This window comes from Streptomyces sp. NPDC048751 (genome assembly GCF_043198595.1).
In the GTDB taxonomy this organism is placed as follows: Bacteria; Actinomycetota; Actinomycetes; order Streptomycetales; family Streptomycetaceae; genus Streptomyces.
This window is the reverse complement of record NZ_JBICUX010000019.1, coordinates 1-112,314: the sequence shown is the minus strand read 5'-3', so window position 1 is coordinate 112,314 and position 112,314 is coordinate 1. Positions and strand designations below refer to the sequence as shown.

The 112,314-nt window shown below is 70.1% G+C and carries 100 protein-coding genes and 6 pseudogenes (1 of these 106 only partly in view); 61 read left to right on the top strand and 45 right to left on the bottom strand.

The annotated features are described in order from the left end of the window. The 3 genes from ACGFNV_RS40690 to ACGFNV_RS40680 all read left to right on the top strand — a co-directional run. Positions 1–845, top strand: the final stretch of a protein-coding gene (locus ACGFNV_RS40690; RefSeq protein ID WP_393629923.1) for an ABC transporter ATP-binding protein. Its footprint begins 937 nt before the window's first position; 845 of the gene's 1,782 nt are visible here — the last part of the coding sequence; its start codon lies off the left edge, out of view; its stop codon occupies positions 843–845. 375 nt (positions 846–1,220) lie between these two features. Continuing rightward, a complete protein-coding gene (locus tag ACGFNV_RS40685) occupies positions 1,221–1,691 on the top strand; it encodes a DUF5709 domain-containing protein (RefSeq protein ID WP_393629921.1) in 471 nt (156 codons plus the stop codon). A gap of 54 nt (positions 1,692–1,745) precedes the next feature. Continuing rightward, positions 1,746–2,006: a type B 50S ribosomal protein L31 gene (locus tag ACGFNV_RS40680; protein WP_393629920.1), complete on the top strand. Its 261-nt coding sequence runs from the start codon at positions 1,746–1,748 to the stop codon at positions 2,004–2,006. 26 nt (positions 2,007–2,032) lie between these two features. On the opposite strand, the gene ACGFNV_RS40675 is transcribed toward ACGFNV_RS40680, so the two are convergent. Then, positions 2,033–2,827 (bottom strand): metal-dependent hydrolase, encoded by a 795-nt coding sequence (locus ACGFNV_RS40675; protein WP_393629918.1) that lies wholly within the window; start codon positions 2,825–2,827, stop codon positions 2,033–2,035. Positions 2,828–2,972: 145 nt separating this feature from the next. Between ACGFNV_RS40675 and ACGFNV_RS40670 the strand changes: the two genes are divergently transcribed. Beyond that, positions 2,973–5,486, top strand: a complete 2,514-nt coding sequence (locus ACGFNV_RS40670; protein ID WP_393629916.1) for a DEAD/DEAH box helicase — start codon at positions 2,973–2,975, stop codon at positions 5,484–5,486. Positions 5,487–5,505: 19 nt separating this feature from the next. Continuing rightward, positions 5,506–6,372, top strand: a complete 867-nt coding sequence (locus ACGFNV_RS40665) for an acyl-CoA thioesterase II (protein ID WP_133932451.1) — start codon at positions 5,506–5,508, stop codon at positions 6,370–6,372. Between the two features lie 28 nt (positions 6,373–6,400). Here the strand turns inward: ACGFNV_RS40665 and ACGFNV_RS40660 are convergent, their stop codons facing one another. Together ACGFNV_RS40660 and ACGFNV_RS40655 are read right to left on the bottom strand one after the other, a co-directional pair. Next, positions 6,401–7,315 carry a DUF6397 family protein gene (locus tag ACGFNV_RS40660; protein WP_393629914.1) on the bottom strand — a complete coding sequence of 305 codons (915 nt, stop codon included), beginning with the start codon at positions 7,313–7,315 and terminating at the stop codon, positions 6,401–6,403. A 125-nt stretch (positions 7,316–7,440) separates the two neighbouring features. After that, entirely contained in the window at positions 7,441–7,854 is a 414-nt protein-coding gene (locus tag ACGFNV_RS40655; protein ID WP_133932453.1) for a roadblock/LC7 domain-containing protein, read from the bottom strand. A 97-nt stretch (positions 7,855–7,951) separates the two neighbouring features. Here ACGFNV_RS40655 and ACGFNV_RS40650 point away from each other — a divergent pair, with 97 nt between their 5' ends. Beyond that, entirely contained in the window at positions 7,952–8,380 is a 429-nt protein-coding gene (locus ACGFNV_RS40650) for a PPOX class F420-dependent oxidoreductase (protein WP_393629913.1), read from the top strand. 16 nt (positions 8,381–8,396) lie between these two features. On the opposite strand, the gene ACGFNV_RS40645 is transcribed toward ACGFNV_RS40650, so the two are convergent. The 5 genes from ACGFNV_RS40645 to ACGFNV_RS40625 all read right to left on the bottom strand — a co-directional run bounded on the left by ACGFNV_RS40645 (position 8,397) and on the right by ACGFNV_RS40625 (position 13,346). Further along, entirely contained in the window at positions 8,397–9,002 is a 606-nt protein-coding gene (locus ACGFNV_RS40645; protein ID WP_393629912.1) for an ATP/GTP-binding protein, read from the bottom strand. Positions 9,003–9,070: 68 nt separating this feature from the next. Further along, entirely contained in the window at positions 9,071–9,484 is a 414-nt protein-coding gene (locus ACGFNV_RS40640) for a DUF742 domain-containing protein (RefSeq protein ID WP_393629910.1), read from the bottom strand. Positions 9,485–9,506: 22 nt separating this feature from the next. Further along, positions 9,507–9,980, bottom strand: coding sequence for a roadblock/LC7 domain-containing protein (locus ACGFNV_RS40635; protein ID WP_393629909.1), 474 nt, complete (start codon positions 9,978–9,980; stop codon positions 9,507–9,509). After that, the gene (locus ACGFNV_RS40630) at positions 9,977–12,481 is read right to left on the bottom strand and encodes a nitrate- and nitrite sensing domain-containing protein (RefSeq protein WP_393629907.1); all 2,505 of its coding nucleotides are present in this window, start codon (positions 12,479–12,481) and stop codon (positions 9,977–9,979) included. The genes ACGFNV_RS40635 and ACGFNV_RS40630 overlap by 4 nt, the downstream gene beginning before the upstream one ends. A gap of 91 nt (positions 12,482–12,572) precedes the next feature. After that, complete coding sequence (locus tag ACGFNV_RS40625; protein WP_393629905.1) at positions 12,573–13,346, bottom strand: MHYT domain-containing protein; 774 nt, start codon at positions 13,344–13,346, stop codon at positions 12,573–12,575. Between the two features lie 150 nt (positions 13,347–13,496). Here ACGFNV_RS40625 and ACGFNV_RS40620 point away from each other — a divergent pair, with 150 nt between their 5' ends. Continuing rightward, entirely contained in the window at positions 13,497–14,096 is a 600-nt protein-coding gene (locus ACGFNV_RS40620) for a class I SAM-dependent methyltransferase (RefSeq protein ID WP_393629903.1), read from the top strand. Positions 14,097–14,103: 7 nt separating this feature from the next. On the opposite strand, the gene ACGFNV_RS40615 is transcribed toward ACGFNV_RS40620, so the two are convergent. Continuing rightward, the gene (locus ACGFNV_RS40615) at positions 14,104–14,859 is read right to left on the bottom strand and encodes an alpha/beta fold hydrolase (RefSeq protein WP_393629901.1); all 756 of its coding nucleotides are present in this window, start codon (positions 14,857–14,859) and stop codon (positions 14,104–14,106) included. A gap of 124 nt (positions 14,860–14,983) precedes the next feature. Here ACGFNV_RS40615 and ACGFNV_RS40610 point away from each other — a divergent pair, with 124 nt between their 5' ends. Continuing rightward, positions 14,984–15,508, top strand: a complete 525-nt coding sequence (locus ACGFNV_RS40610) for a PadR family transcriptional regulator (protein ID WP_393629900.1) — start codon at positions 14,984–14,986, stop codon at positions 15,506–15,508. On the opposite strand, the gene ACGFNV_RS40605 is transcribed toward ACGFNV_RS40610, so the two are convergent. Next, positions 15,494–15,784: a hypothetical protein gene (locus ACGFNV_RS40605; RefSeq protein WP_393629899.1), complete on the bottom strand. Its 291-nt coding sequence runs from the start codon at positions 15,782–15,784 to the stop codon at positions 15,494–15,496. The two genes, ACGFNV_RS40610 and ACGFNV_RS40605, sit on opposite strands and share 15 nt — an antisense overlap. Positions 15,785–15,940: 156 nt before the next feature. On the opposite strand from ACGFNV_RS40605, the gene ACGFNV_RS40600 reads away from it, so the two are divergent. Together ACGFNV_RS40600 and ACGFNV_RS40595 are read left to right on the top strand one after the other, a co-directional pair. Continuing rightward, positions 15,941–16,270, top strand: coding sequence for a hypothetical protein (locus ACGFNV_RS40600; RefSeq protein ID WP_393629897.1), 330 nt, complete (start codon positions 15,941–15,943; stop codon positions 16,268–16,270). Positions 16,271–16,406: 136 nt separating this feature from the next. After that, complete coding sequence (locus ACGFNV_RS40595) at positions 16,407–17,255, top strand: hypothetical protein (RefSeq protein WP_393629895.1); 849 nt, start codon at positions 16,407–16,409, stop codon at positions 17,253–17,255. A 94-nt stretch (positions 17,256–17,349) separates the two neighbouring features. On the opposite strand, the gene ACGFNV_RS40590 is transcribed toward ACGFNV_RS40595, so the two are convergent. After that, positions 17,350–20,652 (bottom strand): hypothetical protein, encoded by a 3,303-nt coding sequence (locus tag ACGFNV_RS40590; protein ID WP_393629894.1) that lies wholly within the window; start codon positions 20,650–20,652, stop codon positions 17,350–17,352. 352 nt (positions 20,653–21,004) lie between these two features. Then, positions 21,005–21,187: a hypothetical protein gene (locus ACGFNV_RS40585; RefSeq protein ID WP_020137233.1), complete on the bottom strand. Its 183-nt coding sequence runs from the start codon at positions 21,185–21,187 to the stop codon at positions 21,005–21,007. Positions 21,188–21,426: 239 nt separating this feature from the next. Here ACGFNV_RS40585 and ACGFNV_RS40580 point away from each other — a divergent pair. Together ACGFNV_RS40580 and ACGFNV_RS40575 are read left to right on the top strand one after the other, a co-directional pair. Then, positions 21,427–22,628 (top strand): annotated as a pseudogene (locus tag ACGFNV_RS40580) (ATP-dependent helicase); the annotation flags it as partial. Positions 22,629–23,016: 388 nt separating this feature from the next. Beyond that, positions 23,017–25,044: a HelD family protein gene (locus tag ACGFNV_RS40575; RefSeq protein ID WP_393629892.1), complete on the top strand. Its 2,028-nt coding sequence runs from the start codon at positions 23,017–23,019 to the stop codon at positions 25,042–25,044. A 315-nt stretch (positions 25,045–25,359) separates the two neighbouring features. Here the strand turns inward: ACGFNV_RS40575 and ACGFNV_RS40570 are convergent, their stop codons facing one another. Together ACGFNV_RS40570 and ACGFNV_RS40565 are read right to left on the bottom strand one after the other, a co-directional pair. Continuing rightward, positions 25,360–25,653 carry a DUF1330 domain-containing protein gene (locus ACGFNV_RS40570; RefSeq protein WP_393629890.1) on the bottom strand — a complete coding sequence of 98 codons (294 nt, stop codon included), beginning with the start codon at positions 25,651–25,653 and terminating at the stop codon, positions 25,360–25,362. A 704-nt stretch (positions 25,654–26,357) separates the two neighbouring features. After that, the gene (locus ACGFNV_RS40565) at positions 26,358–26,723 is read right to left on the bottom strand and encodes a winged helix-turn-helix transcriptional regulator (protein ID WP_393629888.1); all 366 of its coding nucleotides are present in this window, start codon (positions 26,721–26,723) and stop codon (positions 26,358–26,360) included. A 232-nt stretch (positions 26,724–26,955) separates the two neighbouring features. Between ACGFNV_RS40565 and nadC the strand changes: the two genes are divergently transcribed. Together nadC and ACGFNV_RS40555 are read left to right on the top strand one after the other, a co-directional pair. Next, the gene (gene nadC, locus ACGFNV_RS40560; protein WP_393629886.1) at positions 26,956–27,849 is read left to right on the top strand and encodes a carboxylating nicotinate-nucleotide diphosphorylase; all 894 of its coding nucleotides are present in this window, start codon (positions 26,956–26,958) and stop codon (positions 27,847–27,849) included. Beyond that, complete coding sequence (locus tag ACGFNV_RS40555; protein ID WP_393629885.1) at positions 27,837–28,691, top strand: PhzF family phenazine biosynthesis protein; 855 nt, start codon at positions 27,837–27,839, stop codon at positions 28,689–28,691. The genes nadC and ACGFNV_RS40555 overlap by 13 nt, the downstream gene beginning before the upstream one ends. Before the next feature lie 183 nt (positions 28,692–28,874). Here the strand turns inward: ACGFNV_RS40555 and ACGFNV_RS40550 are convergent, their stop codons facing one another. Beyond that, on the bottom strand, positions 28,875–29,282 hold the full coding sequence (locus tag ACGFNV_RS40550) for a hypothetical protein (RefSeq protein WP_393629883.1): 408 nt from the start codon (positions 29,280–29,282) through the stop codon (positions 28,875–28,877). A 151-nt stretch (positions 29,283–29,433) separates the two neighbouring features. Beyond that, entirely contained in the window at positions 29,434–30,600 is a 1,167-nt protein-coding gene (gene xylA / locus ACGFNV_RS40545; protein WP_393629881.1) for a xylose isomerase, read from the bottom strand. A gap of 177 nt (positions 30,601–30,777) precedes the next feature. Between xylA and xylB the strand changes: the two genes are divergently transcribed. The 8 genes from xylB (at position 30,778) to istB (ending at position 39,781) form a co-directional block, all read left to right on the top strand. Next, positions 30,778–32,223, top strand: coding sequence for a xylulokinase (gene xylB / locus ACGFNV_RS40540; RefSeq protein ID WP_393629879.1), 1,446 nt, complete (start codon positions 30,778–30,780; stop codon positions 32,221–32,223). A gap of 13 nt (positions 32,224–32,236) precedes the next feature. Continuing rightward, on the top strand, positions 32,237–33,490 hold the full coding sequence (locus ACGFNV_RS40535; RefSeq protein WP_393629877.1) for an ROK family protein: 1,254 nt from the start codon (positions 32,237–32,239) through the stop codon (positions 33,488–33,490). Between the two features lie 275 nt (positions 33,491–33,765). Then, positions 33,766–34,362: an N-acetylmuramoyl-L-alanine amidase gene (locus ACGFNV_RS40530; RefSeq protein ID WP_393629876.1), complete on the top strand. Its 597-nt coding sequence runs from the start codon at positions 33,766–33,768 to the stop codon at positions 34,360–34,362. Positions 34,363–34,423: 61 nt separating this feature from the next. Next, positions 34,424–35,716, top strand: coding sequence for a GAF domain-containing protein (locus tag ACGFNV_RS40525; RefSeq protein ID WP_393629874.1), 1,293 nt, complete (start codon positions 34,424–34,426; stop codon positions 35,714–35,716). A gap of 94 nt (positions 35,717–35,810) precedes the next feature. Then, positions 35,811–37,334 (top strand): aldehyde dehydrogenase family protein, encoded by a 1,524-nt coding sequence (locus ACGFNV_RS40520; RefSeq protein ID WP_393629872.1) that lies wholly within the window; start codon positions 35,811–35,813, stop codon positions 37,332–37,334. A 168-nt stretch (positions 37,335–37,502) separates the two neighbouring features. Continuing rightward, a complete protein-coding gene (locus ACGFNV_RS40515; RefSeq protein WP_393629870.1) occupies positions 37,503–37,946 on the top strand; it encodes a transposase in 444 nt (147 codons plus the stop codon). Positions 37,947–37,991: 45 nt separating this feature from the next. Beyond that, positions 37,992–38,987: a hypothetical protein gene (locus ACGFNV_RS40510; protein ID WP_393629868.1), complete on the top strand. Its 996-nt coding sequence runs from the start codon at positions 37,992–37,994 to the stop codon at positions 38,985–38,987. Beyond that, complete coding sequence (istB, locus tag ACGFNV_RS40505; RefSeq protein WP_393629866.1) at positions 38,984–39,781, top strand: IS21-like element helper ATPase IstB; 798 nt, start codon at positions 38,984–38,986, stop codon at positions 39,779–39,781. Before ACGFNV_RS40510 ends, istB begins: the two co-directional genes overlap by 4 nt. A gap of 73 nt (positions 39,782–39,854) precedes the next feature. On the opposite strand, the gene ACGFNV_RS40500 is transcribed toward istB, so the two are convergent. Beyond that, positions 39,855–40,493, bottom strand: a complete 639-nt coding sequence (locus ACGFNV_RS40500; RefSeq protein WP_391223251.1) for a methyltransferase domain-containing protein — start codon at positions 40,491–40,493, stop codon at positions 39,855–39,857. A gap of 291 nt (positions 40,494–40,784) precedes the next feature. Further along, a pseudogene (locus tag ACGFNV_RS40495) lies at positions 40,785–40,949 on the bottom strand (F420-dependent methylene-tetrahydromethanopterin reductase); the annotation flags it as partial. 416 nt (positions 40,950–41,365) lie between these two features. On the opposite strand from ACGFNV_RS40495, the gene ACGFNV_RS40490 reads away from it, so the two are divergent. From ACGFNV_RS40490 to ACGFNV_RS40465, 6 genes are all read left to right on the top strand, one after another. Then, positions 41,366–41,800 (top strand): DUF302 domain-containing protein, encoded by a 435-nt coding sequence (locus ACGFNV_RS40490; protein WP_393629864.1) that lies wholly within the window; start codon positions 41,366–41,368, stop codon positions 41,798–41,800. Positions 41,801–42,192: 392 nt separating this feature from the next. Next, the gene (locus ACGFNV_RS40485) at positions 42,193–42,399 is read left to right on the top strand and encodes a hypothetical protein (RefSeq protein ID WP_393629863.1); all 207 of its coding nucleotides are present in this window, start codon (positions 42,193–42,195) and stop codon (positions 42,397–42,399) included. Between the two features lie 21 nt (positions 42,400–42,420). Continuing rightward, entirely contained in the window at positions 42,421–44,301 is a 1,881-nt protein-coding gene (locus tag ACGFNV_RS40480; protein WP_393629861.1) for an MMPL family transporter, read from the top strand. A gap of 86 nt (positions 44,302–44,387) precedes the next feature. After that, the gene (locus tag ACGFNV_RS40475) at positions 44,388–44,657 is read left to right on the top strand and encodes a metal-sensitive transcriptional regulator (protein WP_393629859.1); all 270 of its coding nucleotides are present in this window, start codon (positions 44,388–44,390) and stop codon (positions 44,655–44,657) included. Positions 44,658–44,811: 154 nt separating this feature from the next. Further along, positions 44,812–45,030 (top strand): hypothetical protein, encoded by a 219-nt coding sequence (locus ACGFNV_RS40470; protein ID WP_393629858.1) that lies wholly within the window; start codon positions 44,812–44,814, stop codon positions 45,028–45,030. Between the two features lie 289 nt (positions 45,031–45,319). Continuing rightward, positions 45,320–46,174: a YwqG family protein gene (locus ACGFNV_RS40465; RefSeq protein WP_393629856.1), complete on the top strand. Its 855-nt coding sequence runs from the start codon at positions 45,320–45,322 to the stop codon at positions 46,172–46,174. Positions 46,175–46,320: 146 nt separating this feature from the next. Here the strand turns inward: ACGFNV_RS40465 and ACGFNV_RS40460 are convergent, their stop codons facing one another. Continuing rightward, positions 46,321–46,695, bottom strand: a complete 375-nt coding sequence (locus ACGFNV_RS40460) for a hypothetical protein (RefSeq protein WP_393629855.1) — start codon at positions 46,693–46,695, stop codon at positions 46,321–46,323. A 304-nt stretch (positions 46,696–46,999) separates the two neighbouring features. Between ACGFNV_RS40460 and ACGFNV_RS40455 the strand changes: the two are divergent. Beyond that, positions 47,000–47,197: pseudogene (locus tag ACGFNV_RS40455) on the top strand (IS630 family transposase); the annotation flags it as partial. Positions 47,198–47,285: 88 nt separating this feature from the next. On the opposite strand, the gene ACGFNV_RS40450 reads toward ACGFNV_RS40455, so the two are convergent. Together ACGFNV_RS40450 and ACGFNV_RS40445 are read right to left on the bottom strand one after the other, a co-directional pair. Continuing rightward, positions 47,286–47,882, bottom strand: coding sequence for an NADPH-dependent F420 reductase (locus tag ACGFNV_RS40450; protein WP_393629853.1), 597 nt, complete (start codon positions 47,880–47,882; stop codon positions 47,286–47,288). Positions 47,883–47,922: 40 nt separating this feature from the next. Next, positions 47,923–48,762: an inositol monophosphatase family protein gene (locus tag ACGFNV_RS40445; protein ID WP_393629852.1), complete on the bottom strand. Its 840-nt coding sequence runs from the start codon at positions 48,760–48,762 to the stop codon at positions 47,923–47,925. Between the two features lie 137 nt (positions 48,763–48,899). Between ACGFNV_RS40445 and ACGFNV_RS40440 the strand changes: the two genes are divergently transcribed. Continuing rightward, the gene (locus ACGFNV_RS40440) at positions 48,900–49,811 is read left to right on the top strand and encodes a LysR family transcriptional regulator (RefSeq protein ID WP_393629851.1); all 912 of its coding nucleotides are present in this window, start codon (positions 48,900–48,902) and stop codon (positions 49,809–49,811) included. Between the two features lie 599 nt (positions 49,812–50,410). On the opposite strand, the gene murJ is transcribed toward ACGFNV_RS40440, so the two are convergent. Further along, the gene (gene murJ / locus ACGFNV_RS40435; protein WP_393629850.1) at positions 50,411–52,084 is read right to left on the bottom strand and encodes a murein biosynthesis integral membrane protein MurJ; all 1,674 of its coding nucleotides are present in this window, start codon (positions 52,082–52,084) and stop codon (positions 50,411–50,413) included. A gap of 121 nt (positions 52,085–52,205) precedes the next feature. Here murJ and ACGFNV_RS40430 point away from each other — a divergent pair, with 121 nt between their 5' ends. Both ACGFNV_RS40430 and ACGFNV_RS40425 read left to right on the top strand, forming a co-directional pair. After that, complete coding sequence (locus tag ACGFNV_RS40430) at positions 52,206–53,084, top strand: alpha/beta hydrolase (RefSeq protein WP_393629849.1); 879 nt, start codon at positions 52,206–52,208, stop codon at positions 53,082–53,084. A gap of 66 nt (positions 53,085–53,150) precedes the next feature. Then, entirely contained in the window at positions 53,151–53,903 is a 753-nt protein-coding gene (locus ACGFNV_RS40425; RefSeq protein WP_393629848.1) for a CPBP family intramembrane glutamic endopeptidase, read from the top strand. A 33-nt stretch (positions 53,904–53,936) separates the two neighbouring features. Here ACGFNV_RS40425 and ACGFNV_RS40420 read toward each other — a convergent pair whose 3' ends face one another. The 3 genes and pseudogenes from ACGFNV_RS40420 to ACGFNV_RS40410 form a co-directional block, all read right to left on the bottom strand. Next, entirely contained in the window at positions 53,937–54,314 is a 378-nt protein-coding gene (locus ACGFNV_RS40420) for a VOC family protein (RefSeq protein ID WP_393629846.1), read from the bottom strand. 146 nt (positions 54,315–54,460) lie between these two features. Further along, positions 54,461–55,228, bottom strand: a pseudogene (locus ACGFNV_RS40415) (transposase); the annotation flags it as partial. A gap of 126 nt (positions 55,229–55,354) precedes the next feature. Continuing rightward, a complete protein-coding gene (locus ACGFNV_RS40410) occupies positions 55,355–56,575 on the bottom strand; it encodes an alanine--tRNA ligase-related protein (protein WP_393629845.1) in 1,221 nt (406 codons plus the stop codon). A gap of 277 nt (positions 56,576–56,852) precedes the next feature. Between ACGFNV_RS40410 and ACGFNV_RS40405 the strand changes: the two genes are divergently transcribed. After that, the gene (locus ACGFNV_RS40405) at positions 56,853–57,011 is read left to right on the top strand and encodes a hypothetical protein (protein ID WP_393629843.1); all 159 of its coding nucleotides are present in this window, start codon (positions 56,853–56,855) and stop codon (positions 57,009–57,011) included. 5 nt (positions 57,012–57,016) lie between these two features. Here ACGFNV_RS40405 and ACGFNV_RS40400 read toward each other — a convergent pair whose 3' ends face one another. Genes ACGFNV_RS40400 through ACGFNV_RS40380 form a run of 5 tightly spaced genes read right to left on the bottom strand, consistent with a single transcriptional unit; the run spans position 57,017 to position 64,124 of the window. Beyond that, entirely contained in the window at positions 57,017–58,714 is a 1,698-nt protein-coding gene (locus ACGFNV_RS40400; protein WP_393629842.1) for an AMP-binding protein, read from the bottom strand. Continuing rightward, positions 58,711–60,129 (bottom strand): class I adenylate-forming enzyme family protein, encoded by a 1,419-nt coding sequence (locus ACGFNV_RS40395; protein WP_393629840.1) that lies wholly within the window; start codon positions 60,127–60,129, stop codon positions 58,711–58,713. Before ACGFNV_RS40395 ends, ACGFNV_RS40400 begins: the two co-directional genes overlap by 4 nt. Positions 60,130–60,134: 5 nt before the next feature. Next, complete coding sequence (locus ACGFNV_RS40390; protein ID WP_166662560.1) at positions 60,135–60,374, bottom strand: phosphopantetheine-binding protein; 240 nt, start codon at positions 60,372–60,374, stop codon at positions 60,135–60,137. Positions 60,375–60,420: 46 nt separating this feature from the next. Beyond that, positions 60,421–61,854 carry a condensation domain-containing protein gene (locus ACGFNV_RS40385; protein ID WP_393629838.1) on the bottom strand — a complete coding sequence of 478 codons (1,434 nt, stop codon included), beginning with the start codon at positions 61,852–61,854 and terminating at the stop codon, positions 60,421–60,423. Then, the gene (locus tag ACGFNV_RS40380; RefSeq protein WP_393629837.1) at positions 61,842–64,124 is read right to left on the bottom strand and encodes a peptidase domain-containing ABC transporter; all 2,283 of its coding nucleotides are present in this window, start codon (positions 64,122–64,124) and stop codon (positions 61,842–61,844) included. Before ACGFNV_RS40380 ends, ACGFNV_RS40385 begins: the two co-directional genes overlap by 13 nt. Before the next feature lie 505 nt (positions 64,125–64,629). Between ACGFNV_RS40380 and ACGFNV_RS40375 the strand changes: the two genes are divergently transcribed. Beyond that, positions 64,630–65,616, top strand: coding sequence for a JmjC domain-containing protein (locus ACGFNV_RS40375; RefSeq protein WP_393629835.1), 987 nt, complete (start codon positions 64,630–64,632; stop codon positions 65,614–65,616). 14 nt (positions 65,617–65,630) lie between these two features. Here ACGFNV_RS40375 and ACGFNV_RS40370 read toward each other — a convergent pair whose 3' ends face one another. The 3 genes from ACGFNV_RS40370 to ACGFNV_RS40360 are packed head-to-tail and all read right to left on the bottom strand — an operon-like array spanning position 65,631 to position 68,133. After that, the gene (locus ACGFNV_RS40370) at positions 65,631–66,809 is read right to left on the bottom strand and encodes a cytochrome P450 (RefSeq protein WP_393629833.1); all 1,179 of its coding nucleotides are present in this window, start codon (positions 66,807–66,809) and stop codon (positions 65,631–65,633) included. Beyond that, complete coding sequence (locus ACGFNV_RS40365) at positions 66,806–67,462, bottom strand: D-glycero-alpha-D-manno-heptose-1,7-bisphosphate 7-phosphatase (protein WP_393629832.1); 657 nt, start codon at positions 67,460–67,462, stop codon at positions 66,806–66,808. The genes ACGFNV_RS40370 and ACGFNV_RS40365 overlap by 4 nt, the downstream gene beginning before the upstream one ends. Further along, positions 67,459–68,133 carry an SIS domain-containing protein gene (locus ACGFNV_RS40360; RefSeq protein ID WP_393629830.1) on the bottom strand — a complete coding sequence of 225 codons (675 nt, stop codon included), beginning with the start codon at positions 68,131–68,133 and terminating at the stop codon, positions 67,459–67,461. The genes ACGFNV_RS40365 and ACGFNV_RS40360 overlap by 4 nt, the downstream gene beginning before the upstream one ends. Positions 68,134–68,297: 164 nt before the next feature. On the opposite strand from ACGFNV_RS40360, the gene ACGFNV_RS40355 reads away from it, so the two are divergent. The 4 genes from ACGFNV_RS40355 to ACGFNV_RS40340 are packed head-to-tail and all read left to right on the top strand — an operon-like array spanning position 68,298 to position 72,527. Further along, the gene (locus ACGFNV_RS40355) at positions 68,298–69,410 is read left to right on the top strand and encodes a Gfo/Idh/MocA family protein (protein WP_393629828.1); all 1,113 of its coding nucleotides are present in this window, start codon (positions 68,298–68,300) and stop codon (positions 69,408–69,410) included. Continuing rightward, positions 69,407–70,711 (top strand): DegT/DnrJ/EryC1/StrS family aminotransferase, encoded by a 1,305-nt coding sequence (locus ACGFNV_RS40350; protein WP_393629827.1) that lies wholly within the window; start codon positions 69,407–69,409, stop codon positions 70,709–70,711. The genes ACGFNV_RS40355 and ACGFNV_RS40350 overlap by 4 nt, the downstream gene beginning before the upstream one ends. Then, a complete protein-coding gene (locus ACGFNV_RS40345) occupies positions 70,708–71,625 on the top strand; it encodes a sugar phosphate isomerase/epimerase family protein (protein WP_393629825.1) in 918 nt (305 codons plus the stop codon). Before ACGFNV_RS40350 ends, ACGFNV_RS40345 begins: the two co-directional genes overlap by 4 nt. After that, complete coding sequence (locus ACGFNV_RS40340; RefSeq protein ID WP_393629824.1) at positions 71,622–72,527, top strand: galactose-1-phosphate uridylyltransferase; 906 nt, start codon at positions 71,622–71,624, stop codon at positions 72,525–72,527. The genes ACGFNV_RS40345 and ACGFNV_RS40340 overlap by 4 nt, the downstream gene beginning before the upstream one ends. Before the next feature lie 90 nt (positions 72,528–72,617). Here ACGFNV_RS40340 and ACGFNV_RS40335 read toward each other — a convergent pair whose 3' ends face one another. The 6 genes from ACGFNV_RS40335 to ACGFNV_RS40310 all read right to left on the bottom strand — a co-directional run bounded on the left by ACGFNV_RS40335 (position 72,618) and on the right by ACGFNV_RS40310 (position 81,863). After that, the gene (locus ACGFNV_RS40335; protein ID WP_393629823.1) at positions 72,618–74,042 is read right to left on the bottom strand and encodes a non-reducing end alpha-L-arabinofuranosidase family hydrolase; all 1,425 of its coding nucleotides are present in this window, start codon (positions 74,040–74,042) and stop codon (positions 72,618–72,620) included. A gap of 97 nt (positions 74,043–74,139) precedes the next feature. Next, positions 74,140–76,449 carry a beta-L-arabinofuranosidase domain-containing protein gene (locus tag ACGFNV_RS40330; protein WP_393629821.1) on the bottom strand — a complete coding sequence of 770 codons (2,310 nt, stop codon included), beginning with the start codon at positions 76,447–76,449 and terminating at the stop codon, positions 74,140–74,142. 259 nt (positions 76,450–76,708) lie between these two features. Further along, positions 76,709–77,452 (bottom strand): class I SAM-dependent methyltransferase, encoded by a 744-nt coding sequence (locus ACGFNV_RS40325; RefSeq protein ID WP_393629819.1) that lies wholly within the window; start codon positions 77,450–77,452, stop codon positions 76,709–76,711. 76 nt (positions 77,453–77,528) lie between these two features. Further along, complete coding sequence (locus ACGFNV_RS40320; RefSeq protein WP_393629818.1) at positions 77,529–78,671, bottom strand: hypothetical protein; 1,143 nt, start codon at positions 78,669–78,671, stop codon at positions 77,529–77,531. Further along, positions 78,668–80,476, bottom strand: a complete 1,809-nt coding sequence (locus ACGFNV_RS40315; RefSeq protein WP_393629816.1) for an alanine--tRNA ligase — start codon at positions 80,474–80,476, stop codon at positions 78,668–78,670. The genes ACGFNV_RS40320 and ACGFNV_RS40315 overlap by 4 nt, the downstream gene beginning before the upstream one ends. An 88-nt stretch (positions 80,477–80,564) precedes the next feature. Then, complete coding sequence (locus ACGFNV_RS40310; protein ID WP_393629814.1) at positions 80,565–81,863, bottom strand: alanine--tRNA ligase-related protein; 1,299 nt, start codon at positions 81,861–81,863, stop codon at positions 80,565–80,567. A 244-nt stretch (positions 81,864–82,107) separates the two neighbouring features. Between ACGFNV_RS40310 and ACGFNV_RS40305 the strand changes: the two genes are divergently transcribed. From ACGFNV_RS40305 to ACGFNV_RS40275, 7 genes are all read left to right on the top strand, one after another. Next, the gene (locus ACGFNV_RS40305) at positions 82,108–83,217 is read left to right on the top strand and encodes a radical SAM protein (RefSeq protein ID WP_393629813.1); all 1,110 of its coding nucleotides are present in this window, start codon (positions 82,108–82,110) and stop codon (positions 83,215–83,217) included. After that, positions 83,214–84,320, top strand: a complete 1,107-nt coding sequence (locus ACGFNV_RS40300; protein WP_393629812.1) for a Gfo/Idh/MocA family protein — start codon at positions 83,214–83,216, stop codon at positions 84,318–84,320. Before ACGFNV_RS40305 ends, ACGFNV_RS40300 begins: the two co-directional genes overlap by 4 nt. Before the next feature lie 19 nt (positions 84,321–84,339). Further along, positions 84,340–85,929: a hypothetical protein gene (locus tag ACGFNV_RS40295; RefSeq protein WP_393629810.1), complete on the top strand. Its 1,590-nt coding sequence runs from the start codon at positions 84,340–84,342 to the stop codon at positions 85,927–85,929. Further along, entirely contained in the window at positions 85,926–86,978 is a 1,053-nt protein-coding gene (locus tag ACGFNV_RS40290) for a sulfotransferase family protein (protein ID WP_393629808.1), read from the top strand. The genes ACGFNV_RS40295 and ACGFNV_RS40290 overlap by 4 nt, the downstream gene beginning before the upstream one ends. A gap of 104 nt (positions 86,979–87,082) precedes the next feature. Beyond that, positions 87,083–88,207, top strand: coding sequence for a radical SAM protein (locus ACGFNV_RS40285; RefSeq protein ID WP_393629806.1), 1,125 nt, complete (start codon positions 87,083–87,085; stop codon positions 88,205–88,207). Positions 88,208–88,280: 73 nt separating this feature from the next. Beyond that, entirely contained in the window at positions 88,281–89,588 is a 1,308-nt protein-coding gene (locus ACGFNV_RS40280) for a DUF455 family protein (protein WP_393629804.1), read from the top strand. A 154-nt stretch (positions 89,589–89,742) separates the two neighbouring features. Continuing rightward, positions 89,743–91,086 carry a helix-turn-helix domain-containing protein gene (locus ACGFNV_RS40275; protein WP_393629802.1) on the top strand — a complete coding sequence of 448 codons (1,344 nt, stop codon included), beginning with the start codon at positions 89,743–89,745 and terminating at the stop codon, positions 91,084–91,086. 121 nt (positions 91,087–91,207) lie between these two features. Here ACGFNV_RS40275 and ACGFNV_RS40270 read toward each other — a convergent pair whose 3' ends face one another. Further along, entirely contained in the window at positions 91,208–91,774 is a 567-nt protein-coding gene (locus tag ACGFNV_RS40270; RefSeq protein ID WP_393629801.1) for a TetR/AcrR family transcriptional regulator, read from the bottom strand. Between the two features lie 98 nt (positions 91,775–91,872). On the opposite strand from ACGFNV_RS40270, the gene ACGFNV_RS40265 reads away from it, so the two are divergent. Continuing rightward, complete coding sequence (locus tag ACGFNV_RS40265) at positions 91,873–92,769, top strand: alpha/beta fold hydrolase (RefSeq protein ID WP_393629799.1); 897 nt, start codon at positions 91,873–91,875, stop codon at positions 92,767–92,769. Between the two features lie 72 nt (positions 92,770–92,841). On the opposite strand, the pseudogene ACGFNV_RS40260 reads toward ACGFNV_RS40265, so the two are convergent. Together ACGFNV_RS40260 and ACGFNV_RS40255 are read right to left on the bottom strand one after the other, a co-directional pair. Next, positions 92,842–92,976: pseudogene (locus tag ACGFNV_RS40260) on the bottom strand (sugar ABC transporter substrate-binding protein); the annotation flags it as partial. 79 nt (positions 92,977–93,055) lie between these two features. Continuing rightward, complete coding sequence (locus ACGFNV_RS40255) at positions 93,056–95,287, bottom strand: alpha-L-fucosidase (RefSeq protein ID WP_393629797.1); 2,232 nt, start codon at positions 95,285–95,287, stop codon at positions 93,056–93,058. Positions 95,288–95,746: 459 nt separating this feature from the next. Between ACGFNV_RS40255 and ACGFNV_RS40250 the strand changes: the two genes are divergently transcribed. The 12 genes from ACGFNV_RS40250 (at position 95,747) to ACGFNV_RS40195 (ending at position 107,373) form a co-directional block, all read left to right on the top strand. Next, a complete protein-coding gene (locus ACGFNV_RS40250; RefSeq protein ID WP_393629795.1) occupies positions 95,747–96,811 on the top strand; it encodes a sugar ABC transporter substrate-binding protein in 1,065 nt (354 codons plus the stop codon). 46 nt (positions 96,812–96,857) lie between these two features. Beyond that, on the top strand, positions 96,858–98,420 hold the full coding sequence (locus tag ACGFNV_RS40245) for a sugar ABC transporter ATP-binding protein (RefSeq protein WP_393629793.1): 1,563 nt from the start codon (positions 96,858–96,860) through the stop codon (positions 98,418–98,420). Further along, entirely contained in the window at positions 98,413–99,456 is a 1,044-nt protein-coding gene (locus ACGFNV_RS40240) for an ABC transporter permease (protein WP_393629791.1), read from the top strand. Before ACGFNV_RS40245 ends, ACGFNV_RS40240 begins: the two co-directional genes overlap by 8 nt. A gap of 95 nt (positions 99,457–99,551) precedes the next feature. Continuing rightward, a complete protein-coding gene (locus tag ACGFNV_RS40235) occupies positions 99,552–100,865 on the top strand; it encodes an L-fuconate dehydratase (RefSeq protein ID WP_393629789.1) in 1,314 nt (437 codons plus the stop codon). After that, positions 100,858–101,745, top strand: coding sequence for an amidohydrolase family protein (locus tag ACGFNV_RS40230; RefSeq protein WP_393629787.1), 888 nt, complete (start codon positions 100,858–100,860; stop codon positions 101,743–101,745). Before ACGFNV_RS40235 ends, ACGFNV_RS40230 begins: the two co-directional genes overlap by 8 nt. After that, on the top strand, positions 101,736–102,173 hold the full coding sequence (locus tag ACGFNV_RS40225; protein ID WP_133932513.1) for an RbsD/FucU family protein: 438 nt from the start codon (positions 101,736–101,738) through the stop codon (positions 102,171–102,173). Before ACGFNV_RS40230 ends, ACGFNV_RS40225 begins: the two co-directional genes overlap by 10 nt. Then, the gene (locus tag ACGFNV_RS40220) at positions 102,170–103,210 is read left to right on the top strand and encodes a zinc-binding dehydrogenase (protein ID WP_393629785.1); all 1,041 of its coding nucleotides are present in this window, start codon (positions 102,170–102,172) and stop codon (positions 103,208–103,210) included. The genes ACGFNV_RS40225 and ACGFNV_RS40220 overlap by 4 nt, the downstream gene beginning before the upstream one ends. Then, on the top strand, positions 103,207–103,968 hold the full coding sequence (locus tag ACGFNV_RS40215) for an SDR family oxidoreductase (protein WP_393629784.1): 762 nt from the start codon (positions 103,207–103,209) through the stop codon (positions 103,966–103,968). The genes ACGFNV_RS40220 and ACGFNV_RS40215 overlap by 4 nt, the downstream gene beginning before the upstream one ends. After that, positions 103,965–104,594, top strand: a complete 630-nt coding sequence (locus ACGFNV_RS40210; RefSeq protein WP_393629782.1) for a bifunctional 4-hydroxy-2-oxoglutarate aldolase/2-dehydro-3-deoxy-phosphogluconate aldolase — start codon at positions 103,965–103,967, stop codon at positions 104,592–104,594. Before ACGFNV_RS40215 ends, ACGFNV_RS40210 begins: the two co-directional genes overlap by 4 nt. Next, entirely contained in the window at positions 104,591–105,628 is a 1,038-nt protein-coding gene (locus tag ACGFNV_RS40205) for a PfkB family carbohydrate kinase (protein WP_393629780.1), read from the top strand. Before ACGFNV_RS40210 ends, ACGFNV_RS40205 begins: the two co-directional genes overlap by 4 nt. Positions 105,629–105,676: 48 nt before the next feature. After that, a complete protein-coding gene (locus ACGFNV_RS40200) occupies positions 105,677–106,690 on the top strand; it encodes an aldo/keto reductase (RefSeq protein ID WP_393629778.1) in 1,014 nt (337 codons plus the stop codon). Further along, positions 106,681–107,373, top strand: a complete 693-nt coding sequence (locus ACGFNV_RS40195; RefSeq protein WP_393629776.1) for a FadR/GntR family transcriptional regulator — start codon at positions 106,681–106,683, stop codon at positions 107,371–107,373. The genes ACGFNV_RS40200 and ACGFNV_RS40195 overlap by 10 nt, the downstream gene beginning before the upstream one ends. 279 nt (positions 107,374–107,652) lie before the next feature. Here the strand turns inward: ACGFNV_RS40195 and ACGFNV_RS40190 are convergent, their stop codons facing one another. Both ACGFNV_RS40190 and ACGFNV_RS40185 read right to left on the bottom strand, forming a co-directional pair. Next, positions 107,653–107,856, bottom strand: a complete 204-nt coding sequence (locus ACGFNV_RS40190) for a cold-shock protein (protein WP_037680159.1) — start codon at positions 107,854–107,856, stop codon at positions 107,653–107,655. A gap of 192 nt (positions 107,857–108,048) precedes the next feature. After that, positions 108,049–108,330: pseudogene (locus ACGFNV_RS40185) on the bottom strand (hypothetical protein); the annotation flags it as partial. 273 nt (positions 108,331–108,603) lie between these two features. Between ACGFNV_RS40185 and ACGFNV_RS40180 the strand changes: the two are divergent. Next, positions 108,604–109,071 (top strand): SsgA family sporulation/cell division regulator, encoded by a 468-nt coding sequence (locus ACGFNV_RS40180; protein ID WP_393629775.1) that lies wholly within the window; start codon positions 108,604–108,606, stop codon positions 109,069–109,071. Between the two features lie 46 nt (positions 109,072–109,117). On the opposite strand, the gene ACGFNV_RS40175 is transcribed toward ACGFNV_RS40180, so the two are convergent. Next, a complete protein-coding gene (locus ACGFNV_RS40175; protein WP_393629773.1) occupies positions 109,118–110,737 on the bottom strand; it encodes a tannase/feruloyl esterase family alpha/beta hydrolase in 1,620 nt (539 codons plus the stop codon). A gap of 208 nt (positions 110,738–110,945) precedes the next feature. Here ACGFNV_RS40175 and ACGFNV_RS40170 point away from each other — a divergent pair, with 208 nt between their 5' ends. Both ACGFNV_RS40170 and ACGFNV_RS40165 read left to right on the top strand, forming a co-directional pair. Further along, positions 110,946–111,509 (top strand): CGNR zinc finger domain-containing protein, encoded by a 564-nt coding sequence (locus tag ACGFNV_RS40170; RefSeq protein WP_393629771.1) that lies wholly within the window; start codon positions 110,946–110,948, stop codon positions 111,507–111,509. 151 nt (positions 111,510–111,660) lie between these two features. Beyond that, positions 111,661–112,224 carry a hypothetical protein gene (locus ACGFNV_RS40165; RefSeq protein ID WP_393629769.1) on the top strand — a complete coding sequence of 188 codons (564 nt, stop codon included), beginning with the start codon at positions 111,661–111,663 and terminating at the stop codon, positions 112,222–112,224. The last annotated feature ends 90 nt before the right edge of the window (positions 112,225–112,314 follow it).

The window sequence follows — 112,314 nt, the reverse complement described above, 5'->3', positions numbered from 1 at the left end:
CGGTGAACCTGATCCTGCGCTGGTACGACGAGCTCCAGGTGGCGCAGGTGTCGCTGGCCCGGCTGGTCGGGGTCCGCGACATCGAACCCGACGCCGGGGACGACACGCTGGCGCCCGACGGACGCGAGGTGCTCGCGGAGCGGGTCCACTTCGGCTACCGCGAGGGCGTGGACGTGCTGCGAAAGGTGTCCCTGGAGGTCGCCCCCGGCACCCGGCTGGCGCTGGTCGGCCCCTCGGGCGCGGGCAAGTCGACGCTGGGCCGACTGCTCGCCGGGATCTACGCGCCCCGCGACGGACGCGTAGTTCTCGGCGGTGCGGAACTGTCCCGGATGCCGGCGGAGCGGGTCCGTTCGCACGTCGCCCTGGTCAACCAGGAGCACCACGTCTTCGTGGGTTCCCTGCGCGACAACCTCCGCCTCGCCCGCGGTGACGCGGAGGACGCCGAGCTGTGGGCGGCGCTGGGCGCGGTCGACGCGGACGACTGGGCGCGGGCTCTCGACGACGGCCTGGACACCGAGGTCGGCTCCGGCGGGGTCGCCCTCACACCGGCCCAGGCCCAGCAGATCGCGCTGGCCCGACTGGTGCTGGCCGACCCGCACACACTGGTCCTGGACGAAGCGACCTCCCTCCTCGACCCGCGCGCGGCCCGTCACCTGGAGCGGTCCCTGGCCCGCGTCCTCGACGGACGCACCGTGGTCGCCATCGCCCACCGCCTCCACACCGCCCACGACGCGGACGTCATCGCGGTCGTCGAGAACGGCCGCATCAGCGAGCTGGGCAGCCATCACGACCTCGTCGCGGCGGACGGCGCGTACGCGGCGCTGTGGAGGTCCTGGCACGGCTGACCGTGACACCGGCGAGGCCACCGTCGGCCTCATCCACGGCTCACCCGACCGGGGCCCGCCTCCCGCGAGGCGGGCCCCGCGTGCTGCCGGACACGGCGGCGGACGGTGCCCCCGCGCGGCCCGAGACCGCGGCCACGGCTCCGCCGTGCAGGTCGGGGCGGTCCGCCGTCCTTCCTCGCCGTCCGCCGTCGTGCCTTCCTTACCGTCTGCCGTTGCGCGGTCCCGATCCGGAGTGGAACGCTGGGAAGCGGCACCCGCTCGGGAAGCGTCCCGGAATGTCTCGGTTCGCGTCGCGCGCAGCCGGTGTCCCGTGCAGTCGCGGTCCGGCGCAGACCGCGGCCGGTACGGGCCCGTCCCCACCCCCTGGAGGTACCCGTGAACAGCGCCGACGGATGGGGAGACGACGTGTACCAGCCCGACGCCTCCGAGGTTCAGGACGACGCGGGGCTGCTGGACGCCGAGGACACGCTTGACAACGACGGTGTCGACGACCCGCTGGACCGCGGCTGGTCCCCTCCGGAGCGGCCCTGGGCCGTGGAGCACTCCGGTGTGACGGCGTCGGAGCGCCGACAGGGCGAGACCCTCGACCAGCGGCTCGCCGAGGAGCTTCCGGACCTCACCGCCCCCGACGGGGACGGCATCGGCGATGTCGACGGCACCGACGGCGAAGCGCTGGACAACGAGGTCGGCGCCGCCCGCTCCGGTCGACTCGTGGCTCCCGACGAGGGCGTGCACGAGGACGACGAGGCTGCGCTGGTCGCCACCGACGTCGGCATCGACGGCGCCGCCGCCTCCGCCGAGGAGGCCGCGGTGCACATCGTCGACGGGGACGCCCTCTCCGGCTGATCCCTGCTTCCCGGGCCCGTCGCCGCCCCTGCCCCCACCGCACGAGGAGCGCTCATGCAGCAGGACAAGCACCCCGGCTACCACCCCGTCGTCTTCCGTGACCGCGCGGCCGGATACGCCTTCCTGACCCGGTCCACCGCGAGCAGCGACCAGACCATCGAATGGGACGACGGCGAGACCTACCCGGTCGTGGACGTGGAGATCTCCTCGGAGAGCCACCCCTTCTACACGGGCAAGGCCCGCACGGTGGACACGGAGGGTCGCATCGCCCGCTTCGAGCGGCGCTACGGCGAGGGCGGGGCCCCCACCACCTGAGCCGCCGACGCGGTCACCGGCGCCCCTCAGATGAAGTTGAGCGCGGCCGCGCCGCCCACTCCCCCGAGCAGCATGAACACCGGCATCAGGACCTTCAGCTCGACCCAGCTGCCGGCCCGGAACCGCATCGCCTTCGGCGGACCGATCGGGTACCAGCGCTTGCGGCCCAGGGGGATCGGCCACAGGATCGGGCAGCCGGACACGGTCAGCGCGTCCCCGATGTCGTGCACCAGGGCGCCCAGGACGATCGGCAGTCCCAGCCACAGGTACTCCTGGCCCGGTGCCGTGAACAGCCAGTCCGAGCCGTTGCCCGGCTTGTCCAGCACTCCGGCGAGGATCCAGGCACTGGTCGCGGCCAGCAGCCACACCAGGACGTCGCTGCTGGAACCACGGGCCGCCCGCCACAGCAGACCCTCGATGGCCAGCACCATGTGCACGAAGAGGATCGCCAGCACCGCCCACCGGCCACCGGTGATCGCCAGGGCCGAGGAGCCGGCGCCGATCAGGACCGCCCACAGCCAGGTGTGAGTGAGGGTGCGGTGGCCGCCGGAGCGGCGCGGGTCGCCCTGCTTCTTGGTGGCCTTGTAGACGGCGTAGGACAGCTTGTCGACGATCTCGCACAGCCACCGGGAGAGGGGGCCGAAGGAGCGGGAGATCGTGGCGGCCTTGTGGTCGAGGTCCGGAGCGAGTGCCGCGCCGGCACAGATCAGCGCACCGCACAGCAGGACCGGCCAGGGCATCGTGTGTCCGGCCGCGGCGGCCGCCGCCCCGACTCCGAGCCAGGCCGCGGCGCCCGACAGTGAGTGTGCTGGTCCCATCATGACCGTTGCCCGTCCCATTCCTCGTGCGCCGCTGTCCAGTTGACCGGGTGCGATGACGCTCCGTCGGCGACACAGCGTAGCGGTCGTGATCTTCGGGCCGGCAGCCGATTCCCCCATCGAGGGGGTGGGCAGGCAAGATGGGTGCGTGACCCTCATCGATCAGCTCCCGCCGACCGCCGACCCCGACGCCCTCTACGAAGCCTTCGAGTCGTGGGCGCAGGAGCGGGGTCTCACGCTCTACCCCCACCAGGAGGAGGCGCTGATCGAGGTGGTCTCCGGCGCGAACGTGATCGTGTCGACCCCCACCGGCTCCGGCAAGAGCATGATCGCGGCGGGTGCGCACTTCGCCGCGCTGGCCCGTGACGAGGTCACCTTCTACACGGCTCCCATCAAGGCGCTGGTGTCGGAGAAGTTCTTCGAACTGTGCAAGATCTTCGGCACGGAGAACGTCGGCATGCTGACCGGCGACGCGTCCGTCAACGCCGACGCACCCGTCATCTGCTGCACGGCCGAGGTTCTGGCCTCCATCGCGCTGCGCGACGGCCGGGACGCGGACGTCGGCCAGGTCGTCATGGACGAGTTCCACTTCTACGCGGAGGCGGACCGCGGCTGGGCCTGGCAGATTCCGATCCTGGAACTGCCGCAGGCGCAGTTCATCCTCATGTCGGCCACGCTCGGCGACGTGTCGATGTTCGAGAAGGACCTCACCCGGCGCACCGGCCGCCCGACGTCGGTGGTCCGCTCGGCGACCCGTCCTGTCCCGCTGTCGTACGAGTACCAGCGCACCCCGCTCACGGAAACGCTGACGGAACTGCTGCAGACCAAGCAGGCCCCCGTCTACATCGTGCACTTCACGCAGGCGCAGGCCGTGGAACGGGCGCAGGCGCTGATGAGCATCAACATGTGCTCGAAGGAGGAGAAGGAGCAGATCGCCGAGCTGATCGGCAACTTCCGCTTCACCACCAAGTTCGGCCGCAACCTGTCCCGTTACGTACGGCACGGCATCGGTGTCCATCACGCCGGCATGCTGCCGAAGTACCGGCGTCTGGTGGAGAAGCTGGCGCAGGCCGGTCTGCTGAAGGTCATCTGCGGTACGGACACGCTCGGCGTCGGTGTCAACGTTCCCATCCGTACGGTCTTGTTCACGGCCCTGACCAAGTACGACGGCAACCGTGTGCGCACGCTGCGGGCGCGTGAGTTCCACCAGATCGCCGGGCGGGCCGGGCGGGCGGGCTTCGACACGGCGGGCTTCGTCGTCGCGCAGGCTCCCGAGCACGTCATCGAGAACGAGAAGGCGCTCGCGAAGGCGGGCGACGATCCGAAGAAGCGTCGCAAGGTCGTCCGCAAGAAGGCGCCTGAGGGCTTCGTCGCCTGGTCGGACAGCACCTTCGACAAGCTCATCACCTCCGAACCGGAGCCGCTGACCTCCAGGTTCCGGGTGACGCACACGATGCTGTTGTCGGTGATCGCACGACCGGGCAACGCCTTCGAGGCGATGCGGCACCTCCTGGAGGACAACCACGAGCCCCGCAAGCAGCAGCTGCGGCACATCCGTCGCGCGATCGCGATCTACCGCTCGCTGCTGGACGGCGGCATCGTCGAGAAGCTCGACGAGCCGGACGCGGAGGGCCGTATCGTCCGCCTCACCGTGGATCTTCAGCAGGACTTCGCGCTGAACCAGCCACTGTCCACCTTCGCGCTGGCCGCTTTCGAGCTGCTGGACCCGGAGTCGCCGTCGTACGCGCTGGACATGGTGTCGGTCGTGGAGTCCACGCTGGACGACCCCCGGCAGATCCTCGCCGCCCAGCAGAACAAGGCGCGCGGTGAGGCCGTGGCCGCGATGAAGGCGGACGGCGTCGAGTACGAAGAGCGTATGGAGCGCCTCCAGGACGTCACCTACCCCAAGCCCCTGGAGGAGCTGCTCTTCCACGCGTACAACACGTACCGCAAGAGTCACCCCTGGGTCGGCGACCACCCGCTGTCGCCGAAGTCCGTCATCCGTGACATGTACGAACGGGCGATGTCGTTCACGGAGTTGGTGTCCCACTACGAGCTGGCGCGCACCGAGGGCATCGTGCTGCGTTACCTCGCGAGCGCCTACAAAGCCCTCGACCACACCGTGCCGGACGACCTCAAGTCCGAGGACCTCCAGGATCTGATCGAGTGGCTGGGCGAGATGGTGCGCCAGGTCGACTCCAGCCTGCTGGACGAGTGGGAGCAGCTCGCCAACCCGGAGGAGATGACCGCCGAGGAGGCGCAGGAGAAGGCCGACCAGGTCAAGCCGGTCACGAGCAACTCGCGCGCCTTCCGCGTCCTCGTCCGCAACGCCATGTTCCGCCGCGTGGAGCTCGCCGCCCTCGACCAGGTCGGGGAACTGGGCGAGATGGACGCCGAGTCGGGCTGGGACGCCGATGCCTGGGGCGAGGCGATGGACAAGTACTGGGACGAGTACGACGACCTGGGCACCGGCCCCGACGCGCGCGGCCCCAAGCTGTTGGTGATCGAGGAGGAGCCGCAGAACCGCCTGTGGCGGGTCCGGCAGATCTTCGACGACCCGAACGACGATCACGACTGGGGCATCAGCGCCGAGGTCGACCTCACCGCCTCCGACGCGGAGGGCCGTGCCGTCGTCCGTGTCACCGATGTCGGCCAGCTGTGAATCAAGGAGAAGCCCAGTCATGACGAATCCTGCGGAGAGGCTGGTCGACCTGCTCGACCTGGAGCAGATCGAGGTCAACATCTTCCGTGGCCGCAGCCCGCAGGAGTCCCTGCAGCGGGTCTTCGGCGGCCAGGTGGCCGGCCAGGCGCTGGTCGCCGCGGGCCGCACCACGGACGGCGAGCGTCCGGTGCACTCGCTGCACGCGTACTTCCTGCGCCCCGGCCGGCCTGGGGTGCCGATCGTGTACCAGGTCGAGCGGGTCCGCGACGGCCGGTCGTTCACGACCCGCCGGGTCACCGCCGTGCAGCAGGGCCGCACGATCTTCAATCTCACCGCCTCCTTTCACAAGCCTGAGGAAGGATCCTTCGAGCACCAGCTGCCGCCGGCCCGCGAGGTACCTGATCCGGAGTCCCTGCCGACGGTCACGGAAGAGGTCCGGCGGCATCTGGGTGCTCTGCCCGAGCAGTTGGAGCGGATGGCGCGCCGTCAGCCCTTCGACATCCGCTATGTGGACCGGTTGCGCTGGAGTGCCGAGGACGTCAAGGACGCCGAGCCGCGCAGTGCCGTGTGGATGCGCGCGGTCGGGCCGCTCGGCGACGACCCGCTGGTGCACACGTGCGCGTTGACCTACGCCAGCGACATGACGCTCCTGGACGCCGTACGCCTCCCGGTCGAGCCGCTGTGGGGGCCGCGCAACTTCGACATGGCGTCACTGGACCACGCGATGTGGTTCCACCGGCCGTTCCGCGCGGACGAGTGGTTCCTGTACGACCAGGAGTCGCCGATCGCCACCGGCGGTCGGGGGCTGGCGCGTGGGCGGATCTACGACCTTGAGGGACGCCTGTTGGTGTCGGTCGTCCAGGAGGGGCTGTTCCGGGCTCTTTAGCGCACTGAGGCTCAGCGCGCGAGGGCGTTCAGGAGCTTCTGCGGCGTAGCCAGCCCAGCAGGCCGCGTGGGCGCCGCGGCTCCTCGAACTGGTTCGGTTCCGTCGTGGCCATCGGCTGGGGTGGCGGGTCCGACTTGGTCGGTGGGGTGGGCCTGGGGCCGGGGCGTGGGGCAGGCCGGTACGCGCGTGCCTGGTCCAGGGCCTGTTCCAGGTCGGACCGCAGCCAGCTGATCTCGTCCGGGTCGTCCGCCGTCGTGATCCTCTCGACGAGGTGCGCGGCGGGTGAGCCGGGAGTGCCGTGGGCGGGCGGCCCTGGCCGGAACCGGTTCAGATACGCGCGCTCGTAGGGGTCGTGGACGATCTCCGCGATCTGCACGGGGTCGAGCAGGGCCGCCACGGCCCCGGCGAACTCCCAGGGGTCGTCGGTCTGCCGCAGCAGGAATCCCAGGTACCGCCCTCGCCAGGTCCGGGGCCGCAGGTCCAGACCCGCCGCCAGCTGGTCCCGCAGCCTCTCGGGGGTGCGGCCGCTCAGCAGCTGGTCGTTGCCCTGGCCCTCGGCGAACTGCTGGAGTTCCTCGGCGAGATAGAGCCAGACGACGGCGCGATAGCGATTCAGATAGAACTTGACCGGGACCACGAGGCCGAGCCGTGCCAGGCGGGTGAACCGTGCGGGCGTCACCTCCAGGATGGCCGCGCCCTCCGTGGTGCCCACGGCCCTGACGCTCTCGCGGAGCGCTTCGGGAAAGCCGTCTGCCGAGCGCAGCCGCTCGATCTCGGCCTGGGTGACGCGACGGCGCCCGCCGCCTCCTTCGTCGGGCACGGTCCGGATGCGTCCGAGGTGCACCGCGAGGTCGAACTCGCTGCGTTTAAGTCCCAGTTCCCGTGCCGTGCGGCTGGGTGTGTGGGACAGGTCGTGCGGTGTGGTGAGCGTGTCGCCGGACATGGTAGGTCTCCCCCGTGGAGTGGGTGGCTCACGCCGAGTGCGTTCGCCGTGAAAAAACCGTAGCCAATACGGCGCTTTTCGTGGCGAGCCTGTGGATAACTCCACGGGGACGGCGAAACCGCAGGTCACATGTCCACTGTCGGAGTCCGTTCGGGCTGCCGGGCGTCCACGGCGAGGTGCTCGCCGACCCGGTTGACGAGCAGCGTCATCTCGTAGCCGATCTGGCCGATGTCGGCCTCGGCGCCGCTGAGCACACACAGACAACTGCCCGTGCCCGCGGCCGTGACGAAGAGCACCGCGTCGTCGAACTCCACCATCGTCTGGCGGACCCTGCCGGCCCCGAAGTGCCGTCCCGAGCCCTTGGCGAGGCTGTGCAGTCCGGACGAGACGGCGGCGAGGTGTTCCGCGTCCTCGCGCCTGAGTCCCGTGCTCGCCCCCGTCACCAGCCCGTCGTTGGACAGGACCAGTGCGTGTCGTACGTGTTCGACCCGTTCGGTCAGGTCGTCCAGCAACCAGCCGAGTCCCTGGTTCTGCGCCATGATCCGAAAATCTCCCCGTGTGACGTCTCCCCCTGGCCGGAGGATTTCTCCGCCAGCCTTCCCCAACGACCAACCGCCGGGCAAGGAGAATGGGGACATGGCACAGAAGATGACCGATGAGGAATGGCGGGCGTTCGTGTCGGACGGCACCCGCACCGCGAAGCTGTCCACCGTGCGGGCCGACGGGAGTCCGCACGTGGCCCCGATCTGGTTCCTGATCGACGGGGACGACGTGGTGTTCAACACCGGGAAGGAGACGGTGAAGGGGCGCAATCTGGCCCGGGACGGCCGGGTCGCCCTGTGTGTGGACGACGACCGGCCGCCGTTCGACTTCGTGGTCCTGCAGGGCCGCGCCCGCATTTCGGAGGACCTGGACGACATAAGGCATTGGGCCGCCCGGATCGGCGCGCGGTACATGGGTGAGGAACGCGCCGAGGAGTTCGGCGCGCGCAACGGCGTTCCGGGCGAGTTGCTGGTGCGCGTGAGGATCGACAAGGTGCTGGCGCAGAAGGCGGTCGCCGACTGAGCGGTTGGCCGGACGGTCAGCCGACCGAGTCGAGCAGCCGGGCGGTGTGCACGCGGCCGGCGTACTCGACGAGGCGGATCAGCACCTCCTTCCCCGAGTCGCGGTCGCGGGCGTCGCAGAGCACGACGGGGGTTCCCCGGTCGAGGTCGAGAGCTCGGCAGACCTCCTGGGAGCCGTACGTCCGGGCGCCCGCGAAGCAGTTGACGGCGACCACGAACGGGATACGCCGGTGCTCGAAGTAGTCCACGGCCGGGAAACAGTCCTCCAGGCGCCGCGTGTCCGCGAGGACCACGGCGCCGAGGGCCCCCTGGGACAGTTCGTCCCACAGGAACCAGAAACGGTCCTGCCCGGGCGTGCCGAACAGGTAGAGCGAGAGGCCGGCACGGATGGTGATGCGCCCGAAGTCCATGGCCACGGTCGTGGTGACCTTCTGGTCCACGCCGTCGGTGTCGTCGACCAACTGACCGGCCTGACTCAGCAGTTCCTCGGTCCGCAGTGGTCTGATCTCGCTGACCGCGCCCACCAGGGTGGTCTTGCCCACGCCGAACCCGCCGGCGACCAGGATCTTCAACGCCAGTGGGGCCGTGTCGTCGGCCGTGGCGTCGGAGTACTCGGAGATCATCGATCACTTCTCTCGGGAGTGCCGGCAACAGGTGCGCGAGATTCGTCCGGAGGGCCCGCGTCCCTCGATCAGAGGGCCCGCAGTCCCTCGATCACCTCGCGCAGGATCCGTTCGTCGGGGAGTTGGGCGGGGGGAACCGGGCGGCTCACAGTGACGCGGCCGAGTTCCAGGAGGTCGCCGATGAGCACCCGCACGACGCCCACGGGAAGGTCGGCGCCCGCGGCGAGTTCGGCGACGGACTGCGTCTCGGTGCGGCACAGGTCGATCAGGGCCCGGTGTTCCGGGCCGAGCGCGAGGTCGTCGTCGACGGCGGGTGCGGCCGGGTCCAGGGTGACGAGGGCGATCAGGTCGAAGCGCACCCCGGTCGGCCCGGGCTTCGTGCGGCCGCCCGTCATGGCGTACGGGCGGACCAGGGGGCCGGCCTCGTTGTCGTACCACTGGCTGCCCGGCTCGCGCGGAGCGTTCGTCATGTCCTCGGTCATCGGTGCGGACAGCCCTCCCAGGTCATCCTGCGGCGGGTGGCCGCGCACCGACGCGCGGCGGCGTGTAGAGGTGCTCACCGACCCGTTTGACCAGCCGTGCCATCTCGTACGCCACCAGGCCTATGTCGGCGGTCACGGCGGTGAGGAGGGCGAGGCAGGAGCCGTCGCCCGCGGCGGCCACGAACAGGAAGCCGTCGTCCATCTCGACCATGGTCTGGCGCACACCGCCTGCGCCGAAGTGCCGTCCCGCGCCCTTGGCGAGGCTGTGGAAGCCGGAGGCGACCGCGGCCAGGTGTTCGGCGTCCTCACGCCTGAGGTCGGTCGAGGCGCCCACGGCGAGGCCGTCGTTGGACAGCACCACGGCGTGACGTACCTCGCTCACGCGCATCACCAGGTCGTCCAGCAACCAGTCGAGTTCGCCGGACCTCCCCCACTCTCGGCTTCGCTCGAGCGGGGGGACCCCCGCGGCCGCTCTCATGCTCGGGTCCTGGATCATGCGGGTTCTCCTTCACTGCTGTCGCTGTCCGGCGCGGAATCCGGTGTGGCTCCGCGGCCCGGTTGCCTGCCTCCTCCGCGCGCCCAGCCGTCGCGGTAGGCCGCCATGCGGTCCCGTACGACTTCTGGGGTGCGCCGGTCGTCGTGCGCCCCAATCGGCGCGGGTGCCGGCTCCGCGGGGCGCGGCTCGCGGAGTTGGGGCGCGAGGCTGGCCTGCCGCACCCGGCGCGGTAGGTCGTCGGATCCTTCGGAGTCGTCCGGCGGGCGGTGCAGGCGCAAGGTGGTGACTCCGGGGGGTGGGGTTTCGGCCGCGGTCGGCGCGACGGCCCGGACGGGGGCGACCAGGGCGGGCCGGTCGGCGGTGGCGGACATGGCCTCCTGGTGCGCAACGGAGTCGGGCACGCGCGCGTACTCGTGTTCCGCGTCGGCCGCCCGGCGGGGCGTGGGTCGCGTCGCGCCGCTGTGCAGCAGCGCGGTGGGCAACAGGACGACTGCGGTGGTGCCGCCGTAGGGCGAGGTCCGCAGGTGGACCTTGATGCCGTGCCGTGCCGCGAGCCTGCTGACCACGAACAGGCCGAGCCGGTCGCTGTCGAACAGGTCGAGTGCCTCGGACTGTTCGATGCGACGGTTGGCGTCGGCGAGGGTCTCCTGGCCCATGCCGAGGCCCCGGTCCTCGACCTCGACGGCATAACCGTTGCCGACGGGCTCACCGGTGATGCGCACCCGTGTGTGCGGCGGCGAGAACTGGGCGGCGTTCTCGACGACCTCGGCCAGGAGGTGGGTGAGGTCGGCGACAGCGGCGCCGATGACGGCGGCCTCAGGGAGTTGTCGTACCTCCACGCGTGCATAGTCCTCGATCTCGGACACCGCCGCGCGGACCACGTTGGTCAGGGAGACCGGCATGCGCCAGGCCCGGCCGGGCGCCGCGCCGGACAGGATGATCAGGCTCTCGGCGTGGCGCCGCATGCGGGTCGTGAGGTGGTCGAGGCGGAAGAGGTCGCTGAGTTCGTCAGGGTCCTCGGAGCGGCGCTCCATGCTGTCGAGGAGGCTCAACTGGCGGTGGACGAGGACCTGGCTGCGCCGGGCGAGGTTGACGAAGACCCCGGAGATGCCGCTGGCGAGTTCGGCGCGCTCCACGGCGGCGCGCAGCGCGGCGCGGTGCACGGTGCCGAGCGCCTCGGCGACCTGTCCTGTCTCGTCCTCGGCGGGCGGTCCGGGCGGTGCCTCGGCCCGGACGTCGATCTCCTCGCCGGCACGCAGTTTCCGCATCGCCTCGGGGAGCTTGCGCCGGGCGATCTCCAGGGCGCTGTTGCGCAGACTGATCAGTTCGACGACGAGGGCGCGTCCGATGCGTACCGAGATGACGAGCGACGCGGCGACGGCGGTGAGACCGAACAGGACGGCGGCGCCGGCCGCGGTGAGCAGGCCGCGGCCGAAGGGGTCGGCCCGGCGGGCGACACCGTGTCCGGCGTCCTCCTCGATGGTTCGCATGCCGTCCTGTACACGCGTGTGCGCCTTGTCCCAGCCTGCCTCGGGCACCGCGGCGATCGCGTGTGCTCCCGGCCTGCCCGCGAGCACCTTGTCCTCGGCGGCTTCCAGTGCGGCGTAGACGCCGTCGTCGGCGAGGTTCTGCCAGGCGGCGCGTTCGGGGCCGCGCAGGTCCGCGACGGCGGACTCGGTGAGCACGCGCCGGGTGTCGACGGCGCCGGTGAACAGCCGCAGTCGTGCGCCGTCGAGGCGGCCGGTGAGCCGCGCGCTGGAGAGCGCGACATCCTCCTGGGCGAGAGCCTCACCCGCGCGGGAGAACTCGAGCAGCACACGCGCGTCGGAGCCCAGTTCGGCGTCCTGGATGCCGGAGAGCGCACCGCCCACCGCGAAGGCCGCGGAGATGCTCTTCGTGTACCGCCCGTACGTCTCGTCCCAGTTGGCGCTGCCGTCGAGCACCGCGCCGCGCAGGGAGCGCAGTTCCTCGGCGCCGGTGACGAACGCATCGAGGCGCTGGGCGACTCCGGCGGGCAGTTCCTGGCTGTCGGCGACGGTGCTGTCGTCGCCGAGGCGCAGCTTCGCGACCGCCTGGTCGGTGCGCTCGGAAAGCTCCTTGTACGCGTCACCCCGGCCGGCGGTGGGAGCGGTCGCGTGTTCGACAGCGGCGGCCCGCTCGGCCTGGAGCGCGGCGACCGCGGCGGCGACGGGGGCCCGGACCTGGGAGTCCACACGCTGCAGCTGGCGCAGGCGGGCGACGTCCTGGGCGGTGCTGACGGTGGCGTACGCCCACAGGGCGAGGAGGGAGACGACCGGCACCATCAGCAGGCAGACGATCTTGGCCCGGACGGTGCGCGGGCGTATCCGCCATCGCCCCGCGCGTGGGGGCGCGTCGTGCGTCACGGTGTCCATGTGCTCGTCCAGCCCTTCGTCCGCGGGCGGTCCGGCGTGCGCACGGCGGCCGCGAACGGGGGTCGGTGCCTCGGCGCCTGCTGTGGGGGTCCTACGGGATGTACGCATGGCCTCCTCGCTCGGAGTGGTTCGGGCGTGCGGTGCGGGCCGTGTGGGTCGGCGCCTGCGGTGCGGTTCCGTCGTGGTCCGCGCCCGGCCACTACCCGGCGACGCGCTCTACCGGTCGCTGGGCGGAGGCGGACGCCTCGCGTTCCCCGGTCGTGGGCGACAGCGCGACGAAGGCGGAGGTCAGGAAGAGGTAGGACCCGAGGCCGACGGCGAGGGGGAAGATGAACTGCATCGCCGTGGCCCCGGGCAGTACCTGGCCGGAGGGCGTGACACGCACGTGCACCGCGAACATCGCGGTGTAGTGCATGCTGCTCACCGCAGCCCCCATGACGAGGGAGGCGAGCGTGACCGCGAGGGGCGACCTGATGTTGAGTGCCGCCCACAGGGCCGCGGTCGCGGCGACCACGGCGATCAGGACGGACGCTCCGACGAGCACCGGGTCGTAGGTCACGTCACCGTGCAGCCTTACCGCGGCCATGCCGAGGTAGTGCATGCTCGCGACCCCGAGCCCGGTGGTGAGCCCGCCCAGGAGCAGCGCGCGCGTGCGGTCGCGGCCGTAGCCGACGGCGAAGACCCCGGCGCAGACGACGATCATGGCGACGAGGAGGCTGACCACGGTCAGCGGTACGTCGTAGCGGATGTCCGTGCCGCTGACGCCGAAGCCGAGCATCGCCACGAAGTGCATGGTCCAGATGCCGGTGCCGATGGCGGAGGCGGCGGTGACGAGCCAGTTGCGGCGCGCCCTGCCGGTGGCGCCGAGCGCGCGGACGGTGCAGCGCAGTCCGAGCGCGGCGCCGGTGCAGGCCATCGCGTACGACAGCACGGGGGTCAGCCAGCCGAAGGTGGCGTGGTCCAGGTGTCCCATGGCCCAGGGACGCTAGGGGGCATGGGAGCACGTAGGGGGCGCGTTTCGAAAGGTGCTGGAATGTGACGCGGAAATGCGCCGGAACGATCGCGTCCCGCTCGAACATGCGCGCAGGGACATCATCCGTGCCGGTGAGGGATCATGCGGCACATGAGCGACGACCACACGCACGTCCAGGAGTTCTTCACCGCCCGGGCCGCCGACTGGGACAGCCGTTTCCCCGACGACGGCCCCGCCTACGAGGCCGCGGTCGCCGAGCTGGCCCTGCACGAGGGCGACCGCGTGCTCGACGCGGGCTGCGGCACAGGGCGCGCGCTGCCACCGCTGCGGGCGGCCGTGGGGCCCTCGGGAGTGGTCGTCGGGGCCGATCTGACCGCGGCCATGCTGGAAGCAGCCGTACGGGCCGGACGGGGCCGGGACGGGCACCTGGTGCTCGCCGACGTGGCCGCGCTGCCGCTGCGGGCTCGATCGCTCGACGCGGTGTTCGGCGCGGGGCTCATCGCGCACCTGCCCCGCCCGGCGGAGAATCTCCGGGAGTTGGCGCGTGTGGTGCGGCCCGGCGGCGCGCTGGCGCTCTTCCACCCGATCGGCAGGGCGGCGCTCGCGGCACGCCAGGGCCGCCGGATCACACCGGACGACCTGCGCGCGGAGGCCCGCCTGCGCCCGCTGCTGGCCGGCTCCGGGTGGCGGATGACGTCGTACGTCGACGAGGACGCGCGGTTCCTGGCCCTGGCCGTACGGGAGGCGTGACCGCCCCTCACACCTGTCCGGCCACCGCCGCCGCGAAGGCGTCGGGATCGTCGAACATGACATTGTGGCCCGCGCCCGGCACGGTCACCACGCGCACGCCGGCCGCCTCCAGGGCCTGTCTGCCGGCGAGTTCCCCGCTCAGCCCGCCCTGGAGGTAGACGCGCTCGACGGCCAGCTCTTCGAGGATCTCGCGCATGATCGGGTCCGATCCCCGCCTCAGGCCGACGGCGCTTCGGTGCAGGGCGCGAGGGTCGGCGAGGCGCATGGTGGCCGCCCACACGGGGCCGACCTTTTCCAGCACGCGCGTGTGCCCGCCCGCGACGAACTCCTCCTCCTCGTACGAGGCGATGCCGCTGCTCCCCGCGGTCGGCGGCGGGAAGGCGTCGAGGTTGGCCTCGGTGAGGACCAGCCGGGAGACCAGATCGGGTCGGCGGTGGGCGAGCACGACGGCCACGGAGCCGCCCATGCTGTGCGCGATCAGCTCGGCACCCGCCACGCCCGCCGCGTCGAGGGCGACCGCCAGGGCGTCGGCGTGGTCCTCCAGCGTGTACCCGTAGTGGGCGGGCCGGTCACTGATGCCGTGCCCGGGAAGGTCGACGAACAGGCTGCGTCGGCCCGCGAGTTCGGGGCGTGCCGCGATGTGCGCGTGGTACACGCCGGACGCCGCCCCCAGCCCGTGGACGTACACACGCGCGGGTTCGGCTCCCGGCACCTCCGTCCAGCGGATGTGGCTCCCCTTGTCGTCGAACTCGGCCTGCTTCATCGCGTCCTCCCTCGTGGCCTCGCCGCCGTGCACGGCACACAAATGAAGATACATCGAAACCGATGTATGCAGGAACCGAAGTATCACGCAAGCGATGTACAGCTGTATGGGAGAGAATGCGTACATGCTGGAGCTCGCCATCCTCGGATTCCTGTACGACGCCCCGCTGCACGGCTACGAGTTGCGCAAACGGATCACGGCACTGACAGGGCACGTACGTCCTGTCGCCGAAAGCACGCTGTACCCCGCGATCAAGCGGCTGGAGAAGGGGGGCCTCCTGGCTCGCGCGACAGAGCCCGGCGCCGTGGCCGCCCCACGTCACACGCTGACGCTCACCGAGGACGGCAGACGTGAGCTGCGCCGCCGACTCGCCGACCCCGTACAGCGCGACATCTCCGACGAGAACCGCTGGTTCACGGTGCTCGCCTTCCTCCGGCACCTGGAGGACCCCGCCGCCCAGTCGGCCGTACTGCGGCGCAGGCTGGCCTTCCTGGAGGAACCGGCGAGCTTCTTCTACGAGGGCGACCGGCCGCTGCGCGCCGAGGAGTTGGACGACCCCTTCCGGCGCGGCGTCCTCACCATCGCCCGCGCCACGTCCCGGGCCGAACTCACCTGGCTGCGGGACACGCTCGCCTCACTGGGCGGCTGACTCGCCCACGTGCCGCACGGGGCAGCCCCGGACGCGGGGCACCGGGCGGGTGCCGAGCTCCTCCAGCCGGTAGCCGTCCGGGTACCCCTTGATCTCCCGGTTCTGCCCCGCGTGGTGGGGCGCGCGGCGTGGCGGCAGCAGCCGGACGGCTCGGCGCAGCGGCGCCCTGGTCACGGCACCCGAGGCGACGATCTCCTGGCGCGACATCCTGCGCCAGCCATAGGCGTCGATCCACCGTTTGGGCATCACGACGAACGTCGACAGGACGTAGCGCATCTCGTCGTTGCTGATGTCTTGACTGCGGTGATCTGCGCGAGCCGATCGAAGCGCTGCACCGCGCCCTCCCCCTTCTGCCGCCGAAGCTTCAACTCTACGTTGAGTGGCAGTATTTGAGTGATCAGCGAGACAACCGCACAGGGGAAGGTGGTCGTCGTGTTCGACAGGGTTCGCAAGGCCTGTGCCCGAGTGTTCAACGGCACGCGGGCGGAGGAGACCGGGCGGGCAGGGGCGGGCACCGGTGAGGAGCGGCGCACCGAGAAGGGCCGCACTCCCAACCTCTTCGAGGCCGCGTCCGCGTACGTCTCGGCCTGCGCGGAGGACGACCAGGAACGGATGGACGAGGCCGCGGGCTGGGTGTCGCCGGAGGCGCTGTCCTTCGGGGTCAACGAGCTGGCGTGCCGCGCGGTGATCGCGCTCGCGCGGGAACGCGACGAGTCGCCGCGAGCCGTCGCCCGTGCGCTTCTCGGCCTGCCCGCCGCCTGATCAACCGGAGGGTCGGTGGTCGATTCGCCCCGTCCAGGTGGAAACCTGCAGCTCCGGGTGTGCTGCGGAGTCGTGACAAGCGCCTTCTGGTCGCACTAGGGTGCGCGCCGTTGGACCAATCCAAGGGGAGGCTGGGATGGCCGGGACGGACGAGGACGCCGTCGCCGCCGAGGACGATGCGCTCTATGTGCTCACGGCGGTGCTACTGACGCCGGCGAAGTTCCCGAGTGTGCTGGGCGACGACTACCCGGAGGCCTGCGCAGCGCTCGGGCTCCCACCGCTTGCCGACGGTTACGGCCTGGTGCTGGGCCAGGACGGGGACGGCGCGCGGTGGACGGTCGTCGTCGACGACGTGTCGCTGGTGGCCGTCGCCATCGCGTCCTGGGACTGCGGCATGGAGTACGACCTCTCGCCCGACGAGCGTTCGGTCGTCGCCGGCCTGCCGGGCTGGCCGCTGGCGGTCGCCGTCGCGGCCCCCGGCGTTCCCGCGCCGCACGACCCCGACGCGGAGGCCGCAGAGGGTCCTGCGTTGACCCCGCCCGACGCGACCACCTGGGGTCCGGCGCAGCGACGCCTGGGCGCGGACGAGATCGCGCTGCAGTGGGCGACGTGGCGGGAGCAGATCGACGACGCCGACTTCGCGGCCCCGAAGGAGCCGTCGGCGACCTCCGACGGCCTGGCGGAGACCGAGGAGGGCGCGAAGGGCGCGCCGAAGGGCCACAGCGGCGTCCGGCGCGTCCTCGCGGAGGCGCGGGCCTACGTGGACACGCCGCCGCCCCTGGGACGCGTCCGGTCGGCCTTCGCGTCGGGTGACGCGCGCACCCTGCGTGCGGACGGGCCCGGCTGGTCGCTCGTGGCCCGCACCGACGACATCGCGTTCGTCCTGCTCGACGAGGAGCCGGGCGAAGTGCTGCCGGTCGGCCGTGGCCCGGAGCTGCCGGGTCTGTTGGAGGCGCTCGACAAAATGGCCGTACGCCCCAGCTGAGGTCGCCGCCGACCGCCGATCTGCCCGCGTGTACGTGCTGGGCCTGGGCGCGAAGCCCGGGCCCAGCACGTCCTCGGATCCCGTGCAGCCCCGATCAGCGTTGCCTGTCCACGTCGAGGAGCAGCGCCCCCATGGCGGTGTCCGGGGCGGTGTGGTCGCGCAGGGCCATCAGCTCGGCCCGCCACGGCTCGTCCCAGGCCGACGCCTGGCCTCCGGCTCGCACGAGGGCGAGCGCGAGCAGACCCGACACCGCGGTTCCGCGGGCCCGCAGGGTTCGCGCCGAGGCGAGTGCGGCGGCAGGCACGCCTGGTCGGTCGAGGTCCATGGACACGTGGAGCGGCCCCGGCAGGCGCCCGGGCCCCGTCTCGCAGAGTCGCACGAGCCTCTCCCATCGGTGCTCCTCGTGCCGTCCACGGCGTACGGAGTCCATGGCCAGGTCCCAGCTGAGGTGCGCGGCGTCGGCGTGCAGTCCGGCGTCGTCGAGGGTGTCGGCCAGCACGTCCAGGAGGTGCAGCGCCCTCCCGCCCGGGTGCACGGCCTGCGCGCACCCGTGCAGTCGCCGCAGCGCGTCGGCCCGCACCTCCGGGTCACCCGCGCGGGCGCGCTCGCCCAAGGCCGTGAAGGCGCCCCGTACGGCTGCCTCGACGACCGGCCCCGCCGGGAGACGGGCCAGCTGACGCGCCGCTGTCTCCCATACCTCGCGGGGACTCGCCTGAGCCACCACGGCGCCGACGAGTGCGCTGATCGCGTCGCTCGCGTCGGGCACCAGCCAGGCCGGGAGGGCCTGGCACGCGGCGACGACGGTGTCCTCGTCGCCCTCCTTCACGAGCCGCGCGAGGAAGTCCCTGCCGGGCTTCCGACGGGGGTCGGACACGGGGTGCACGCGCGCGTGCATCACCGCTTGGCGCACGGCGGCCTCGTGCACGAACTGCTGGAGACGCCCCGCCACCCCGGGCCTGTCCATCGCGGCGAGGAGCGCGGGGGCCAGCACGGCCCGCACATCAGGATGTTGACGTGGTGCGTCCCAGGCGGCGAGGAGTGCCTCGAATGCGTCCTCGCCCGGGAGGGCGGCCAGCGCGCGGGCGGCCTCCTTGCGCGTGCCCACCGGTGCGTCGGGGGCGGACGCCACCGGGGCCAGGAGCGGCACGGCGTCGCCGTCGGGCAGTCGTTCCAACAGTCGGCGGATCGCCGCCATGGCGGCACGACCACGGACGCCGCCGGTGCCCGCGTGCCTCAGCAGCAGGTCGCGTACGGCCGCTCGGCCCGGTACGGCCCCCGATACCCCCTCCTGCCGCGCCGCGGCCTCACCGAGAGCCGTGAGGGCCGCCGCCGCCACGGGCTGCGGTGCCTCCCGTACCAGCTCCTCGAGACGCACCAGGTCTCTCACGAGCTGTGCCGCGTCGGTACGGATGTGCAGCGAGGACTCCTCGTCCATGGCCACGCGCGCGTGGTGTTCACCCCATGCGGCCCGCTGACGCGGGAGCCAGCGGCCGGTCACCGCTGGGCGGACCTTCGGCGTCCAGGGGGTCGCTCGGGGGTGCAGACGGCCTCTGAAGGCGTCGCGGGCGGCGTCGAGGAGGGGATCGAGCAGGTCGGTCCGCCGGGTGGTGACGGTCCCGAGGACGACGGTCACCGTGGCGAAGGTGGGGTCCAGGGCGATCAGTTCGGCGCAGCGCTGTTCACGCAGCCTCGCCGGTCGTACCCAGGCCGCGGCGGCACGGGCCGCGAGACGCGGGTCGTCGTGCTCGACGGCGACGCGCCGCGCCTCGGCGTCGAGGTCCGGCAGCGCGGTCAGATGAGGGCCGAGGAGTTCAGCGAGTGCCGTGGTCACCTCTGGTCGGCGCAGTGCCGCCGCGGCCGTCGCCTCCCAGATGGCGCGAGCCGTCGCCTCGTCGACGTTCAGGGCGGTCGGCGTTGGTGCGTGCCGCGGGGCGGTGACGATTTCGCCGAGCAGTCCGACGGCGTACGCCGCGCGTTCGCGGTCGCCGGTCGCGGCGGCTCGCTCGACGACGCGGCGCAGGAGCAGTTCGGTGGCGCCGAGCGTGCCGGTCGTCGAGTCGCGTGACTGGATCGCGGTGCGGACGGCGTCGCGCAGCACGCTCCCGGGCAGAGCGGCGAGCAGGCGGGGAGCCGTGCCGGCGAGCTGTCGGAGTGTCGCGCCGCGCACTTCGTCCCGGTCGTGCCAGGCCCGCTCGCAGTCGGCGGCGATCCGGGCGAACCCGTCCGGGTCGCCTTCGAGTTCGGCGCAGACCAGCAGGGCGGGCCAGGCCAGGGCGCGCAGGTGCACGCGGCGCTCGTCGGCGAGCCGCCTCAGCAGAGGTTCGCCCTGGGCGAGGGAAAGCGCCGAGGCCAGTCGAGCCGTGGACCACGGACTGCCTCGGTGCGCCTCCAGCCAGGGAAGGATCAGGGCCGCCCGGTCGGACGGTTCGAGTGCGGTCAGGACGGAGACCGGTGTTCCGCGCAGCCGCCCGCGGCCGGTCGTGTTCTTCTCGACGACGCGTCGCCGGGCGGCGGGCGGGAGGAGGCTCAGCAGCCCGTCGGGGGTCACTTCGTGGCGGCCCGCACCGCGCGCCAAGCTCCCCGCGGCGGAGCAGTGCCGTGCGAGGTCCACGAGGTCCGGCTCGGGCAGGCCCCGCAGCACTTGCCGCAGTGCCGGCGGCAACGGTCCGGCGGGGACCCGGCGTTCTCGGGGGTACGTGTCGGGGTCCGGGTCGGGGTGAGGAGTGCGCAGGACGGCCAGTGCTTCGGCGGGTCGGTGGAGCGCCGCGAGAACTCCGCCCGGGGTGAGCAGGTCGGGGGCCCGTTCCAGCAGGACGAGCGCCGCGTCGGGGTCCCGGCGTGCGGCGACGGACGCCACGGCGCGGTTGCGGCGGACGAATCCGTACGCGTCCGGTCGCGGGCACGTTTCGTGGGCGGCTGCGAGATGTGCGGCCAGCGCGCGCGGTGCAGAGCGGGCCAGGGCGTTGAGTGTGCCGGGCGTCGGCTCGACGCGGGGCAGCCAGGCGGCCACGGTGTCGGAGGGACAGGCGGGCAGGAGCGCGGCCGCTTCCCGGGCGCCGTGGCGTTCGCGGACGAGGGGCAGGAGCCTTGCGGCCAGCGCGTGCCGGCGGCTCAGCCTGAGGAGTCGGTAGGTGTCGCGGCGCGTCGCCCTGATGTCGCTCAGCGCCAGGCGTTCCAGTGCCTGTTCCGGGACGGGCAGCCGGATGGCCGCCGAGCGTGCGCGGCGGCCGAGCACCGGGTCGTCGAGGACCGCTGTCACCCGTCGCAGGTCGCGCCGCGTCACCGCAAGGAACAAGGCGGTGTGCCGGTCGTCCGAGTCACCGGTGTCGAGTGCGTGGTGCAGGGTTGTGTAGGCGTGCGGGGTGAGGGTGCGCGCGTAGCGCGCCAGGGCGCTCATGCGTGCCGGGTACGGCAGGGGATCGAAGTGTGCCCTCAGCCAGGCGGGCGTCAGGGGCGCCGGCTGGGTCTGGGGCTGTCGGGACGGCGTCGGGGACGCCTCGTGTCGGGCCATCAGCGCTCACCGTGGAGTCGCTGGGCCTCCTTTCCATACGTCATGCGGGCCATGGTGGTGTGCGGTCACCTCTGGACGCAAAGGGATTTTCGGGTCTGGACGCAAAGGGATTTTCGGGGTCGGCGCGGTGGGGTGCGCGCCATGCCGTCCGCGGGCCGTACAGGCGGTGGGCCCGCGGACGGTGGCCTTGGCCGGCTCGGGCACGCTGAGCGGTGGTTCCCGCCGGGACGGCGGTGCCTCAGCGGCCGAGTTCCTTGCGCGTCACCCGCCGCAGCCTGCGCCTCTGCGAGGGGTCCAGGGTGAGATAGGCGGCCGCCGGAACTCCCAGGACTATCAGGAGCGCGGCCCACCAGGGCAACCAGATCAACAGTAGGAGCCCGACCGCCACTCCCCCTGCGGCGATCTTCGCGTTCTTCGACATGTGCGTCGCCTCCTTCGCGGCCACTGCCGCTCTCTGTCCTGAAAACGGGCCCGCACTTTCCGCAGTTCCGAACCGCGACCCTGAGACGCCCCTGATACGCACCCCTTACCTGTCCCTGAGTGAGCCCCAGCCTACCGATGAGAGTGACTCGCATCACAAGAGGGTCAAGCGCGGTAGGCGGCCAAGGTGCTGTAACCTCGGCGACTTCGACCGAGTAGTCAAATTTGAGGAGCGGGCTCATCACCACGGAGCGGGTTTCCGAGGCAACACCGTCCGAGATCTCCGAACTGGCCCGTTGCTGCGCCGCGTTCGTGCCCGGCGATCCGGCCGGTACCGGCAGCGTCGCCTTCTGGTGCCCTGACGGCGGCGCTCCCCCGCCCCTCGTGACGGGATCCGTCGAGGAACTGGTCGTCGCCCTGCCCGGCGACGACGGCGTCGAGGCGGTGAGCGTCCCCGCCCTGCTACCGCCGGTGCGCGCGGCCCTGCCCGTCCTCACGCGCGCGCGTGCCGACACACACGGGCACCGGGCCACCGCGTTCTGGGGCACGGCCGCCGTACTGGCCCTGCACTTCGTGGCGCGCGGGCTGCTGCTGCCGGGGGTGCCGGCGAGTGACCATGACGCCTGGCGGGTGGGCCCGCTGGGCACGGACGACATCGAGCGCGTCCGCGACCTCGCCGCCGCGATGCCGCCCGAGGCACACGCCGTACCCGTGGACGCCCCCGAGCCGCTGCGACTGCCCGACCCGGAGTTCTTGCTGCGGGCCTTCCTCGACGCGGTGGCCGACGCCCTGCCGCGCTCCCCCGCCGCGTCCCTCATGACGGGCGGGCCGGCCTACGCGGCGCAGGAGCCGCAGCACCTGCCCGAGCAGCCGCCTGGGCCGCCGACGTCGCCGCGGGCCACGACGCGGGCGTGCGGATCTCCCTCAGGGTCGAGGTGACCGGTGTCAGCCTGGACGGTACGGAGGTGACTGGCGCGGGCCTGACCGATACCGATGCGGCTGGAGCGGGCCTGGCCGGCAAGGACGTGGCCGGCACGGGCCTGGCCGGGACCAAGGTGATGGGTACCTATCCGTCCGTGGGCCTGGCCGGCACGAAGCCGAACGACCTCGACATCGCCGAAGCGGACGACACCGCTGTCACGTTCCGGGCCGTGCTCCAGGTGCACAGCCTGAACGACCCCGCGCTCGTCGCGGACGCCTCCGAGGTGTGGAGCGACTCCGGCGCGACGAGCGCGGCGTTCGGCCCGCACGCGCGGATGGACGCTCTGCTCGCCCTGCGCCGCGCCGCCCGGGCCTGGCCCGCGCTCGCCCCGTTGCTCTCGGCCACCGTGCCGGACGCCGTCGACCTCGCCGACGGGGAGGTCACCGAGCTCCTCGGAGAGGCCACCCGAGCGCTTGCCGGTGCCGGCGTGGACGTGCACTGGCCCAGGGGCCTCAACCGTGATGTCGAGTCGTCGAGGTCGGGCATCCGGGCCGCACACGGCGGGAACATCACCCGACTCGCCGCGTCGCACAACCGGATCACGGCGGCCGCCGGTGTGCGCATTTGGAATGCAGGCCAGCCCCGTCCCGGTCTGTGACGCGACCACGAACCTTTCCCGTGGATTCACTTCCTTTCCAGTGCACGGGAAAGTATCACCGGCATTCAAGGGAAACGAAGGAATGCATGAAACGAAGTGCGGTCAGCCGTAAGGACATAGGTGCAACAAGTAAGTCAAGACTTACCTTTAGGGAACTTTGGCCGTATGGTGCGGCTCGAATCGAAGGAGTCCCTTGTTGTCAAAAATAAATGATTCTGCTGTGCGTGCGGTTGAATCGGAGCAGGGTTACGTGTCCTCCTTGTATGAGCTGCTTACCGAGCGGCTTTCGGAGGCGCGAGCGAACCGGGCGAGTGTGCTGAAGGCCCAGGCGGACAGCGCCGGCGAGGCATACGAGAGAGAGATCGCCGCCGAGCGTCTGACCAAGGAGATCGGCCGGCTGGAGGGCGCCGAGAAGGGGCTGGTCTTCGGGCGCATCGACTGGACGGACGGCACGGCCCTGCGCATCGGGCGGATCGGACTGCAGACGGAGGAGGATGACCTGCCGCTGCTCGTGGACTGGCGCGCGAACGCGGCGCGGCCCTTCTACGAGGCGACACCGGTCCACCCGATGGATCTGCGGCGGCGCCGGCACCTGCGCCTCGAGGGGCGCACGGTCGTCTCGGTGAGCGACGAATTGCTGGACGGGTCCGCTCCGACCGACGAGGACATCGTGGGGGACGGCCCGTTGACCGAGGCTCTGTCGGCACGGCGTACGGGCAGGATGCACGCGGCCGTCGCGACGCTGCAGGCCGAGCAGGACGAGATCGTCCGCTCCGCCCACCGCGGGGTGACCGTGGTGCAGGGCGGGCCCGGCACCGGCAAGACGGTGGTCGCCCTGCACCGGGCGGCCTACGTCCTGTACGCGTTCCCGCGCGCCGCGGAGGAAGGCGTCCTCGTGGTGGGCCCCAACGCCCGTTTCCTCGACTACATCTCCCAGGTCCTTCCCTCGCTCGGGGAGAACGACGTCGATCTGGCGACCTGTCAGGAACTGGCCGGAGTGTCCCCGGACGCGGTGGACCCGTTCGACACGGCGCGCCTCAAGGGCGGCCTGGACCTCGCCGACGCCCTGGCCGGCCTGCTGCGAGAGCACCAGGCCCCCGCCGGTGACTTCACCGTCCGGGTCGGGCGGGAACTGGTCCACCTGTCCGAGAAGGAGGTCGCCATTGCACGCGCCGCCGCCCTGGCGGCCACATCCGGCCACAACCCCGCGCGCCAGGCGTTCAAGGAACTCCTGGTCGACGCCGTCACCGACGCGATGCAACGGGACATGGGCGACCTCCTGGAACAGATCGACGCCGATGCCGAGCAGATGACGGGCCTGAACCTTGACCGGTTCACGGGAGTCGCCCAGCGCCGTGCCGAGGGCGCCGCCGACCCGGGTCCGGTCCACGAACTGGACCTGGACGCCATCGGGGCCGATCTCCTCGACGACGCAGGTGTCGACCGGGCGGTCGAGGCGCTGTGGCCGAGGCTGGTACCCGGCGACCTCGTGAAGGCACTGCTGACGGATGCCGACGCCCTGGCCGAGCGCCTGCCGACCCTGACCCCGCAGGAGCGGTCCCTTCTCCTGCGTGCCCCGGACGCCCCGTGGACCGATGCGGACGTGCCATTGCTGGACGAGGCGGCAAACCTGGTCGACGGCCCGCCCGAGCGGACGTACGGGCACGTCGTCGTCGACGAGGCGCAGGAACTGACCGCTATGCAGTGGCGGATGATCGTCCGCCGCTGCCCGGCGAGGGCGATGACGCTGGTGGGTGACTTCGCCCAGTCGGGCCCGGCCACGACGGCACGCGACTGGAAGGAAGCCCTGAGCCCGCATGTCGGGACGCGGTTCAGACTGCACGACCTGACGGTCAGTTACCGCACCACGCAGGAGATCCTGGAGAGCGTCCGGGACCTGCTCGCGCGGATCGCTCCGGACCAGCGGCCCACACGGTCACTGCGCAGCGGTGAGAGCCCGCGCACCGTGACCACACATGGGGACGGGTTGGTCACCGCCGTCGTGGAGGAACTGCGCGCCCAGAGCACCGCGCAGCCGGACGAACTCCTGGGAGTGATCTGCGCGGACACCCGGGTGAGCCAGTTGACGGCTCACGGCATCGCCGACCACGCACGCATCGTGCCCGCGTCCGAAGCACGTGGCCTCGAGTTCGACGGCGTCGTCGTCCTGAACCCCGAGGAGATCATCACGGCCCGCCCCGGCGGGGAGAGGGACCTGTACGTGGCCCTGACCCGGGCCACCAAGCGCCTGTGCACCATCACCACCCAGCCCGCATGATGGCGCGGCGCCCACATGGTCGCCGCGGGCGCACAGGTGCCCCAACGCGCCGTCAACGTGCGCACTGGTGCAGCCCTGGCCTCCCTGCTCAGCCTGATGTCCTGCCTTCCGGCGTGCGTCGTCCAACGAGAGAGCCGGCTACCGGGTCCCTGCAGACTGAGACCGACTGAGTCTGCGACCTGTTCTACCCGTCCGAGGGGTTCGCCTCGGACGGGTAAGGCTTGTGTACCGGTTCGCGGTTCGCTTCGGGCGAGCGTGAGTTCTGCCGACGAGGCCAGCGGGGCCGCCAGGCCGGCCTGAACATCAGTGCGCCGGTCAGTCGACGCCTTCGACGATGCGGAAGTCGCGCTCGACGGTGTCGGAAAGGACGACCAACGCCTCCTGGTATGCCGCGCTCTCGCGTGCCGCGACCGCCTGTTCAAAGGTGTCGAACTCGATCAGGACGGTGCGCTCGGCGATTCCGGCGTCGTGGGCGACGACCCGACCGCCGCGGGCGAGCACCCGCCCGCCCCCGGCCTGGACGGCCAGACCGGCCAGCTTGTTGTAGGCGGCTAGCTTCTCGGGGTCGGAAATGGTGCGGTAGACGCTGACCCAGTAGCCCTTGGCCATGGAAACCTCCTGTGTTCGGACAAGCGTGCCAGGCTTCGAGTCGACACTCAGATTGATCGGCCCCGGCGACGGATCACCGGGCACTTCAGAGGGCGGTTCGCAAGGGACTGGCTGATTGTGGTGTGCTGTCGAGATAAGACGATGTCTCAGTTGGCGATGGAGCCCTGCCTACAACTCGTACCAATTGCTCAGTTCACCAGGCATCCCTGTCTGGATGAAGTCGTGAACGATGTCCCGCCCAAGCCGTCCTCGCTCCACATCTGGCCAGCTCAGCGTGAAGTTGGAAAGGGCTCACTGCGCCGGGAACGGGGCACCCCAGGGCTCTTCCTCCAGGAGGGGCCCGTTGGCCAGGTAGCTGATGGTTCGTCGATGTCGGTGGTGGCCTGGAGCTGTTCCTGGCTCAGTCCGGCCTGTACGAGGGTCGGATTCAGGGCGCCGCCCGGTCATGGCTGCACTCGATCTGCTCGGGCGGCGCTGGACGCTGCGCATCCTGTGAGAACCGAGCCAAGCCCCGGCAGGCTTCCGGGAGTTGCAGCGCCGTTGTGAACGCATGTCATCGAGCGCGCTCAGCACCCGGTTGGGCGAGCTGACCGGCGCCCGCGTGCCCACTCTGCACGGCGACGCCTATCACCTCACCCAGCTTGGCGAGGACCTAGGTGCCGGCGGAGGTTCCGAGCGTGCCGTCAACCCAGGCCGCGCGGGCGTCAACCGGCAGAACCCCTCTCGGGCGTCCTGTCGTCCCCGGCGTCGGGATACGAAGTGCCGTCGGCGGGCCGCTCGTTGCGGTGCGCCGGTTGCGGGTCGAGCATCGCCGCCCAGCGCTCCGACCACTGGACGAGGGGGCCGAGCGCGAGGCAGGCATCCCGCCCCAGTGGAGTGAGCTCGTACCGGCTGTCGGGTAGTTGGTGAACCACGTGGGCATCCAGCAGTTCGGTGAGGCGCTGCCGCATCACGCTGGAGGACATGTCGTCGCACTGCTTCTGCAGGGGGCGGAACCCAAGGGGGCCCCCGCGCAGCTCCCAAATGATGCGCAGGCTCCACCGTCGTCCGAACAGGTCGAGTGCGGCCATGAGGGGGCGACCGGTGGTCGAACCACGAACTGGCTTGCCGGGTTTTGGGGTTGGCATGGCGTGGAGTCCAGCCTCCAAGATTGATGCTTCGGATTCCGAAACGCTACCATCGACGATCGCTTCGGAAAACGAAACGAAGGGGGCTGTCGTGGCAACCACCCACCCGCGTCGCCCCGCACCGTGCGCTGCGGAATCCCACAATCACCGTCGCCCCCTCGGAGATGGAGAGCAGATGACCACGACACAGTTTCCCTCGGCTGCGGGACGGGCCGCCGTCGCCGCCGCCCTGGCCGAGGACGCCTCGGGGAGAGACATCACCACCGCGTGGAGTGTTCCCGAAGACCTGGCGGCCACGGCCGAAGTCCGCACCCGGCAGAGCGGCATTGCCGCCGGCCTCCCCGTGGTCGCCGAGGTCTTCGCGCAGGTCGATCCCGAGGTTGAGATCGAGACCAGCGTCACCGACGGCGCCCGGCTGACCGAGGGCGACGTCCTGATGCGCCTGTCCGGTCCGGCGCGCAGCCTGATCACCGGCGAGCGCACGGCGCTGAACTTCCTGCAGCGCCTGTGCGGCATCGCGACACTGACCGACCGCTACGTCCAGGCCGTGGCCGCGACCAAGACCCGCATTCTGGACACCCGCAAGACGGCACCGGGACTGCGTGCCCTCGACAAGTACGCGGTGACCGTCGGCGGTGGCCGCAACCACCGGCTCGACCTCGCGGCGATGGTCCTGCTCAAGGAGAACCACATCGCCGCGGCGGGCGGGGTGACCGCAGCGATCGAGGCGGTTCGCCGCGGGATGGCGCGTACCGGGCAGACGGTGGAGGTCGATGTCGAGGTGCAGACCGTGGCAGAAGCCGCTGAGGCGCTCGATGCCGGGGCTCGCTGGATCATGCTCGACAACATGCCGTTGGCCGACATCGAGCAGGTGGTGAAGATCCGGGCCGGACGGGCCGACGCTCCCCGGATCCTGCTGGAGGCCTCGGGCACCGTCCGCCTGGACAGTGTCCGCGCCATCGCCGAAACGGGCGTCGACCTCATCTCGGTCGGAGCGTTGACACACAGCGCGCCCGCACTCGACCTGACGATGCTGCTGACCACCGGCCCGGTGCCATGCCCGAGGTAGCGATCGTCGACGCGTGTCAGCGACAGCGCAGGGGTGGCAGCCCGACCGCCATTCTTGACGACGCGCCGCTGACCGACGAGGAACGATGCCGTGTTCCCACGGAGTTGGGAACGTCGCATGCCGTCTTCCTCCGCGCAACCGGAACCGAGCGCGCCCATCCGTCGTACACCCTCCGGTTCTTCACCGCCGCAGGCGAACTGCCCGCCTGCGGCCACGGCACCGTCGCCGCCCTCGCGCTGCTCGCCGAACGTGAAGGCGGCGACGACTACTGCGCCGTCCTGCGGACGACCCACCGCAGTTTCGACGGCCGGGCCACCCGAAACGGTGACAGCCTGACAGCATCGTTCGATCCAGGCCCGGTCAGCCTGAGCGACGCCCAAGGGCCCGAACTGGAGGCGATCGCACACGGCCTCGGACTGCCCGAGGACGCAGTCGCCGGGGACGCCTGCGTGGCGTCGAACGGGCGGCCGAGGCTTCTGCTGCCCGTCTGGTCCCGCGCCGTGCTGGCCGAACTCACTCCGGACTTCACCCTGCTGCGCGCCGCCTGCGACCGCCACGGTCTGCTGGGCTGCTACGCCTACTCGCTCCCGGACCGGCACGGCCGGGCAGCAGCCCGGATGTTCGCGCCGTCGATCGGAGTCCCCGAGGACATCGCCAACGCCAACAGCACGGCCTGCCTGGCCGCGCACGCGGCCGGATCCGGTACGGACCGCCTCATCGTCGACATGGGCGACCACCTCGGCTGCCCGTCGACCATCACAGCAACCGTTCACCACGACGGCGTGGAGCACCGAATCCGGGTCGGCGGCCAAGCGACGATCGCGCGAACGGTCGTGCGCTGAGGCCTGCGGTACCCAGGGCAGGTCAGGCTGCGTGCCGAGCAGAGCCGCCCACGGGCTGTCGGCCGGTGCGGCCAGATCCAATTTCACAGCGGGCACAGCACGCACAGCGGGCACAGCACGCACAGCCGGCACGCGACACACGCGCGTGCCCTCGAACTGCGCGGAGCCCTCGGTCTGCAACGATCAGTCAGGCAGGAGGTCGCCCAACGACGGCAACAGTGACTCCAGATCGCTCGGCACCCCACTCGGCAGTTCGCTGGGGAACTGCGACGGCAGGGAGGGAATCCGGCTCGGGAACCTGCTGGGCAACTCGGTGGGGATGCTGAACGAGGGATCGGCCGAGCCGCTGGGGCTGGTGCCGCTGCCTCCGGACGGTTTGCCGTCCGGGGAGTCGCCGTCGGACACCATCAACACCACGGCGGCGACGGCTGCGACCGCCACCAGGACCGTCAGCAGGACGAAGAGGGGGTTCGGGCGCCTTCGCGGACCGCCACCGGAGTCGTAGCCCAGGGTGGGCGGTCCGAAGTCGCCCGGAGGCGGCATGTCACCCGGCGGTCCGGGCGGCTGGGGTGGTACGGGCGGCATGGCCATACCACCCAGAGTCTGCCTCGAACCGGTCACGGGGCGACCCCCGCGCGGGAGTTGGTACGGACTCATGCCATGGATCGCACGATTCCGGAGCATTCCACGCGGGGGCCGGTCACCGCAGTCCACGCGCGCAGCGGGCCACGCGCGTGTGCGTTCAGCCGCGCGCGCCCAGGAGGTGGTCCATGGCCAGCTGGTCGAGCTGCTCGAAGGCCATCCCGCGCGCGGCGGCCGCCTCCGCGTCGAACTCCTCGAAGGCCGTGCGGTCGGCGAGCAGTGCCTGCAGGCCGTCCGCCGCGGTGGCCTGTGCCAGCTCGTCCAGGCGGGAGGCACGCAGGGCCTCCTGGACCTCCGGGTCGGCGCGGAACGCCGCCGCCCGCTCCTTCAGGATGAGGTAGTTGCGCATGCAGCCCGCGGCCGACGCCCACACACCGTCGAGGTCCTCGGTCCGCGGCGGCTTGAAGTCGAAGTGGCGCGGGCCGTCGTACCCGGCGCTCTCCAGCAGGTCGACCAGCCAGAATGCCGAGCGCAGGTCACCGGCGCCGAAGCGCAGGTCCTGGTCGTACTTGATGCCGGACTGACCGTTGAGGTCGATGTGGAAGAGCTTGCCCGCCCACAGGGCCTGCGCGATGCCGTGCGGGAAGTTGAGCCCGGCCATCTGCTCGTGGCCCACCTCGGGGTTGACGCCGTAGAGCTCGGGGCGCTCCAGGCGCTCGATGAACGCGAGCGCGTGGCCGACGGTGGGCAGGAGGATGTCACCGCGCGGCTCGTTCGGCTTGGGCTCGATGGCGAAGCGCAGGTCGTAGCCCTGGGAGGTGACGTACTCGCCGAGGAGGTCGAAGGCCTCCTTCATGCGGTCGAGCGCGACGCGCACGTCCTTGGCGGCGCCGGACTCCGCGCCCTCGCGGCCGCCCCAGGCGACGTACGTCTTGGCGCCCAGCTCGACCGCGAGGTCGATGTTGCGGATCGTCTTGCGCAGGGCGTAGCGGCGCACGTCGCGGTCGTTGGCGGTGAACGCGCCGTCCTTGAAGACGGGGTGCGTGAACAGGTTGGTGGTGGCCATCGGGACCGTCATGCCGGTCGCGTCGAGCGCCTGGCGGAAGCGCTTGATGTGCGACTCGCGCTCGGAGTCCGAGGAGCCGAAGGGGATCAGGTCGTCGTCGTGGAAGGTCACCCCGTACGCGCCGAGCTCGGCCAGGCGCTGCACCGTCTCGACCGGGTCGAGGGCGCGGCGGGTGGCGTCGCCGAACGGGTCCCTTCCCTGCCAGCCGACGGTCCACAGGCCGAAGGTGAACCTGTGCTCGGGGGTGGGCTGGTAGCTCATGCCGCGGCTCCTTGCTGCTGACTATTTCGTCATGGCCGTTTACAAATTAGTATGCCGACGCAGCTCTGGGAAGGGACAAGATGTCCCCGAGGGGTGGGTTCCGTGTCGCAGCGACCCGGGACGGACGAAGAACAAGCAGGTCAGAGCCTGCGGAGCCGCGGAAAAAGGGAGAGCCCGATGTCAGCAGCCGAGGGTCCGCTCGTCGTCGGCGTGGACTCGTCCACCCAGTCCACCAAGGTGCTCGTCGTCGACGCGGCCACCGGGCAGGTCGTCGCGAGCGGTCAGGCCTCGCACACCGTGTCCTCCGGGGCCGGCCGGGAGAGCGACCCGCGCCAGTGGTGGGAGGCCCTGTGCGAGGCGCTGCGCCAGTGTGGTGACGCGGCGCACGAGGCCGCCGCGGTGTCGATCGGCGGGCAGCAGCACGGTCTCGTCACCCTCGACGAGCGGGGCGAGCCCGTGCGCCCCGCGTTGTTGTGGAACGACGTGCGCTCGGCGCCGCAGGCACGTCGGCTGATCGAGGAGCTGGGAGGCCCGAAGGCCTGGGCCGAACGCACGGGCAGTGTGCCCGGCGCGTCCTTCACGGTCACGAAGTGGGCCTGGCTGGCCGAGCACGAGCCGGAGGCGGTCCGCGCGACGAAGGCCGTGCGCCTCCCCCACGACTACCTGACCGAGCGCCTCACCGGTCAGGGCACGACCGACCGCGGCGACGCCTCGGGGACGGGCTGGTGGGCGTCCGGGACGGAGTCGTACGACGCCGAGATCCTCACCCATGTAGGGCTCGATCCGGCGCTGCTGCCCCGCGTGGTGCGGCCCGGCGAGGTGGCGGGCACCGTCCGCGACAGCCACGACCTGCCGTTCGCCAAGGGCACCCTGGTGGCCCCCGGCACCGGCGACAACGCCGCGGCCGCGCTGGGCCTGGGGCTGCGTCCCGGTACGCCCGTACTGAGCCTGGGCACGTCGGGCACGGTGTACGCCGTCTCCCAGCGGCGCCCCGCCGACCCGACCGGCACCGTGGCGGGCTTCGCGGACGCCTGCGGGGACTGGCTGCCGCTGGCCTGCACCCTGAACTGCACGCTCGCCGTGGACCGCGTCGCCACCCTGCTGGGCCTGGACCGCGAGGCCGTGGAGCCGACCGCCGGTGTCACCCTGTTGCCGTACCTCGACGGCGAACGCACCCCGAACCTGCCGAGCGCCTCGGGACTCCTGCACGGCCTGCGCCACGACACCTCCGCGGGCCAGCTCCTGCAGGCCGCCTACGACGGTGCCGTCCACTCGCTGCTCGGCGCGCTGGACCTGGTCCTCGACGAGGACGCGGACCGCTCGGCCCCGCTGCTGCTGATCGGCGGCGGCGCCCGCGGCACGGCCTGGCAGCAGACCGTACGGCGGCTGTCGGGGCGCCCCGTCCAGGTCCCGGAGGCCAAGGAGCTGGTCGCGCTGGGCGCCGCGGCCCAGGCCGCCGGCCTGCTGACCGGCGAGGATCCGGCCGCCGTCGCCCGTCGCTGGAACACCGCCCGGGGACCGGTCCTGGACGCCGTGGAACGGGACGAGGAGACGTTGGCCAGGATCGCCGGGGTACTCTCCGACGCGGCCCCGCTGCTGGAGCGGAGCACGGACGCCCACTGAGGACTCGACAGGCATGACCGCACCGCTGCACGAGAACAACTCGGCCGGTCACGGACGCGCGCTGCCCGACACCCAGCAGGGCATGCGCCGCCGCAACCTGGCGAGGGTGATGCACGCCGTCAGCGCCGAGGGGCCGCTCTCCCGTGCCGCGGTGGCCTCCCACATCGGGCTGACCCGGGCAGCGGTCTCCACCCTCGTCGACGAGCTCATACGCTCCGGCCTCCTGGAGGAACTGGGCCCCGAGCGGCCCGACAGGGTGGGCCGCCCGGGAGCGGCACGGCCCGGAAGAGTGGGCCGCCCGGGCTCGGCCCTGGCTGTCAGCGGGCACGGTCCCGCCGGGATCGGCGCCGAGGTCGGCGTCGACCACCTCGCGGTCTGCGCGGTCGACCTGCGCGGGGAGGTGCGGGCACGTGCCGTGCGGCACGGCACCAACCGCGGCCGCACCCCGGAACCGGTGATCGGGGAGCTCACCGACCTGGTGCGCCGGGTCGTCGCCGAGGCGGAGCGGGAGAAGTTGTGGCCGGCCGGGATCGCCGTGGCCGTGCCGGGTCTGGTGGCGCGCGACGCCCGGACCGTCGTACGCGCCCCGAACCTCGACTGGCACGACACCGACCTCGGCGCCCTGTTGCCCGTGGAGTTTCCGCTGACGGTGGACAACGAGGCCAACTTCGGCGGGCTCGCCGAACTCTGGCTCGGCGAGGACACCCCACGGGACTTCCTTCATGTGTCGGCCGAGATCGGTATCGGTGCGGCGATGGTCGTGGACGGTGCGCTGCTGCGCGGAACCCGGGGATTCGCGGGCGAGTTGGGGCATGTGCCGGTGCGGCCGGACGGGCCGGAGTGCGCGTGCGGCGGGCGCGGCTGCCTGGAGCAGTACGCCGGTGAGGAGGCGGTGCTGCGCGCCGCCGGTCTGGAGTTGGGCGAGGACCGCGTCGGACTGCTGGCGGGACGCGCCACCGACGGCGACGAGGACGTACGGCGCGCTCTGCACGAGGCCGGGACGGCGCTCGGCATCGCACTGACCGGGGCGGTGAACCTGCTGGACCCCGAGAGCGTTGTGCTCGGCGGTGCACTGGCCGGACTCGCGCCATGGCTGCTGCCGGCCCTGCGCGACGAACTGGCGCGGCGGACGGCGGGGCCGGCCTGCCCGGTCTCGGTGTCGCGACTGGGCTCCGAGGGGCCGCTCCTGGGGGCCGCGCACTCGGTCGTGCGGGCCGTGCTGGACGATCCGGCGGCGGTGGCGGCGGTCGCGGCGGACCGGTCCTGACCAGCCGTCAAAAGACGGCAAGGAAAACGGAGTCACCCATTCGGGTGGGCAAGTTGTCCACAAGCCCGTGGCTGTCCACGGAAACGCGCCGCTCCCGTCTGCGTGATCGGGGAGCGCCGTACCGTGATGCACACGAGACGCACCCGCTGTGCGCAGAACGGAGCCCATGTGATGAGCGACCCCAGCATGTCGACCGTCCGGTCCCGGATATCCCGACTCCCCTCGCCGTGCGTGACCTCCACCCCCGCCTCACCCCAGCACCGAAGGGACCCTCCATGGAACGAGCCAGGCCGCTCCCCAGCAGGCGACGGCTCCTGAAGGGCGCGGCACTCGCCGCCGTGCCGTACACGCTGCTCAACGGCACCCGGGCCGACGCACGGGCGGCGGTCGACTACCCGCTCGCCGAGTGGCAGCCCGCGACCCCCCTCAACTACACGCTGTCGGACCGCCCCACGGAGTACTCCGTGGACCGCGTCGTCATCCACGTCACGCAGACCACCTACGCCACGGCCCTGTCCATCTTCCAGGACCCCCAGAAGAAGGTGTCCGCGCACTACGTGGTCGGGTCCGCCGACGGGCACGTGGCGCAGTGCGTGCGGGAGGCCGACGTCGCCTGGCACGCGGGGAACTGGGACTACAACACACGCAGCGTCGGCATCGAGCACGAGGGGTGGGTGGACCAGCCGGCGTACTTCACCGACGTCATGTACGAGGAGTCGGCGAGACTCACGGCGTGGGTCTGCGACAGATACGGCATCCCCAAGGACAGGGAGCACATCATCGGCCACGTCGAGGTGCCGGGGACCGATCACACCGACCCCGGGCCGCTCTGGGACTGGGTGCGCTATCTGAGGATGGTCAACTTCGCCTGACCGTACCCGGAATCGGGGACACCGGCCGAAACGGTTGTCGGCACGGGCACCCGGCGTGACGATGTCCCCATCCGTATCGCTCCAGGAGGCCGAGTTGACCGATCCCTGGGTGGCCCTGGACCCCGGGGCCGACCCCGTCGAACGTACGCGGGCCCTGCGTCGCGCGCACGAGACGTTCACCGAGGTGGGCACCGTTCCGCGGCCGGTGCGTTCGGTGGTGGCCGCCTCGTGGCGGCGTTCCGCGCGGGCCGGCGTCGGGCCGGACGGCACCGCGAGCGTGGAGATCGCGGACGGTGACCTCGACGCCGTGCGCGCCGAGCATCCGCTGGCGCGGGTGATGCCGTTGTTCCGGGAACTCATGGGCACGTTCGCCTCCGACGGCGCGCATCTGCTCGCGGTGTGCGACGCGCACGGCCGACTGCTGTGGGTGGAGGGCCACCCCGCGACACGGCGGCAGGCGGGGCGGATGAACTTCGTCCCGGGCGCGCGGTGGGCGGAGTCCGCGGTCGGGACGAACGCTCCGGGTACGGCGGTCGCCGTCGGCCGCCCGGTGCAGGTGTTCACCGCCGAGCACTTCATCCGCCGGGTGCAGCCCTGGACGTGCGCGGCGGCGCCGGTGCACGATCCGCGAACGGGGCGAGTGCTCGGCGCCGTCGACGTCACCGGCGGAGACGGTCTGGCGCACCCGCACAGCCTGGGCTTCGTCCAGGCCGTGGCGCGCGCCGCGGAGGCTCACCTCGCGCTGCTCGCCCCGGAGCCGCCCGCCGTCGACGCGCCCGAGCTGACGGTGCTCGGACGCGACGAGGCGCTGCTTCTCTTCGGCGGCCACAAGATCCGGCTCAGCCGCAGGCACAGCGAGATCGTGGTGCTGCTGTCCCGCCATCCGGAGGGGCTGACCGGTGACGAGTTGCTGTGCGCGTTGTACGAGGACGAGTCGGTGACGCCGGTGACCCTGCGCGCCGAACTGGCCCGCCTGCGCGGGGTCCTGGGTCCGGGGCTGCTGGCCTCGCGGCCGTACCGGCTCACCGTGCCGGTCGAGTCGGACCTGACTGTCGTGGAGCGGCGTCTGGCGGCCGGGGCGGTGACGGCGGCCGCGGCGGCGTACGCCGGTCCTCTGCTGCCCGCCTCGCGGGCACCGGCCGTGGCTCGGATCCGCGACCGCCTCACCGACGGGCTGCGGGCCGCGCTGTTAGCCCGACGCGACCCCGACCTGCTGGCGGACTGGGCGCACGCGCCGTGGGGTGAGGACGACGTCGAGGTGTGGCGTGCGTTGGCGGCGGCGCGGCCGACGGCGACGGTACGGTCCCGGCTGGCCGCCCTGGAGTCCGAGCTGGCGGCCCCCTGGCCGCCCTGACGGCGGCGCAACGTGGTCGCAACGTCCGCTTCCCTAGCCTCGCCGCCGAGAGCTGCCCAACGGCGGGCAGCGCTGCTGAAGGAGGCAGACCGGCATGACACGTTACGCGGCGCCCGGCACCGAGGGCGCGATCGTCTCCTACCAGGCGCGCTATGACCACTTCATCGGCGGCGAGTACGTGCCTCCGGCCCGCGGACAGTACTTCGAGAACCCGAGCCCGGTGAACGGGCAGCCCTTCACCGAGGTCGCGCGCGGCACGGCGGAGGACGTGGAGGCTGCGCTCGACGCGGCGCACGCGGCGGCGCCCGGCTGGGGCCGCAAGTCCGCCTCCGAACGCTCGGACGTCCTTCTCAAGATCGCCGACCGCATGGAGGCGAACCTGGAGGCACTGGCGGTCGCCGAAAGCTGGGAGAACGGCAAGCCGGTCCGGGAGACGCTGGCGGCCGACATCCCGCTCGCCATCGACCACTTCCGGTACTTCGCGGGCGCGATCCGCGCGCAGGAGGGCTCGCTGGGCGAGGTCGACGACGACACGGTGGCGTACCACTTCCACGAGCCGCTCGGCGTGGTCGCGCAGATCATCCCGTGGAACTTCCCCATCCTGATGGCGACGTGGAAGCTCGCCCCGGCGATCGCGGCGGGCAACGCGGTCGTCCTCAAGCCCGCCGAGCAGACGCCGGTGTCCATCCACTACTGGATGAGCCTGGTCGCGGACCTGCTTCCGCCGGGCGTGGTGAACATCGTCAACGGCTTCGGCCCGGAGGCCGGCAAACCGCTCGCCTCCAGCCCGCGGGTGGCGAAGGTCGCCTTCACCGGCGAGACGTCGACCGGGCGGTTGATCATGCAGTACGCCGCGGAGAACCTCAAGCCGGTCACGCTGGAGCTCGGCGGCAAGTCGCCGAACATCTTCTTCGACGACGTGTGGGAGAAGGACGACGACCTGCGCGACAAGGCGCTCGAGGGCTTCACCATGTTCGCCCTCAACCAGGGCGAGGTGTGCACCTGCCCGTCCCGAGGCCTGATCCAGCGAGGCAACTACGGCGACTTCCTCCAGGCGGCCGTCGCCCGCACCGAACTGATCAAGCCCGGCCACCCCCTCGACACCGACACGATGATCGGCGCGCAGGCCTCCGGCGAGCAGCTCGCGAAGATCCTCTCCTACCTCGACATCGGCCGCAAGGAAGGCGCCAAGGTCCTCACCGGCGGTGAACGCCTCGACTACGACGGAGAGTTGAAAGGCGGCTACTACGTCCAGCCGACCATCTTCGAGGGCGACAACCGCATGCGGATCTTCCAGGAGGAGATCTTCGGGCCGGTGGTCTCCGTGACCTCCTTCGACGACTTCGACGACGCCATCAAGATCGCCAACGACACGTCGTACGGCCTCGGCGCGGGCGTCTGGACCCGCGACATCAACACCGCCTACCGAGCGGGCCGCTCCATCCAGGCCGGCCGCGTCTGGACCAACTGCTACCACGCCTACCCGGCACATGCCGCCTTCGGCGGCTACAAGCAGTCGGGGATCGGCCGGGAGACGCACAAGATGATGCTGGAGCACTATCAGCAGACGAAGAACCTCCTGGTGTCGTACTCACCGAAGAAGCTGGGCTTCTTCTAGAGGCACGAAAAAAGGCGCCTGAGCTGGGCTTTTGCCCGCCAGGCGCCTTCCCCTCGGCCGGCCCAGCGCAAGGGCCGACTTACGTCATAACTCCCATGGACCGCAGGGCCGCCGGGCACCGCCAGGCATGTTCTGAAACTCCTGGCTCGCCGGATCCAGCACCTGACCGTGGAGATCGACGATCTGAACAAGCGCATAGCCGAGGGTGTCGAGGCCAGCGTTCCCGGCCTGCTCGACGTGGCCGGCGTCGGCCCGGACAGCGCCGCCGCCCTCCTGATCTCGGCCGGCGACAACCCCGAGCGCCTCATCAACGAGGCGGCCTTCGCCGCCCTATGCGGCACCAGCCCTGTCGAGGCGTCCTCCGGCAAGACCCAGAGACGTCGCCTCAACCGCGGAGGCGATCGCCAGGCCAACGCCGCCCTCTACCGAATCGTCCTCAGCCGCCTGCGCTGGGACGACCGCTCCCAGGACTACCTACGGCCACGGCTGGCCGAGGGCAAAACGCGCCGAGAGATCATCCGTTGCCTGAAGCGGTACGTCGCGCGCGAGATCTACCGGCTGATCATCCCCATCAGAACGGCTGTTGCCCACGGGGCCCGGCTGGAGCCGTGAGTTGACATCCATAGGGGCATCAACCTGAAGGCCGCGGTCTCCCGGGTGCTGAGCTCGCGCTCCCGCGTGGAGAACGACCGGTGGACCGCGTTCCGGTCGCACTACGGCATCGAAAGCATGTACTGCCGCCCGGGACTCGAAGGCGCACACGAAAAGGGTGGGGTGGAGGGGCAGATCGGCTGGTTCCGCCGCAATCACATGGTCCCCGTCCCCGAGGTCGCCTCCCTCGCCGAGCTCAACGCGATGATCGAGCAGTGGGACGAGGAGGACGAACGGCGCCGGATCGGCTCCCGGCCACGGCCGGTGAGCGAGTACTTCGCCGTCGAACAGCCGCTGCTGCAGCCGTTACCGGACGAACCCTTTGAGACGGGACGGCTGTTCAGCCTGCGGGTGGATCGCTCCAGCCAAGTCAGTGTCCGCACCAATCGCTACTCCGTGCCGGTGCGGCTGATCGGGCGGACGGTGAGAGCGATACTGCACGCGTCCGAGCTGGTGGTCTACGACGGCCAGCGGGAGGTCGCCCGTCATGAACGGCTGATCGCCAAGGGGAAGGCCCGGCTGGATCTGGACCACTACCTGGAAGCCCTGGTCCGCAAGCCCGGAGCGTTTCCCGGGGCCACCGCCCTCGAACAGGCGCGTTCCGCAGGGAAGTTCACGCCCGTCCATGACGCCTGGTGGGAGGCGGCGAAGGCTTCACACGGCGAGCGGGACGGCACCCGGGCCCTGGTCGAGGTCCTGCTGATGGGCCGCCACGTTCCCCATGAGCACCTGGTCGCCGGGCTTGCCTCCGCGCTCAGGGCCGGCGCGCTGACCGCGGACGCCGTCGCCCTGGAGGCACGGAAGGCTGCCGAAGCCGACGAGGTCGCGGCTCCGGTTGTCCTTGCGGAGCCGGAACGGACGAACGTGACCTCGCTGACCGAACGGCGGCTGGCCCAGCTGCCGCCCGACACCCGGCCGCTGCCCTCGGTCGCGGCCTACGACCAGCTGCTGCGAGCCCGGCAGCCGGCCGACCGCCCCGCCATCCAGGGAGAGATGCCGTGACACTCAAACGCCACCGTGGGCTGACCGAACAGGCCGCGACCGCCGCCGTCGACCAGGCATGCCGCATGCTGCGGCTGCCCACTATCCGGGCCCAGTTCCCCGACCTGGCCGAAGCCGCCGCCCGCGACCAGATGTCCTATCGCGGCTTCCTCGCCGAACTGCTGATGGCCGAGTGCGACGACCGGGCCCGCCGCCGCTCCGAACGGCGCATCAAGGCGGCGCAGTTCCCGCGGGAGAAGTCGCTGCGGGCCTTCGACTTCGAGGCCAACGGGAACGTCGACGCAGCCGTCATTCACACTCTGGCGACCTGCGAGTGGGTCAAGAAGGGCCTGCCGCTCTGCCTGATCGGCGACTCGGGCACCGGCAAGTCCCACCTGTTGATCGCGCTCGGCACCGAGGCCGCCATGGCCGGCTTCCGGGTCCGCTACACACTTGCCACCAAGCTGGTCAACGAGTTGGTCGAGGCGGCGGACGAGAAGGTCCTGACCAAGACCATCGCCCGCTACGGACGCGTCGATCTCCTCTGCATAGACGAACTCGGCTACATGGAGCTGGACCGCAGGGGCGCTGAGCTGCTGTTCCAGGTGCTCACCGAACGCGAGGAAAAGAACAGCGTCGCCATCGCCTCCAACGAGTCTTTCGGCGGCTGGACCAGGACGTTCACGGATCCGCGGCTCTGCGCGGCCATCGTCGACCGTCTCACCTTCGGCGGGAACATCATCGAGACCGGCACCGAATCCTACCGACTCGCCAGCACCAGGGCGGCCCGAGGGCAGGACGTCGCCGCGAGCTGATCACTTCTGGCGCACCGCCGTGACCGGCCCTTTCTCGCAGGCTTGAGTGTGCAGTCAGACGGCTCGCCTGGCTCTACAGGTCGGCCACGAGAAGCCGGTAGCCGGCATCGAGGGCTTCGCGGTCGAGCAGGTCGGCATGGCGTTGGTGCCACCGGCCGGAGGACAGGTCGTCTGACAGCCGGGCCAAGCCCGGCTGGAGGACTTCGTCGCTGGTTTGGGCGAACAGCGAGATACCGGCCCGCACTTCCGGGTCGAGGTATGCCTCGGGTCGGCGCCAGAAGGCGGCGAGGAATCCGTCGGTGCAGTCGTGCGGGATGGGGACGGTTTCGATGCGGGCGCCTCCCAGGAGCCTGGCCAAGCGGTCGACCGTGACGGCTCGTGTGTTGTCGAACGCGGCTGCTTCGGGCAGGTACTCCTCCAGCAGCCAGAACCTGTGGTTGATGTCGGGGTCGAAGGTGAGGACGACGATCCGTTGCCGGGCGATGCGGAGGAGTTCGCCGATGCCGGCTTCCAGGTCGCTCCAGTGGTGCACGGTCAGGAGGGCCATCGCCGCATCGGCCGAGTCGTCGGCGAGAGGGATTGACTCCGCGGATGCTTCCAGGGCCGGTGCGGATCCGGCTGGGCGCTGGGCGATCATCACTGAGCTGGGTTCAACAGCCAGCACCGTGTGTGACGGTTCGTAGGAGCCGGTGCCGGCTCCTACGTTGATCACAGTGGTGGCACCATCGAGGGCTTGATGGATCCTGGCGGCGATTCGGGGGTCCGGTCGCCGGGTGTCAGCGTAGGTCGCACCGATGCTGTTGTAAGTCGCCACACCGCACAGTATGCGCTTCCCGCTGACACCGGGAAGAGCTCGCGGCGTTGTCAGTTCTCATCGACATTTTCGAGCTGTCTGATCGCCAACTGTTACCCGAAACCGTCGACAAACGTTGCCCGCTTCCACCGACGAAACCAAACGTCTCCCCGGCGGGATAGAAGCGGACGATGTCGACCCCGGCCTCGCGCTCGTCGTCGCGGAGCCCATGCCGCCGACGCTGAACGCCAGCTCCTTCTTGCGGCCGGCCACCATCGCGTGCAGGGCGTCCTCGTCCTCGGTGAACGCCACCTCGGCGCCCCGGCAGATGTCGAAGTCGGCGCGCGTGCGGCCGGCGGCGGCGAGTCCAGCGTCACGCGCACGGCATCACCCGCATCTTTCGTCGCCGTCTTCCCATTCAGGTTCCGGCACGGGCTCCTGGCGGGGGCTTCTCACTTCGGACAGTCGCCGGGTTCTACCACGTTGCGGCGCGATGGGGCGTCACCTCCACCTCTGCAGCCCGTCAGAACCCACTCACGCGACACCTCGATGTTGAGAGGGCTTCCGAGAACGGCGACCCCCGGATGCGATCGCCTCCAGAGCTCTCACAGAACGCTCACCACTGGGCCGTACCCGAGAAGCGAGGAAGCCGCCGGAGAGCAGGTCGATCGGGGTGATCGCGCTCTTCATCAGTGCCTCCCTGCCCGCCGCCGGGCCGGGACCCGAGGTCGATCCGATACCCCCCGTGGTATGTTCAATACCCCTGGGGGTATTCAATGAAGGAGAAAGTGATGTTGACGAGTCCGGGACTGTCGCGCTCATACGCCGGCAAGCCGTTCGACGATGTGATGGAGCGGACTCGGGCCGCTTTGGCGGAGTGCGGGTTCGGGGTGCTGACCGAGATCGACGTACAGGGAACGCTGCGGGAGAAACTCGGCGTCGCGTGGGAGCGGTACGTGATTCTGGGTGCGTGCAATCCGCCTCTGGCCCACCGTGCGCTGGAGGCGACCCGGCAGATCGGACTGCTGCTGCCGTGCAACGTGGTGGTACGGCAGGACGCTGCGGATCCCTCGGTGACCGTGGTCGAGGCGGTCAATCCGGCTGTCATGGCCGAAGTCACCGACGCCCCGGGTGTGGCGGCCGTCGCGCAGGAGGCCGCGGAGCGCCTGGAGGCTGCTCTGGCGCTGTTGGACGAGGAACTCGGGTGCGGGATGCGTGAGTTCTGATGTGTCAGGCGAAGAAGTGCCGCACCTGTGGCAAGACCACATGGGCCGGATGCGGGATGCACGTGGCCCAGGTCAAGGCAGCCGTACCGGCCGGTCAGTGGTGTGACGGCCATCCGCGGGAAGCCCGGCCCCACTCCGTGCGGTGGTGGCCGTGGAAGGGCCGCAGCCCCCGCTCTTGACCTCCGGCCCTGCGGTTCCCCTCGCCGGGCGTTGCCGCCCGTACCGGTAGCGGCGCACAGACGGAACCACCACGTCGCCGACGAGTGTGTTCGGCGTGCCAGCAACGATGAAAGGCTGACAGCTCTGTCATGGTGACCTCACCCGAAACCGTCCGACATACGTCTCCTCCCCCTCGTCCCCCGGGCGGCTTGCTCGGCCGCTGGGGCGTCGCGATGGCCACCCGTGCCCGCTGGGTGTTCTTGGCGTGGGGCATCGTCGTCATCGCCCTGGGCTCCCTGGCACCCAGCGTTTTCTCCTCACTGGCGGGTGCCGGCTGGCAAGCCAATGGCTCCGAGTCGGTGAAGGTGCGTGAACTGGCCCGCGAGCACTTCGGCGGCCAGGGGTCCACCGCGCTGCAAGTCGTCGTCCACTCCGAATGATTCACCGCCGACGCCCCCGCCATGAGCGAGGTGACAACCCAGGTCACCCGAATGCTCCACCAGGACGACCGCATCGCCTCGGTGGTTCCGCCGCAGCCGGGGGCTACGATCAGCCGGGACGGCCACACCGCCATCGTGCTCGGCGGGGCGGGTGCCGACAGCGACGAGATGGTCCGCGCGGTGGACGATCTCAAGGACCGTCTCACCGGCCTGTCCACCGATGACGTCCAGGTCAGCCCGACCGGCGCCTCCGCGCTGTGGAGCGACTTCAACGAGGCCAACCACGACACGATGATCAAAGCCGAGATGCTGTCCTGGCCGGTGACGCTGGCCATCATGGTCCTCGCGTTCGGCTCCCTGGTCGCCGCCGGCCTTCCGCTGCTCCTCACCCTGGCCGGCCTGGTCGCCTCGGCGGGCGGACTGGTCCTGCTGAACGAGGTCACGCCCATCTCGGTATGGGCGATGAACTTCGCCATGATGTTCGCCCTCGCCCTGGGCATCGACTACGCCCTGTTCCTCGTCGTACGCTTCCGCGCCGGCCTGCGCCGCCACGGCGACCCGCTGGCGGCCGTCGCCGAGACCTTGCAGACCGCGGGCAAAGCGGTCCTGTTGTCCGGGCTGACCGTGCTGGTGAGCCTGTCGGCGGTACTCCTCGTACCGGCGCCCGCGGTACGGACGATGACGGTGGGCATCATGCTCGCGGTGGTCTTCGTCCTGGTCGCGACCCTCACCCTGCTGCCAGTGGTACTGGCCAAGCTCGGACACCGCGTGAACGCGGCCTCCCTGCCGTGGTCCAGGAAGCAGGAGCACCGTTCCCCGGCCTTCGCCCGCTGGGGCGAGCTGCTCCACCGCAGGCCCTGGCCCTTCGCCGCCGGCGCCTTGGCCGTGCTGGTGCTCCTGAGCGTGCCGGTCCTCGGGCTGAAGGTAGGCATGCCCTCCATCCAGGTCGTCCCTGAGGACGCACCCGTACGCCAGGGCTACGCGACCGTCCAGCAGGCGATGGGCAAGGGTGCCCCGGGCATGCTGCAGATCGTCACCCCGAGCGACAGCGCCGACTCCGTGCTGCGCACGGCCCGGGACACTCCGAGCGTGGCCGCGGTGATGGCGGCGCAGCCCGCCGCCGACCACAGCGACTACAGCGACTACAGCGACTACAGCGACTACAGCGACTACAGCATGATCCAGGTCATGCCCGCCGACGACCCCTCCAGCCCCCGCCTGGCACACACCCTCGACCAGCTCCGCACCGACCTGCCCTCCGGGGCGCTCGTCGGCGGGGCCGCCGCGGAGAACCTCGACCTGCAGACCGCGCTTGATGACTACCTCCCCCTGGTCGTCGGCGTCATCCTGACCCTGGGCTTCCTGCTCCTGCTCGTCGCGCTGCAGGCACCGCTGATCGCCCTGCTCGGCACGGTGGTCAGCCTGCTGTCCACGACCGCGGCGTTCGGCACCGCCAAGCTGATCTTCCAGGACGGGCACGGCGCCGGTCTGCTCGGATTCACCCCGCAGGGGTTCCTCGACGGCTGGGCACCGGTGTTCTTCTTCGCGATGATCTTCGCCATCGCCATGGACTACACCGTCTTCCTGCTCTCGGCCGCCAAGGAGCACTACGAGACGACCGGCACAGCGCGTGCGGCGCATGTCGAGGGCCTCGCCCACTCGGGCCGTGTGATCCTCGCAGCCGCCGGCGTCATGGTGGCCGTGTTCTTCACCTTCGCCCTGGCCGACCCCCTGCCGCCCAAGGAAATGGGGATCATCCTCGGCATCGCCGTCCTGCTCGACGCACTGCTGATCCGGCTGGTGCTGCTGCCGGTCCTGCTCCGGATCACCGGACACAGCGCCTGGCGCAGCCCGGCCTGGCTGCGCCGGATCCTCCCCGACATCAGCTTCGCGCACGACTGAACCCACCTGGGCCCGGTGATGAGGACCAAGGCCCGGCATACCCACCGGGGTATGATGACCGCCGGCATCGAACAAGGAGCACAGGCATGATCGGCGACCAGGACACCGTCACCCAGGTACGCAACCGTCTGCGCCGGGCCCAGGGACAGCTCGCCGGCGTCATCGCCATGATCGACGAAGGCCGCGACTGCAAGGACGTCGTCACCCAGCTCGCTGCCGTGTCCCGCGCTCTCGACCGCGCCGGATTCAAAATCATCGCCAGCGGCCTGCGTGAATGCGTCACCGCAGACGGTTCCACCGACGCCCCGCCGCTGTCCGAGGAAGAGCTGGAAAAGCTCTTCCTGACACTCGCCTGACCTGGCACCACGCCGAGCGCCAGCTCGACGCAGACGCCCCCCGCCCTGCAGGGACGTGATGGCCGGCGTCCGCCGCACCCCGTCGCCCGGCCCCTGTCGTCCACGAAACGGGGGCCCGCGCCGAGAAGAGCAGGGTGAGGTTCAGGCTGTTCCCGTGCGGGTGCAGACAGACGACAGCCATGCTGCAACCCATGCCACCACGCCGGGTCAGCCGATACCTCTTGTTGAGGATGCGGACATGCTCGTTGAGCAGAGCGAGTTGCTCGGCGAAGAGCATGGTGGTCAGCTACGCGCCCGCGACCGTGCCCGGGGCCGCGGTCAGCAGGTGGGTGCGCAGACGCTCCATGAGCACGTCTGGACGGGTGCGTCCTGAGTATCCGTGTCGACCGGTGAACGCTTTCATCCGCTCGGGACCGACGCGACGGGCCTGCGCAGGGGTGGGATAGTCCCGTAGAAACGCCAGGCTCCAAAGGGCCGGCCTGTATCGAAATGGATCACTACGTTTGGGGCGTGAGAGGCGTAGCGCCAGTGCTGGGGAGGTCGCCCTGTTGTTCGGGTCGCGGACCGGTTTCGGTTTGGAGTCCCACGTTGGACACGACCCGTGGCGTGCCGCGTGAGGTCGACTCCCCGCGTTGTCAGTGACGGCAGAGATGATGCGCTGCATGACTGATGAGCGATACTCCCGGCTTGCCGCCGAGCACCTTCCCGGCGACCTTGCCCAGCGCTGGACAGCGCTTCTGCGGCCTTGCATACGCCTTCGTCGGGCAGCGGACGGCGAGCAGACCGTGGCTGCCCTCGGCGGGAACCCGGAACTTCCGGCAGGGGTCGGCTGGCCGGAGTGGCCCGGACACGGACCACTGTCCTTCGTCGCTTCGGTGCGGTGTGCCGCACTCCCCCGCGAAGGGCTTGCCGAGCAGTTCCCGCAGGAGGGGATCCTGCTCTTCTTCTTTTTCGACGGTCAGGTCGACGAAGACGTCTTCGTTTCGGCCGACGACCCCGAAACCTGGGCGGGGGCTCAGGTGTTGTACGTCCCGGAGAACACCCCCGTCGTCCCGACAGAGGCGCCCCCGGAGTTGGAAGCGTTCTCACAGGTGGAGTTGTCCGCAGACACGGAGCAAAGCGCCCCAGACCTGTGGCTGCCCCAGGTCCGGCAGGCCCTGCTCGGCGATACCCGGCACTGGCCTCACCCTCGTGAGACCCCGGCTGAGCTCAAGTCATTCCTCCGTGCCTTCGGTCGCCTGCGCACCCGGATCGGTCACCAGGTCAGCGGCCACGCCGTGCCCGTTCAGGGGCCGGCGGAGTACGACATCGCGAACGCGACGCTCGGCGGCATGCATGCGTGGGGCGACCAGCCCCGGGACCAGGAAGCCGAGCGCTGGGTACTGCTCGCCCAGTTCGACAGCGACGGAGACGCCAAGATGGTGTGGGGCGAACAGGGCACTCTCTACTGGCTCATTCGCCCCGAGGACCTCGCCGCCCTACGCTTCGACCAGGCCCGGCTCACCGTGCAGGGCTAGTGCGTGGACCGGGAAGGTTCGCCGGTTTGACAGGCGTGACGAGGGCCGGACTGGCGGAGGAATACGTACTCCCCACGAGAGTTGGCCTTCCGGATCCAGCTCGAGCTCATCGTTTTCTCTGTGTCACGCGATGGCGGTGGGCCGCATCAGCACTCTCCGCGCCACCTCACGGACTTGATGGTGATGTTGGTCCAGTGGTGCTCGTACTGGCCGCTACCGGGAGCGTAATGGATGCAGATGGAGTAGCTGATGCCGTTCGCCTCGTAGCCGAGCTGGACGTGGTCGGCACCGGGGTCGGGGTAACCGTTGTTGAAGGTGGACTGGACGTTGTGGATGGTGCCGGACCAGTTGCCCTGGGTTGCAAGGAGCAGCCGACCGGTCTCCCAGTCTCCGGAGTACGCACAGAAGGCACCCCTGGGACAGGTGGGATGGGAGACGTCGGCCGAGGCCGGGGCGGACACCCCGACGGATGCGGCGAGTGCACATGCTGCGGCGAGGATGCCGAGACTGCGACCACGCATAAGTGTTTCCCCCTGAGATCGTGACTTGGCGATGGAGCGCCGGGGTGAAGGGGCAGTCATCGACCGTCCTCCCGGCGGCTGTGCCATGAGTTCGGCACCAGACTGTGCCTGGTCCTGCCCGCGGTGGTGCCGACGCGAAAGTACCGCTTTCCCGACGAAGTTCGGTGCATCGCTCGTTGGTCACCTTAGGCTCGGGCTGGGGGCCGGGGGCACCAATGCGCGCACTGTGACTCGCCAGTTCGTGCACTCTGCGCACCGCGGGAGCAAGGTGCCCGTCCAAGTGAAGGGGGCTACATTGACGGACCGTGCAGGTCGGAAGAACAAGGTCAAGCTGTACTTCACCCCGACCAACGCCTCCTGGGCCAACCCGATCGAGGCGCACTTCGGACCGCTCGGGCGGTGCACACTGGCCAACCCCAACCACCCGAACCACACTGTCCAGACCCGTCGGCTGCACGGCTACTTGCGCTGGCGCAACGCCAATGCGAGACAGGGCCGTTGAATTGACACCCCCACCGCCCTGACAGCCGTTCGGGCACTCCGGCTCGCCACCTCTTACGGTCATCCTCAGGAAGAGCTGCGGCGGGCTTTCAGCGGGTGATCGAGATTGCGAAGGGCGCGAATCCGCTGGATCGGATCACGTGTGGTACGAACAGGATCGCGGCCTCGGCGGCCCGCGCGGTCTCGATCCCGCCGAGGTCCGTGATCCACTCCTGCTGCCAGCTGAGGTCGGCGAGAAGCCCGCGTACGACCTGCTTGGCCCCCGGGTCCTTGCCGGAGAGGAAGGCGGTCGGTGTCTGGGTGAGCGCGGCGGGCGCGGTCATCACCGTGTAGAGCATCGTGTTGAGCGTCTTGACGACGCGCGTGTCGGGGAGAGCTTCTTGAAGTTGCTCCGCGAGGCTCGAGCCGGGGTAGAGCAGCTCGGCCGGTAGTCCGTCCGGTCCGTCGACCGTGGCGTTGGAGACGTCTACGAGAATCTTGCCCTGCAGTTCCTCGCGCAGCGCGATGAGCCGCTCCAGCGAGCCGGCGCCCGGCGTGGCGTTGATGATGATCCGCGCTGTCCGGGCGGCGTCGGCGGCAGAGCCTGGTGAGCGGTCCGCCACGGTCACCTCGTGCCCGGCGCGGGTGAGGGCCAGGGTGAGGCTGCCGCCGACGCGGCCCTTTCCGAGAACGGCGATCATGGTCATGCTGATGTGGTCCTTCCGGTGCTTGTGGTTCTCGTGGGAGTCAGCGGGAGAGAGTGGTGACGGCTTCCGTGTGCACGCCGGGCGCGGCGGCCAGGAAGCTCTCGCTCTCCGGGGTCCAGGGGCGGCCCTCGGCGTCGGATATCCGCCCGCCGGCCTCGGTGACGAGCAGCGCCCCGGGAAGCAGGTCCGCGCGGGCGCCGGCGAACTGCCAGAACGCGTCGATCCGGCCGGCGGCCACGTTCAGCAGGTGCAAGGTGGCGGGCACGGATGTCCGCACCACGAGCGCGTCGAAGAGCATCGCGGTGATCGAGGAGCCGATGCGCCGCACGACCTTCTCGTCCTCGTCCGGCCTGGCCTGGCTCGTGGCGACGAGGCTCAGGCCGAGGTCCGTCGTCCGGGACACGTGCAGCGGGCGGCCGTCGAGGTGGGCGCCGGCGCCGGCGAGTGCGGTGTAGGTCTCACCGGTCAACGGCAGGTGAACCGCGGTGAGCACCGGCTGGTTGTCGCGCACGAGAGTGGCGGTCACCGCCCACTCCGGCAGGGCGTGCAGATGGTTGACGTTGCCCTCGGCCGGATCCAGGACCCACCATTCGCCGGGAGGCAGGGCCCCGCCCGCGAGCTCGTCCTCCACCACGCGGGCGTCCGGGCGCAGGAGGGTGAGGCGGGGGCGCAGGACATCGAGGACCACGTCGTCGTTGGCGGCGAGCGCGCGCATCAGCTCTTCGCGGGTCTGGTAGCGGACCACGTCGCCGAAACGCTCCCGCAGCGCCGAAGCCGCCGCGCGTACGGCGACGGCGGTCTGCGCGAGCAGGTCGGCGTCGGACGCGGAGCCGGCGGTGGCGGTGGCGGCAATTCCGGTGGTCTGAATCGACTCGGGCATGGCGGTGCTCCCATCTGAGCAGGGGGGATGGCGAGGCGGACCAGGCGAAACCGTGGTTCTTTCGTGCCCGCATCTCGAAGGTAGGAGGGCCCATCATTAACTGCAAGTGCATGTAAAGCACGGCTAGGATGACTCTCATGCAACTGGATTTGAACCTCCTCGCCGCCCTCGATGCGCTCCTGGAGGAAGGCAGCGTGGCCGGAGCTGCCGAGCGCCTGCACGTCACCGCCCCCGCGATGAGTCGAAGCCTCGGCCGGATCCGGCGCACGACAGGGGATCAGATCCTGGTGCGTACCGGGCGCACGATGACCCCGACGCCGTACGCGATCTCCGTCCGGGAACAGGTGCACGAGCTGCTGCAGCAGGTCCAGGGCGTGCTGGCACCCAGCCGCGAACTCGACCTCACGACGCTCGATCGCACCTTCACACTCCGCTGGCACGATGCACTCGTCGCCCTCAGTGGCCCCGCGCTTCTCACGGCCGTACGCAAGCAGGCGCCGGGCGTGCGTTTGCGCTTCATCGCGGAATCGAGCACCGACACCCCCGAGCTGCGTCGCGGCGAGATCGACCTGGAGGCGAACGCGAACCGCCCGACCGCACCCGACATTCGCGCCGAACGGGTGGCTGAGACCCAGCACGTCATCGTCGTGCGGCGAGGGCACCCGCTCACCCGAGTCAAGGCTGTCACCGCCGCGCGGTACGCCGCGGCCGAGCACATCACCGTCTCGCGGCGCGGAAGGCTCGGCAACGCCCTCGACGACGCTCTCGCGCGGCTCGGCCTCACCCGACGGGTAGTGGCGACCGCGCCCACCGAAGGGGCCGCGTTCGAGTTCGTGCGCGGCTCCGACCTCCTCGTCACAGCCCCCGAATCGACGACGCGTGCAGCGGCCACGGTTCTGGGTCTGACCCTGCTCCCACTGCCGGTCGACCTGCCTCCGGCCGCGGTGTACCTGTCATGGCATCAGCGCTATGACACCGACCCCGCACACGTCTGGCTACGCGATCTGGCGCGGACCGCGTTGGCGCCCCGACGTAACCCAGACCTTTAAAGATCTCCAGACGGGGCCCGCCGCGCCGTTGCGGCTTTCGTTTCGATCATCGAGCGGACCATTCGCACGGAGGTACCTCGCCGGTCCCCCGCTCGGCCTCCCCCGTCCCCTCCTCCCCGTCCATACGCCCGCTAGCGTACGGTCCGCCGAACACGAGGTCCTCAGGGAACCATTCCCTCGATCGAGGCCGCCGCCCAGTACGCGATCTCCGCCGACTTCGTCCAGGGGATCGCCGGCCAGGAGGGGGCGGACGCCTTCATCAACACCCACGCCTACCAGGGCGCCGTCTACAGCCATCTCCGCGCCCTCAAGGCGGACCCGTCGGCGCCCCCCTGCTGATGGGCACCGCCGGAGTGCAACGCCACATCGAGATCTTCGGCAACGCCCACCGCGCACTCGCTCAACGCCTCATCGACGGCACGTGGAAGGCGATGTAGCGGGGGACCGAGAGTCCCGGCGCAGTGGATCAGGGGTCGCGTTCCGGGGAGGCCTGGAAACAGCGCTTGGGCAAGGTCGGGGTCGTCCACCGACGGAATCTCCGCACGCGCGCGGCGCCGACCGGTCAACTGCCTGGTGAACGAGCCGATCAGGCCCGTCTGTCATCGCAGCCCCGGCAGGCTGCGCAGCTCCCCGATCCGGAAGATCCGCGCAAAGAGCAGGAACAGCAGGAGCATTGCGGCGCCGCCCGCGGTCAACGCAAGCGCCGGTGCCCAAGTGGCTGTTGCCAGGCTCTGACCGCAGAAGCGGGTGACGAGCCAACCGGCGCCCCCGGCAGCGGTGGCGGCCGCGGTCAGCTTCGCGTAGGTGCGACAGATACGCCGACCGTCCAGCAGCCCCTCCGTGCGTCGCCGCAAGCGCAAGGCGGTCAGCAGCAGGCCGATCGCGTAGGACAGAGCGTAGGCGGCAGCCATGCCCGTGACCGCCCAGCGCGGGGACAACAGGAGGTGGCAGGCGGTGGCGAGCACGATGTTGATGCCACTGATCCACAACGCCATCCGGAACGGCGTGCGGGTGTCTTCGAAGGCGTAGAAGCCCCGCAGCAGGAGGTACTGGGCCGAGAACGGGATCAGTCCCAAGCCGAAGGCTTGCAGCATGTGGCCCAGGGGGGCAGTGGCCGCGGCGCCGGCGGGGCCGTGAGCGAAGAGCAGCTGAGCGATCTGCGGACCGAAGGCGAGGAAGAAGAAGGCGGCCGGGACGATGACGACACCGCTGACCCGCAGCGCGCGTGACAGGTCGGCGCGCAGGTCGTCGAGACGGTCCTCAACCACTGCCCGGCTCATGCGCGGCAGCAGGGCCGTCACGAGGGAGACGGTGACGATCGACTGGGGCAGCATCCAGATCTGCTGGGCGTAGCTGTAGGCGGTGTAGCCGACGCCGTCCTGGGACAGCGCAGCGTCGGCGGAGGAGGCCAGGCGCGTGACGACCGTGCTCGCCACGAGGTTGGTCAGCACGAACAGCAAGGTCCACCGGGCTGCGTTCACGCTCTTACGCAGGCCGGTTCCTCGCCAGTCGAAGCGCGGCCGGAACCGGAAACCGGCCGCGTGCGCGTAAGGGATCAAGGCGAGTGACTGGAGGGCGAGAGCGAGTGTGGTCCCGACCCCGAGCATCCTGACCTGGGCATCAGTGATGTCCGAGACCCGTTCGGGGGCCGTCATCAGGCCGAGGTAGAGGCCGAACATGGCGATCAGGACGAGATTGTTGAGGACCGGGGTCCACATCATCGCGCCGAACCGGTCCCGAGCATTGAGGACCTGTCCGAGGATGCTGAACACGCCATAGAACAAGATCTGCGGGAGCAGGAACCGGGCGAAGACCACGGTCAGCTCGAACGCGTCGTGCGTGGCGGGAGTGTCGCGCTGGTAGATGCTGATGATCTCCGGAGCGGCCCACACGGCCAGCGCGGCCCCCACGCCGAGGACGCACAACACCAGGGTGACCAGGCGTTGTTCGAAGGCCGCCCCACCGTCGGGGTCCTCCGCGCGCGCCCGGACCAGTTGGGGAACCAGAACAGAGTTCAGTGCGCCGCCGATCATCAGGAAGTACAAACTGGTCGGCACCGTGTTGGCCTGGTTGTAGGTGGTGGCCAGTAGCCCGGTGCCCAGCGCGGTCCCCTGCAGCACCAGCCGTATCAGGCCGGTGGCACGCGAGACCACGGTGCCCGCCGCCATCAGCGCGGACGAACGCAGCAGTCCCCCGCCTTTCACCCCCCTCGGGGCAGCGTGCCTCCGTCTTGTGGACCGCTCTAATCGCTCGGGCGACGTCTCCTCGATCATGGGCACAATCTACGAGCCGGACCGCGCCCGTCTGGAGGGGCCTCGTGCTTCGAGGCCCCGGACGAACCAACTCCGGGCAACACCGTTGAGGCCGTTCCTGATCTCTCCTAGGTTGGGCCGCGTGACGATCGAGGTGCCCTACGAGCCGCTTCCGATTCACCAGTCAGACGTGCGCTACGCCCATGGCCCCGACTCCGCCGTGCAGTCAGGCGTACCGGCCGGCGAGACGATCGAGTTCGACTGGAGCGACAGCGCGATCTACCCGGGAACCGCACGGAAGTTCTGGTTGCACGCGCCCGCGCGGTACGACCCCTCGGAGCCGGCGTCGCTGATGGTGTTCCAGGACGGATGGTGGTACCTGGACCCTGAAGGGGAGGTCCGAGGCGCGATCGTTTTGGACAATCTGGTCCACCGCGGTGACATCCCGGTCACTATCGGCGTGTTCGTCGACCCGGGTGTCTTCCCAGACGCTGAGGATCCGAAGAACCGCAACACCGAGTACGACGCCTACGACGATCGGTACGTCAGCTTTCTCCTGACAGAGATCATCCCTGAGGTCACGAAGCGCTATTCGATCGCCGAGGACCCCGACCGGTGGGGCATCTGTGGTGGCAGTAGCGGTGGCAACTGCGCCTTTACCGCAGCCTGGCTGCGCCCGGACAAGTTCCGCCGGGTGATCGGGTACTTGTCCAGCTTCGCGCAGATGCCGGGCGGCAACCCATACCCCGAACTCATTCCCCGCGTCCCGCGCAGGCCGCTGCGTATCTTCATGCAAGCGGGCCATCGTGACCTGCGCTGGAACGAACCCGAGGCCAACTGGCTCGCCAACAACCTGCGCGTGGCGGCCGCGCTCGCGGAAGGCGGCTACGACTTCCGCCTCGTCCTGGGCGACGGCGGCCACAGCCCCAACCACGGCGGGGTCCTGCTTCCCGATGCCCTCCGCTGGTTGTGGCGGTCGGACGATCGCAGGGAGGACGAGAAGCTGCGCTCGCGTTGCTGAACACCGCCTTCGGCCACAGTTCGCGGCTGAGCTCGATGCGTGGTGAGCCGGTGGAAAGGCCATGTCATGCGCCATCCGCTGTGGGGGGCCGTCGAGTTGACGCTCGCCTGGCATGTGGTGCTGGTGCTGTTCGCCAAGGTGATCCTGCCGCCGCTGGCCCCGTCCTGGTTTCCCGATCTCGGCGCCAGCGCGGTCAACGCGGTCTGCTTCGTGGGCGTCTGGTTCGTGCTGTGGCGGTGGGGGTGGCTGCGTCGGTCCGGGGTCGCGACGCTCGGCCGGGTACGGCGCTGGTGGCTGGCCGTGCCCATGCTCGTCGTCGCGTGTTCCTACGCCGCCCCGGGCCTTCACGCCAGCACGAGCCTGCTCGTCAGCTCCCTGGTGTCGCTGTTGTGGGTCGGCATCAACGAAGAGGTCTACAGCCGGGGTCTGGTACAGCAGGCCCTCACCCCGCTCGGGGCGACGCGCGCGGCACTCGCCGTCGGCTTCCTGTTCGGCGTCGGCCACTTCCAGAACTATGTGTTCTTCGGGGCCGCGTTGGACGACACGCTGTGGCAGGTGCTGTCCGCCGGGCTCTTCGGCTTCACCTGCGCCACGCTGCGCTACGCGATCGGCTCGGTCTGGCCCATGGTTTTCGTCCATGGACTTGATGACTTCTTCCAGATCCGCTCGCCGGGTGCCATCGCGGACTGGTGGGAGGTGTGCGTGTACGTGTTCCACGTCGCGTTCGGGGTGTGGTTGCTGCGACGGTACGGCAGCGGCGACGCTGCGGAGACGGACAGCGCCGCCGCCCGTGAGGACCCCACTTCAAGGCCGTTCTAGCCAACTGTCCGGAACTGACTTCGCTCGCCGAGCTCAATCAGCCTCCTCAACGATACAAAAGGGGTGCCCAATTGGATCGGTGAGAACGCGCGCCCTGGCCCCATGAGGCTGATGCTCCGGTTTACCCGCACCCAGCTCCAGCAACCGGGCTTCGACGTCGTCCAAGTCCTGCTCGACCTTGAAACACATGTGAAGCTGCTGAGGAACGGTCTGTTCAGGCCAGCGCGGAGCCCGGTAGCCATCGACCCGTTGGAAACCGATGAAGACTTCGTCCTCACAGTCCAGACCGGCGAAGTCTGCGTTCGACTTGGGATGGAGTTCCAGGCCGGTGGCCTGCTGATAGAACGCCGCCAAGGCCAGCGGATCCGGGCAGTCGAGGGTTATCGCGCTCAACTTCATCTGCAAGGGCATGACGCCTCCGGGACGATCAGTGGACTTCCCTGACGCACACCTTAGAGACGGCTGACTACGGCTGAGGCAGAAAACAACCCCTGACCTCGATCATTCATGAGTCCGCATCAGCTTGCTGACGGGGACTTTGTGGCTGTGTGGTGGGTCCTTTCGCGAGCTGGGCGGCGACGGAGAACAGGCGCATGCGTGTTGGTCGCGAGGCAGGTCAGCCGCAGACCGTCGAGGTCGGTGAACCGCAACTGGGCGCCGGGGTGCGGGCGTTCCTTGGGGACGATCAGCTGCATCCCCTTCGGCCACGTGCTCAGGTCGGGCATGTCGGTGATCTCCGCGACCCAGGCACCGGGCCGCTCGGTGCCCACCGGCCCCCCGGACCCGGTCTGGCCGTGGTCGAGGAACGCGACGAGCTGATGGTGGCCGAAGATCTTCTTCCAGGTCGCGGTGGCGTCCTGCTTTTCGGAGTACGCGAGCACCAGCACACCGTCTGTCCACGATCCGCTGCCCTCGGCGGCAGGACCGTCCGCACCGGCCAACTCCCAGACTTGATCGCGCACTTCGGCTCGCGCCGTACGAATCGCGGTAAGCGCCTTCGGCCCTGCTGCGGCGAGGACGTCGACGAGCCGGGAGACCGTCGGGCCGGACGCCACCCGACCGAACACGTGGGGCTCGGCCCGCAGCATGGCGACATCGGCCAGGCAGTCCCGCAGGACCGTCGCGAGCGCGATATCCAGCAGGACCTTGCCCGGGTCGCGCACCGTCCGCGGCTTGCGCCACGGCGTCGGCGGCGCCGATATCGCGGTGTCCAGGCCCACCCTGCGAACCGTCTCGACCAACACCACCGCTCCGGCCTGCGAGACCACCCCACTGCCACCGCCCTCGACACGAACACGCGGGTACAACCCGATACGCCTGCTCACCTGGAGTGTGCTTCTTTCCTTGCAGCCAACAGGACCCTAGGACCTGCCCGGCGGATCATGCCGCAGACGCGGGGCCTGGCACGCCCATCTGCGCTGATGGGTCGCCGTGGGTTTCCTGCGACCTGATCACCGCTCGAGGTGTGGCCACTCGACGTGCCGATCACGGTCGAGCCGGGCCAGGTGCCGCAGGGACACGGCGATGCCGTGCTCCCGGCACCACGCGACGGCGACTCCGAGTGGGACGCCGTGGTCGCCACGCAGGCGCAGCAGGGCCCGGGCTCGTTCGGCGGGCTGGTGGCGGGGTGTCACAGCGCCCTCCAGGAGCAGGGGCGCTCTGGCCAGCACGCGTGCGAAGCGTTCGCGCTCCTCGCGCACCGTCTCCAGCAGGTGATCGGCGAGCGGCGTGAAGCCCAGTGGGGTGCGTACGGTCCTGTCGGCCACTTTGACCAGGCCTTCCAGCCGGGTCAGGGACACACCTGTGAGGGCGAGCTCCGTGGCCGCGTTCCTCAGCAGACGGCGCACCACATGCGGCCGCCCCCGTGGGCCCGGCAGGAAGCCGGATCCGATCAACAGGGCGGCGGTGAAGGCGCGGTCGACGAGCAGACGGACACGCTGGGCCTGTGCGCGCGGTGTCCCGTGCGCCGGCAGCACCTCGTGGACGCTTTTCACCAACGCCTCGAAGCGTCGCACGCCGAACGGTTCACGCGTGTCGTCCACGGCGCTGAGGAGTTCGCTTTCCAGGACCGCGACCTCCAGCAGGGAGCGCACCTGGGACGCCGGACTGAACTGCAGGTGGGCGAGCACGAGGTAGCGTCCGCAACGGCATCCGGGACCGCACGTGCCCCAACAGGGGGATCCGACGGGGAACTCGATGCGCAAGTGCGGCCCGCCGGCGAGCACGGCCCGTTTCACAGGCGACACGGTGCGCCAGTCGAACCCGATCTGACGGTCTTTCACTCCGAGGCGGGCGAGGGCCTCACGCAGGGCATGCGAGCCGGAGGGGTGTGCCGACACGACGAAGGCCAGTTCGTTCGCGCAGACCCCGACGCCGGCGAGCGCTTGGGTGACATGCTCGATGGAGACGTGGAACGGACGCGGCCCCGCCCAGACGGCACTCAGTACCCGCTGGGCCGAAGGGGGCATGGCTACCGGTACCGCGTCCAGGTGCCGCGCCGCGATCGACCAGCGCACGGTGTGGACGCCCCCGCGCGCGTGCGCCAACGAGCCGAGCAGCGGATCGATCCAGGAGGGCGCGAGGTGGCTCGGGAACAGTTCGGCGCGGTCGGACGGCACGAGGGGCGGCGGCGGCTGCCAACGGTAGCCCTGGGCGGCGAGTACGTCGGACACCTGCTGAATGTCCGTCAACGCTCCGGCCAATCTTACCATCCCCCGATTACATAGTGACTCAATTATGACTCGCAATGTAACAAGGAAAAATCATCGTCAAAGACCTGCGCACATTGCCGCCCGAAGGCCACTTTTCAGGGCGGCCAACTTACACAAAACCCACTCCAGAGGGCATTTCAAACCTGTCATTCAATTCTTGACTGGGCCAGTCATGGAGTGTCAAGCTCTCTGCAGTCGAACCGCTCGGCGCAAAGCCGAAGTGATGGAGAGGTCCACCGTGCGTACTCTTGCTGCCTTTTCCCTGATCGTGCTGCTGTCCGCAGGCGTCACGACGATGGGAGCGCTCCCCACCCTGCCGACGGGCGCCCCGGGAACTCCTGCGGCCGCGCCGGCCGGCGGCGGGCCCGGCGACGACGACCTCCCGCTCTGCTGCTGAGCCTGTTACTCGAGCAGGGGCAGCGTACCCGCCAGGACACGGCGCCTGACCTCGGCTGCCCGGAGCTTCCCGCTGGTGGTGACGGGCAGGCTGCCGCGTGGCGCGAAGTGCACCTGCGAGACGTAAAGGTCGAGTTCCCCTGCCAGTCGGCGCCGCAGAAGCCCGGCCAGTTCGGCCGGGGGCCGGTCGACGCGGAGCTCGGCCACGAGGTGCACGCGCGCTCCCCGCCCGCCGAGCGGGTCGTCGACTCCCTCCGCTGCGAAGACGACGCAGCGGCCGGGGGTGACTTCGGCAAAGCCGGCGCACACCGCGATGACGTCCGCCGAGTGGAACTTCTTCCCGTGGTGCACCAGCACGTCGTCGGCGCGGCCAAGGACGAACAGGTGACCCCGGTACAGGAAGCCGCGGTCACCTGTGGCGTGCCGGCCTCGGCCGTCGGGCGCGGGGGCGGTCGCCGGGTCCTGCCGCCAGTAGCCGGTGAACAGTTGGGGCCCCTGGACGAGGATCTCGCCGACAGCTCCCTCTCCCGCGCCCTGGATGTCCACCCGCGTGCCCGGCAGCGGGGTGCCCGAGGAAAGGAGCGAGGCGATGGGCTCGCCGGTGTCCCTCCCCCGGTCCAGGGGAACGACCGAGCCCTCGGTCAGAGCCCGGCGCAGCACCGTCAGGCGCAGGGCGGGCCGCTCGGGTGTGCTCGTGGTGACCGTGAGGGTGGCCTCGGCCATGCCGTAAGAGGGGCACAACGCACTGTTGCGGAACCCCGCGGGCCGGAAATGGGCGGCGAAGCGGTTCATCGTGTCGGGCCGGACGACCTCCCCGGCGTTGCGGGCCACTCTCCACGACGAGAGGTCGAGGGCGCTGACCTCCGTGTCCCTGACGCGCCGCACACACAGGTCGTAGCCGAAGTCCGGCGCGCTGGACAGCGTGCCCCGGCACTCACTGACGGCCGACATCCAGGACGCCGGTGTCCGCGCGAACTCGCGGGGCGACATCAGCACGGATTCGTACCCGGTGAAGATCGGCCGGAGGACGCCGGTCACCAGGCCCATGTCGTGAGAGAGCGGCACCCAGCTCACTGCCACGTCGGCGGGCCGCTCCTGGTAGACCTGCGCGGCTTGGCCGCAACTCGCCAGCAGAGCTCCATGGCTGATGGCCACCCCTTTCGGGTCGGCCGTCGACCCGGAGGTGTACTGCAGGAAGGCGATGTCGTCCGCCGCCGCGTGGGTGGCTGTGTCCCGGGGCGCGATCCTGGACGCGCCGACGCTCTCCCAACACCGTACGGCGCACCGGGCGCCCCACTCGTCCAGGAGCGAGTCGATCTCCTTGTGCCACCGGTCCGTCGTGATCACCAGGGCGGGATCGCAGTCCCGGACGATGCCCTGGAGCCGGTCGCGGAACGCCTCCGGACGCGACACCTCCGGAGTGGGTGCCGGCACGGCGATCAGCCCCGCCCCGACGACGGCCAGAAAGGCGGCCGTGAAGGAGGCGTCGTTCGGCAGGACGAGGAGGGCCCGGTCGCCGGGCGCCGCGCCCTCCGCGCGGAGGGCGGAAACGCGGGACTCGGCCAGCTCCGCCAGTCCGGCGAAAGTCGTCCGGGAGCCGACCGCTCCGTCCCGCCATGTCGTCACGGCTGTTCTGCGGGGGTGGCGCCGTGCGTGGTTTCGCAGCCAGCCGTACACCGTCGGTACCAGCGTGCCCCGGTTCATCGCCCCGGGCCGGTGTCCGCGTCGGCCGGCCGGGCCGTGCCGAGCGACGACCGTGCGATCTTGCCGCTGGGGGTGCGGGGCAGCGAGCCGGTGGGACCTGTGACGACGCCGTGCAGGGTCAGGCCGAGGCGCTGTGCCGCCGCGCGGATGCCGGGCGTCACGTCGGCCGACCGACGCTTGCTGACCTCCACGTAACAGGTGAGGTCGCCACCGACGACGGCGACGTCCGTCACCCCTGGGATCAGCCGGATCTCGTGTTCGAGACGCGCCTGGTCCGGGTCCCCCGACGCGTCCGCCCTGCCGACCACCGTGAGGAAGCCGTCGCTGTCGACGAACCCGATGTCCCCCGTGCCCATGAAGCGGTCCTCGTCACTGCTCCGATCGGCTCCGCGCAGGCTCACACAGATCTCGCCGACCTCGCCCGCCGGTACGGTGTGCCCGTCTCTCACGATCTCGATGCGGATGCCCGGCAGTGGTCGCCCGACGGAGCCCGGATGTCTGAGCCAGTCGTCCGAGCTGATCTCCGTGAGGGTGCCGCGCGAGGTGCCGTAGTACTCGTGGAGCACGGGACCCAGCAGGTCGACGGCGCTCCGCTTGACCTCGGGCGGACAGGCCGACCCGCCGTGGAAGACCACCCGCAGCCGGTGCTCCGGGGCCTTCCCATGCTCCACCAGTTCCAGGAGCCGGTCGGGGCTCAGCATGGCGCTGTCCGCCTCGTAGCGGTCGACCGTCGCGACGAAGTTTCCGGGCGACCAAGCGCGCTGGACGACCACCGCACTGCCCGCCTGGAGGGCGTAGAGAGCCGGTCCGAGTGTTCCGAGGTGGTAGGTCGGGTTGGCCATGATGTGCGGGCCGCGGTCGGTCCCGGCGCCATAACGCTCGGCGACCGCGACGCCCTTGTACGGACGCGGCGGGCGCGGACGGAGCACGGCCTGTGGTTCGCCGGTGGTGCCCGAGGTGGCGAAGATCAGGTATCCGGCCCGCGGTCGGTCCATGGACTCGGGGGAGGCGGGCGCCGGCTCGGACCGGGCGGCCAGTTCGTCGTCGAGGAGGACCGGGCAGGGCAGCGGTCCGAGGGGCCGTCCGCCGTCGGTGACGTGGACGGCCGCGGCGGTGTCGGTGAGCAGCGTGGCGGCCGTCGAGGTGCCGAAGTGGTGGCCGCCCACGGGAAAGACTCCGTAGCCGTACCGCAGCCCGGCGAGTACCAGGGCGAAGAACCGCGGTCCGGTGGGGATGTCCGTCGAGACGATGGCGCCCTCCGGTACACCCGCCCTCTTCAGTCCCTCGGCCAGCGCGTCGGCTCGTACCGTCAACTCCCTGAAGGAGTACGCCTCTTGTGTGTCAGTGACGAGGACTGCCGGGCGGTCCGGGAACCGGTCCGCCGTCGTCCAGGGATCGCACAGATAGGGCTGCACCCGTCTCACCTGTCCCGGTCGGCGGAGGCGTCCGCGAGGACGGTGGCCAGAGCCGCGAAGTCCGGTTGGGTCAGCACCAGTTCCACGTCGATCTCGGTGCGGAAGACCTTCTCCAGCTCGGTGGCGAGTTCCACGGCCGCGACGGAGTCGCCGCCGGCCGAGAAGAAGTCGTCCCCGGGCCCGACCTCCCGCATGAGGATGTCGGACGCGGCGGTCAGCACATGACCGAGTGGGGTGTCGGGCATTGATTCTCCAGTGACATCAGGTGGGGCGGTGGCCGCGGGCATCGATTCAGCGGACCAGAGGTACGGCGGGACGGGGCACTTCGGTGCGGGCCGCTCCCGGCCGCGGAGCGGCGGAGGCGCTCGCGCGCGCCACGGTGTCCACCACGTCCGTGGCCATGGCGTGGAGGATGCTCCGGGCCAGCGGTCTGCCGACCGTCTCTCCGTCGAAGCGCAGACTGATGAACAGGCGGTCGTGGTAGGCGTTGCAGCTCAGCAGCATGGCGGAGTCCTGCGTCGAGCTGATGCGGACCAGGGGGTAGGCGTCGGTGGTGATCCTCGACGGTCCCGTGTCGCGTGTCGCCGCGTAGTCGCCCTCGAAGGTGCGCAGGTGGACGATGATCTGCTGCCCGTCCCGCGCGGCGATGCCCGGTGGGAGCTCGGCGGTGCAGGCGGCGATGTCCTGGGACGTCATGATCTGGTGACGCAGGGCGTTGAGAAGCTGACCGCGGACCTGGTCCACCACGCCGGGCAGGTTCTGGTCCAGTCCGCTCAGTGACAGCGGGGCGGAGCCTGCCAGCATCCCCACCAGGTCCCGTTCGCGTGTGGACCGGGTGTCCAACGTGGTCCAGATCGCCAGTCGCTGTCGCCCGGCCGCCCGGCCGGCCGCCCGTGCGAAGGAGCCGACCACCCACTGGGGTACCGTGCACCGCTCTCGCTCGCAGAGCCGGCGCAGCTGTCCCACGATCTCGGCGGGGAACTCGACCCGCACGACGCCGTCCTCGGTGCTGACGGCTTCAGGTGGCCGCGTCCAGCTGTTGACGGCTTCGAAGGCCAGGCGTCGGCGCCAGTCCTGCCGGGCCCGGGCCGTCCGTTCCGGGGTCGCGCCCTCGCGCCGGCGGATCGCCGCGGCGGCGAACGAGGGGGCTGTGGACGGCACCGTGTCCCCTCGCCCGAGGGCCTCGTAGTCGCGCCAGACCTCCCGGGCGAACAGGTGGTGCGCGCGGCCGTCGAAGACGAGGTTCTGGAATGTCGCCAGCAGCGCGTGGTGCCGGTCGTCCTGACTCAGCAGGCGCAGGGTGAACGGGCGGGCGCCCGCCGCCCACGGGGTGACGACGTCGCGTGACAGTACGGCCGAGGCGTACCGCGAGAACTGTTCGGCCGAGGCGGCGCGCACACTCCGCACGCTCACCACCTGCTCGTCGGCGCCGACAGGGTGGGCCTGCTGGCCCTGCGGCAGATCGGGGCCGGGGACCGGCCTCATGTGCAGGGCGTCGTGCCGACGGACGAACGAGCCGAGGGCCTCGACGAGCCGGGAGGTGTCGAGATCACCCTGGATCTCGAAGGAGATGCGGACGTTCTTGTGCATCCAGCCGGCTTGGTTGATCTTCGCGTGGTAGCGCTGTTGCTCGAAGGTCAGGGGCACCACAGCCGGGCCCGGGCTCCCCGGTGTGCCGTCCTGCGGGCGGTCCGAGGAGTTCTGCGGCAGGGTCAGATCAGACACGCGAACTCCTCACCCCTCGCCCGGAGTTCGGCGGGTGCGCCCGACTCCACGATCCGCCCGCCGCTCATGACGATGACCTGGTCGGCCTGGTCGAGAACGGTGAGACGGTGCGCGATGACGACCACAGTGACGCCGGCCGCGAGCAGTCCCTCCAGGATGCGTTTCTCCAGCGCCGGATCCAGGGCGCTGGTCGCCTCGTCGAGGATCAGCAGGCGCGGCTTCTTGGCCAGTGCCCGCGCCAGGACGATCCGCTGCCGCTGCCCACCGGAAAGCCCGTGTCCGCCCGGGCCCACCAGCGTGTTGTAGCCCATCGGCATGGCCTCGATCTCGTCGTGGACGAGGGCCAGCTTCACGGCGTCGATCAGTTCGTCCTTGCCCAGGTCCTCGTCCGCTCCGAAGACGATGTTCTCGCGGATCGAGCCACCGAAGAGCCGGGCGTCCTGGTTGACGTAGCCGATCTGCCGCCGGAACGTGGGCCGGTCCAGTTGCGCCAGGTCCACGCCGTCGACGGTCAGGGTCCCCGCGGTGCAGAGGTGGAGCCCCGCCAGCAGCATGCCGAGGGTCGACTTGCCCGACCCCGATCTGCCCACGACCACGGTGAACTGGCCGGGTTCGATGGCGAATTCCACGTCCTTCAGGGTGGGGACGGGAGCACCGGCGTAGCGGAAGGCCACCCCTGTCGCGGTGATCCGGCCCGGTTCCGCCACCCCGGTGTCGGCCAGCAGCCCGCGCGGCTCCGGCGGGGTACGCAGGACGTCGTCGAGCCGTGCCAACGTGGGCCGGATCATGGCGAGTTGGGAGGCGGCGTCGAACACCCCCACAAGCGGGACGAAGAGCGCCAGTGTCAGAGTCATGAAACCCAGCGCGGCGCCGAGCGAGGTCTGTCCGTCGATCACTTGCCGGACGCCCAGCAGGAGAACGAGGGCAGGGGCCCCGAACTGGATGGTGCGGCTGAGCGACGTGGTCAGAGCGAGACTGCGGCGGGCGTGGAGTCGCTTGTTCACCTCGCGGACCAGTGAGTGCGACCAGCGTTCCGCCGAACGTCCCTCCATGCCACTGGCCTTGAGACTGGTGATGCTCTCCAGCATCTCCACGAGCTCTTCCTGGGACCTCGTCTGCCGCTCCAGGACCTCCTGGCTGAGCACCGTCTGCCGCCGCCAGGTGAGGACGAGAACACCCGCCTGGACGGCGATCAGCGTGATCACCACCGAGGCGAGGAAGGGGTTGACCAGCACGATGGCTGTCAGATAGGCCACGGTCAGCAGGACGTCGAAGGTGGCGGACACCGCCGTGAGGCTGAGCACCTGGGTCAGCACGCTGCTGGTCCGGGCCCTCATCGCCAGATCACCGGAGTTGCGGACGGTGAAATAGTCGTACGGCAGCGAGGCCAGGTGGTCGACGATGCCCAGGGTCAGGCGTTTCTCGATGACCGCCTGCCGTTTGGTCACGAGGAACGATCTCACCACCTGCAGGGTGAGGAACAGGAGCGCCAGGGCGCCCAGAACGGCCGCGGCCAACCACAGCCCGCTGACGGACCGGTCCGGGACCACCTGCTCGACCAGGAAGCCGGTGGTCAGGGGCAGTGCCAGCTCGAAGGCCATCAGTGCGCCCGACACGACAGCGAGTTGTGTCAGTTCCCGGCCGCGGGGGAGGAACTGGCGCAGTTGCCTCCATGGTCCGTGTCCCGTGGTTCCGGCTTCCTTGACGCGGGTCTGCGCCAGGGGAGGTTCGAACTCCAGCGCCACGCCCGTGAACGCCTCGGCCACCGACGCGCGGCTCAGCCGTCGGCGCCCGAACGCCGGGTCGATGACGTCCACGTAGTCCTTGGTCGCCGCCTCGAGCACCACGAAGTGGCTGAAGTTCCAGAACAGGATGGCGCCGGGGGTCAGCTTGGGAAGCGCGTCGAGGTCGACGCGCACGCCTCTGCCGCGCAGGCCGAACGAGCGGGCGATCTCCAGCAGCGTCCGGGCGGACGAACCGTTGCGGCCCGAATCCGCGCGTGCGCGGACCATGTCGAGGTCCACCTCGATGCCGTGGTAGCGCAGGGTGGTCACCAGACAGGCCGGCCCGCAGTCGCTGACCTGGGTCTGGTAGCAGACGGACAGTCGCCTGCGACGGGAAAGGCGGAACCCCTCCCGGGCGGCTGCGACGACGGCCCCGAGCCCCTTGGGTCGATGCGCCCCGGCGTCATGCCCGAACACCGGGCCCAGACCATCAGCCCGTCGATGGTGCTCCAGCGCCTCCGTCCGGAAGCGCGAATCTGCCGACATCCTCCTGCCCTTTCCGGTCCGCGGCAGCGTGCCGGGAGTGTGTGACTCCGGCACGCCGACCAGTTCGTGCGGCACGTTCCGTACCGATGCCCCAGGCGCTGCAGCCGGGCTGCGACGCCTGGGGCGGACGCGCGGTCTCCGTCGGACGGAGCCCGCGACGGGTTCAGCTACTTCAGATGACGCACTTGCTGGACAGGACGAAGGTGCCGCCCACGATGTCGTCGAGTTCCTCGTCGGAGAGGTTGGTGATGTCGATGTCGACCTGGTTGTCGGTCATGTCTTTCCCTTTCTCGAATTGGTGGCGCGGATGCGCGACAATTTCTCCGCAGAAGACCCGAGGGTCGAACGCGGCAACGTGACCGTACCCGAAAGGACGCCCGGAAAGAAAGCCTTGACTGCAAAGTTGACATCGAGTCATAACAGCTGTCACTCTCGACGTCAGTGTGATCCGGTGGAGAGCCGACGGCACTTCGTCGGGCAGCTCCGCAGCTCATGAGGAGGGCCGATGCACGCTCCGACACTCGCCCGGTGGGTGGGGGACACCAGCGCCTTCATGACCACGTACTGGCGCCGGCGCCCCGGGGTGTTCCGGCCGGACGGAGGGGCGTTCAGTCCGTTCACTCTCGCCGACGTCGACGCGGCGTTCGCCACGGGTCTGCTCCGCGATCCGTATGTCGAGATGACCCGCTCCGACACGGCACTGAGCCCCTCGGCCTACCTGTCGTCACGGACGATGTACAGCGCGAAGCACGACGGGTTCGCCGACGAGCGGAAGATCGCGCTGCTGCTCGAGCAGGGCGCGACGCTGCTCATGCGTCGCGTCGACCAGTGGCACGGGCCCACCCGCGAGCTGCTCGCCGCCCTGTCGGACGAGATGGGTCTGCCCGTGGAGGCCTTCTGCTTCGTCACCCCGGCCGGCCGGCAGGGGGTACCGATCCACCGCGACGACGCCGACGTGCTCGTCATCCAGATCAACGGAAGCAAGCACTGGCACGTGCACGAGGGTCCGGCCGACGGCAACTGGCAGCAGGGGCGGGTGGACGACGACCCGCCGCCCGAGGTCATGCAGGCCACGCTCAGGGCGGGTGAAGTGCTGTACATCCCCCGCGGCTACGCGCATCGGGCCACCGGTGACAGCGGACTGTCCGCTCATCTCTCGCTGACCATCCGCGAGGTCCACATGGGCGACCTGTTCCGCAGCCTCCAGAAGATCTCGGCCGGGGAGATGGCCCTCGAGACCCGGCCACTGGACGACGACGCGGTTCTGGCCTGCGCGAAGGCCATGCTGGAGCACGTCCGTTCACGCATCGACGCCCTCTCGCCCGAGGCACTCGTCCGGCACGCCCGCCGCACCCGGCTCGCCCAGCTTCCGGCAACGCCTCCCCCGCTGTCCGTGACCGGGCTGGCCGCGGCCGGGGCCGCGATGCCGGCGGCCGGGCCCGAGGGCCACGAGCCGCCCGGCGGCGCGGACGCGGGTCCCCGGCGGAGCTGACCGGCCGCGGCGGTTCAGTGGAAGGTGACCGGAAGGGCGAGGACCTTGCCCACCGACAGGTAGGGCGAGCGACGCAGTTCCCTCTCGTCGACGGTCACCACCGCGCGGGACTGCCGCAGCGTGTCGAACAGCGCTGTGATGCTGCCGCGAGCGAGGGAGGCTCCGGGGCAGTAGTGCGGCCCGAACCCGAAGGACAGATGGGCGAGTCGGTCGTCGCCGGGGCGGAAGGCCAGGGGGTCGGAGAAGTGCCGCGGGTCCAGATTGCCGGGCCCGAGCCCCAGCAGGATGCGGTCTCCGCGGCTCAGCGCGTGGCCGTCCACGGTGAGCGGACCGCTGACATGGCGCTGCACGAAGCGGAAGGGACAGCCCAGCCTGAGGGTCTCCTCGGTGAGTGCGTCGGCGCCGTGGTCGCCGTGGGTCTCTGTACGGGCCCAGTGGCGGACGGCGTCGGTGAGCAGCGAGGCGAGCGGGTCCAGGGACCCGGTCAGTATCTGCGCGGCGGCCGCCACCGCGGCCTCGGGGCCGAGATCCGGTGACGCCTCGATGGCGCGCAGCGCCTCCGCCGCGGGACCGTGTCCGGTCGCCAGCAGGGTGCCGAGGATCTCCGAGCGGAGTCGGTCCAGCGCCTCCCGCGTGGTCAGGGCCAGGTCGTCGTCGGTCAGCGACAACGGCTTCGCCATGTACTGCACGATGGCATCGGCCGCCGAGACGGCCGGCCGCAGCCGGTGCTCGGGAACTCCGAAGAGGGCGGCGATCAGGTGCCGGGCGAAGGGGTACGAGAAGGTGTCGACCCATTCCGTGGTGCCGGCGGCACGGGCCGCCTCCACGAGTTCCGCACAGCGCGCCCGTGCCGAGTCAAGGACCGGTTCGAGGGCCGCGTTGGTGAACGCCGGCCGCAGTCCTTCCTTCAGGGCGGCGTGGTACTCGCCGTGGGAGAAGAGCGGCCACAGAGCCAGGAACTCCTTGATGGGCCGGTGCAGTTCGTACTGTTCAGGGGGGAGCATCTGCATGAGCGGGTCGCTGATCTTGGCGTTCTGCAGGGACCGTTCACGCAGCAGGGCCCGCACTTCGTCGTAGGTGTTGACGAACAAGGCCTTCATCGTCGGTTCGTAGGTGGACACGGTCTCGCTCATGCCGTGCATGGCGGTGTTCGGATCGTTCACCGAGTAGTCGTCGAACATGGGGTGGGTCACTGCCTTCTGCTCCTTTCGGACTCCCGGACGTCGCCGGGGTCGGCTTCGGGTAAGGGCGGGCCGGCGTGGAGGGAAGCGAGCACGAGGCCCGCCGCGGCTGCCACATCGGGGGCGGTCCGGACGAAGCCCGCCGGCGCTTTCCCGGCGGCCGGCACTCCCCCGCCCCTCGGCGCTCCCACGAGAACGCCGCCTCGGCAGCCGGCGTTCAGTCCGGCGAGTACGTCGCTCACCATGTCGCCCACCATCCAGCTGGCCGCGAGGTCCAGGCGCAGCTCCGCCGCAGCCCGCAGCAGCATCCCGGGGCCCGGTTTCCGGTCCGGGTGTTCGATCACCGTCCGCTCCGCGGTACGGGGGGCCTCGGGGCAGAAGTACGAGGCGTCCAGGCGACACCCCTCGTCGGCGAGCAGCCGCTCCAGGGCCGCGTGGACCGCGTGGTACGCCGTCTCGCTGATCAGCCCCCGGCCGATGGCGGACTGATTGGTCACCAGGACGGTCGCGAAGCCGGCGGCGGTGAGCCGGCGCAGGGCCTCGCCCGCGCCGGGCAGCAGCTGCACCTGTCGGGGGTCGCCGAGATACGGCACCTCGCGGATCAGCGTCCCGTCCCGGTCGAGGAAGACCGCCGGCCGCGCCCCGGACTGGGGACCCAGGGTCACGCCGGCTCCGGCACGTTGAGCAGTGGGGTCTGCGAGGGCGAGCCGTCCTCGCGCTTCGGGGAGGCGACCGGGGCATGCCGAGCGGCATGGCGCTCCAGGGTTCCCCGCAGCATCTGTGCGGCCGCGTGGGAGACCGCCATGTGGACGTCCTCGATGATGCCGTGGTTGCTGCTGGCCACCCGGATGTGGATGTCCGCCAGGGGAGCCACGCCGACGGCGGTGTCACCTGTCAGGGCGACGAGCCGCTGGCCGTTGCGTCTGGCTGTCTCCCCCGCGCGCACGACGTTGGGGCTGGTCCCCGAACAGCTCAGTGCGACGACCAGGTCCCCGGGACGGGCGTAGGCGGCCAGCTGGTAGGCGAACACCTCTTCGTAGGCGATGTCGTTGGCGATGGCGGTGGTGAGGGGGGTGCTGTCGCTCAGGCAGCTTGCCCGCAGCGGCGCGTAGCCCTGGACGGCGCTGGTCTTGAGCAGGTCGGTGACGTGGTGGCTCGCTGTCGCGGAGCTTCCGCCGTTGCCGAGGACGAACACCTGCCGGTCCTCCCTCCGCGCCAGGCTCAGCTGTTCGGCGTAGCGGACCACGGCTGATCGGTCCAGGAGGGACAGGGCGTGCCCCAGTTCCCCCAGGTAGCTCTCCAGCTGGTGGTGTCCGTCGGCCTGACCGGTCGGCATCCCGATTCCCCTCGCGTACGACATCCTCACAACCGCGCATCATGACTGCACATACAATCGCGCCTTGACAGGCTGTCACAGTCGTCAGTCACAATCAAGTGTCGACCCTTTTCCGCTGCTGAACACCAGCTCGCTTGCTTCTTTTCGCAGGAGGAATTTTGTCCATGCCCTCACGGACCGGGCACCATGTCCGGTCCCTGGATGAAACTCCGATCTTCTCCCGGCCCGCGGCCGGGACCCGGATCGGTATCGCGGGGGCGGGTGGTATCGCGAGTTACGCCCATATCCCCGCCTATCTGCAGCTCGGCCTGACCCCGGCCGTCCTCTTCGACAACGACCCGTTCGCGATCGACCGTGCGCTCGACGCGATGGGGGACGTGCCACGGCCCCGGGTCTTCACCTCCGGGGCGCAGTTCGCCGCGGCACTGCCGTCCCTCGGACTGGACGTCCTGGACGTCGCCCTGCCGTCCCCCCTCCACCAGGCGTTCCTGACCGAGCTGTTCGACACCTGCGGGCGGGCCTGCCCGCCGCTGCTGGTGCAGAAGCCCCTGGCGCAGGACAGCCGGACAGCGCAGGACCTCGCCGACCGCGCCGCGGCCCTGGGCGTCCCGATGGCGGTCAACCTCAACGGCCGCTGGGTGCCGACCTTTCGCAAGGCGCGTGAGCTGCTCGCGCACGGCGTGGTCGGGCCCGATCCCCTCGTCTCGTTCGTGAATCGCGGTCTGAACCGCAAGGACGGCGACCAGTGGCGCAGCCGTCTCCCCCGGCTGATCGCCTACGAGATGGCCGTGCACCACGTCGATCTCCTGCACTGGGCCTTCGGGCCGGTCACCTCGGTGTACTCCGTGGTCCGCAATGTCGAGGGACTGGGGGTCGACGGCGACAACGTGGCGATCATCGTGCTGAGATTCGCGTCGGGAGCCGTGGCGAACCTGGTGGAGGACTGGGCCTGCCGCGACGACGGCGTATGGCACTACCACCCGGACGCCGAGCAGATCGTCGTCTCGGGCCCCGCCGGCACCTTGGTCGCCACGCCGAGGGATCTGCGGGTGACCACGGACGCCGGCGAGGAGACCTTCACCACGGCCACGTCGTGGTTCCCGGACGCCTTCGCCGGACCCATGGCCGAGTTCCTCGCGTCGCTGGCGGAGGGCCGGGAGAGCGAACTCGCCGCGGTCCACCACGTCGACGTGCTGCGCACCCTCGACGCGGTGTACGAGTCCTCGCGCACCGGTGAGTCGGTACGCCTGGGGGCGAGAGCGGAGGTGGCGCGTTGAGCGGCGAGTTGTTCCGCGACACCGGCCTCCCCGCTCTCCTCGGCGGGGAACCTGTCCGCACCGCGCCGCTGCCGGTGGCGTACAACGGCTCCGGCAGGCTCTTCGGCCCCCAGGAGGAGGAGGCCGTACGGGCCGTGCTCCGCCGCGGGACGCTCACCCGTTGGGGAGGCACGGCTGTCGACGCCCTCGAACGTGCCTGGGCCGAACGCCTGGGCGTCCCGCACGCCCTCGCCGTGTCGTCCGGGACCGCTTCGCTGCATGTGGCCCTCGCCGCGCTGGACCTCGCGCCGGGATCCGAGGTGGTCACCACTCCGATCACCGACATGGGCACGATCATCGCCATCGTCCAGGCCAACCTGGTGCCCGTCTTCGCGGACGTGGCGCCGGAGACGGGGATGGTGACCTGCGAGACGGTGGAGGCGGCGATGACCGCGCGCACCGGCGCGATCCTCCCCGTCCACCTGTTCGGCCGATGTGCCGACACCGCGGAACTGCGTGCGCTCGCCGACGCGCGCGGCGTCTACCTGGTCGAGGACGCGTCCCAGGCGCACTTCAGCTACGACCGCGAAGGCTTCGCGGGAACGCATGGTCACATCAGTTGCTTCAGCCTCCAGCAGTCCAAGGTGGTCAGCTGCGGCGAAGGCGGGATCGTCGTGGCCGAGGGCCGATTCCACGAGCGCACCGAACTTCTCCAGAACAAGGGGTGGCTCAGGGGCCGGCAGGGCGGCCGGGCCTACCCGATGGTCGGCCTGAACTACCGCATGCCGGAACTGTCCGCGGCGGTGGCCCTGTGCCAGCTCGGCAGGGCGACCGAGATCATCGCTCGACGGCGGCGGTCGTACGCCGTGGTCGTCGAAGCGCTGAAGAACGAGCCGGGGACGGTGATCGCCACCGAACGCCCAGGAGAGCGGGCCAGTTGGTGGGCCCTGTGCGTGCGCTGGCCGGAGCTCGCCGACGAACCGGAGCTGGCCGCCGCCGTGGAGAAGTCGCTCCAGGCCGACGGCGTACCGTTCGCCCCCGGCTACATCGGCACCTCGCCGCTGTACCTGAGCGCCGCCCTCCAGCGCCGGGGCGCGGAAGGGCGCCACGGCCTGCCCTGGACCCTGCACCCGGAGCCGCCCGTCTACCGCCCGGGCGACTGTCCCCACGCCGAGCGCTTCCTGAGAGAGAGCTTCGTGCTGAACTGGAACGAAGGCATCACCCCGGACGACGCCGCCGACATCGCCCGGGCCCTGCTCCGCGCCCTGCCCGCGGCACGCGCGTTCACCGCGTCGGCGGTACCCGTGGGGAGCCGGCCATGACACAGGCCGCCACCTTCGCCGGCTGGGCCCTTGACCCCGGCACCCTGGGATTCCATGTACCGTTCGCCGAGTACGTGGCGGTCAGCGCGTCCTCCGGCTACGACGTGATCGAGGTCCCCGTGGCCGAACTCGTCGCGATCGGGCCGCGCCGGCTCACCGAGCTGTGTGCCCGCAACGGAGTACGGGCCGGTGTCTTCTCCTGCCCGTGGTCGGGGCCGTACAACGGGAGCGTTCCGGACGAGGTGTTCGAGCAGCGCCTCCGGGACATCCCACGGATCTTCGCCCTCATCGCCGAGGCGGGCGGCACGCGGGTCTCCGCCTTCTTCAACGGGCAGCGCCCCGGCATGAGCGCGCTGACCCGTGACCGGCTCGCCGACCGGGCCGGGCGGCTCGCCGCGCAAGCCGCCCGCCATGGGCTGCGCATGTGCCTGGAGCTCAACGACACCCACCATCTCGCCGCCGCCCCGGAGATCCTGCGCACCGCGCAGGAGTCGACCGGTCATCGACCCCAGCTGCTGGTGGACACCTTCCACCTCTACCGGGCGGGACTCGGGCCCGAGTGGCTGAGCACGCTTCCCCACGACGCGGTCGGCTGGCTGCACGTCAGCGGGATTCCGGACGGTACGCCCCGGTCCGCGGACAGCGGTCCGCGCACCGCGCCCTTCCGCGGCCGGCAGTCGACGGCGGACCTGCTGGCCGCGGCCCACCGGGCGGGCTACCGCGGACCGCTGTCCATCGAGGTGCTTCCCGCACCGGAACCGGGCACCGACCTTCGCACCCATGCGACCGGTCTTCTGGAGGTCGCCCGCGGGGGACTCGTGCGGCTGGAGACGGTGGCCGGAGGCCGGCCGGGCGTTCCGCACACGGCCGGTGCCGTGAGCGGTCCGGCGCGGATGCCGGGTGGTGCGGGATGACCGACGCGCCACCGATCGAGAGTTCCGCGCGGATCGCGGACCCGGGCACGCCGACCGGCCGTGGGGTGCTGCGCGACTCCCTCACCGGCCAGCAGGTGCTGATCGCGGGGCACCGACAGGGCAGACCGCAGACGCCGGCCGCGGAGTGCCCGTTCTGCCCCGGCGGCACGGAGGCCCCCGATCCGTACGACGTCAGGGCCTTCCCCAACCGCTGGCCCGCGCTGCCCGGAGCCAGCGAAGTCGTCCTTTACACACCGCGTCACACCAGTTCCCTGGCCCAACTGAGCCAAGGGGAAGTGCGCAAGGTCGTCGATCTGTGGGCCGAGCGCACCGGGGAACTCGGGCGGCGGGCGGACACCGGCTACGTGCTCGTCTTCGAGAACCGCGGCGGCGAAGCCGGGGCGACCGTGGACCACCCGCACGGCCAGATCTTCGCGTTCCCCGAGCCGCCCGACCTCCCCATGCGTGAACTGAGCTCCAGCACATGCGCGTTGTGCGCGGAGAGGGTGCCCGACGAACTGGTCGTGCTCGAAACGCGAGGCTGGCGCACCTGGGTGCCCCGGGCGGCGGCCTGGCCGTACGAGCTGCGCCTCGCGCCCCGCGAACACCTGCCGGACCTGCCGTCACTCACGGCGGGGCCCCGCGACGAACTGGCGTGGATGCTCGGCGAGGCGCTGCGCCGGCTCGACCGGGTGGGGGGCGGGACCATGCCGTCGATGATGTGGATCCACCAGCGGCCCACCCGCGGCCACTGGCCTCAGGCCCATCTGCATCTGCACGTGACCGGCCTCTGGCACGCACCGGGGAGGCGCCGGCACATCGCCGCCGGGGAACACGGCTCGGGAGTGATGGTCAACCCCCTGGAGCCGACGGTGGCCGCCCGCATGCTCCGTGAGGACTAGGGCCTGGCGTTTTAGGGGAGACAGAGCGGAAGCCGGTGGTGACCGTGCCCGGCAGGCACGGTCACCAGCTTGTGGTCAGGTGTGCGCGGGTCAGCGCTGCAGGGTGAGCAGGCCCGGGCGGTACGGCAGTTTGATGTAGTCGGTGCCCGACGGGGTGTTGGGGGACAGGCCCTGGTAGAGGAACTGCAGGTTGCAGGGGTCGATGGTCATGGTCTGGTCGGGGTTGTTGCGGACCAGGTCACCGTGGCTGATGTCGTTAGTCCATGTTGCGCCACTGTTGATCTTGCCCGCGAACGGGTTGGACTCGGTGGCGGCCTGCGGGGTCCACGGACCGTTCAGGCTGGAGGCCGTGAACGAGCGGAAGAAGCGCTGCTCCGTCGCACCGCGAGCCTCGACGATCATGAGGTACTGGTTCTGGCCCTGGACCTTGTAGACCTGCGGCGCCTCGAACAGGTTCTTCACCGTGTCGCTCATGACCGTCGTGTACGACGAGCCGAAGCTGGCCGGGAAGTTCCCGATCGGCATGGTCGACTTGTAGATCTGGCCGTTGTCACCGGCGAAGAACAGGTACATGTTCTGGTCGTCGGCGATCAGGGTCGGGTCGATCGCGCTGCCGTTGGGGACGCTGCCGGTGAACAGCGGCTGCGGCGCGGACCAGCTGGTGGGATCGGTGGGGTTGCTGGACGTGCGGTAGACGAAGGGCCACTGGGTACCCCACCCGTTTGAGGTCAGCACCCAGATGTTCTTGGGCGCGAAGTAGAACAGGGTGGGCGCCACCGCGGACGAGGGCATGGAGATCTGGGCGGCCGAGGCCATGTCCGACCAGTTCGTGAAGGGAGCGAACCCCATCGATTTCCACGACGATCCGTCGGAGTAGGTCGCGTAGACCAGGTGCTTGCCGTTGTACGTCACGGTGGTGAAGTCCTTCAGCGAGGCCCATCCGTTCGCCGGCTGCGCCAGCGGACCCGTCGAGGTCCACCGGTATGTGGATGGAAGAGCACACGAGTTGGTCGTGCCGGACAGACCGGTCCACTTCTGGCCGCCGGCGCCGGTGCAGTTCCACAGCTGCACCGCCGTGCCGTTGGCCGTGGCGCCGCCCGAGACGTCCAGGCACAGCCCGGATTCCACGGCGACGATCGTGCCATCCGCGTTCACCCGCCACTGCTGGTTGGTACCGCCGTTACAGGACCAGATCACCGGCCGGGTCCCGGCCGTGGTGGCGTGGCCCGGGACGTCCAGGCACTTGTTGCCGTAGACGGTCAGCTGGTTGCTGTCCGTCAGCGTCCACTGCTGGTTGGCACCGCCCCAGCAGTCCCAGATCTGCAGGTTCGTGCCGTCGGTCTGGCCGGCGCCCGGCACATCGAGACACCGGCCGGAGCCGACGCCGCGCAGGGCGCCGCTGGTGGCCGCCTGGGCGGGAGTGGCGACGAGCAGCGCCGCCAAAGAGACCAGGGCCGCGATCGCGGCGGCGAGCACCGCAGACGGACGTCTGCGGAGTGAAGTTGGTCTGCGCATGAGGACCTCGCGATTCCAGTACGTTCGGCATACCGAACAATGGTCGAATTGTCGAGCAAACGGGAGGGGCGGAGAACGATCAAGTGCCGAGACGGACCTAGTTCCCCAAGACACGCCACCGGTTGTCGGCGGTGCCGTCGTCCGACTCCTGGACCGCGAACGCGCCGACCGCGGTGGAGTTGCCCGCGATGGCGAGCAGCTTGCCGCTGTTCACGTTGCGGATCTTGTAGGTCCCGTCTCCCTGGTCGAGCAGAGTCCATCTGTGGTCGGCGGTGCCGTTGTCCGACCACTGCAGGACGGTCGCCCCGTCCGTCGTGGCCATGTCCAGTACACCGAGCACCTTGCCGCTGTTGGCATTGCGGAAGCGGACCGCGTTTCCGTCAGTGATCATTTCCCAGTTGTGGTCGGCGGTGCCGTTGTCCGACCACTGCAGAGCGCGGCCACCGTCGGCCGTGGACATGTTCTGGATGCCCAGCAGGAGCCCGCTGCCTACGTTGGCGAGACGGACGGTATTGCCGGTGGTGTTCCAGTAGACGGTGTAGTTGTGGCCGTGCGCGTCGTGGAACGGGCCCAGGTTGACGGTGGAGCCGTTGGCGGTGGCGGTGAAGGCGAGCGAACTGCTGCCGGTCCGCTTGATCGAGGACGTGTTCAGCGACGGCAGGGAGCTGAGTGAGGTGTCACCGTAGTTGCCGGACAGGACCACCGGGCCGTAGGTGATCGCGGCGACGTTCGCGTTGTCGTTGGCCGCTCGCATGACGACCCGCATGGGCAGGCGGACGGTGACCGTGTCGCCGGAGGTCCACGAGCGGGTCAGGGTGGCGTAGCCGCCGGGCGTGGTGGTGATGTTCTGCGCGACGCCGTTGACGCTGACGGTGGCCCCGGTGGTCCAGCCCGGGATGCGGATGCGCATCGCCCAGGTTCCGCTGACGTTGCCGGTGACCCGCAGGGTCGTGGTGTCGCTGACGGGGTAGTTCGTGGTCTGGGTGACGGTGATTCCGCGCTCCGACCAGGTGAGCACCGAGGGCACGAACAGGTTGACGATCAGTGTGTTGTCACTGTGGAAGTAGATGGAGTCCATCAGCCTGGTGTGCATCTCCAGGCCCGTGCCCTGGCAGCACCAGAAGGTGCCGTAGTCGGTGCTCCAGGTGCCGCCGCCCCAGGCCGGGCCCACACCCCGTCGTCCTCCGGGGTTGAGCGGGGTGAAGTAGGTGACGTGGCCGTGGTCGTCGGCCGGGTTCTGCTGGCCGATCATCTGGTTCAGCCACGCCCGCTCGTAGTAGTCGAACAGCGCGACGCGGTTCGGGTCAAGGGCGAACAGTTCCCGGGTGAGGGTGAGCATGTTGACGGTGTTGCAGCTTTCGCAGGTGTCCTTGTTCAGGTAGCCGGCAAGGGCGTTCGGGGCGCGGAAGTGCTCCGCCTGGCTGTTGCCGCCGATGGCGTAGGTGTGCGCGTTGACGGTGATGTTCCAGGCGTTGGTGGCGATGTCCCGGTAGCGGGTCGTGCCGGTGGCCTTGTACTCGCGGGCGGCACCGATCCACTTGGGTACCTGGGTGTTGGCGTGCAGTCCGCTGAGCTGGTCCTGGTTGGACGCCAGGGGGTCGAACACCGCGGCGTGGTCGAACCGCTGGGCGACGGCGAGCCACCGCGCGTCGTCTGTCTGCTGGTAGAGATCGGTCAGCACGGTGTTCATGCCGCCGAACTCGGTCTGCAGCATGGCCTGCATCTGCTGGCCGGTCAGTCTGCCGGTGCGCCAGTCGACCCATCCGGCCAGGGCGAGGAGCACGTCACGGGCCTGGGTGCTGCCGATGTGGCGCCATACGTCCAGCAGGCCGGCGAGGGTCTTGTGGATGGTGTAGTACGGCACGTTGCCGTTGTTCAGGGTCCGCTGCTCGAGGGCGGTGAAGTCGGACTCGGGGTAGCCGGAAAGGTACCCGGCGCTGAAACCGGCGGCGCTGTTGTTGGCCTGGCACTTGGCCAACTCCGCAACCATGTGGGTCGCCTTGTCCCGGCAGGTGGTGTCCCCGGTCACGGCGTACAGCTGGGCCCACGCCGTGAGGAAGTGCCCTTGGACGTGGGTGCGGAAAGGGAAACTCGGCGCGTCCCAGCCGCCGGTGGCGGCCGCGCCGTTGGTGGACAGCTTGTGGTTGGCGCGGAAGTTGTACAGCAGCCGGTCGACATCCACGAACCGCAGGTAGTTCTGGGTGCGGTTCTGGTTGTCCAGCCACCGGCTTGCGGTGAGCTGGACCTGGCCGAGTTCGAAGGGGTGCGCGGAGACCCCGATGTCAGCCCTGGCGGGAGGTGCGGCCGCATGGGCGGGAGATGCGCCGATAAGGGATCCGGTGGCAGAGGCGGCGGCGGTGGCCCCGGCCAGTTGCAGGAGGCGCCGTCTACTGACGGAGGAAGACATTGTGCACCTTTCGGTGACGACGGAGCGGCTCGGCAAGGAGGCCCGACGTCAGTGAGGATCGGTGACCCGTCGGCACTCTCCTTTGATACATGGGATGGATTAACGGATATGGATGTTGCCTGTGTCTAGCCTTGCGACACAAACTCCTTTCCCCTACCGGTTGGTAGCCCAATCGGCGTCCTGGCAGCCAAGCCATACATTGGATGTGATGGCGCTCATGGCTTGATTCGAATGGGCACTTGAGGCGTCCGGCCGTGTCTCACTCCCGGGTGAGCACCGCCGCGTAGCCTCCCCAGGTCGAGGCGTCGACATCGGTGACGCTCCAGCCGGTGTCGGCCGCGGCGGCCGAGAGCTCCGCCGGGGACATGAACAGCCAGTTGAACTCGTCGCCGGCGACCCCGCGGTACGAGGTGTGCATGCGGACCAGTCCCCGTGGGTCCCCGCGGCGCACGTTCTCCTCCTGATAGGCCAGATCGGCCGGATCGGTCGAAAGCGCGACATCGGTGTTGCTGAGCAGTACCCGTCCTCCCGGCCGTGTGACGCGACGGCATTCGGCGAGCAGTCGGTTCACACCGGCCGGCGTGCCGCCCATGGCGAGCCCGTTGGAGAACAGCAGGACGGAGTCGAACGTCTCGGGACCGAACTCGAGCCGCAGGGCGTCCATGACCCGGACGTTTCGTCCGCCGCGTTCCTGACAGACCCGCACGGCCAGCGGGGACACATCGATTCCCACGACGTCCAGGCCCGCCTGCTGCAAGGGGAGCAGGTGTTTGCCCGCGCCGCAGCCGATGTCGAGGACCCTGCCGGATGTCTTGTCGAAGGCCCGCAGTTCGTAGTCCCGGAAATCCACCGGGTCCTCGAAACGTCGCTCGATCGGATCCTCGGAGACCTTTCCGTCACTGCGCACGTAGCAGAACGGCGGCTGGTAGCGGCCTCGCAGGTAGTCGAACATGGCGGTGGCGTGCGGATCCACCGGGTGGGTGTCGGGCCGGCTCACTGTCATGGCCACCTCTTTTTCGTCTGGGGTGGGTGGGGAAGGGATCGCCGGGGCGCGGACGGGCGGCGTCAGTGGGGCCCTGTCACGTCGCGGGCGTCCCCGGAGTGGTGACGACCGGGCCGACGTACACGCCCCCGCCGTCCGCGCTGAAGGGGAGTTCCGGCAGTCCACGGGAGGCCATGGCCGCCCGCACGTCCTGCTGGCGTCCGCGAGCCGAGCTGAGGAGGAGGAACCCGCCGCCGCCGGCGCCGAGTACCTTTCCCCCGTCGGCGCCGCTGTCACGGGCCAGTGCGTAGAGGTTCTTGACGCTGTCGTCCGCCGTGCCGGACGACAGTTTGGTCTTCAGCGCCCAGTGGGCGTCCAGGATCGGGCCGATCTCGTCGATCCGGCCGTACCGGAGCGCCTCCACGGCGGGTGCCACCAGGTCCTTGATGCCGTGGAGGCTCCGCAGGACGACGGGGTCGGCGTTCCGCGCGCCGCGGGCCTGCGCGGCGAGGGCGTGTCCGGCGTCTCGCGCCGCGCCGAGGCGGAACAGCATGAGCCGTTCCTCGATGTACCGGGCGACCGCCGGGTGGGGGCGCAGCCGCTCCACCTCGACCGAGCGGTCCCGGCCGATGTGCAGCAGACACGCGCCCCCGAACGCCGCGAGGTAGTGGTCCTGTTTCCCGACGGGGCGCCGCAGATCCACCATCTCGACGGCGCTCGCCTGCTCGGCGATGTCCGCCCGCACGAGCGCTTCGGGGTACCGCAGTGCCGCGGTCAGGGCGACGGTGAACGCGCCGGAGCCGCCCAGACCCGATCCGGCCGGCGCGTCGCTGTAGCAGCCGATCTGGAGGTCGCGCGGGCTGCCCGCCCGGACCAGACAGGCCCGGGCGTACGGGTTGCGCACCTCGGACACGTGCGCCACCTGGTCCAGCTCTTCGAAGGCGGCCCGCACCCCGCCCCCGAAGAGCCCCGGGTACCGGATCACGCACACGCGCCGGTCCATCGCCGTTCCCACCACCGAGCCGCCGAACCGGTCGGCGTAGCTGGGCAGGTCGGTGCCGCCGCCTGCCAGGGAGATACGCAGCGGCGCACTGGCCACCACGGCCTGGCCGTGCCGAATGCCGGGGGGCGGACCCGTCGTCCCGCTCTCGCCCGGCGCCCGGGTCGCACCGGACACCCGTGAGGCGGTCGCCTCACGGCTGCCGTGACCACCGACGTGCCGTACGGCGGTTCCGGTCATGTGAGAACCGCGCGGATACGACGCACACCGGCGCCGGACGACTGTTCCTTGACGATCCGGAAGTGACCGAGTTCCCCGGTGTTGCGGACGTGCGGTCCGCCGCAGAACTCCAGCGACCGCTCACCGATGCGGTACACCGACACCGTGCCGTCGTACTTCTCGTCGAACACGCCGATGGCACCCTCGGCCCGGGCCTCGGCCTGCGGCATCACGGAGTGGGTCACCTGGATCCGTTCGTCGATCCAGCTCTGCACGAGGCCCTCCACCTCGCGGATCTCCTCGGGCTTCATCGCCGCGGGGTGGGAGAAGTCGAAGCGCAGCCTGTCCTTGGTGATGTTGGAGCCCTTCTGCAACGCGTGGGGGCCGAGCACCTGGCGCAGGGCCGCGTGCAGGAGATGGGTCGCGGTGTGATAGCGCGTGCTCTGCTCACTGTCGTCGGCCAGGCCGCTCTTGGCCGCCTGCGAACGCGAGCGCTCCTGGTGCAGCGCGAACTGCCGCCGGTACTCGTCGGTGTCGACGCCGACACCGGACTCCGCGGCGATCTCGACGGTGAACTCCACCGGGAACCCGAACGTGTCGTACAGCTGGAAGGCCACCTCGCCGGGCAGGGTGGTGCCGCCGGACTGCCGCAGCTCCTCCAGGGCATGGGAGAGCCTGGCGGTGCCCCGCTCGATGGTCTGCTCGAAGCGCTCCTGCTCCTTGGCCAGCTCGGTGAGGATCCTCGTGCGGTTCTCCACGAGTTCCGGGTACGCCCCGCCGTACATCTCGACGACGACGTCGGCGGTCGCCACCCAGTCGGACGCCTTGACGCCCAGGTGCTGGGTGTAGCGGACGGCGCGGCGGATGAGGCGCCGCAGTACGTACCCCGCCCCCTGGTTGCCCGGTGAGACCAGGCCGCGGTCCCCGAGGATGAACACGGAGGTGCGCAGGTGGTCGCTGAGGATACGCAGCGCGCGGGTCAGCTTCGCGTCCGAGCGGACCTCCTCCGGTGCGAAGGCGCCCTTGGCGACGATCGCGTCGATGATCGGCGCGAAGCACGGGGTCTCGTACACCGTGGCGGCGCCGTTGAGCACGGCGATCGTGCGCTCGAGTCCCATGCCGGTGTCGACGTTGCGCTTGGGCAGGGGCTGGATGGCGCCGTCGCGTCGGTCGAACGTCATGAAGACGTTGTTCCAGATCTCGAAGAAGCGGGCGTTGCCGCAGAGCCCGGGCAGACAGGTGGCGGCGTCCTCGTCGGGACACGGGGTGCCGGTGAGATCGACGAAGATCTCCGTGTCCGGCCCGCACGGTCCCTCGGGGCCGGCGGCCCACCAGTTGTGCTCCTCGGACAGGAAGACGATGCGCTCCTCGGCGACCCCCAGGGAACGCCACAGCGCGGCCGACTCCTCATCTCTGGGAACGGTGTCGTTGCCCTCGAAGACGGTCACCCACAGCCGGTCCGGCTCGATGGCCAGGCAGTCCTCACGGACGAGGAACTCGTGGCTCCACCGGATGGAGTCCTCCTTGAAGTAGTCGCCCAGCGACCAGTTGCCCAGCATCTCGAAGAAGGTGAGGTGGGTGGGGTCGCCCACTTCTTCGATGTCGTTCGTCCGGACGCATTTCTGGTAGTCCACCAGGCGCGTTCCGGCGGGGTGCTCGGCGCCCAGGAAGTAGGGGACGAGCGGGTGCATCCCGGCCGTCGTGAACAGCACGCTCGGGTCGCGGTCCGGGACGAGTGACGCGCTGGGGATCACCGCGTGCCCGCGCTCCGCGAAGAAGTCGAGGTAGCTGGTGCGCAGTTGGTCGGGAGAGTCGATGTGCTTCATGGTCGGAACCTCGGAGGGAGTGATGGAGTTCAGCAAGGTGGGCAGCAACCCGCCCGTCGAACGGCATGATTGATGGTTTGTCAGGCCCTCAGGGGGCTGGCCTGCGGGGCACGAACCGGTCGCGGGACGCATACTGCTCCGCGGTGATGTGACCGGCCATTCCGGAAGCATCCAGTTCAGTTCCGTCGCGCGAAGCCCAGGCGCACACGAGCTCGACCGGGATGCCCCGCTCGGACTTCAGCCGGAACAGCGACTCGGCGGAGATGGCGGAACCGTCACGGGTGAGATTCTCGTACTCCCGTCGGCCGGCCGTCACCAGCGCCCCGAAACTCTCGGCTTCCGCCCGTACGAGGTCCAGCGCGGAGTCGACCAGTCCGGGGAATCCGCGCCAACGACGGTATGCCGCCGCGGCCATGGCGACGGGGCCGACGAGTCGATGCGGAGAACTGCCCAGCAACTCCAGGCCGAGGAAGGCACGGCGCAGCAGTCGACGCAGCACGTGGCCCTGGCGCTTGGGACCGGGAGAGACCCCCGCGCCGACGATCAGTGCCACGGTCCGGACATGGTCCGCGACCTGGCGCAGCAGCCCCTGCGCCGTCGCCGCGTCATGGCTGCGGTCACCCTCACAGACCGCGACCACCTGCGCGTACAGCGACCGCAGAGTGGGCAGTTGGTAGATGTCCGACAGCCCCAGCACCGCCGCGGCCAGGCGGTCCGCACCTCCGGCGGAGTCGACGAGGGGGTCCTGCGCGGAAGCCGCCGGCCCGGGTCCCTCCTGGCTCAAGTCGAGGAATTCGCAGTTCCAGAAGTGAAACCACCGGCCGCACGAACAGGTCGACGAGCAACCGGGCCCGCAGGGGACGCCGTTGTCGGCCAGCACCAGGAGGTTCGGCCCGAACGGGCCGCCGGCCAAGGGAGCTGCGAAGCGGCGGGCGGCCGAGCCGATCCGCTGCGCCGGAAATCCCATGCGGGTCAGCGCGTCCACGGACGCCGTGTCGCGGAGGCGGCCGGACTCGTCCGTGCTGGCGATGAACGCCAGCCGGTCCGACGCGAGGCCCACGGCCTGGAAGGCCCCGAAGAGCCCCTCGAAGTACCGCTCGCGCTCGACCGGCCCCCTCGACACATGACTGACCATGGCGAAGGAGGTGAAGACGCCGGGCCGGGCCGGCGTCTCCGTCCGGTTGGTGCGGACACACCACTGGAGTCCCACGCGGCCCTCCCATCCGGACCGGTCGGACAGCGCCCAGTCGCGCCACAGCTGTATCCCCGCGGACACGAAGAGCGTGGACTCGTCCGCGGGCGCCACGACACTCCGCGGCTCGACCCTGCGGTGACCGAAGCGCCGCCCGAGCTGGTCGACCAGCTCGTCCGCCAATTGGTGCTCCACACTCATCCTTCTTGCCCGCCCCCACCCTTGACTGACCTGTCAAAAAGCATACGCATATTATTGACTAGCGGCAACGACTGACCCTGGCCAACGCCCGAGGGGCGACGCATAATGCGCCCCTGACCTGCCGAAACACTCCACTCGCCTGCGACTAGGGTTGCCATGGCGACCGGCAGAGCGAGAGTCAATAACTAGTCAATATCTCATTGACAGCGTGTCACTGCTCTCTGTATGGTCCGACCCCATGAGCAATGCAGTGGAGCCGGAGGCGCGGCGAGCGCTCCTGGACACCTCGGACAACTTCTCCACCATGAAGTTGCTGGCCCACCCTGAGGTTCTGGTTGCCGCTCGGCAGCCGGAACCCATGCGGCCGATCAATCTGGAAATCAACCCGATCAACATCTGCAACCAGAGCTGCACGTGGTGTACGTACGGCTACCTCCACGAGCGCAAGGAGGTGCTGGACAAGGAGCGCATACTCGAACTGCTGGAGGATGCCAGGCACATCGGCGTCCAGTCGGTCACCTGGACCGGCGGTGGCGAGCCGACCGTGCACAAGGACCTCGACGAGGTCGTCGAGCGGGCGGCCGAGTTGGGCTTCCGGCAGGGCATCAACAGCAACGGCGTCAAACTGGGCCCCCGGCTGCGCCGGACACTCGTACAGCACTTCTCCTACATACGTTTCAGCGTGGACGCCGGCACCTCGGACGTCTACGCGCGCACCCACCGGGTGAACAAGGCGATCTACAAGGTGGTCCTGCGCAACATCGCCACCCTCGCGGCGGAGCGTGACGCCGCGGGCTCCGGCCTCGTCATGGGTTTCTCCTACCTGGTCGACGAGTCCAACGTCCACGACCTCGCAGAGGGGGCGCGCCAGGCCAAGTCGGCAGGTGTCGACTACTTCCAGGTCAAGCCCATCGTTCACTACGAACGGTCGAACGAGCAGTTCGAGCAGGAGTCGTCGCTGTGGACGGTCCTCGAGGAGCAGATGGCGCAGGTCAACCAACTGCGCGACGAGCGCTTCGACATCCGCTACCTCGACCACAAGTTCGACGACGTCACCCGGCAGGAGGACTACGGCCGCACCTACGACGTATGCCGGGGCAATGAACTCCTCGCCACGGTCGGGGCGGACGGATCGGTCGACGTGTGCTGCGCCTTCAAGGGCGAGAGCAACTGGTCGTTCGGCAACATCAACGAACGCCGGTTCACCGAGATCTGGGAGGGCGAGCAGCGTCGCTCGGTGCTCGCGATGATCGACGTCAAGCGGTGCCCGCCGCTGTGCAAGGGCCACGAGCTCAACAAGATCATCCACTTCGTCAACAACTTCGACGCCCACCGGGAGTTCCCGTGACCGGCGCCTCGACCGTCGCCCGCCCGGCAGCGCCGGCCACCGGCCAGGGGATCGGCATCATCGGGGTCGGCGGAGTGGCCCGCTATGCCCACCTGCCGGCGTACCGCCGCCTGGGACTGAACGTGACGGCGGTCTGTGACGTCGACGAGGCCGTGGCGGCCGACGTCGCCGCGGAGTTCGACATCCCGCACTGCTTCCGCGACGCCGCCGAGCTCGTGGCGCACCCGGACGTGGCGGTGGTCGACATCGCCACGCCGCCGGCCAGCCATCTGGAGCTGATGACGGCCGTCGCGGAGGCCGGCAAACCCATGCTGGTGCAGAAGCCCCTGTGCACCACGCCGGCCGAGCTCGCCGGCATCAGGCGGCTGCGGGACCGCGGCGCCCGGGTCCGGCTCAACATGACCGGCCGTCAGGTGTCGGCCTGGCGCAAGGTCCACGACCTCCTTCGCTCGGGGGCGATCGGGCGGCCGTACCTGTGCACCGTCCGCAACCGGGACTGGTGGGACCGTGAACCCGGGCGCTGGGACCACACGATCGAGAACTACATCGTGTTCGAGATGGCGATCCACCATCTCGACCTGTGCGCCTACTGGTTCGGTCCGGCGGTCAAGGTCACCGGGCGGGCCGGCGCACACCCGGGCCAGCTGCTGAAACAGGCGAACTGGATCAGCGCGACCCTGGAGTACCCGGACGCCGTCGTGGTGCAGCTGCTGGAGGACTGGACCATGCCGGAATTCTCCTTCGGCAACGGTCACCCCTTCGAAGAGGTCGTCATCTCCGGCTCCTCCGGCGTCATCCGGGCGAGCAGCGAACGGGTGGAGCTGGCGGGCCTCGGTGGCAACACCGTCCGCGTCTGGCACCTCCCCCGCCCCGGCCAGACCCTCCCGGGCGAGCAACTGGGGGTCAGCTGGTTCCCCGACAGTTTCGGCCACGCCATGCGGGACTACCTCGGCGATCTGGGCGCCGGCCGGGGTGCGGAGGAGGACTGGGACCACCTGATCCGGCTCACGGACGAGACCTTCGCCGTATCGACGTCGCTTTCCTCGGACCAGTGGGTCCCCTGCCGAAACGAGCACACCGCGCCCGGAACCGAGGACGTGTGATGAGGAGGCAGCGCAATCCATGAGCCCCTTCGATTTCGTCACCTATCTGGTGGGCCTTCCCACCGCCGGATACTTCGCCTACGCCACCGCCCGGGCGTTCCTGGGCGAGGCGCGCACGGTCAGGGAGCTGCGCCGTGCGGCGCACGAAGGGCAGCGCGAGCGCGCCGCGTCCGGGAACTCCCGCACCGGCGCACAGCCCTCGCCGCAGCCCGAGTTCGTGATCCTCATGCCCATGCTGCGCGAGGACCGGGTCGTCAGAGAGGCCTGTGAGCACCTGCTGCGCGCCGTGAAGGACGGCGTCGCCCTGCAAGTCGTCGTCGCCACCACACAGCGGGAGGACCAGGAACGGCGGGAGGCCCTCGCCGATCTCCGGGCGGCGGCTTCGGGCCGCGTTCCGCGCGACCTGGACCGCGCGCTGGTCCGGGCTCTGGTGCCGACGGCTCACGCGCCGTTCCGGCACGCGCTGGAGGCGGGGCGACAGGGCGAGGCCGTGCGGCTCCTCGATGAGTCGCAGCGGCCCACCACCGCCGAGGCGGCCACCGACGTCATCGCGGAACTCAACGCGTCGCTGGGCCGCGAGGTGTTCCACCACGCCACCGCGCCGGCCGACGCCACGGGCAAGGTGGGCCAGCTCAACGCCGCGTTGCGCTGGTGGTCGGCCGGACATGGCGGGCAGCGCGAGGCTCCGGTCTACGTCGGTGTCTACGACGCGGACTCCAAGCCGGACCCGGCGGCGTTCCAGACCATGGCCCAGGTCATTCGCGCCGAGACCAGCACGGGCCGTCCGCTGCCCGAGATCTTCCAGCAGGTCTCCTGCTACTGCCGTGGCATGGGCGCCATGCGCGGAATGCGTGCCGCGCTGAGGCTGTCGGACGCGATCGCCCAGACCCGTTGGGCGCTCGGCTTCGAGTACGACCTCTTCCGCAGGTACACACGGCAGGCCGTCAGGGGAAGGCTGCGGCCGCTCGCCTACTGCATCGGACACGGCTGCTTCGTGTCCCTCGACTTCCTCGAGAGGATCGACGGTTTCCCCACCCTGAGTCCCAACGACGACCTGGCTCTCGGCTACCAGGCGTCCCTGCTGGGCGCTCAGGTGCGTCCTGTCCCCGCTCTCGACTACTGCGATGTGGCGCCCGACTCACTGTCCTCCGTCCGGCAGTCCCGGTTCTGGTTCCACGGGTCGGCCCGGTTCGCCGCCGATCTGCGTGCCTTCCGAGCCGACCTGGGTGTGCGCCCGGGCCGCCTCCAGTGGTGGTACCTGCTGGCCGTCGGCCACGGCCGCAACATCGCCTGGGCCTGGCGGGCAGCCGCCTGGGTGGCGGCCACGGCACTGGCGGTGGCCGACGGCCGGTGGGCGCTGTCCGCGGTGCTGGTCGGCCTCCACCTCGCCTACGTCCAGGGCGGGTTCCTCCAGACCTGGCGCCATCTGCACACGCTGCCCGGTGCCGCTGACCTGTCCGGTGTCAGGGAGTTCCCCGCGCGTCTGCTGCTGACCTCCCTCGTCGCGGCCTCGGCCGCCTTCGTCATCCGCAGCCTCGGCCCGCTGACCGGCAGCCTCGAACTGCTCTTCCGCCGGCGCACGGCCACGAGCTGGAAGGTCGAACGATGACCGCGGCGGCGACCGCGCCGTCCTCCGTGCTGCGCAACGCCCCGGTCCTCATCGCCGGATACCCCCGCAGCGGCACCACGCTGCTCTACCGCATGCTCGCCCGGTACCCGGAGTTCGGAGCCGCCGAGCGAGCGATGACCATGGGGGACTCCGCGCACGAGACCGCGCTGAGCTTCTTCATGAGCCCTCTGCTGGACTTCGACAGGATTCACCGGCAGGGCTGGCCCCACTGGGACGAGGCGCTGGGCGGCAAGGCAGGCGTCGACGCGTACCTCGCCCGCCGGGGCCGTCCGAGCCTGCCGAGGGAATGGCTGGAGCGTGTGCTGGGCTCCTACGTCTTCCACGACAGGGTCTTCGAACGGTTCACCAGCGACGTGGACAGCGTCGCGGTACGCGGCTGGTCCCGCGCCGACCGCCGGCTGCCCTTACGACGGGCCGCCATGCGGATCAGCGGGCGGACGCAGGTGGTCCGCGACTTCCTGGAACTCGCGGCGCGGGCCAGTGGCTCGGAACGGGTCCTGGACAAGTTCCCCTTCCACTACTACCGGTTCGCGGAACTGTCCGCGGCGCTCCCCGAAGCGCGCTTCGTCTTCATCCACCGGTCGCCCGTCGACGTGTTCGCCTCCATGGTCCACCGCGCTCGCACGGAACTGAAGGGTCGGCCACCCATGGGAAGCGTGGCCTGGCTGGTCATGTCGAGCGCCGCCTTCGTCCGCGACTGGTGCGACAGCGCACGCGCCGCCCACGCCTTCGCCGCCTGCGCGCCGGAACAACTGCTCATCGTCGACTACGACCGGCTCACCTCCACCACTGAGCGGGCTGACCAGGTGAAGCGGCTGGCCCGCTACCTGGAACTGCCTCCGGAGGTGATGCTGGCCGACACCGACGGGACACCGAGGCGCGACCCCTCCAAGCGCTTCCCCCTGGCGTCCGCGACCCCCACCCCCAACTCACGACCGTTCGTCGACGACCTGTCGGCGGACGACATCGCCACGGTGGAGGAAGGCTGCCGGACACAGGCGGAACTGCTGCGTGAGGCCTCCGGGTAGGACCGCTCCCGCCACCGGCGCACCGGGCCCGGCGTCAGAACCCGTACGTGGCCCGTCCGCTGTGTTTCCGATCGCCACTCCCACCGGCCCGACAGGAGAACGTAATGCCGGCTGACCAGAAGATCACCATGGGCAAGGGCGTGCTCGTCATGACCTATGCCTGCAACCTGAAATGCTCGTTCTGCTACGCGGGGGCGGAGGTCTTCGGCAGTCCGAAGACCATGCGCTCGGCCGAGGCGTACAAGGGCATCGACTTCATGGAGAGCATCGGTATCAGCACCTTCACCCTGCTCGGCGGTGAACCGACCATCCACCGCGATCTGCTGGATGTGGTGGCCTACGCGCATGCGAAGAACATGGGGGCCTGGGTCGTCACCAACGGCGTCAAGGTGTCCGATCCCGCATTCGGGCAGTCCATGATCGACGCCGGGCTCAAAGGCGGCTGCATCAGCCTGCACGGTCACACCCCGGAGGAGCACGACAAAGCGACCCGGATACCAGGCAGCTACGACAAGGCCATGACGGCCGTGCGGCACGCGGTGGAGCGCGGCTGGCCGCTGTATCCCATGCTCACGGTGATGGATTCCAATCTGCCCAACGTGCTGCGGGTGGTGGAGAACCTGGTCGCCCTCGGGTGCCGGACCATCTACGTCAACTACGGCGTCCCGAACGTCGTCCAGCAGCTCGACACCGGCGTCGCGTCCGGGCCCGAGGCACTGGCCCGGCTGACCGAACAACTCTTCCGTCTGCAGCCGGAACTCGGTGTCCGGTTCATCTTCAATCGGGAGAAGAACAAGATCCCGCTGTGCAGTTTCGACCATGCCACGCTCAAGGACATGTTCGCCGACCAGGTGATCGGCACCGGTTGCGAGGCGGCCCAGGGAAATACCGTGGTCATCGAGCCAGGTGGCAAGGTCCTCGGCTGCTCCCACTGGGTGGACCACCCTCTCATCAACATCTACAAGGACCGGGAGAACCTGGAACTGCTCACACCCGAGGAATTCTGGGAGATGTGGCATTCGGGCCGCCCCAAGGAGTACCGGGACGAACTTCGCTTCTATCCGTTCGAGCAGTGTGTCGACTGCGGTTGGCGCAAGGACGGCCAGTGCTACGGCGGATGCAAGATCTGGCAACAGGCGGACGTGCTGCCCAAGACGTACGCGTTCGACGGCGACGAGGTCGTCCCGTACCGGCGCCGGCTGCTGCCGCTCGATGTCGTGCGCGGCTGACGCCCCGCATCCCCTCCCCCGCGCCAGTCCCCCGCTGACGGGTGGCGACGACACCTTTGGAAAGGCAGACCCTGTGATCGACACGGCCGCGTCCGAGATGCCGCTGGTGAACGAGAACCAGTACCTCACGGAAGGGCTCCGCTTCGCGTGCATACGCCTGATGGAGATCGCCTCCGCCGTCCTGGTCCGTACGACAAGTACGGAGGCGAAGGTGGCGCTCTCGCAGGACATTTGGGGACTGGCCCAGTGCGCGGACACCCTCGGGCAGCGCCTTCCCGGGCTGCGGTCGAAGAAGGAGGCCGCACGGCCTCTCAACGCGGCTTTCGTACGGCTGTGCAACGACATGGTGGCCATCGAGGACCCCACCCGTCAGCTCGATCAGCTGACTCGCGTGGCCTACGCCGATCTGCGGGCGGCCACCGCCGCCGTCCTGGTCCGGGTCGATCCCCTGGTCGACGAGGCCGGCCACCAGAGCCTGACCTGGGTACTGGACCGGCTGGGCACGCTGCACCGTCCGGTCGGCGGCGACGAGGAGGGCGGCCCCTCGCCGCTGTTCGAGAGCTGCGCCGGGCGACGGGCCGAACTTGCCTCCCCGGTCACGGTGGAGAGCCTGCCCGCTCTCGAGGACATCCCGGTCCGCCCCGGCCGCGACCCGCGGCTACGCGAACACCGCCCGGGTGTCGACCCGGCCGGCGTGGGCGAGTTGTCCTCCTCGATCGACATCACGGACCCCTTGCACGATGTCGCCTTCAAGATCGAGCTGTGTGCCGCGGAAATCTGCGCCGCCCTCCTGGCGCTGCACCCCGAGGCCCCCTGGGGCCTGCGGTACGACCTCGCCCGCCAAGTGCGCGACGAGGGACGGCACTTCGAACTGCTGATCACCCGGATGCGGGAACTCGGTGGCACGGTCGGCTCGCACCCCGTTCGTTTCCAGATCTGGGACAAGTTCCGTCTGGGCAGAACCCTTCCCGAGCGTCTCCTGATCGAACAGCGGCTCGGTGAGGGGGTCGGACTCGACGGCGGTCTGCGGGTCTACCGCTGGCTCCGGCAGATCGGGGACACCCGGACGGCCACGATCTTCGACTACATCAACGCCGACGAGGTCACGCACGTCGGCAACGCCAACCACTGGCTCGAGGAACTTCTCGGAGGTACGGACGAGGTACGCGCGCTCGACGCCCGAGTACGCGATCTGCTGGCCGAACATGACATGCCGGTGCGTCATGTGATCCCCATCAACGCAGAGGACCGCACCCTGTCGGGCTTCTCGGCCGAAGAGATCGCGGAGCTTCAGGAGGAATGGGCTCGGGAGCGCGCCGCCTCCGGTCGGGCCCCTGCCGAGTCTCCGGCACCAAAGACATCTTCACTGGAGCGTGATTGAAATGTTACTGACGTTGTCAGTATAGTGACTGGACCATGTGTGCCTCCTTCAGTCAAAAGGCTCGTGTCGTCCGTATCTCGACAATCTCGCAGATCAGGTCGTCGCTCACAGACGGACTGGCACACGCGCAATACTTGTCAAGTGAGGAGTCACAATGACCGCGAACGAAGGTCTTGGCTCACGCATTCGGCGGCTCCGTAGAACAGCGGGCCTCTCCCAAGAGGCACTGGCGAAGCCCAATTTGTCCCCCAGTTACATCTCACTTCTGGAAGCCGGCAAGCGCGTCCCCTCCGAAGAGGTGCTGGCGCAGCTCGCCGAGCGGCTGAACTGCGATCCCGCCTATCTCATCGGCATGATCACCACACCGGACTCGGTGGACCTGGAGATCGAGCTGAACTACGCACAGCTCGCCCTGCGCAACGGCGACTCGCGAACGGCGTTGGAGACCTTCACCGCCCTGCAGTCGAAGCTCCCGGCGGGCGGAAAGGCCGACCTGCGTTTCTCGGTGGAGCTCGGCATCGCCCAATGCCTCGAGCACCACGGGGAGTTGGAGGAGGCCGTTCGCCGCTTCGAGTTGCTGCTGCACCAGTCGGCGGAACAGGGGCGCGGGCTCCTGGACCGGCTCGGTGTCGTGATGCTGCTGTGCCGGTGCTACCGCGAACTGGGCGATCTCTCACACGCCATCGATGTCGCCGAGTCGGCGCTGTCCGAGGCGGATGCCGCGGACCTGCCGCCCACGGTCGCGCAGCTGGAACTGCTGTCCACGCTGATCGGCGTCTACTCCGAGCGCGGTGACCTGCACCGGGCGAACTTCCTGGCGGGCGAGGCGATCAGCCGCGCCGAGGTCATGTCCGACCGCAGGGCCCTCGGCGGCGCCTACTGGAACGCGAGCGTCGTCCTGCACCGGCGTGGCAGGTCGACCGAGGCACTGGAGTTGATCAAGAAGGCTGTCGCCATCTACGCCGAGGGCGACGACGAGCGCGCCCTGGCCCGGGTGCGCAACGCCCAGGCCACGGTGCTGCTGCAGTCGGAGAGTCCCGACGCCGAAGTGGCCAAGACACTCCTCGAACAGAGCGCCGCCACCCTGCGGACGCTGGGCAGCAGTCTCGACGTGGCGTACGTCGAAACGGCGCTCGCGCGTGCCGAGGTCATGCTCGGACAGCCCGAGAACGCCGTCCGGCACGCCGAGATCGCCCTCGGTCTACTGGGGCCCGAGCATCGGCTGGAAAGCGCGCGCGTCCATCTCGTACTCGCTGCGGCCTACCTGATCCAGGAGGACCACGAGGCGGTCCACGCCGCCTACGAGCGCAGCGCTCTCCTGCTCGAAGCCTCCGAGGCCGGGCGGCAAGCCGCCTTCGCCTGGTCGGAGTTGGGCGAGATTCTGGAGAAGAGCGGGGAGAGCGAACGAGCCGTGTGGGCCTACAAGCAGGGTATGCGGTTGATGGGACACCGCGGATCCCTCCTCACCGACGCCCCCCGCCAGGCCCGTCGGGGCTGACACCTTCGCTGTCGCACTCGCCGAAGAGGCCGGGCTGACCATCGCCAGCCTCCGGCTTGCCCACCGATCCCATGGTCCAGGCGGGCCCAGAGGTCTTCGACCTGCACCGGAGATGCGGCTCTCAGCCCTGCAGCCCCTTCAGCATCACCCCCAGGTAGCGGCGCCCGGACTGCAGACGCGTCTGCTGGTCAGCGGCATGGACGTTGGCGGCAAAGGCGATCCCGCACATGAGCGGCAGCACGTCGTCCCAGGTGACCGAGCCGCGCACGGCGCCGACCCCCCGGGCGCGATCGAGCAACTGGCCGGCGAGCGAGTCCAGAGCGGCGCTGAGTTCCTCGGTGCGCGGCAGGACGCGATCCGGCGCGGCGCGCACGATGGTGATCGAGGGGTCGGTCAGCTGCGCCTCCAAGGTGACGTCGAGGAAGCCGGTCAGAGCCTGCCAGGGATCCTCCTCGGTCAGCGCCCGTTCCGCGTGCGCGACCAACGCCTCCAGGCCCGGGCCGGCCACGGCCTCCATCAGAGCCTCGGGCGTCGGGAAGTGCCGGTAGACGGTGGCCACCCCCGTCTTGGCGAGGCGGGCGACGTCGTTGAGCTGCAGCGGGGTGCCGTCGTCGACGAGCTTTCGGGCCACGTCGACGATGCGCTGCCGGTTGCGGGCCGCGTCCTTGCGTATCGGTGCACTCGTCATGCGCACAGCTTAAACGGATGAGTCATCCGATTGTGCTACCGTGAAACGGATACATCATCCACTTCTGTGGTTGCCCAGCGCCACAAGGAGGAATCCCCGTGCCGTTCACCGTCACCGACGTGCCGGACCTGCCCACCGGGTTCACCGACACGTTCACCAGCCACACCGTCGAGACCGGCGACCTGACCCTGCACGCCGTGGTCGGCGGCGACGGGCCGCCGCTGCTGCTCCTGCCCGGCTGGCCCCAGTTCTGGTACAGCTGGCGTCTGATCATGCCGACCCTGGCCGAGCGCTTCACCGTCGTCGCCCCCGATCTGCGCGGCATGGGTGCCAGCGACAAGCCCGCCACCGGCTACGACGCCGCCACACTCGCCGACGACATGGCCCGCCTGATGACCGCCCTGGGGCACGACCGCTTCGCCGTCGTCGGCTACGACCTGGGCATGCTGGTCGGCTACGCCCTGGCCGCGAGCCACCGTGACCGTGTCACGCGCCTTGTCGGCGCCGAGTCGATCCTTCCGGGCCTCTCGCCCTCCCCGCCGCTGATGTCGGACCCGGCCACCAACGAACTCCTGTGGCACTTCGCCTTCAACCGGCTGCAGGACATCAACGAGCGCATGGTCGCGGGCCGTGAGGAGATCTACTTCGGCCACACCTTCACGTCGAAGACCGCCTCCCCCGGCGCCATCCCGCAGCAGGCCATCGATGTCTACGTCGACCAGCTGCGCGACCCGGCCGCGCTGCGCGCCAGCTTCGAGTACTACCGGACCCTCGAGACATCCGCCGAGCACGCCCTGCGCTGGCGCGACGAGGGACCGCTGTCCATCCCGGTCCTGGCGGTGGGCGGTCAGTACAGCACCGGCACCATGCCGGAGGAGACCATGCGCCTGGTGGCCACGGACGTCACCGGACTGGTCATCCCCGGAGCCGGTCACTTCCTGCCCGAAGAGGCACCGGAGGAACTCAGCACGGCAGTGCTGGACTTCCTGCGCTGACCCGGCGAACCCGCCCCACCCGACACCGGCTTCGTCGGCGCCGGCAGCATCGGCTACGCCACGGGCCGCGGATCAGTTGGAGATGTTGTTGCCCCACAGGGTGTCGTCGTCCACGTTCGTCTTGGTCACCAGTGGCGCGGGCAGCTGGTCTTCCAGCCCGTTGGGCAGCTGGACGATGGTGGAGCCGTGGTCGGTGGGCCCGGGCTCTGCAGCGACTCGACGTTCCCGGCTGCGGAGGTGCATGGGGATCGCACCTCCGCAGCCGCTGGTCACGCCGGTGTGAGGATCAGAGGGCGGTGAAGGTCCACAGCAGGTTGGTGCTGCTGCCGTAGGTCCACTGCTTGGTGACGGAGCCCGAGGCCACGTTGCCGCCGCCGTCGAGGACGAGGCCGGTGGTGCGGTTGGCGATCGTGTAACGGCCGCCGCCCCGGTGGGTGATCTTCCACTGCTGGTTGGACCCGGTGTTCCAGGCGGCCTGCCGGGCGGCCGAGCCGTCCGCGGTGGCGCCCCAGCCGTCGGCGACCATGCCGTTGGTGCGGTTGACCAGCTTGTAGTAGCCGCCGCCGACCTCCACGGCCTGCCACTGGAGGTTGTTGCTGCTGTCCCAGGTCCACTGCTTCAGATTGGACCCGGAGGCGACGTTGCCGCCGCTGTCCAGGGCGAGGCCGTCGGTGACGTTGGTGATCCGGAAGTACTTCGCCGGGTTGAACTGCACCTTCAGCGAGGTGACCTGGTCGTTGTTGCCGCTGACGCGGAGGTCGGGGTTGTCGGCGGTGAAGGTCCAGGAGGTTCCGGTGAAGTTGTCGCCGGAGTATCCGATCACCTGGTAGCCCGAGGCCAACCGCAGGGAGGACAGGGCGCGCGCGCCCAGGCCGGCCGTGCCCAGGTCGGCCGCCGTGTAGTCGCCGAGGCCGAGCACGGCGGCGGTGCCCGTGTAGTCGACGTCCTGGTAGCCGATGAACCCGGTCTGCGGCCGCAGGGACGGGATCGTGCCCGAGAAGGAGAGCTTCAGGACGTAGGCACCCGCGCTGTACGGAGCCGAGGACGGCAGGGTGACCGTGAGGCCGGACGCACTCTGGACCGGCGTGGGCAGATCGATGTAGGAGCCGGCGGTGGCGCCGAGGAGCTTCGCCGACGTCAGCGACGAGAGGTTGATCTGGTCGGAGCTGAGGGTCTTGATCGTCAGCGAGCTGCCGGGCCAGCCCAGGACGGTGGCGTACAGGACGCTGTTCGCCTTGTTGCGGGTGAAGCGGATGTCCTGCGCCGTGCCGGCGTGCGGGGTGGTGAACGCGCCGCCGCCCATCTTCGTCGGCCCCTCGCCGTACGCCTCCCAGGCGCGCGTCGAGTACACCGACTCGCCGAAGCGGTTCAGGTAGTCCCCGATGGCCAGCAGGATGTCCTTCTGCCCCTGGGGAATGGTCCCGTCGGCCATCGGCGCGATGTTCAGCAGCATGTTGCCGTTCTTGCTGACCCGGTCGATGAGCGAGTGCAGCATCTGCTGGAAGCTGTAGTAGCCGATGCCCTGGGTGTAGCACCAACTGCTGCTGGAGATGCTGTCGTCGGTCAGCCAGTAGGGGGTGGTCAGGTCGCCGGGGCCGCCGCGCTCGTAGTCGAAGACCTCGCCCCTGCTGTTGAAGCCGTCCTTGTAGGTGGCGACGACCTCACGGCCCCAGCTGTTGGCCTGGTTGTAGTAGTACGAGAGGAAGTTGAGGCGCTGCTGCTCGTCGACGGCGTCCAGCTTGAAGTCCTGCCAGAGGATGTCGGGCTGGGCGCGGTCGATGACCTCCTTGAGCTTGTCGTACCAGAGCTGGTTCTCCGCGGTCGCACCCAGCTGCCCGTAGAGCTTCTTGAGGCTGGGGTCCGTCTGGGCGGGTGCGAACTCGTAGAAGCCGTTGTAGTTGTACGCGTGGTGCATGGCCACCAGCAGCTTCATGCCCTTGGCCCGGATGGCCGTGGTGAAGAGCTGGAGCAGGTTCAGTCCCGGCCCCTTGTTCACCGAGTTCCACTCGTTGACCTGGCTGTCCCACATGGAGAAGCCGTCGTGGTGCTCGGCGACCGGGCCGGCGAACTTGGCTCCGGCGTCGGCGAAAAGCTGCGCCCATTCGGCGGGGTCGAAGTTGCCGCCCGCCGACTTCAGCTTCGGCGCGAACTTCACGAAGTTGCCCGCCAGGTCCTGAGCCCCGTTGATGAAGTTGTGGTACGGCCACGCCGACGGCTGGCCGTAGGTCGCAACATGGTGATTGTTGGCGTTGCTCCCGCTTTGGTACATGTTGCGCGGGTACCACTCGCTGTCGTAGGCAGGGACGCTGAAGACACCCCAGTGGAAGTAGATGCCGAACTTGGCGTCCTGGAACCACTCCGGGGCCGGCGGGTGCTGGTCCACCGAGTTCCAGTCGGGCGTGTAGGTGCTGGGAGCCGCCTGGGCGCCGCCCGCGCCGAACAGTCCTCCGGCGACGGCCGCCGCGGCCACGAATGTGGCACCGGCCAGGAAGTGGCGTCTGTTGATCGAACTCGACATGGGACATCCCTGATGCGGAAGGAGAGGGGGAAGGCAGGGAAGAGGGGTCGGCGCGGCCCTCGGAGCCCGGGGCGCCGGTTGTTACGCATGAAGGTCGGCCATGTGACCCGGAGATGTCAACGGGTGTACAGGGATGAAAGTGTCCGACGGGAAGGCGTTTTATCGCTTTCTCTTCTAATTATCCCTATTGTATTCACCTAGACATGCCATGTCTGTGAGACGTCACCCGGCTCGCCCCTCCACGACATGGACATGATTGATGGGATGCATCGCCTCTCCGAGATGCCGTCTCCCTATACGGAGTGGGCAGCCATCTGCGCGTTTCTCCAGAGTTGAGCGAGGGTCTAGACAGCGAACCTGAGGCGCGCCTATAAACATCCCATCTCTCCGGCATGGCGACACACAGATGTCGTCCAGGCGGAACGTCTCCCGCTACGGGACCAGCGCGAGGAAGCATCGATGAGACTCAGAACCGTCCTCTGTTCCACCGCCTCAGCCCTGTCCGCACTGGCGCTGGTCAGCGCCTGCGGCGGTGGGGCCAGCACGTCGGCGTCGTCGAGCGACAAGCCGCTGGTCGGCGTCGACTACCCGCGCTCCGACACCGACTTCTGGAACTCGTACATCAAGTACACGCCGGAGTACGCCAAGGAGCTGGGCCTGGACCTCAAGACCACCAACTCGCAGAACGACGTCGCGAAGCTCACCGCGAACGCGCAGACGTTCATCAGTCAGGGCGTCAAGGGCGTGGCGATGGCCCCGCAGGACACCGCGGCCATCGCGCCGACGCTGTCCCAGCTGGAGGCCAAGAAGATCCCGGTCGTCACCGTCGACACCCGCCCGGACAGCGGCAATGTGTTCATGGTGGTGCGTGCCGACAACCGGGCGTACGGCGAGAAGGCGTGCCAGTACCTGGGCACCAAGCTGGGCGGCAAGGGCAAGGTCGTGATGCTGGAGGGCGGCCTGGACTCCATCAACGGCCGCGACCGCACCGAGGCGTTCAACGACTGCATGAAGAAGAACTACCCGGGCATCAAGGTGCTCGGTGAGGCCACCAACTGGGACGGCGCCGTGGCCGCGCAGAAGCTCCAGACGGACCTGACCGCCAACCCGGACATCAAGGGCGTCTACATGGAGTCCAGCTTCGCCCTGTCCGGCACGCTCCAGGTCCTCAAGCAGAAGGGTCTGCTGGTCGACCCGAAGGACAAGAAGCACGTCTTCATCGTGTCGAACGACGGCATTCCCGAGGAACTGAAGTCGATCGCCGCGGGCAAGATCGACGCCACCGTCTCCCAGCCGGCCGACCTCTACGCCAAGTACGCCCTGTACTACCTGAAGGCCGCGATCGACGGGAAGACGTTCAAGCCCGGCAAGACCGACCACGACAGCACCATCATCCAGGTCCGCGAGGGCCTGCTGGAGGACCAGCTCTCCGCTCCGCTCGTCACCGCCGACGGTGGCACCTACGGCGGTGTGCCCAGCGTCAAGAGCGACGACAAGTCCCTGTGGGGCAACAACCTCGGCTGACGCTCTGTCAGGCCCACCAACGGCAAGCTCACACAAGGCGGTTGAGATGAGCGACGGGGAACGAGCAGTGACCCCCGCATCCGCCCCCGCGGACGACGGACGGGCCCCGGCGGACCCGCCCGTCGTCGAGGCGGCGGGCATTGTCAAACGATTCGGTCCGACGGTCGCCCTGAACGGCGCCCGGATCACCATCCGAGCCGGCGAGACCCACGCGCTCGTCGGCCGCAACGGAGCCGGCAAGTCGACGCTGGTGTCCGTCCTCACCGGCCTCCAGGCCCCCGACGAGGGAACGGTCACCTTCGGCGGCACCCCGGCCCCCCGGCTCAGCGATCGCGACGCCTGGCGGCAGCGCGTCGCCTGCGTCTACCAGAAGTCGACGATCATCCCGACCCTGACGGTCGCCGAGAACCTCTTCCTCAACCGGCACGACCACGGACCGAGCCGGCTGATCAGCTGGCCGGGCGTACGCCGCCGGGCTCAGGAACTGCTGGCGACCTGGTCCGTGGACGTGGACCCGCAGACCCCGGCCGGTGATCTCAACGTCGAGCAGCGACAGTTCGTGGAGATCGCCCGGGCGCTGTCCTTCGGGGCGCGGTTCATCATCCTCGACGAACCGACCGCCCAGCTCGACGGGGCTGCGATCAACCGGCTCTTCGACCGGATCCGCGACCTGCAACGCCAGGGCGTGACCTTCCTGTTCATCAGCCACCACCTCCAGGAGATCTACGAGATCTGCGACATGGTGACGGTGTTCCGGGACGCCCGGCACATCGTGACCGCGCCGGTCGCGGAGCTCTCCCGCGCCGACCTCGTCGCCGCCATGACCGGCGAGGCGGCGGCCGACGGGCGCGCGGAACGGGCGAGCACCCTCGACGCCGGCGCCACGGCCGCACTGAACGTCCGCGCTCTGCGGGGCGACGCCTATGACGACGTCAGCTTCCAGGTGGGGGCCGGGGAGATCGTCGGCCTCGCGGGGGCCGCCGGCAGCGGTCGTACGGAGGTCGCCGAGACCGTCGTGGGACTGCGCGCGGCGGCGTCCGGGGACGTGGAGATCGCCGGGAGGCGGCCGCGGCCCGGGAGTGTGCCGGCCGCGCTCGCGGCCGGGGCCGGGTTCGTCCCGCAGGACCGGCACCACCAGGGGTTCGTGCCCGACATGTCGATCGCGGACAACGCCACGCTGTCCGTGCCGAAGCGCCTCGGCCCCAACGGGTTCCTGAGCCGCAGCCGCCGGGACCGGCTCGCCGAGGGCATGATCGAGAACCTGGCGATCAAGACACCCGGCCCCGAACTGCCCGTCTCCGCGCTCTCCGGCGGCAACCAGCAGAAGGTCGTCATGGCCCGCGCCCTCGCCGACGACCCCCGGCTGCTGGTCCTGATCAATCCGACCGCGGGCGTGGACGTGCGCTCCAAGGAGTTCCTCCTCGGCAAGGTCGAGGAGACCGCGGGGACCGGCACCGGAGTGCTCATCGCCTCCGACGAACTCGACGACCTGCGTATGTGTGACCGGGTCCTGGTGATGTTCCAGGGCCGTGTGACCTCAGAGATCGCCCGCGGCTGGCACGACCACGACCTCGTGGCCGCGATGGAAGGAGTGGACCTCCATGTCTGAAACCGTCCTCGCGGACCCGCCCGCCCCCAAGGCCTCGGAGCCTCGGGCCAAGCGGACCGCGTTGCTCGGTGGCCGGATACCCCTGGCCCGGCTGCGTGACCTCGCGCTCGTCCCCGCGATCATCGCGATCGCGGTCGTCGGGCAGATCGTCAACCCGGTCTTCCTGCAGGCGGACAACCTCATCAACGTTCTGCAGACCATGTCCGAGATGGCCCTGCTGGTCCTCGCCCAGACGATGATCCTGATCGTCAAGAAGATGGATCTCTCCCTGGAGTCCACCATGGGCCTCGCGCCCGGTGTCGCGGCCTGGCTGGTGGTGCCCACCGGCGCGGGGCACGGCCTCGGACTCCTCCCCGGAGGGTGGGCCATCCCCGTCACCCTCGCCGTCGGCGCGCTCGTCGGTGTGATCAACGCGGTGCTGATCATCCGTTTCGGGCTCAACGGCTTCATCGTCACCCTCGGCATGCTGATCGTGCTGCGCGGTGTCCTGACCGGCATCTCCGGCGGCCAGACGTTCTTCCAGCTGCCGCAGTCGATGCTCTACCCGGGCACGGCCCAGTGGTTCGGGATGCCCGCCTCGATCTGGATCTGCCTCACCCTGTTCGCCGTCGCCATCGTGGTCCTGGGCTGGACCAGCTTCGGGCGCTCGCTGTACGCCATCGGCGGCAACGTCGACGCGGCGAGGGCGGCCGGCATCCGTACCGACCGGGTGCTGTGGATCGTCATCGTCACCGGCAGCGTGCTGGCCGCCCTGGCCGGACTGCTGCTCTCCGGACGCCTGGCCTCGGTCGCCTCCGCGCAGGGCAACGGCTACATCTTCACCGTGTTCGCCGCCGCCGTGATCGGCGGGATCAGCCTCAACGGCGGCAAGGGCACCATGTTCGGGGCCTTCAGCGGCATCCTGCTGCTGTTCATGATCCAGAACGTGCTCACCCTGGCCGGTGTCCCCGCCCAGTGGATCGGCGCCCTCAACGGCCTGATCATCCTGGTCGCGCTGACCATCTCACGCATCACGGGCGGCAAGGTCCAGGAGTGAACGGGGTGGCCGTCGAGGCCGCCGCGCACTCTCCGCCGTTCCCACATCACGTCGCAGGGGCCATGTTCTCCCCTGCTCCCTCAGGAGTTGCTGCCATGTCCTCTGCTGCCCGCATCACGTCTCTGGACGTCCTCGACGTGCGCTTCCCGACGTCCGAGCACCTGGACGGGTCGGACGCGATGAACCCCGAACCCGACTACTCCGCCGCCTACGTCGTCCTGCGCACCGACGCTGGCGACGGGCTGGAGGGCCACGCGCTCGCCTTCACCACCGGACGCGGCAACGACGCCCAGGCCGCAGCCATCGCGACACTCGCCCCGCACGTGGTCGGCCTGTCGGTCGAGGAAGTCTGCTCCGACCTCGGAGCGTTCTCCCGCTCCCTGGTCCACGACCCCCAACTGCGCTGGCTGGGACCGGAGAAGGGCGCCATCCACATGGCCACCGGCGCGGTCGTCAACGCCGCCTGGGACCTGGCCGCCAAGCGGGCCGGCAAGCCCGTCTGGCGCCTTCTCGGCGAGATGTCCCCGGAGGAACTGGTCGCGCAGGTCGACTTCCGCTGGCTGTCCGACGCCCTCACCCCCGACGAAGCCCTGGAGATCCTCAAGCGCGCCGAACCCGGCCGCGAACACCGCATCGGCCGTCTGCTCGACCAGGGCTACCCCGCCTACACCACCACCCCCGGCTGGCTCGGCTACTCCGACGAGAAGCTGGCCCGTCTCGCCCGTGAGGCGGTCGCGGACGGCTTCCCGCAGATCAAGCTGAAGGTCGGCGCGGATCTGGCTGACGACGTGCGGCGCATGCGCACCGCCCGCGAGACCGTCGGCCCCGACATCCGCATCGCCGTCGACGCCAACCAGCGCTGGGACGTCCAGCCCGCCATCGACTGGATGCGCGAGCTGGCCCCCTACGACCCGTACTGGATCGAGGAGCCCACCTCCCCCGACGACATCCTCGGCCACGCCGCGGTCCGCAAGGCCGTCAGCCCCATCAAGGTCGCCACCGGTGAGCACATCGCCAACCGGGTCGTCTTCAAGCAGCTCCTCCAGGCCGGAGCGGTCGACATCGTGCAGATCGACTCCGCGCGGGTCGGTGGCGTCAACGAGAACATCGCCATCCTGCTGCTCGCCGCGAAGTTCGGGGTGCCGGTCTGCCCGCACGCCGGCGGGGTCGGCCTGTGCGAGATGGTGCAGCACCTGTCGATGTTCGACTACGTGGCCGTCTCCGGAACCGTCGAGGACCGGGTCATCGAGTACGTCGACCACCTGCACGAACACTTCGTCGACCCCGTGCGCGTCGTGGACGGCCACTACGTCGCTCCCACCCTCCCCGGACTCAGCGCCCAGATGCACCCCGACTCCCTCAAGGAGTACCTCTACCCCGACGGCCCGGTCTGGTCCGCCCGTGTCTGACATCCAGGGACTCGTCGATTCCCACCATCACGTGTGGGATCCGGGCCACCGTCCCCAGCCCTGGCTGGAGGAACCCGGCCACGAGCCCATCCGCCGTACCTTCCGCCCCGACGACCTGCGTCGCTCCGCGACCCGGGCCGTCGCCGGACGGACCCTGACCCGCACGGTGGTCGTCCAGTGCGTCACCTCGGTTCCCGAGACCCGGGAACTGCTCGCCCTGGCCGCCGAAGACCCCCTGATCGGCGCGGTCGTCGGCTGGGCCGACCTCACCTCCCCCGCGATCGGGGACGTGCTCGACGACCTGCGGTCGGGGCCGGGCGGGCGGTACCTGCGGGCGGTACGCCATCTCGTCCAGGGCGAGTCCGACCCCGAGTGGCTGCAACGCCCGGACGTCGAGCGGGGGTTGGGGGTGGTGCAGGAACTCGGGCTCGGTTACGACGTACTCATCCGCGCCCACCAGTTCCCGCAGGCCGTCCGCCTCGCGCAGCGCTTCCCCGGACTCCCGCTCGTCCTCGACCACGCCGGAAAACCCCCCGTCGCCGGACACGATCTGGCCGCCTGGGAGCGGGAGGTGCGCACGCTCGCCGGATGCCCGCAGGTGCGCTGCAAGGTCTCCGGGCTGATCACCGAGGCCGACTGGGAGACATGGGCCCTCGACGACATCCGCCCGGTGTGGGACGTCCTGCTCTCGGCCTTCGGCCCCGACCGGCTGATGTTCGGCTCCGACTGGCCCGTCAGTGTCCTGGCGGGCGGCTGGAACCGCTGGGCCGCCACCGTCGAGGAACTCCTGGCCGACTGCTCGGCCGACGAGACCGCAGCGGTCCTCGCCGGCACCGCGACCGACTTCTACCGCCTGAAGGAGGGGACGTCATGCTCCTGACCGAACTGCTCCACCCCGGCATCCTCGAATCCCTGGCCGGCGCCGGTCACGGCGCTCGCGTCCTGCTCGCCGACGGCCACTATCCGGCGAGCACCGCCACCGGCGAACGCGCCAGGACCGTCCACCTCAACCTGGCCCCCGGTCTGCTGGACGTCACCACCGTGCTCGACGTCCTGCTGCGGGCCCTGCCCGTCGAGTCGGCGCACGTCATGGTGCCGCCGGAGGGCGAACCCGAGCCGCCCGCCATCGCCGAGTACCGCTCGATGCTGGCGCCCGTCCCCGTCGAGACGCTCGGCCGCTTCGAGTTCTACGACGCCGCCCGCTCCCCCGACCTGGCGCTGGCCGTCGTCACCGCCGACACCCGCACCTACGCCAACCTGCTGCTGACCATCGGCGTCCGCGCTGAAGGGACCCTGACTCCACGATGACACTCGCAGTCCGTTACACCGCCGCGCGCACCCTGGACACGGCACCCGCCGAGCCCTCCCCGCCCGGCCCCGGCGAGGTGGAGCTGGCCCCCGCCTACGTCGGTATCTGCGGCACCGACCTGCACATCTTCCACGGCGACATGGACGCCCGGGTGCACGCGCCCGCCGTCCTCGGACACGAGATGTCCGGCCGGATCGTCCGCGTCGGACCGGGCGTCGAGGGCTGGCGGCCCGGGGACGCGGTCACCGTGATGCCCCTGCGCTGGGACGACAGCTGCCCGGCGTGTCGGAAGGGCCACCAACACGTCTGCCAGCACCTCGACTTCATCGGCATCGACTCCCCCGGCGCGATGCAGCAGCGCTGGACCGTACCCGCCGCCACGCTCGTCCGGCTGCCCGACTCCCTCGCCCTGGACCGGGCCGCGCTCGTCGAGCCGACGGCGGTCGCCGTGCACGACGTGGGCCGGGCCCAGGTGCGCGACGGCGAGAAGGTCGTCGTGGTCGGGGGCGGCCCCGTCGGCATCCTCATCGCGCTGGTCGCGCGGGGCGCGGGCGCTCAGGTCCGGGTCGTGGAGCTGAGCGCCCACCGTCGGCTGCTGGCCGAGGAGTTGGGCCTGACGGCCTGGAACCCGGCCGACGACGTGCCCGCGCTGGTCGGCGAGTGGACCGGCGACGCGGGCGCGGACGTCGCCTTCGAGGTCTCCGGCGCGGCGGGCGGCGTGGACACGGCGGTCGACGTGCTCGGCGTGCGCGGCCGGTTGTGTCTCGTCGCCATCCACCCCCGGCCCCGGGAAGTGAACCTGCACCGCTTCTTCTGGCGCGAACTCACCCTCGTCGGGGCGCGGTTGTACGACCGCTCCGACTTCGAGAAGGCAGTCGCCCTGGTCGCCGACGGCACGATCCCCGCCGACCGGCTGATCAGCAAGGTCGTCCCACTGGCCGAGGCGCCCTCGGCCTTCGAGGCGCTGGAGGCGGGCGGCGACGTGATGAAGATCCTCGTGGACTGCGGCAACGACCCGACGGGAGCCCGCGCATGACCCTCTTCGACCTGAACGGCCGGCTCGCCGTCGTCACCGGCGCCCGGCGGGGCATCGGCCGGGCCATGGCCCGTGCCCTCGCCGAGGCCGGCGCGGACGTGATCGGCGTCAGCGCCACGCTGGAGGAGTCCGGCAGCGACGTCGAGAAGGACGTCGTCGCGGCAGGCCGTGCCTTCGAGGCGATCCGCACCGACTTCGCCGACCCCGAGGCCGTACGGGCCCTGGGCGCGGACCTCGCCGGGCGCGACCGGCCGGTGGACATCCTGGTCAACAACGCGGGCACGATCCGCCGCGCGCCTGCCGTCGAACACACCGATGCGGACTGGGAGTTGGTCCTCCAGGTCAACCTCAACGCCCAGTTCGCGCTCACCCGGGCGGTGGGCGGGGCGATGGTGGCTCGCGGCCGGGGAAAAATCATTTTCACGGCGTCGCTGCTCAGCTTCCAGGGCGGTATCACCGTCCCCGGATACACCGCCGCCAAGCATGGCATCGCGGGTCTCACCAAGGCGCTGGCCAACGAGTGGGCGCCGCACGGCGTCAACGTCAACGCCATCGCCCCGGGGTACATCGCCACCGACAACACCCAGGCCCTGCAGGACGACCCGGCCCGCAGCAGGGCGATCCTGGACCGCATCCCGGCCGGCCGTTGGGGCGAGGCCGGTGACCTCGCCGGTGCCACGGTCTTCCTGGCCTCGGACGCGGCCGCCTACGTCCACGGCACGGTCCTGCCCGTCGACGGCGGGTGGCTGGGCCGATGACCGCCGATCTGAAGGCCGTCCTGGCCGGGGCCCGTGTGCTGCCGGTGCTGACCGTTCCCGACCCGGCCACGGCCGGTCCGCTGGCCGACGCGCTCGCGGCGGGCGGCGCCCGCTGCGCCGAGGTCACCTTCCGCACCCCGGACGCCGAGCAGGTGCTCAAGGCGATGGCTGCGCACGGCGGCCTGGCCGTCGGCGCCGGCACGGTGCTCACCCCCGAGCAGGCGGAGCGGGCGGTGGCCGCCGGAGCCGCCTTCGTCGTCTCCCCCGGCTACGACGAGGACGTCGTCGCGCGGTGCCGGGAGCTGGGGGTGCCCGTGGTGCCCGGTGTCGCCACCGCCACCGAGCTGATGCGCGCCCTGCGCGCCGGCCTCGACACCGTCAAGCTCTTCCCCGCCGAGCCGCTCGGTGGTCTGCGGACGCTCCGAGCGCTCGCGGCCCCCTTCCCCGGGATGCGGTTCGTGCCGACCGGCGGGATCGACGCCTCGCGGCTGCCCTCCTACCTCGCCGACCCGGCGGTCCTCGCCGTCGGTGGCAGCTGGCTGGCCACGCCCGCCCACCTGGAGGGCGGCGAGTACGCGGAGATCCGTCGGCTCACCGCCGAGGCCGTGGAGAGGAGCGCGCCGTGACCGACGTGGTGGCCCTGGGCGAGGTGATGCTGCGCTTCGACCCGGGCGAGGGCCGGATCCGCACCGCCCGCACCTTCCAGGTCTGGGAGGGCGGCGGCGAGTACAACGTCGTCCGGGGTCTGCGCCGCTGCTTCGGGCTGCGTACGGCCGTCGTGACCGCCCTCGCCGACAACGCGGTGGGCCGCCTCGTCGAGGACCTGGTCCTCCAGGGCGGCGTCGACACCTCGCTGATCCGCTGGGTGCCCGACGACGGCATCGGCCGCACCGCCCGCAACGGGCTGAACTTCGTCGAGCGCGGCTACGGCATCCGCGGCGCGCTCGGCGTCAGCGATCGCGCCCACACCGCCGTGTCCCAGCTGCGCAAGGGGGACGTCGACTGGGACGCGGTCTTCGCGACCGGAGTGCGCTGGTTCCACACCGGCGGCATCTTCGCCGGACTGTCCGACACCACCGCCGATGTCGCCGACGAAGCGATGGCCGCCGCCCGCCGGCACGGCGTCACCGTCTCCTACGACCCCAACTACCGCCCGAGTCTGTGGGCCGACCGGGGCGGCGCCGACCGGGCGCGCGAGGTCGACCTGCGGCTCGCCCGCCACGCCGACGTCGTGGTGGGCGCCCTGGGCCTTGCGGGCCGGCGTCCAGGCGCCACGCGCTTGCGGGCCGACGAGGTGCCGGACGCCCTCGCCGCCGTGGCCGCCCTGCTGCCCGAAACGGGGGTGCTGGCGACGACCCTGCGCGAGGTGCCCTCGGCCGCCGTGAACGACTGGACCTCGGCGGCCTGGTCCTCCGCGACCGGGTACGTCACCGGCCCCCGCATGCCGGGCCTGCACGTCCTGGACCGCGTCGGCTCCGGCGACGGCTTCGCCGCCGGACTGATCCACGGCCTGCTGACCGGCGCCTCGCTGGAGCGGGCCCTCGCCTACGGCACCGCCCACGGCGCCCTCGTCATGACCACCCCGGGGGACGTCTCGATGGCCTCCCTCGCCGAGGTCGAGGCCCTCATGGCGGGGGCCTCGGCGGCGGTCAGCCGCTGACCCACCGGACCACCGGCCTCCGCCCGGCGCACCTCCCAGGAGCACAGATTGCGACACCGGAAGATCACCAACACTCCCGTGGAGCTGACCGACCTCGGCTTCGGCGCCTCGGTCATCGGCAACCTCTACCGCGTGACGCCGGCGCACCAGGCGTCGGCCGCCGTCGACGCGGCCTGGGACGCCGGCGTCCGGTACTTCGACACGGCGCCCCACTACGGGCTCGGTCTCTCCGAACGCCGTCTGGGAGCCGCCCTGCGGGACCGTCCACGCGAGGAGTACGTCGTCTCCTCGAAGGTCGGCCGCCTGCTCGTCCCCAACGAGCGGCCCAGCGGCGTCGACAGCGAGGGCTTCCTGGTGCGGGACGATCTGCGCAGGCGGTGGGACTTCAGCCGCGACGGAGTGCTCCGCTCCATCGAGGCCACCCTGGAACGCACCGGCCTGGACCGCCTCGACGTCGTCTATCTGCACGATCCCGACGACCACTGGAGGCAGGCCGCCGAAGAGGCCATGCCCGCCCTGGCGGAACTGCGCGACCAGAGGGTGATCGGCGCGATCGGCGCCGGCATGAACCAGTCGGCGATGCTCGCCCGCTTCCTGCGCGAGACCGCCGCCGACGTGGTGATGCTGGCCGGACGCTACACCCTGCTGGACCAGTCGGCGCTGGACGATGTCCTGCCCGCCGCGCTGGAACTCGGCAAGAGCGTGGTGGCGGTGGGCGTGTTCAACTCAGGGCTGCTGTCCCGGGACCGGCCCGCCGAGGGCATGAAGTACGACTACCAGGACGCCCCACCCGCTCTGGTCGCCCGCGCCCGGGCGATCGCCGACGTCTGCGCGGCGCACGGGACCACGCTGCCCGCCGCCGCGATCGCCTTTCCCCACACGCATCCCACTATCATCAATGTCACCCTCGGTATGCGGAGTCCGGAACAGGTCGTGCGGAACGTGGAACTCCACGGTCAGCACATCCCGGACGGTCTCTGGGACGATCTCCGCGCTCAGGGGCTGATCAGATCGGACATGCCCGAAGGGCAGGCCGGGGGGAGTGAGTCGCGTTGTCTCTGACGGACAAGGCCATCGCGCAGATACGTGAACTGATCCGGACCGGCGCCCTGCCCCCGGGTTCGAAGCTTCCGCCCGAGCCGGACCTGGCGGCCCAGCTGGGCCTGTCCCGCAACCTCGCCCGCGAAGCGGTCAAGGCGCTGGCCGTCGCCCGGGTGCTGGAGGTCCGGCGGGGTGACGGCACCTATGTGACCAGCCTGCAGCCGAGCCTGCTGCTGGAGGGGCTGGGCGGTGCGGTGGAACTGCTGCAGGGCGACGCGGCCGCGCTGCAGGACCTCATGGAGGTACGGCGATTGCTGGAACCGGTGGCCACGGCCCTGGCCGCCACCCGGATCTCCGACGATCAGCTCGCCGAGGTGAAGCGGCACCTGGACGCGATGCGGGAAGCCGCGGACGACGTCGAGCAGCTCAACACCCACGACGCCGCCTTCCACCGCGCCGTCATCGCGGCCACCGGCAACGAAACGCTCCTCACGCTCCTGGAGGGCATCTCCGGCCGCACCCTGCGCGCCCGCATCTGGCGCGGCCTGGTCGACGCCCAGGCCGCGGGCCGCACCCTCGCCGAACACGAGGCGATCTTCAACGCTCTGTCCACCCGGGACGCCGGCCTCTCCCAGGCCGCCGCGCTGCTGCACGTCAGCAACACCGAGCGAGGGCTGAGAGAAACGCTGCGACCCGACCGGTGACGAGGCGGAGGAGCAGGGCCTCCAGCAGGCTGCGCCGCAGGGCGTGGTGCAGGTCGGAGCGCCGTCCCAGGGCACGGGACTCGTCGAGGAGTTGGTGACCGACTCGTGCAGGCTGGTGGGCGCCAAGCTCCCGGCAGCGCTACAGCCGGTGGCCCCGGCTGCAGCGTCCTCGGACGCTGTCGGGGGGCGGCGTGGTCGGCGTCGGCGATCACATGATCATTCGTCCCCGACCCCGGCGTTCCGCGGTGGGAACGCCGGGGTCGGCGGGATTTGATGCGATCAGGCAGGGCGAATGTTCTCCGCCTGCGGGCCCTTCTGGCCCTGGGTGACGTCGAACTCCACCGTCTGGCCCTCCTGCAGCTCGCGGTACCCCTGGCCGGTGATGTTGGAGTAGTGCGCGAACACGTCAGGGCCACCGCCCTGCTGCTCGATGAAGCCGAAGCCCTTCTCGCTGTTGAACCACTTGACTGTGCCCTTGGCCATGACCGTCTCCTTCGAGGGAAACCGAGCCCGCACCCTGCGTGCCCGGGAGGTGATCGCCCTGGTCCGGAGAGGTGCTGAACAGCGAGAACGCCCGTGATGGCGATCACGGGCGAACGAGACTTCGGAACCACGACTGCTGATCACAACGCTATATCGGTCTGACGTCAGCCGCCACTGAAAACGCGCCAGCAGTCACGAGCGCTTCACGGTGGGCTCTGTTCCCAGGGTCCACGACCAGTGGTGGCGGCCCGGTCCGAGCAGGTAGGGAGAGAGGGTGTCGGGGCCGCAGGAGGCCGTGCCCACTCCTCGGTGGGCGGCGTGCAGGTCCGCGGGGGTGAAGTGGGTCAGGGAGACCTGCCGGGGGACGTCCAGGTGGACGGTCAGGCCGGGAGCGGAGCCGTCCTGCGCCGTGAGGGCGAACCAGCTCACCCCGCACCGCCCACCGCTCTCCTGCGGGCGGACGTACGGGGTGAACGGGCCCGACCTGGCGCTTGTCGATGCACACGCCTCGCCGTCGAGCAGGTGGCACAGATGCTCCAGGGCAAAGAGCCGGCGGTGGGAGACGGCGCGTGGGCGGTACCGGAACTGGTCGTCCGCGACTCGACCTGAGTCGAACGACTCCTCCGGCGGGAAGAGGCCTGCCGGCCGTGGCCCGCGCATTGACCGTCAACTGACCGATGTGGCGGGCTCCGGCCTCGGCGGAGAGTGGGTGACCCAGACTTCGTCCCACGGAGGGGAACTCCTGTCATGCACTGTGATCCGTCACGACTGCGGGCGCCGTCGGCGCGTGAGCACGTGCCTTCGCTGTTCCTGGGCCTCGACCAGCAGCTCGACGAATTCACTCGGACACCGATCAGGGCGGAGTTCCGTTTCGACCCGGACCTGCCCGCGGTGATCGCGGTCGAGTTCCTGTCGGAACGAGGACCGGGTCTCACCTGGCGCATCGGCCGCGAGCTCCTTCACGGCGGCCTGACCTCGATGAGCGGCTCCGGCGACGTACGGATGTGGCCGGCGCTGCCCCGGGAACGGCCCTCGTCATGGCTGCTCCTGGAGTCGCGGGAGGTGGAGGCCCTGTTCGAGTTGCCCACGGAGCCGCTGGCGGAGTGGCTCGCCGCCACCTATCGGAGCACCCCGGCCGAAGCGGAGTGGGACGGCTTGGACTGGGACGACTTCCTCCTGGAGGTGCTCGACGAGCCGGGCGCCGCTCCCGCATGACCGGGGCGGAGCCCAGGAAGGAGGTCGTCGGGTGGTGGGTGGTCCGTCAGCGCCGGGACGGGGACACGCACCGGAAGCTGGAGGCGGCGGCCGGGTCGCCGTGGCCCTTGTAGCGGGACACCTGGGGGTAGCGGCACAGGTCACGGGCGACCTGTTCGCCGTCTGCGTCGATCAGTGTGGCGGGCAGCGTCCCGGGGGCCTTGCCGTGCTCGACCCAGGCCACCAGGGCACCGAGGTCGTCGGTCGCGCCGTCCCCCTTGTTGAGGCCGCAGTGGACCGTGCCCGGGGCGAGGAAGAGGCGGTAGAAGTCGTCGACCCGCTTGGAGCCGCCCATCTCCCGCTCGACCTGCTTGCGGTACTCCACGGTGCCCTGGGTGGGGATGTACTGGTCGGCCTGGCCGTGCCAGGTCAACAGCTTGCCACCGGACCTGCGGAAGGCGGACAGGTCGGGGTCGTCCGTGCCGATGATCCCGTCGTACTCGGCCTCGGACTGCTGGAACAGCCGCGTGAACTGGCTGTAGGTGATCGTAGAGATGTCGAAGGACGGGTCCTTCTTCAGCCAGGTCCGGGCCCAGACGGCCGGCACCTGGAACGGCACGCCCGTGACGTTGCCGTTGGCGTCGGGATCACTGACGGCCGCCAGGGCCGCCAGGTCGGCCCCGATCGGGACGCCGGCCCAGAGTTTCTTTCCCGAGGCGGTGCGGGGGCCGTCCCAGATCTTGCGCACCACGGCCGCGTCGGCCGCCGTGATGGTCAGCTCCTTGCCCTTGCACACCACCTTGGTGCCGATCAGACGGCGGGGGTCGAAGTCGCAGCGGGTCGGGTCGTCGACCAGGCCGTCCTTGAGGCCGTCGAGCGAGTCACAGGCCTTGACGGCGGCGCCCGTGAAGGCGGCGAACTCGCAGTCGGTCGGGTAGGTCCTCTCGTTGTTCATGACCACCTGCGGCCACAGGGTGGCGACTTCGAACTCGTCCCAGTTGACGGCGGGCGCGTTGGCGAGGATGCCGTCATAGTCGTCGGGGTGGCGCTGGGCCTCCATGTAGCCCTGACGTCCGCCGGTGGAGCAGCCGTTGAAGTAGGCGTGGGAGGCGCGCCTGCCGTAGACGTCGTCGACGACCTCCTTGCCGACGACCGCCGCCTCGTGCTGGGAGCGGGAGGCGAAGTTCTTCAGCAGCGCGGTGTTGACCTGACCCTTGCTGTTCAGCGCCCAGCTGGTGTCCAGCGCGTCGCCGACACCGGCGTCGGTGGTGGTCGCGGCGTAGCCGTTCTTGACGGCGGTGGCAAGCCCGACATTGTTGTCGCCGGCGAGGTAGGCGCTGCCACCGAACGCCTGGAGACGGCTGTTCCATCTGCTCACGGGCAGCCAGGTACGCACCTGGGCGTGGTCGCCGTCGCCCGGGTGGGTGAGAGTGACCGTCACCTCGCAGAAGGACGGGACACCGGTGACCGTGCCGCCCAGGATGCCGGTGCCCTGGACCGTGCCGCCCGCCTGCCGGACCGCCGTCACGGACTCCACCTCGGTACCGGCCGGGGCCTTCACCAACGGCGCCGAACAGTTGAGCGATGTGGCGGCGGAGTCGTTCAGGGGTGCCCCCGACGCGGACGGCAGGTACACCGCGGCAGCGAGCGGCACACCGGCCGCGAGGACAGTCAGGAGTCGTTTCATGCATTCCATCCAAGAAATAGGTGTGGACCGGCTCTGCCGCAACTCAATGCGTCACCGTTTTAACAGGTGACAATGCTGGCATGGCGTTCTCGGAGGTGTCAACAGCCTGAAGTGCGCCGGCTCTCACACGTGTCTGACACCCTCCTGAACGAGAGGGGCCCGGTGACGCTCCTTGCGTTTCACAACAGTCACCTGTCAAGATGGTGATGTGAATCTTGACCATGTTTTCGTATGCGGGCACCCGGTCCTCGATTTCGCGGCCACCCTCCGTGCCCGGCGCTCGACGCGGTTCGAGATGTTCGTGACGCCGGAACGGCTGAACGCCTGGTATCTCGAGTCCGGACTCGTGGACGCGATCACGCCCGGCGAGGAGGACGACGTCCGGGAGGCGACCACCGTGCGCGAGGCCGTTTACCGGCTCGTCACGAACCGCCGTCTCGGTGAGGAGTTCGACCGGGAAGCGCTCGCGGTGGTCAACGCCACCGCGCGCAGGACCCCTGTGACACCGCAGCTCACCCTGACGGGCCGGCACACCGACGCAACCCCCGGGCAGGCCCTGGCCACCGTCGCCCGGCAGGCGGTCGAGCTGCTCAGCGGCCCGGACGTCCCGCTGCTGAAGGAGTGCGGCAACCCCGAGTGCACGCGCGTCTACATCGACCGCTCCCGGGGCATGCGGCGGCAGTGGTGCGGCATGGAGTCGTGCGGCAACAGGATCAAGGCGGCCGCCTACCGCGCACGCAAGAAGACCTCACCGGCCGCGACCGCGCGCTGACCGGCACATATGTGTGCCCCCGGGACACGGTATCCGCTCGCAGGAGTGAACATGCCCGGGGGAAACCGTTCGGCGCCGACACTTGTCCGCACGGGCCCCTCGGCGTGAGTACCATGCGCACACGCCATCCACATCGAGGGAGTGAACGGTTGTGACCAGCCAACCAGCCGGCACGCTCCGTGCGCGGTACGTGGAACAAGCCGCGTCGGACCTGGAGGAGAACCGTCGGCGGCAGCAGGAGCTGACCGAGAAGCTCGCGGTGTTGAAGCAGGAGGAGTCCCTCCTGGCGGACATCCTGAACCTCGCGGAGCGGTACGAGGGTTTCACGGACGCGTCACGTCTGCCCGAGCAGGCGCAGGACGAACCCGTCGCCGCGAAGGCGAAGAAGCCCGCCGAAGCCACTTCACGGCGTTCGGCACCCGCCAGGACGGCTCCGGCGGACAACACGGCGAAGGCCGGCGCACAGGGGAAGTCACGCCGGCCTCTGCTCGGTGACCTGCTGGCGGACCTGCTCGGCAAGCACGACGAGCCGCGCTTGGCGAAGGAGCTGCGGGACGAGCTCCTGGAGCAGCACCCGGACCGCAACCCGACACCGCAGGTCGTACGGAACACCCTCGAATCCCTGGTCGCCAAGGGGCGCATCAGGCGTCACAAGCAGCAGCGTTCCGTCATGTACACCCTCGTGAGGCCGGACCACCGCACGAGCGCGGCCTAAGGGCTGTCCCGTAATCCCTGGTGGATCAGCGTGCGGCGTCAGATGCGGTGCATCGCAAGGCGGAGGGACGTCCGCATACTGGATGTATGC

Excerpts from the sequence above, each read along its gene's own strand:
- ACGFNV_RS40680 (WP_393629920.1), top strand. The coding sequence starts at position 1,746 with ATGCAGCAGGACAAGCACCCCGGCTACCACCCCGTCGTCTTCCGTGAC.
- ACGFNV_RS40675 (WP_393629918.1), bottom strand. The coding sequence starts at position 2,827 with ATGATGGGACCAGCACACTCACTGTCGGGCGCCGCGGCCTGGCTCGGA.
- ACGFNV_RS40665 (WP_133932451.1), top strand. The coding sequence starts at position 5,506 with ATGACGAATCCTGCGGAGAGGCTGGTCGACCTGCTCGACCTGGAGCAG.
- ACGFNV_RS40660 (WP_393629914.1), bottom strand. The coding sequence starts at position 7,315 with ATGTCCGGCGACACGCTCACCACACCGCACGACCTGTCCCACACACCC.
- ACGFNV_RS40655 (WP_133932453.1), bottom strand. The coding sequence starts at position 7,854 with ATGGCGCAGAACCAGGGACTCGGCTGGTTGCTGGACGACCTGACCGAA.
- ACGFNV_RS40650 (WP_393629913.1), top strand. The coding sequence starts at position 7,952 with ATGGCACAGAAGATGACCGATGAGGAATGGCGGGCGTTCGTGTCGGAC.
- ACGFNV_RS40645 (WP_393629912.1), bottom strand. The coding sequence starts at position 9,002 with ATGATCTCCGAGTACTCCGACGCCACGGCCGACGACACGGCCCCACTG.
- ACGFNV_RS40640 (WP_393629910.1), bottom strand. The coding sequence starts at position 9,484 with ATGACCGAGGACATGACGAACGCTCCGCGCGAGCCGGGCAGCCAGTGG.
- ACGFNV_RS40635 (WP_393629909.1), bottom strand. The coding sequence starts at position 9,980 with ATGATCCAGGACCCGAGCATGAGAGCGGCCGCGGGGGTCCCCCCGCTC.
- ACGFNV_RS40630 (WP_393629907.1), bottom strand. The coding sequence starts at position 12,481 with ATGCGTACATCCCGTAGGACCCCCACAGCAGGCGCCGAGGCACCGACC.
- ACGFNV_RS40625 (WP_393629905.1), bottom strand. The coding sequence starts at position 13,346 with ATGGGACACCTGGACCACGCCACCTTCGGCTGGCTGACCCCCGTGCTG.
- ACGFNV_RS40620 (WP_393629903.1), top strand. The coding sequence starts at position 13,497 with ATGAGCGACGACCACACGCACGTCCAGGAGTTCTTCACCGCCCGGGCC.
- ACGFNV_RS40615 (WP_393629901.1), bottom strand. The coding sequence starts at position 14,859 with ATGAAGCAGGCCGAGTTCGACGACAAGGGGAGCCACATCCGCTGGACG.
- ACGFNV_RS40610 (WP_393629900.1), top strand. The coding sequence starts at position 14,984 with ATGCTGGAGCTCGCCATCCTCGGATTCCTGTACGACGCCCCGCTGCAC.
- ACGFNV_RS40605 (WP_393629899.1), bottom strand. The coding sequence starts at position 15,784 with ATGCGCTACGTCCTGTCGACGTTCGTCGTGATGCCCAAACGGTGGATC.
- ACGFNV_RS40595 (WP_393629895.1), top strand. The coding sequence starts at position 16,407 with ATGGCCGGGACGGACGAGGACGCCGTCGCCGCCGAGGACGATGCGCTC.
- ACGFNV_RS40590 (WP_393629894.1), bottom strand. The coding sequence starts at position 20,652 with ATGAGCGCCCTGGCGCGCTACGCGCGCACCCTCACCCCGCACGCCTAC.
- ACGFNV_RS40585 (WP_020137233.1), bottom strand. The coding sequence starts at position 21,187 with ATGTCGAAGAACGCGAAGATCGCCGCAGGGGGAGTGGCGGTCGGGCTC.
- ACGFNV_RS40570 (WP_393629890.1), bottom strand. The coding sequence starts at position 25,653 with ATGGCCAAGGGCTACTGGGTCAGCGTCTACCGCACCATTTCCGACCCC.
- ACGFNV_RS40565 (WP_393629888.1), bottom strand. The coding sequence starts at position 26,723 with ATGGCCGCACTCGACCTGTTCGGACGACGGTGGAGCCTGCGCATCATT.
- nadC (WP_393629886.1), top strand. The coding sequence starts at position 26,956 with ATGACCACGACACAGTTTCCCTCGGCTGCGGGACGGGCCGCCGTCGCC.
- ACGFNV_RS40555 (WP_393629885.1), top strand. The coding sequence starts at position 27,837 with ATGCCCGAGGTAGCGATCGTCGACGCGTGTCAGCGACAGCGCAGGGGT.
- ACGFNV_RS40550 (WP_393629883.1), bottom strand. The coding sequence starts at position 29,282 with ATGGCCATGCCGCCCGTACCACCCCAGCCGCCCGGACCGCCGGGTGAC.
- xylA (WP_393629881.1), bottom strand. The coding sequence starts at position 30,600 with ATGAGCTACCAGCCCACCCCCGAGCACAGGTTCACCTTCGGCCTGTGG.
- xylB (WP_393629879.1), top strand. The coding sequence starts at position 30,778 with ATGTCAGCAGCCGAGGGTCCGCTCGTCGTCGGCGTGGACTCGTCCACC.
- ACGFNV_RS40535 (WP_393629877.1), top strand. The coding sequence starts at position 32,237 with ATGACCGCACCGCTGCACGAGAACAACTCGGCCGGTCACGGACGCGCG.
- ACGFNV_RS40530 (WP_393629876.1), top strand. The coding sequence starts at position 33,766 with ATGGAACGAGCCAGGCCGCTCCCCAGCAGGCGACGGCTCCTGAAGGGC.
- ACGFNV_RS40525 (WP_393629874.1), top strand. The coding sequence starts at position 34,424 with ATGTCCCCATCCGTATCGCTCCAGGAGGCCGAGTTGACCGATCCCTGG.
- ACGFNV_RS40520 (WP_393629872.1), top strand. The coding sequence starts at position 35,811 with ATGACACGTTACGCGGCGCCCGGCACCGAGGGCGCGATCGTCTCCTAC.
- ACGFNV_RS40490 (WP_393629864.1), top strand. The coding sequence starts at position 41,366 with ATGTTGACGAGTCCGGGACTGTCGCGCTCATACGCCGGCAAGCCGTTC.
- ACGFNV_RS40485 (WP_393629863.1), top strand. The coding sequence starts at position 42,193 with ATGGCCACCCGTGCCCGCTGGGTGTTCTTGGCGTGGGGCATCGTCGTC.
- ACGFNV_RS40480 (WP_393629861.1), top strand. The coding sequence starts at position 42,421 with ATGAGCGAGGTGACAACCCAGGTCACCCGAATGCTCCACCAGGACGAC.
- ACGFNV_RS40475 (WP_393629859.1), top strand. The coding sequence starts at position 44,388 with ATGATCGGCGACCAGGACACCGTCACCCAGGTACGCAACCGTCTGCGC.
- ACGFNV_RS40465 (WP_393629856.1), top strand. The coding sequence starts at position 45,320 with ATGACTGATGAGCGATACTCCCGGCTTGCCGCCGAGCACCTTCCCGGC.
- ACGFNV_RS40460 (WP_393629855.1), bottom strand. The coding sequence starts at position 46,695 with ATGCGTGGTCGCAGTCTCGGCATCCTCGCCGCAGCATGTGCACTCGCC.
- ACGFNV_RS40450 (WP_393629853.1), bottom strand. The coding sequence starts at position 47,882 with ATGACCATGATCGCCGTTCTCGGAAAGGGCCGCGTCGGCGGCAGCCTC.
- ACGFNV_RS40445 (WP_393629852.1), bottom strand. The coding sequence starts at position 48,762 with ATGCCCGAGTCGATTCAGACCACCGGAATTGCCGCCACCGCCACCGCC.
- ACGFNV_RS40440 (WP_393629851.1), top strand. The coding sequence starts at position 48,900 with ATGCAACTGGATTTGAACCTCCTCGCCGCCCTCGATGCGCTCCTGGAG.
- murJ (WP_393629850.1), bottom strand. The coding sequence starts at position 52,084 with ATGATCGAGGAGACGTCGCCCGAGCGATTAGAGCGGTCCACAAGACGG.
- ACGFNV_RS40425 (WP_393629848.1), top strand. The coding sequence starts at position 53,151 with ATGCGCCATCCGCTGTGGGGGGCCGTCGAGTTGACGCTCGCCTGGCAT.
- ACGFNV_RS40420 (WP_393629846.1), bottom strand. The coding sequence starts at position 54,314 with ATGCCCTTGCAGATGAAGTTGAGCGCGATAACCCTCGACTGCCCGGAT.
- ACGFNV_RS40400 (WP_393629842.1), bottom strand. The coding sequence starts at position 58,714 with ATGAACCGGGGCACGCTGGTACCGACGGTGTACGGCTGGCTGCGAAAC.
- ACGFNV_RS40390 (WP_166662560.1), bottom strand. The coding sequence starts at position 60,374 with ATGCCCGACACCCCACTCGGTCATGTGCTGACCGCCGCGTCCGACATC.
- ACGFNV_RS40380 (WP_393629837.1), bottom strand. The coding sequence starts at position 64,124 with ATGTCGGCAGATTCGCGCTTCCGGACGGAGGCGCTGGAGCACCATCGA.
- ACGFNV_RS40375 (WP_393629835.1), top strand. The coding sequence starts at position 64,630 with ATGCACGCTCCGACACTCGCCCGGTGGGTGGGGGACACCAGCGCCTTC.
- ACGFNV_RS40360 (WP_393629830.1), bottom strand. The coding sequence starts at position 68,133 with ATGCCGACCGGTCAGGCCGACGGACACCACCAGCTGGAGAGCTACCTG.
- ACGFNV_RS40355 (WP_393629828.1), top strand. The coding sequence starts at position 68,298 with ATGCCCTCACGGACCGGGCACCATGTCCGGTCCCTGGATGAAACTCCG.
- ACGFNV_RS40345 (WP_393629825.1), top strand. The coding sequence starts at position 70,708 with ATGACACAGGCCGCCACCTTCGCCGGCTGGGCCCTTGACCCCGGCACC.
- ACGFNV_RS40340 (WP_393629824.1), top strand. The coding sequence starts at position 71,622 with ATGACCGACGCGCCACCGATCGAGAGTTCCGCGCGGATCGCGGACCCG.
- ACGFNV_RS40335 (WP_393629823.1), bottom strand. The coding sequence starts at position 74,042 with ATGCGCAGACCAACTTCACTCCGCAGACGTCCGTCTGCGGTGCTCGCC.
- ACGFNV_RS40330 (WP_393629821.1), bottom strand. The coding sequence starts at position 76,449 with ATGTCTTCCTCCGTCAGTAGACGGCGCCTCCTGCAACTGGCCGGGGCC.
- ACGFNV_RS40325 (WP_393629819.1), bottom strand. The coding sequence starts at position 77,452 with ATGACAGTGAGCCGGCCCGACACCCACCCGGTGGATCCGCACGCCACC.
- ACGFNV_RS40320 (WP_393629818.1), bottom strand. The coding sequence starts at position 78,671 with ATGACCGGAACCGCCGTACGGCACGTCGGTGGTCACGGCAGCCGTGAG.
- ACGFNV_RS40315 (WP_393629816.1), bottom strand. The coding sequence starts at position 80,476 with ATGAAGCACATCGACTCTCCCGACCAACTGCGCACCAGCTACCTCGAC.
- ACGFNV_RS40305 (WP_393629813.1), top strand. The coding sequence starts at position 82,108 with ATGAGCAATGCAGTGGAGCCGGAGGCGCGGCGAGCGCTCCTGGACACC.
- ACGFNV_RS40295 (WP_393629810.1), top strand. The coding sequence starts at position 84,340 with ATGAGCCCCTTCGATTTCGTCACCTATCTGGTGGGCCTTCCCACCGCC.
- ACGFNV_RS40290 (WP_393629808.1), top strand. The coding sequence starts at position 85,926 with ATGACCGCGGCGGCGACCGCGCCGTCCTCCGTGCTGCGCAACGCCCCG.
- ACGFNV_RS40285 (WP_393629806.1), top strand. The coding sequence starts at position 87,083 with ATGCCGGCTGACCAGAAGATCACCATGGGCAAGGGCGTGCTCGTCATG.
- ACGFNV_RS40275 (WP_393629802.1), top strand. The coding sequence starts at position 89,743 with ATGACCGCGAACGAAGGTCTTGGCTCACGCATTCGGCGGCTCCGTAGA.
- ACGFNV_RS40270 (WP_393629801.1), bottom strand. The coding sequence starts at position 91,774 with ATGACGAGTGCACCGATACGCAAGGACGCGGCCCGCAACCGGCAGCGC.
- ACGFNV_RS40255 (WP_393629797.1), bottom strand. The coding sequence starts at position 95,287 with ATGTCGAGTTCGATCAACAGACGCCACTTCCTGGCCGGTGCCACATTC.
- ACGFNV_RS40250 (WP_393629795.1), top strand. The coding sequence starts at position 95,747 with ATGAGACTCAGAACCGTCCTCTGTTCCACCGCCTCAGCCCTGTCCGCA.
- ACGFNV_RS40245 (WP_393629793.1), top strand. The coding sequence starts at position 96,858 with ATGAGCGACGGGGAACGAGCAGTGACCCCCGCATCCGCCCCCGCGGAC.
- ACGFNV_RS40240 (WP_393629791.1), top strand. The coding sequence starts at position 98,413 with ATGTCTGAAACCGTCCTCGCGGACCCGCCCGCCCCCAAGGCCTCGGAG.
- ACGFNV_RS40235 (WP_393629789.1), top strand. The coding sequence starts at position 99,552 with ATGTCCTCTGCTGCCCGCATCACGTCTCTGGACGTCCTCGACGTGCGC.
- ACGFNV_RS40225 (WP_133932513.1), top strand. The coding sequence starts at position 101,736 with ATGCTCCTGACCGAACTGCTCCACCCCGGCATCCTCGAATCCCTGGCC.
- ACGFNV_RS40220 (WP_393629785.1), top strand. The coding sequence starts at position 102,170 with ATGACACTCGCAGTCCGTTACACCGCCGCGCGCACCCTGGACACGGCA.
- ACGFNV_RS40215 (WP_393629784.1), top strand. The coding sequence starts at position 103,207 with ATGACCCTCTTCGACCTGAACGGCCGGCTCGCCGTCGTCACCGGCGCC.
- ACGFNV_RS40210 (WP_393629782.1), top strand. The coding sequence starts at position 103,965 with ATGACCGCCGATCTGAAGGCCGTCCTGGCCGGGGCCCGTGTGCTGCCG.
- ACGFNV_RS40190 (WP_037680159.1), bottom strand. The coding sequence starts at position 107,856 with ATGGCCAAGGGCACAGTCAAGTGGTTCAACAGCGAGAAGGGCTTCGGC.
- ACGFNV_RS40180 (WP_393629775.1), top strand. The coding sequence starts at position 108,604 with ATGCACTGTGATCCGTCACGACTGCGGGCGCCGTCGGCGCGTGAGCAC.
- ACGFNV_RS40175 (WP_393629773.1), bottom strand. The coding sequence starts at position 110,737 with ATGAAACGACTCCTGACTGTCCTCGCGGCCGGTGTGCCGCTCGCTGCC.